Origin of the sequence: Sorangium sp. So ce834 (assembly GCF_051521425.1) — a bacterium.
In the GTDB taxonomy this organism is placed as follows: Bacteria; Myxococcota_A; Polyangia; order Polyangiales; family Polyangiaceae; genus Sorangium; species Sorangium cellulosum_D.
In genome coordinates this window covers 9782656-9897998 of the sequence record NZ_CP150351.1, presented here as the reverse complement: position 1 = coordinate 9897998, position 115343 = coordinate 9782656, and the positions used below count along the sequence as shown (strand labels likewise).

General features: G+C 70.0%; 89 protein-coding genes, 1 tRNA gene and 3 pseudogenes. 35 read left to right on the top strand and 58 right to left on the bottom strand.

Annotation, left to right across the window (positions count from 1 at the left end):
- Positions 1–98: 98 nt before the first annotated feature.
- The 4 genes from WMF20_RS36360 to WMF20_RS36345 all read left to right on the top strand — a co-directional run bounded on the left by WMF20_RS36360 (position 99) and on the right by WMF20_RS36345 (position 5933).
- A complete protein-coding gene (locus WMF20_RS36360) occupies positions 99–1436 on the top strand; it encodes a hypothetical protein (protein WP_437606380.1) in 1338 nt (445 codons plus the stop codon).
- An 11-nt stretch (positions 1437–1447) separates the two neighbouring features.
- A complete protein-coding gene (locus tag WMF20_RS36355) occupies positions 1448–3277 on the top strand; it encodes an NAD(P)/FAD-dependent oxidoreductase (RefSeq protein ID WP_437606379.1) in 1830 nt (609 codons plus the stop codon).
- 91 nt (positions 3278–3368) lie between these two features.
- Positions 3369–4037 carry a hypothetical protein gene (locus tag WMF20_RS36350; RefSeq protein ID WP_129578578.1) on the top strand — a complete coding sequence of 223 codons (669 nt, stop codon included), beginning with the start codon at positions 3369–3371 and terminating at the stop codon, positions 4035–4037.
- A 303-nt stretch (positions 4038–4340) separates the two neighbouring features.
- Positions 4341–5933 carry a peptide chain release factor 3 gene (locus WMF20_RS36345; protein ID WP_437606378.1) on the top strand — a complete coding sequence of 531 codons (1593 nt, stop codon included), beginning with the start codon at positions 4341–4343 and terminating at the stop codon, positions 5931–5933.
- Between the two features lie 49 nt (positions 5934–5982).
- Here the strand turns inward: WMF20_RS36345 and WMF20_RS36340 are convergent, their stop codons facing one another.
- From WMF20_RS36340 to WMF20_RS36320, 5 genes are all read right to left on the bottom strand, one after another.
- Positions 5983–7845, bottom strand: coding sequence for a DUF885 domain-containing protein (locus WMF20_RS36340; RefSeq protein ID WP_437606377.1), 1863 nt, complete (start codon positions 7843–7845; stop codon positions 5983–5985).
- Between the two features lie 83 nt (positions 7846–7928).
- Positions 7929–9128 carry a hypothetical protein gene (locus WMF20_RS36335; RefSeq protein ID WP_437606375.1) on the bottom strand — a complete coding sequence of 400 codons (1200 nt, stop codon included), beginning with the start codon at positions 9126–9128 and terminating at the stop codon, positions 7929–7931.
- A 68-nt stretch (positions 9129–9196) separates the two neighbouring features.
- Positions 9197–9856 carry a DNA-3-methyladenine glycosylase gene (locus tag WMF20_RS36330; RefSeq protein ID WP_437606374.1) on the bottom strand — a complete coding sequence of 220 codons (660 nt, stop codon included), beginning with the start codon at positions 9854–9856 and terminating at the stop codon, positions 9197–9199.
- 42 nt (positions 9857–9898) lie between these two features.
- Complete coding sequence (locus WMF20_RS36325; protein WP_437606373.1) at positions 9899–10537, bottom strand: redoxin domain-containing protein; 639 nt, start codon at positions 10535–10537, stop codon at positions 9899–9901.
- Positions 10538–10637: 100 nt separating this feature from the next.
- Positions 10638–12113, bottom strand: a complete 1476-nt coding sequence (locus WMF20_RS36320; RefSeq protein ID WP_437606372.1) for a sigma-54-dependent transcriptional regulator — start codon at positions 12111–12113, stop codon at positions 10638–10640.
- Positions 12114–12459: 346 nt separating this feature from the next.
- Between WMF20_RS36320 and frr the strand changes: the two genes are divergently transcribed.
- Both frr and WMF20_RS36310 read left to right on the top strand, forming a co-directional pair.
- The gene (gene frr / locus WMF20_RS36315; protein WP_129578571.1) at positions 12460–13017 is read left to right on the top strand and encodes a ribosome recycling factor; all 558 of its coding nucleotides are present in this window, start codon (positions 12460–12462) and stop codon (positions 13015–13017) included.
- A gap of 483 nt (positions 13018–13500) precedes the next feature.
- Positions 13501–14364: a Stp1/IreP family PP2C-type Ser/Thr phosphatase gene (locus WMF20_RS36310; RefSeq protein ID WP_437606371.1), complete on the top strand. Its 864-nt coding sequence runs from the start codon at positions 13501–13503 to the stop codon at positions 14362–14364.
- 102 nt (positions 14365–14466) lie between these two features.
- Here the strand turns inward: WMF20_RS36310 and WMF20_RS36305 are convergent, their stop codons facing one another.
- The 4 genes from WMF20_RS36305 to WMF20_RS36290 all read right to left on the bottom strand — a co-directional run bounded on the left by WMF20_RS36305 (position 14467) and on the right by WMF20_RS36290 (position 18395).
- A complete protein-coding gene (locus tag WMF20_RS36305; RefSeq protein WP_437606370.1) occupies positions 14467–15033 on the bottom strand; it encodes a hypothetical protein in 567 nt (188 codons plus the stop codon).
- Between the two features lie 150 nt (positions 15034–15183).
- Positions 15184–16374 carry a cystathionine gamma-synthase gene (locus tag WMF20_RS36300; RefSeq protein ID WP_437606369.1) on the bottom strand — a complete coding sequence of 397 codons (1191 nt, stop codon included), beginning with the start codon at positions 16372–16374 and terminating at the stop codon, positions 15184–15186.
- Positions 16375–16495: 121 nt separating this feature from the next.
- Positions 16496–17476 (bottom strand): protein kinase domain-containing protein, encoded by a 981-nt coding sequence (locus WMF20_RS36295; RefSeq protein WP_437606368.1) that lies wholly within the window; start codon positions 17474–17476, stop codon positions 16496–16498.
- A gap of 7 nt (positions 17477–17483) precedes the next feature.
- Positions 17484–18395, bottom strand: a complete 912-nt coding sequence (locus tag WMF20_RS36290; RefSeq protein ID WP_437606367.1) for a hypothetical protein — start codon at positions 18393–18395, stop codon at positions 17484–17486.
- Positions 18396–18667: 272 nt separating this feature from the next.
- On the opposite strand from WMF20_RS36290, the gene WMF20_RS36285 reads away from it, so the two are divergent.
- Positions 18668–19327, top strand: coding sequence for a hypothetical protein (locus WMF20_RS36285; protein ID WP_129578566.1), 660 nt, complete (start codon positions 18668–18670; stop codon positions 19325–19327).
- Between the two features lie 18 nt (positions 19328–19345).
- Here WMF20_RS36285 and WMF20_RS36280 read toward each other — a convergent pair whose 3' ends face one another.
- Positions 19346–19867 (bottom strand): YqaA family protein, encoded by a 522-nt coding sequence (locus WMF20_RS36280; protein ID WP_129578565.1) that lies wholly within the window; start codon positions 19865–19867, stop codon positions 19346–19348.
- Between the two features lie 68 nt (positions 19868–19935).
- On the bottom strand, positions 19936–20439 hold the full coding sequence (locus tag WMF20_RS36275) for a response regulator (RefSeq protein WP_437606366.1): 504 nt from the start codon (positions 20437–20439) through the stop codon (positions 19936–19938).
- Between the two features lie 351 nt (positions 20440–20790).
- On the opposite strand from WMF20_RS36275, the gene WMF20_RS36270 reads away from it, so the two are divergent.
- On the top strand, positions 20791–21060 hold the full coding sequence (locus tag WMF20_RS36270; RefSeq protein ID WP_129578563.1) for a hypothetical protein: 270 nt from the start codon (positions 20791–20793) through the stop codon (positions 21058–21060).
- A gap of 82 nt (positions 21061–21142) precedes the next feature.
- On the opposite strand, the gene WMF20_RS36265 is transcribed toward WMF20_RS36270, so the two are convergent.
- The 3 genes from WMF20_RS36265 to WMF20_RS36255 all read right to left on the bottom strand — a co-directional run bounded on the left by WMF20_RS36265 (position 21143) and on the right by WMF20_RS36255 (position 24741).
- A complete protein-coding gene (locus tag WMF20_RS36265; protein ID WP_129578562.1) occupies positions 21143–22525 on the bottom strand; it encodes a hypothetical protein in 1383 nt (460 codons plus the stop codon).
- Between the two features lie 715 nt (positions 22526–23240).
- Positions 23241–23316: transfer RNA gene (locus WMF20_RS36260), tRNA-His, on the bottom strand.
- A gap of 333 nt (positions 23317–23649) precedes the next feature.
- Complete coding sequence (locus WMF20_RS36255; protein WP_129578560.1) at positions 23650–24741, bottom strand: histone deacetylase family protein; 1092 nt, start codon at positions 24739–24741, stop codon at positions 23650–23652.
- 81 nt (positions 24742–24822) lie between these two features.
- On the opposite strand from WMF20_RS36255, the gene WMF20_RS36250 reads away from it, so the two are divergent.
- Positions 24823–26271 (top strand): MXAN_5187 C-terminal domain-containing protein, encoded by a 1449-nt coding sequence (locus WMF20_RS36250; RefSeq protein WP_437606365.1) that lies wholly within the window; start codon positions 24823–24825, stop codon positions 26269–26271.
- A gap of 46 nt (positions 26272–26317) precedes the next feature.
- On the opposite strand, the gene WMF20_RS36245 is transcribed toward WMF20_RS36250, so the two are convergent.
- A complete protein-coding gene (locus tag WMF20_RS36245) occupies positions 26318–27553 on the bottom strand; it encodes a hypothetical protein (RefSeq protein ID WP_437606364.1) in 1236 nt (411 codons plus the stop codon).
- A gap of 143 nt (positions 27554–27696) precedes the next feature.
- Between WMF20_RS36245 and WMF20_RS36240 the strand changes: the two genes are divergently transcribed.
- The 4 genes from WMF20_RS36240 (at position 27697) to WMF20_RS36225 (ending at position 33486) form a co-directional block, all read left to right on the top strand.
- Positions 27697–28698 (top strand): hypothetical protein, encoded by a 1002-nt coding sequence (locus WMF20_RS36240; protein WP_237244395.1) that lies wholly within the window; start codon positions 27697–27699, stop codon positions 28696–28698.
- Positions 28699–28819: 121 nt separating this feature from the next.
- A complete protein-coding gene (locus WMF20_RS36235; protein ID WP_437606363.1) occupies positions 28820–31156 on the top strand; it encodes a transglycosylase SLT domain-containing protein in 2337 nt (778 codons plus the stop codon).
- A gap of 101 nt (positions 31157–31257) precedes the next feature.
- A complete protein-coding gene (locus tag WMF20_RS36230) occupies positions 31258–32601 on the top strand; it encodes a hypothetical protein (protein WP_437606362.1) in 1344 nt (447 codons plus the stop codon).
- Positions 32602–32787: 186 nt separating this feature from the next.
- The gene (locus tag WMF20_RS36225; RefSeq protein ID WP_437606361.1) at positions 32788–33486 is read left to right on the top strand and encodes a DUF4230 domain-containing protein; all 699 of its coding nucleotides are present in this window, start codon (positions 32788–32790) and stop codon (positions 33484–33486) included.
- 82 nt (positions 33487–33568) lie between these two features.
- On the opposite strand, the gene WMF20_RS36220 is transcribed toward WMF20_RS36225, so the two are convergent.
- The gene (locus WMF20_RS36220) at positions 33569–34297 is read right to left on the bottom strand and encodes a class I SAM-dependent methyltransferase (protein WP_437606360.1); all 729 of its coding nucleotides are present in this window, start codon (positions 34295–34297) and stop codon (positions 33569–33571) included.
- Positions 34298–34546: 249 nt separating this feature from the next.
- On the opposite strand from WMF20_RS36220, the gene WMF20_RS36215 reads away from it, so the two are divergent.
- Together WMF20_RS36215 and WMF20_RS36210 are read left to right on the top strand one after the other, a co-directional pair.
- The gene (locus tag WMF20_RS36215; RefSeq protein WP_437606359.1) at positions 34547–35455 is read left to right on the top strand and encodes a hypothetical protein; all 909 of its coding nucleotides are present in this window, start codon (positions 34547–34549) and stop codon (positions 35453–35455) included.
- Between the two features lie 321 nt (positions 35456–35776).
- Positions 35777–36094 (top strand): hypothetical protein, encoded by a 318-nt coding sequence (locus tag WMF20_RS36210; RefSeq protein WP_437606358.1) that lies wholly within the window; start codon positions 35777–35779, stop codon positions 36092–36094.
- Between the two features lie 157 nt (positions 36095–36251).
- Here the strand turns inward: WMF20_RS36210 and WMF20_RS36205 are convergent, their stop codons facing one another.
- Positions 36252–36938: a Vgb family protein gene (locus WMF20_RS36205; protein WP_437606357.1), complete on the bottom strand. Its 687-nt coding sequence runs from the start codon at positions 36936–36938 to the stop codon at positions 36252–36254.
- A 9-nt stretch (positions 36939–36947) separates the two neighbouring features.
- The gene (locus WMF20_RS36200; RefSeq protein WP_437606356.1) at positions 36948–38168 is read right to left on the bottom strand and encodes a helix-turn-helix domain-containing protein; all 1221 of its coding nucleotides are present in this window, start codon (positions 38166–38168) and stop codon (positions 36948–36950) included.
- A gap of 83 nt (positions 38169–38251) precedes the next feature.
- On the opposite strand from WMF20_RS36200, the gene WMF20_RS36195 reads away from it, so the two are divergent.
- The 4 genes from WMF20_RS36195 (at position 38252) to WMF20_RS36180 (ending at position 41208) form a co-directional block, all read left to right on the top strand.
- A complete protein-coding gene (locus tag WMF20_RS36195) occupies positions 38252–39058 on the top strand; it encodes a DUF899 domain-containing protein (RefSeq protein WP_437606355.1) in 807 nt (268 codons plus the stop codon).
- Between the two features lie 495 nt (positions 39059–39553).
- Positions 39554–39781 (top strand): hypothetical protein, encoded by a 228-nt coding sequence (locus WMF20_RS36190; RefSeq protein WP_437606354.1) that lies wholly within the window; start codon positions 39554–39556, stop codon positions 39779–39781.
- Positions 39782–39799: 18 nt separating this feature from the next.
- Positions 39800–40864, top strand: coding sequence for a hypothetical protein (locus WMF20_RS36185; RefSeq protein WP_437606353.1), 1065 nt, complete (start codon positions 39800–39802; stop codon positions 40862–40864).
- A complete protein-coding gene (locus WMF20_RS36180; RefSeq protein ID WP_437606352.1) occupies positions 40861–41208 on the top strand; it encodes a hypothetical protein in 348 nt (115 codons plus the stop codon). The genes WMF20_RS36185 and WMF20_RS36180 overlap by 4 nt, the downstream gene beginning before the upstream one ends.
- Positions 41209–41434: 226 nt before the next feature.
- On the opposite strand, the gene WMF20_RS36175 is transcribed toward WMF20_RS36180, so the two are convergent.
- Positions 41435–43333: a hypothetical protein gene (locus WMF20_RS36175; RefSeq protein WP_437606351.1), complete on the bottom strand. Its 1899-nt coding sequence runs from the start codon at positions 43331–43333 to the stop codon at positions 41435–41437.
- Between the two features lie 98 nt (positions 43334–43431).
- Here WMF20_RS36175 and WMF20_RS36170 point away from each other — a divergent pair, with 98 nt between their 5' ends.
- Positions 43432–43644, top strand: a complete 213-nt coding sequence (locus WMF20_RS36170) for a hypothetical protein (protein ID WP_437606350.1) — start codon at positions 43432–43434, stop codon at positions 43642–43644.
- A gap of 27 nt (positions 43645–43671) precedes the next feature.
- On the opposite strand, the gene WMF20_RS36165 is transcribed toward WMF20_RS36170, so the two are convergent.
- Positions 43672–45132, bottom strand: coding sequence for a hypothetical protein (locus WMF20_RS36165; RefSeq protein WP_437606349.1), 1461 nt, complete (start codon positions 45130–45132; stop codon positions 43672–43674).
- A gap of 923 nt (positions 45133–46055) precedes the next feature.
- Here WMF20_RS36165 and WMF20_RS36160 point away from each other — a divergent pair.
- The 3 genes from WMF20_RS36160 (at position 46056) to WMF20_RS36150 (ending at position 48650) form a co-directional block, all read left to right on the top strand.
- The gene (locus WMF20_RS36160; protein WP_437606348.1) at positions 46056–46664 is read left to right on the top strand and encodes a hypothetical protein; all 609 of its coding nucleotides are present in this window, start codon (positions 46056–46058) and stop codon (positions 46662–46664) included.
- Positions 46665–46744: 80 nt separating this feature from the next.
- Positions 46745–47224 carry a hypothetical protein gene (locus tag WMF20_RS36155; protein WP_437606347.1) on the top strand — a complete coding sequence of 160 codons (480 nt, stop codon included), beginning with the start codon at positions 46745–46747 and terminating at the stop codon, positions 47222–47224.
- A 583-nt stretch (positions 47225–47807) separates the two neighbouring features.
- On the top strand, positions 47808–48650 hold the full coding sequence (locus WMF20_RS36150) for a hypothetical protein (RefSeq protein ID WP_437606346.1): 843 nt from the start codon (positions 47808–47810) through the stop codon (positions 48648–48650).
- A gap of 243 nt (positions 48651–48893) precedes the next feature.
- Here WMF20_RS36150 and WMF20_RS36145 read toward each other — a convergent pair whose 3' ends face one another.
- The 3 genes from WMF20_RS36145 to WMF20_RS36135 all read right to left on the bottom strand — a co-directional run bounded on the left by WMF20_RS36145 (position 48894) and on the right by WMF20_RS36135 (position 51579).
- Positions 48894–49709: an ExeA family protein gene (locus WMF20_RS36145; RefSeq protein ID WP_437606345.1), complete on the bottom strand. Its 816-nt coding sequence runs from the start codon at positions 49707–49709 to the stop codon at positions 48894–48896.
- Positions 49706–51061, bottom strand: a complete 1356-nt coding sequence (locus WMF20_RS36140; protein ID WP_437606344.1) for a DDE-type integrase/transposase/recombinase — start codon at positions 51059–51061, stop codon at positions 49706–49708. The genes WMF20_RS36145 and WMF20_RS36140 overlap by 4 nt, the downstream gene beginning before the upstream one ends.
- A 119-nt stretch (positions 51062–51180) precedes the next feature.
- Complete coding sequence (locus WMF20_RS36135) at positions 51181–51579, bottom strand: hypothetical protein (RefSeq protein ID WP_437606343.1); 399 nt, start codon at positions 51577–51579, stop codon at positions 51181–51183.
- A 637-nt stretch (positions 51580–52216) separates the two neighbouring features.
- Between WMF20_RS36135 and WMF20_RS36130 the strand changes: the two genes are divergently transcribed.
- The 4 genes from WMF20_RS36130 (at position 52217) to tnpC (WMF20_RS36115) (ending at position 55271) form a co-directional block, all read left to right on the top strand.
- On the top strand, positions 52217–52630 hold the full coding sequence (locus WMF20_RS36130) for a helix-turn-helix domain-containing protein (RefSeq protein WP_129575099.1): 414 nt from the start codon (positions 52217–52219) through the stop codon (positions 52628–52630).
- Positions 52627–52971, top strand: a complete 345-nt coding sequence (gene tnpB / locus WMF20_RS36125; protein ID WP_165374362.1) for an IS66 family insertion sequence element accessory protein TnpB — start codon at positions 52627–52629, stop codon at positions 52969–52971. Before WMF20_RS36130 ends, tnpB (WMF20_RS36125) begins: the two co-directional genes overlap by 4 nt.
- Before the next feature lie 257 nt (positions 52972–53228).
- Entirely contained in the window at positions 53229–53534 is a 306-nt protein-coding gene (locus tag WMF20_RS36120) for a hypothetical protein (RefSeq protein WP_437606342.1), read from the top strand.
- Positions 53535–53702: 168 nt separating this feature from the next.
- Positions 53703–55271 carry an IS66 family transposase gene (gene tnpC, locus WMF20_RS36115; RefSeq protein ID WP_437606341.1) on the top strand — a complete coding sequence of 523 codons (1569 nt, stop codon included), beginning with the start codon at positions 53703–53705 and terminating at the stop codon, positions 55269–55271.
- Positions 55272–56477: 1206 nt separating this feature from the next.
- Here tnpC (WMF20_RS36115) and WMF20_RS36110 read toward each other — a convergent pair.
- The 20 genes from WMF20_RS36110 to WMF20_RS36015 all read right to left on the bottom strand — a co-directional run bounded on the left by WMF20_RS36110 (position 56478) and on the right by WMF20_RS36015 (position 91115).
- A complete protein-coding gene (locus WMF20_RS36110) occupies positions 56478–58145 on the bottom strand; it encodes an SIR2 family protein (protein WP_437606340.1) in 1668 nt (555 codons plus the stop codon).
- A complete protein-coding gene (locus WMF20_RS36105; protein WP_437606339.1) occupies positions 58133–60517 on the bottom strand; it encodes a Piwi domain-containing protein in 2385 nt (794 codons plus the stop codon). The genes WMF20_RS36110 and WMF20_RS36105 overlap by 13 nt, the downstream gene beginning before the upstream one ends.
- Positions 60518–60765: 248 nt before the next feature.
- Entirely contained in the window at positions 60766–61119 is a 354-nt protein-coding gene (locus WMF20_RS36100) for a helix-turn-helix domain-containing protein (RefSeq protein WP_437606338.1), read from the bottom strand.
- Positions 61120–61323: 204 nt separating this feature from the next.
- The gene (locus WMF20_RS36095; RefSeq protein WP_437606337.1) at positions 61324–63096 is read right to left on the bottom strand and encodes a DEAD/DEAH box helicase; all 1773 of its coding nucleotides are present in this window, start codon (positions 63094–63096) and stop codon (positions 61324–61326) included.
- Positions 63097–63100: 4 nt separating this feature from the next.
- A complete protein-coding gene (locus tag WMF20_RS36090) occupies positions 63101–66790 on the bottom strand; it encodes an AAA family ATPase (RefSeq protein WP_437606336.1) in 3690 nt (1229 codons plus the stop codon).
- Between the two features lie 458 nt (positions 66791–67248).
- A complete protein-coding gene (locus WMF20_RS36085) occupies positions 67249–67932 on the bottom strand; it encodes a DUF7002 family protein (RefSeq protein ID WP_437606335.1) in 684 nt (227 codons plus the stop codon).
- Positions 67932–69536: an adenylosuccinate synthetase gene (locus WMF20_RS36080; protein ID WP_437606334.1), complete on the bottom strand. Its 1605-nt coding sequence runs from the start codon at positions 69534–69536 to the stop codon at positions 67932–67934. Before WMF20_RS36080 ends, WMF20_RS36085 begins: the two co-directional genes overlap by 1 nt.
- 98 nt (positions 69537–69634) lie before the next feature.
- Positions 69635–70624: a trypsin-like peptidase domain-containing protein gene (locus tag WMF20_RS36075; RefSeq protein ID WP_437606333.1), complete on the bottom strand. Its 990-nt coding sequence runs from the start codon at positions 70622–70624 to the stop codon at positions 69635–69637.
- 66 nt (positions 70625–70690) lie between these two features.
- On the bottom strand, positions 70691–74317 hold the full coding sequence (locus WMF20_RS36070; RefSeq protein ID WP_437606332.1) for an AAA family ATPase: 3627 nt from the start codon (positions 74315–74317) through the stop codon (positions 70691–70693).
- A 76-nt stretch (positions 74318–74393) separates the two neighbouring features.
- A complete protein-coding gene (locus tag WMF20_RS36065) occupies positions 74394–77651 on the bottom strand; it encodes an AAA family ATPase (protein WP_437606331.1) in 3258 nt (1085 codons plus the stop codon).
- 78 nt (positions 77652–77729) lie between these two features.
- On the bottom strand, positions 77730–78692 hold the full coding sequence (locus WMF20_RS36060; RefSeq protein WP_129578534.1) for a hypothetical protein: 963 nt from the start codon (positions 78690–78692) through the stop codon (positions 77730–77732).
- Positions 78689–79462 (bottom strand): TfuA-like protein, encoded by a 774-nt coding sequence (locus tag WMF20_RS36055; RefSeq protein WP_437606330.1) that lies wholly within the window; start codon positions 79460–79462, stop codon positions 78689–78691. The genes WMF20_RS36060 and WMF20_RS36055 overlap by 4 nt, the downstream gene beginning before the upstream one ends.
- Positions 79459–80733, bottom strand: coding sequence for a YcaO-like family protein (locus tag WMF20_RS36050; protein ID WP_437606329.1), 1275 nt, complete (start codon positions 80731–80733; stop codon positions 79459–79461). The genes WMF20_RS36055 and WMF20_RS36050 overlap by 4 nt, the downstream gene beginning before the upstream one ends.
- 19 nt (positions 80734–80752) lie before the next feature.
- A complete protein-coding gene (locus WMF20_RS36045) occupies positions 80753–81403 on the bottom strand; it encodes a hypothetical protein (RefSeq protein WP_437606328.1) in 651 nt (216 codons plus the stop codon).
- Positions 81404–81529: 126 nt separating this feature from the next.
- Positions 81530–85015 carry a serine/threonine-protein kinase gene (locus WMF20_RS36040; RefSeq protein ID WP_437606327.1) on the bottom strand — a complete coding sequence of 1162 codons (3486 nt, stop codon included), beginning with the start codon at positions 85013–85015 and terminating at the stop codon, positions 81530–81532.
- A 324-nt stretch (positions 85016–85339) separates the two neighbouring features.
- Entirely contained in the window at positions 85340–87178 is a 1839-nt protein-coding gene (locus tag WMF20_RS36035) for a sigma 54-interacting transcriptional regulator (protein ID WP_437606326.1), read from the bottom strand.
- 695 nt (positions 87179–87873) lie between these two features.
- Positions 87874–88098, bottom strand: coding sequence for a hypothetical protein (locus WMF20_RS36030; protein WP_129578529.1), 225 nt, complete (start codon positions 88096–88098; stop codon positions 87874–87876).
- The gene (locus WMF20_RS36025; RefSeq protein ID WP_437606325.1) at positions 88095–88796 is read right to left on the bottom strand and encodes a sigma-70 family RNA polymerase sigma factor; all 702 of its coding nucleotides are present in this window, start codon (positions 88794–88796) and stop codon (positions 88095–88097) included. The genes WMF20_RS36030 and WMF20_RS36025 overlap by 4 nt, the downstream gene beginning before the upstream one ends.
- 225 nt (positions 88797–89021) lie before the next feature.
- Positions 89022–89924, bottom strand: coding sequence for a helix-turn-helix transcriptional regulator (locus WMF20_RS36020; protein WP_437606324.1), 903 nt, complete (start codon positions 89922–89924; stop codon positions 89022–89024).
- Positions 89925–90041: 117 nt separating this feature from the next.
- The gene (locus tag WMF20_RS36015; protein WP_437606323.1) at positions 90042–91115 is read right to left on the bottom strand and encodes an RNA polymerase sigma factor; all 1074 of its coding nucleotides are present in this window, start codon (positions 91113–91115) and stop codon (positions 90042–90044) included.
- Positions 91116–91549: 434 nt separating this feature from the next.
- Here WMF20_RS36015 and WMF20_RS36010 point away from each other — a divergent pair, with 434 nt between their 5' ends.
- The 3 genes from WMF20_RS36010 (at position 91550) to WMF20_RS36000 (ending at position 95692) form a co-directional block, all read left to right on the top strand.
- Entirely contained in the window at positions 91550–92464 is a 915-nt protein-coding gene (locus tag WMF20_RS36010; protein ID WP_437606322.1) for a hypothetical protein, read from the top strand.
- Positions 92465–92682: 218 nt separating this feature from the next.
- A complete protein-coding gene (locus WMF20_RS36005; protein WP_437606321.1) occupies positions 92683–94107 on the top strand; it encodes a hypothetical protein in 1425 nt (474 codons plus the stop codon).
- Between the two features lie 37 nt (positions 94108–94144).
- A complete protein-coding gene (locus tag WMF20_RS36000; RefSeq protein WP_437606320.1) occupies positions 94145–95692 on the top strand; it encodes a hypothetical protein in 1548 nt (515 codons plus the stop codon).
- Between the two features lie 106 nt (positions 95693–95798).
- On the opposite strand, the gene WMF20_RS35995 is transcribed toward WMF20_RS36000, so the two are convergent.
- Genes WMF20_RS35995 through WMF20_RS35980 form a run of 4 tightly spaced genes read right to left on the bottom strand, consistent with a single transcriptional unit; the run spans position 95799 to position 100615 of the window.
- On the bottom strand, positions 95799–96497 hold the full coding sequence (locus tag WMF20_RS35995) for an SMI1/KNR4 family protein (protein ID WP_437606319.1): 699 nt from the start codon (positions 96495–96497) through the stop codon (positions 95799–95801).
- Between the two features lie 28 nt (positions 96498–96525).
- A complete protein-coding gene (locus WMF20_RS35990) occupies positions 96526–97845 on the bottom strand; it encodes a PAAR domain-containing protein (RefSeq protein ID WP_437606318.1) in 1320 nt (439 codons plus the stop codon).
- Positions 97846–97890: 45 nt separating this feature from the next.
- A complete protein-coding gene (locus tag WMF20_RS35985) occupies positions 97891–99492 on the bottom strand; it encodes a PGRS family protein (RefSeq protein ID WP_437606316.1) in 1602 nt (533 codons plus the stop codon).
- Between the two features lie 49 nt (positions 99493–99541).
- On the bottom strand, positions 99542–100615 hold the full coding sequence (locus WMF20_RS35980; RefSeq protein ID WP_437606315.1) for a hypothetical protein: 1074 nt from the start codon (positions 100613–100615) through the stop codon (positions 99542–99544).
- Between WMF20_RS35980 and WMF20_RS35975 the strand changes: the two genes are divergently transcribed.
- A complete protein-coding gene (locus WMF20_RS35975; protein WP_129578521.1) occupies positions 100599–101063 on the top strand; it encodes a hypothetical protein in 465 nt (154 codons plus the stop codon). The two genes, WMF20_RS35980 and WMF20_RS35975, sit on opposite strands and share 17 nt — an antisense overlap.
- A gap of 297 nt (positions 101064–101360) precedes the next feature.
- Here WMF20_RS35975 and WMF20_RS35970 read toward each other — a convergent pair whose 3' ends face one another.
- The gene (locus WMF20_RS35970) at positions 101361–103493 is read right to left on the bottom strand and encodes a protein kinase domain-containing protein (RefSeq protein ID WP_437606314.1); all 2133 of its coding nucleotides are present in this window, start codon (positions 103491–103493) and stop codon (positions 101361–101363) included.
- 480 nt (positions 103494–103973) lie between these two features.
- Here WMF20_RS35970 and WMF20_RS35965 point away from each other — a divergent pair, with 480 nt between their 5' ends.
- Positions 103974–105059, top strand: coding sequence for a hypothetical protein (locus WMF20_RS35965; protein WP_437606313.1), 1086 nt, complete (start codon positions 103974–103976; stop codon positions 105057–105059).
- 86 nt (positions 105060–105145) lie between these two features.
- Here WMF20_RS35965 and WMF20_RS35960 read toward each other — a convergent pair whose 3' ends face one another.
- The 7 genes and pseudogenes from WMF20_RS35960 to WMF20_RS35930 form a co-directional block, all read right to left on the bottom strand.
- Positions 105146–105589: a DcrB-related protein gene (locus WMF20_RS35960; RefSeq protein WP_437606312.1), complete on the bottom strand. Its 444-nt coding sequence runs from the start codon at positions 105587–105589 to the stop codon at positions 105146–105148.
- A 152-nt stretch (positions 105590–105741) separates the two neighbouring features.
- Complete coding sequence (locus WMF20_RS35955) at positions 105742–106110, bottom strand: hypothetical protein (protein WP_437617265.1); 369 nt, start codon at positions 106108–106110, stop codon at positions 105742–105744.
- 3 nt (positions 106111–106113) lie between these two features.
- Positions 106114–106212: pseudogene (locus tag WMF20_RS35950) on the bottom strand (hypothetical protein); the annotation flags it as partial.
- 87 nt (positions 106213–106299) lie between these two features.
- Positions 106300–107196 (bottom strand): hypothetical protein, encoded by an 897-nt coding sequence (locus WMF20_RS35945; RefSeq protein WP_437606311.1) that lies wholly within the window; start codon positions 107194–107196, stop codon positions 106300–106302.
- Between the two features lie 189 nt (positions 107197–107385).
- Positions 107386–108471 (bottom strand): HNH endonuclease signature motif containing protein, encoded by a 1086-nt coding sequence (locus WMF20_RS35940; protein ID WP_437606310.1) that lies wholly within the window; start codon positions 108469–108471, stop codon positions 107386–107388.
- A 164-nt stretch (positions 108472–108635) separates the two neighbouring features.
- Complete coding sequence (locus WMF20_RS35935) at positions 108636–109292, bottom strand: 3'-5' exonuclease (RefSeq protein WP_437606309.1); 657 nt, start codon at positions 109290–109292, stop codon at positions 108636–108638.
- A 140-nt stretch (positions 109293–109432) separates the two neighbouring features.
- Positions 109433–109750, bottom strand: a pseudogene (locus WMF20_RS35930) (transposase); the annotation flags it as partial.
- Positions 109751–109828: 78 nt separating this feature from the next.
- Here WMF20_RS35930 and tnpA point away from each other — a divergent pair.
- From tnpA to tnpC (WMF20_RS35915), 3 genes are read left to right on the top strand one after another with little or no spacing between them, the layout of a single operon-like run.
- Positions 109829–110164 carry an IS66 family insertion sequence element accessory protein TnpA gene (gene tnpA, locus WMF20_RS35925; RefSeq protein WP_437606002.1) on the top strand — a complete coding sequence of 112 codons (336 nt, stop codon included), beginning with the start codon at positions 109829–109831 and terminating at the stop codon, positions 110162–110164.
- Positions 110158–110634, top strand: coding sequence for an IS66 family insertion sequence element accessory protein TnpB (tnpB, locus tag WMF20_RS35920; RefSeq protein WP_437605159.1), 477 nt, complete (start codon positions 110158–110160; stop codon positions 110632–110634). The genes tnpA and tnpB (WMF20_RS35920) overlap by 7 nt, the downstream gene beginning before the upstream one ends.
- Positions 110576–112243, top strand: coding sequence for an IS66 family transposase (gene tnpC / locus WMF20_RS35915; protein WP_437606308.1), 1668 nt, complete (start codon positions 110576–110578; stop codon positions 112241–112243). Before tnpB (WMF20_RS35920) ends, tnpC (WMF20_RS35915) begins: the two co-directional genes overlap by 59 nt.
- Positions 112244–112485: 242 nt before the next feature.
- Here tnpC (WMF20_RS35915) and WMF20_RS35910 read toward each other — a convergent pair.
- The 3 genes and pseudogenes from WMF20_RS35910 to WMF20_RS35900 form a co-directional block, all read right to left on the bottom strand.
- A pseudogene (locus WMF20_RS35910) lies at positions 112486–113565 on the bottom strand (transposase); the annotation flags it as partial.
- A 50-nt stretch (positions 113566–113615) separates the two neighbouring features.
- Positions 113616–114683, bottom strand: coding sequence for a hypothetical protein (locus WMF20_RS35905; RefSeq protein WP_437606307.1), 1068 nt, complete (start codon positions 114681–114683; stop codon positions 113616–113618).
- Between the two features lie 518 nt (positions 114684–115201).
- A complete protein-coding gene (locus tag WMF20_RS35900) occupies positions 115202–115339 on the bottom strand; it encodes a hypothetical protein (RefSeq protein WP_437606306.1) in 138 nt (45 codons plus the stop codon).
- Positions 115340–115343 lie beyond the last annotated feature (4 nt).

The following is a 115343-nucleotide window of genomic DNA, read 5'->3' as shown; positions in this document are numbered from 1 at the left end:
AGCGTGGTCGGCGGGGCGCCTGCGGCGCTGTCGTGCGGCCAGCGCGGCTGCTAGGGTCGCCCGCGGCTCCGCCCGACCGGCGGCGCCCTGCGGAGACCATGACATCGACCGTTCTGCTCGGGGGGATCGACCACTTCCACCTCATGAACGATCGCGCCATGCGCGCGCGCGGCCAGGCGGGCAATCACTGCCTGTTCGTCCTCGAGCTCGACGGCCGCCTCGACCTCGGCCGGCTCGCGGCGCGCCTCGAGCGCGCGACGCGGGCGCTGCCGGAGCTCCGGCTCCGGCTCGACAACAGCGTGCTCGGGCGGGTGGGGCGGCCCCGCTGGGTGGTCGATCACCACCGGCGCGCCCCCGAGCCGCGCCTCCACGAGGTCGCCGGCGAGCGCGAGCGCGCGGCGCGCCTCGAGGCGCTGCTCGCGGAGCGGACCTCCGGGGAGCGGCCGTGGGCGCTCGACGTCGTGCGCGGGGCGGGGGAGGGCGACACGGTCGTGCTCCGCCACTTCCACGCGCTGACGGACGGCAGGGGCGCGGACCGGCTCGCCGCGTGGCTCGGCTCCGGCGGCGGCGACGCGCCGGACGACCCGCCGCTGCGGCAGGAGCGGCACGACGCGCCCGAGCGGCTCCTCGCGGCGATGGGCCGCGACGAGCGGCTCGCCCTGGCGCGCGCCTACAAGGCCCACGTGCTGGCGCTCGGCCGCGCGCCGATCCTGTCGCTCGCGCGCGCCTGTCCGGGGGTGCGGGCCGCGACCTCCCGCGTCGCGCGGCTCGCGCTCTCGGCGGAGGAGACCCGCGCCTTCGATCTCCGGGTGCGGCAGCGGGCGCGGCTCGCCGAGACGAGCCTGATGCTGATCGCGGCGGCGCGGCTCGCCGATCGCGCGCTCGTGGCCCGCGGCTTCGCCCCGCCGCACCACGTGGTCCCGCTGCCCCTCTCGCTCGACCCCAAGGGGGGCGCGCGGCGGCTCTTCGGCAATCACCTCACCATGGTCCTGCTCTCGCTCGGCCGCGACGAGCTCTACGACGACGCCCGCGCGGTGGCGCGCCTCGCCGAGCAGCAGCGCGCGATGGTGCGCGACCGGCTCGATCTCGCGATGGTCGCCGCGCTCGATCTGGCCCGCTGGCTCCCCGGGCCGGTCTACCGCTGGCTCGGCGACCAGCCGTTCGAGGGCGAGCTCGCTTCGCTGATCGTCTCGAACCCCGGCGCCGTGACGGTGGACCGGTTCGCGGGGCTGCCGGTGCGCTCGGCGTACCCGCTGCCTGCGGTGGTCACGCCGCCGGGCTTCCAGGTCATCTTCAGCCGCTTCGGCGGGCGGCTCTCGGCGTCGATCGTCTACGGCGACGGGCTGCTCCGCCCGGACGAGGCGGCGGCGATGCCGGGCGCGCTCCGCGCCGAGCTGCTCGGAGAGCCCGCGCCGCCGGCCGGCGGCGGGGTATAAGGGCCGGCGTCATGCGCACGTTCGACATCGTCATCATCGGCAGCGGCATCGCCGGCGGCTTCCTCGCGCGGCAGCTCCGCCTCGCGCGCCCGGATCTCGGGGTGCTCGTGCTCGAGGCCGCGGGCGCGATGGAGGACTACAAGGTCGGGGAGAGCACGGTGGAGGTCGCGGCGAACTACATGGTTCGCCGGCTGAACCTCGGCACGTACCTCTACCAGCACCAGCTGCCGAAGAACGGGCTCCGCTTCTTCTTCGACGGGCCGGGCAAGGATCTCCCGCTGCCGCGGATGAGCGAGATCGGCTCGGACCACATGCCGTTCCACCCGAGCTTCCAGCTCGAGCGCGCGCGGCTGGAGCGCGATCTCGTCGCGATGAACCGCGCGGCGGGCGCCGAGGTCGAGCTCGGCGCCAAGGTGGTCGACCTGGCGATCGACGGGCGCGGGCGGCACAAGGTGGTCTACGAGCAGGGCGGCGAGCGGCGCGAGGTCGCCTGCCGCTGGGTGTGCGACGCCTCGGGCCGGCGGCACGTGCTCCTCCGCAAGCTCGGCGTGAAGGTGCACAAGGAGACGCGGCTCAACACCGCGGCCGCGTGGGGGCGTTACCGCGGCGTCGCGGGGCTCGACGCGGTCACCGACGCGGCGTGGCGGTCGCGCGCGCGGTACACGTCGCGCCACCTGTCGACGAACCACTTCATGTACGACGGGTACTGGATCTGGTTCATCCCGCTCGCCGGGGACCTGATGAGCGTGGGCGTGGTCTTCGACAAGGACCGCATCGGCGAGGGGAACGCGCCGGCCGGCGCGCTGCCCGGGCCGCGGACGCGGGCGGACTTCGAGCGCTTCCTCGGCGCGCACCGCGCCGTGCGCGAGCTGCTCGAGGGGGCGGAGCTCGAGGATTTCCAGGCCTACGCCCACCTGCCGTACCACGCGGACCGGTACTTCTCGACCGACCGTTACGCCGTGACCGGCGAGGCGGGCGCGTTCACCGATCCGTTCTACAGCCCCGGCTCCGATTTCATCGCGACCGCGAACGAGTTCATCACGCAGATGATCCTCGCCGACGTGGCCGGCGACCGGACCGGGTTCGAGGAGCGGGTCGCGGCGTACGACGCGTACTACCGGTTCAAGTACGACAGCACGCTGCGGCTCTATGAGCGCATGTACCCGGTGTTCGGCTGCTTCGAGCTCTACCGGCTGAAGTACCTGCTCGACTTCAACAACTACTACAACCTGGTCGTCTGGCCGTTCATGGCCGACCGCGTGACGGACGTGGGCTGGATCCGGGAGGAGCTCCGGTTCACCGATCTCGTGCTGCGGGCCCTCTCGACGATGGGCGATCATTTCGCGTCGCTGGCCTCCGACCTGCGCGCGCGCGGCGAGTACTTCGCGCAGAACGAGGGGCGCTTCGCCAACGGGCTGAACGGCGTCGCGCAGCTGGAGACGCGGCTCGGCCCGTCGATCGACGAGCGGTTCCGGCGCGAGCAGGTCGATCGGGCTTACGGGAGCGTCTTCGCGGCGCTCGTGGAGAGGCGGCTCGCCGAGCGGGGCCTGTCCGATCGTGCGCGCCTCGTCTCGGAGCTCAAGCTCCCGCAGGTGCTCACGTTCCGGGACATCACGCCCGACCGGCTCGCGCGTCTCCTCGACCGCATCGGCGAGCGGATGACGAAGGATTTGCGCGCCGAGTTTCCGGACGCCGGGGTCGAGCGGGTGGCTCTCGGTTCGGGCGGCGAGGTCTCGGTGACGGGTCCTGCCGTGGGGACCGAGGTGCACGCGGCGGTCCTCTCCCGGGCGCGATCGCTCTGGGACGCCTCGGCGGGCTCGCTCGCGCACGTCGCCCTCTGATCCGGGGACAAAAAAGCGCCGTTTCCGATGTACAAGCGCCCGTTCCGCAGTATCACAGCGGCCGATGCGGTGGCGAGCAGCAGGTGGGCGTTTGGGTCAGTGGACGGTCTCGGTGGCGCTCTCGATCAGCGCCATCGGCGCGTGTGTCGGCGCGGCTACCGAGGGCGGCGCGCAGCCCGCGTCGCCGCAGGGTCCTCCGTCGCAGGGGTGGATCACCGCGGCGTCTGACGCCGATGCCGGTCCGCGCTGTCCGCACGGCGCGCTGGAGGATCCTCACCATGGATTCGTGCGGTGTCTCGAGCCTGGCGAGGCGGACGCCGGCTGGCTCCCGCCGCCTCCGCAGCCCGAGCCCCCTCCGGACGACGCCGGCGCCCCGCCGCCCGACGCCGGCCCCATCGACGGCGGCGCCCCCGACGCCTCCGTCGTCTCGGCCCCTCCTCCGCTCGTGGAGGTCAAGGAGCCCGAGTTCATGAACGGCGACGTCCCGAACGTGGCCAAGCGTCTCGAGAAGGTCTCCTCCGACCTCGCGAAGTGCGTCGCCGACAACGGCGGCCTCTCCGGCGCGACGGGCACCATCAAGCTCCAGTTCCTGGTCCGCGTGCGAGGCCGTGCCGAGGGCGTCGAGATCCTCGACGCTCGCGGCGTGACCTCCGATGCTCAGCGCTGCATCCGCCAGTTCCTCAAGAACCGCGCCATCGGCACCCCCAGCGCCGACCCCGTTGGCGTCACCGTCACCCTCTCCCTCCGCGCCCAGAAGTAGGGCAAGAACCCCCCCCACCCCCCTTGGAAGAGCCGGTGCGGGCAGGGGTGGCTCGCGAGCGGGCGGGCGGGGGTGGGCCCCACGAATCCGAGGGCCGGCCCGCATCGCAGCGTCCACCTCCCGGACCGCGTCCTCCGTCCACCCGGCCATAGCCTCCTAAAAGGCCCGAGTTCGTGGGGGGACCCCCGCCCGCCCGCTCGCGAGCCACCCCTGCCCGCGCCGGCGCCCGCTCGGCTCCGTGGCCGCCGTGGGTTGACGCCGCCCCCGCCGCTCTTATCCTGCCGCGCCGCTGTGCCCGACCCAATGCTCACCCGCGAGATCGCCCGTCGAAAGACGTTCGCGATCATCTCCCACCCCGACGCTGGCAAGACCACGCTCACCGAGAAGCTCCTGCTGTACGGAGGCGCGATCCAGCTCGCCGGCGCCGTGAAGGCCAAGAAGGCGCGGGCCCACGCGGTCAGCGACTGGATGGAGATGGAGCGCGAGCGCGGCATCTCCATCTCGACCAGCGTCCTCCAGTTCCCGTACAAGGGCCGCCTCCTGAGCCTGGTCGACACCCCCGGCCACGCCGACTTCAGCGAGGACACCTACCGCGCGCTCATGGCCACCGACGCGGCCATCATGATCCTCGACTGCGCCAAGGGCGTCGAGGCGCAGACGAAGAAGCTCTTCCGCGTCTGCAAGCTCCGGCAGATGCCGATCTTCACCTTCGTCAACAAGCTCGACCGCCCCGGCCGCGACCCGTTCGAGCTCATCGGCGAGGTCGAGGAGGTCCTCGGCATCGGCGTCTACCCGGTCACCTGGCCGATCTCGGTCGGCGGCAAGTTCCGCGGCGTGTACCACCGCGAGCGCAAGCAGGTGTTCCTCTTCGAGCTCGTCGCGCACGGCGCCGAGATCGCCCCCATGGAGGTCGTCTCGCTCGACGCCCCCGAGCTCGTCGCGGTGCTCGACGAGGAGGGCGCGCGCCAGCTGCGCGAGGACATCGAGCTCATCGACGCCGCCGGCGACGCGCTCGACCGCGACAAGCTCGCCCGCGGCGAGGTCACGCCGATGTTCTTCGGCAGCGCCATCACCAACTTCGGCCTGCCGCAGTTCCTCGACGCCTTCATCGAGCTCATGCCCCCGCCCGCGCCGCGCGGCAGCGACAAGGGCCCCATCGCCCCGGACGACGATCGCTTCACCGCCTTCGTCTTCAAGATCCAGGCGAACATGGACCGCGCCCACCGCGACCGGATCGCGTTCCTCCGCGTCTGCTCCGGCCGCTACGAGCGCGGGATGAAGGTGCACCACGTGCGCCTCGACCGCGACATCCGGCTCACAAACCCGGTGCAGTTCATGGCCCAGGAGCGCACGCTCGTGGAGGACGGCTTCGCGGGCGACATCATCGGCGTCTTCGACCCGGGCTTGTTCCTCATCGGCGACTCCCTCTGCAGCGGCTCGCCCGTGAAGTACGCCCCGCTGCCGCAGTTCCCGCCGGAGCAGTTCGCCCGCGTCGTCATGATCGATCCGATGAAGCGCAAGCAGCTCAAGAAGGGGCTCGAGCAGCTCGCGCAGGAGGGCTCGGTGCAGCTCTTCCGGCCGCCCGAGGGGCGCGAGGGCGAGGCGATCCTCGGGGTCGTCGGCGAGCTCCAGTTCGACGTCGTGAAGCACCGGCTCGCGGCCGAGTACGGCGTCGACGCCCGGATCGAGCGGCTCTCGTTCAGCCTTGCGCGCTGGGTCGAGGGCGAGCCGGTGCCCCTCGCCGAGCTCGAGTCGAACCTTTACGGCTACGGCGCCCTCGACGTGCACGGCAACGCGGTCGTGCTCTTCAAGGGCGAATGGCAGCTCGAGGCCTGCGCGAAGGCGTTCCCCAAGACGCGCTTCGTCGAGCTCGGCGGCTCGATCAACCCCGTATGATCAACCCCCGGTAGCAGAGCGGCGCGCGCCGCTCTGCGCCGCGGCGCCGCTACTCCGAGAGCAAGGCCCGGAGGTGTCGCACCGAGGGCGAGCCGTGGCTGAGCAGCCGGTCGTGGTAGGCGCGCTCGGTGAAGCCCGGCTTGCCCTGGTGCTCGGCGCGCAGGCGCATCATCTCGGTGAAGCCGTGGAAGTACGTCGTGAGCTGCGCGCTGGTGAGCCGGGCGCGCCGCCACTTGCCGACGGCCTCACCCTCCTCCTGGAAAGCGTCCCTCGTCATGAGCGCGATCGCCTCCTTCTCGTCCATCGCGCCCGCGTGCACCCCGTGGTCGATGATGGCGTTCGCCGCCATGCGCAGCACCATCTTCTGGCGCTGCATCCGCACCTTCGGGCCGCCGAAGCCGTGATGGGCCATCAGCCACTCGGTGTAGACCGCCCACCCCTCGACGAACGGGCCGCTCGAGAAGACCGCGCGGAACTTCGACGGGAACGCGTTGTTGTGCATGAGCTGCAGGAAGTGGCCCGGCATCGCCTCGTGGATGGTGAGGTCGGCGAGCATGCTCATGTTGTACTCGCGGTAGAACGAGTCGACGCGCGCCTTCGGCCAGTCCTTCGGCGTCGGCGCGATCGCGAAGACCGTCTCCTGCTTCGCCTCGAGCGGCCCGGACGCGTCGCAGTAGGCGATCGCGACCCCGCGGCGGTACTCCGGCATCTCGATCACCCGGCAGGGCTCCTCCGGGACGCGCACGAGGTCGCGCTTGCGCACGAAGTCGGTCGCCTCGGCGAGCAGCCTCTCCGACGCCTTCACGATGGTGGCGTTCGTCGGGCGATCGGCCGCGATCGCGTCGAGGACCTTCCGGATCGCCGCCATCTTCTCGTCCTGCGCCTCGACCCTCGGGAACGGCTGCTTCCCGAAGAGCTCCGGCCAGAGCTCCCGCGAGGTCTCGAGCATCTCGGCGTGCGTCGCCGCGAGCAGCGCGCGGGCGCTCGCCACCACGCCGTCGATGTCGACGGACGCGTCGTCCAGCGCGAAGCGGAGCTTCTTCTCGAAGCGCGCGCGGCCCAGCCGGAAGTCGCCGTTGCTCCGCGGGAGCAGGTCCTTCTCGAGGAACGCCTGGAAGCCCTCGAGCGCCGCCGCGGCGGCCTTCGCCGCCGCCTCGAGCTCGGCCTTCTGGGCGGGGGCGGACGCGAACAGCGCCGGGAGCTCGGCCTTGCAGAGCGCGATGAGCCCCTGGTTCTGCGCGATCGCCGTCTCGGTGTGGATGCGCGGCGGCGCCCCCGTGAGGCGCTGCTGCGCGCTCCGGACGAGCGCGGGGATGCCCGAGAGGCGGCCCTCGAGGCTCCGCATGCGCTCCTCGAGCGGCGCGAAGCTCCGCGTGATCAGCGGGTCGAGCCCGTCGCCGATGAGGCCGGTGGCGATCATCGGGTTCCACGTCGCCTCGCGGAGCTCGTCGATCGCGAACAGCCAGGAGCGCAGCTGGTTGTCGATCATCGCCGCGTCGACGCGGCTCTGGAGGCCGAGCCGATCGAGCGGCAGCGCGGTGAGCTCCGACAGCGCGCGCTCGATCGTGCGCCGGCGCGCCGCCTCGCCCTGCTCGGTGATGTCGGGCCACGCGCCGTCGTACCGGTGGTCCCCGGCCTCGGTGGCGCGGACCGGCTCGTCGCGCAGGTACTCCTCGAGCACGCGCGCCGACAGCGCCGCGAGCGCCTGCTCGGCGCCGGCCGCCGCGTCGCCCGCGCCGGGCCGCGCGTCGGCCGCGCTCACGACGGGCTCCTTCGCCCCGGGCTGCGCGGGCGGCGGGACCGCAGGCTCGGCCGACCCGCACGCGCAGAGCAGCGCGACGAGCAGCAGGAGGCCGCCGCGGCGCGGCCGCCGGGCGGGGGAGGGAGCATCGAACGGACCATGGTGTCGCACCTCGGCCTTTTTAGCGAAAGCCCTCGAAGAAACTAGCGAAAGCTGGCGGCGAAGGGAACGCGCGCCGGGGGGGAGCGCCGGCCTCACGGGGCGCTGCCCAGCGAGGCCTTCGCGAGGCTGGAGATGGCGTCCATGTCGCTCTGCACCGCGTCGAGCAGCGGGCCGAGCGCGAGCCGCAGCTGCTTCGAGTTCGGGTGCCGGAGGATGCGCGCCACGCTCTCGGCCGCCAGCTCGCTCAGATCGTGCTCCACGTAGCGATCGATGTGGGCGCTCGACAGCGCGAGGCCCGGGAAGGCGGTGCGGCAGAGCGCGTCGACGAGCTCGCCCACGAGGCCCGGCGGGATGGCCGCGGTGCTCAGCGCCATCCGGGCCTTCTGCGCGCTGATCGTGCACGACTCGGTGCGCAGCTGGCTGATCACGGGCGAGCCGAGCACCGCGTGCCACCGGGAGAGCTCGGCGGCCCGGCTCGCCTCGAGCTCGCCCGGCGGCGCCTCCGACGCCGGCAGGAGCGCCGCCATCTGCTCCGCCGCGCCCGGATCGATCGCGACGCGGCGCACGATGATCAGGTCGTGCGCGCGCAGGCACCCGAGGAGCAGCCGCGTCGACGCGTCGCGCAGGAGCGGCGCGAGCGCGGCGGCGATGACCGTGGGGGGCGAGCCGACGAGCCCCGGGCTCGACCCGCGCCCGTTGCCGGCCCCCGCGCCGCGGAGGCGGTAAGCGCCCGAGCTCGGCGGCGAGCGCACGCTGGACGGGGGGATGCTCGACGGCGGGCCGTGACCGAGGACCGGCGGCGGGCTCGGCAGCTGCCCGACGCCGCGGCTGCTCGGCGGCGGCGGCGGCGCGCCGGCGTGCAGGCCGCCCGGCGGCGGCCGGCTCGACGGCGCGCGCGTGCCGGCGCTCCGCAGCGGATCCGCGGCGAGCGGCGGCACCGGGGTCAGCCGGTTGCGCCGCGACTGCGTGGTGCGGTCGGTCACGACGTGCAGCGACGCGAGCTCGATCGCGCGCAGCGCCGGGACGCCGCGCGGCGCGCGGGCGGCGATCGCCGCGGCGAGCTCGGCCTCCCTGCCGAGGAGCGGCTCCTGCTCGCCGGTCTCGCGCAGCAGGTCTCCGGCGATCTGCGCGCACCGCTCCGCGGCCTTGCTCGCGGCGCTCTGCGTCTGCGGGGCCTTGAAATAGAGTGTTAACTTTCCCCTGACGGTCTCGCGGCGCGTGGCCGTCGTGACGACCTGCGAGGCGCTCTCGACGTTGGCAGGCTCGCGGCTCCCGAAAGGCCAGAATCCCATGCGGCCATTCTCGCGCGATCCTGGGCCCGGGCGCGAGCGCTTCGAGCGGCTCGCGCCCTCACGCCGGCTCAATGGCGAGGCGAAACCGATACATAGCGATTGCCGCGCTCGTAGAAGCGCCACGGTTTCTTGGCCCACGCACCTGCGTAGTCCACGTTGATGCGAGGTGACCTACCGATGCGCCCCGCCGCGCCGGGGAGCAGCGAGAGCTGGGCTCCGCAGAGATCCATCCCGTAGGCGGAGCGATCGAGCCCCAGCGCCTTGCAGAGCTTCCCAGGGCCGTTGGTCAGCTCGACCCGCCCGGGCGCGACGCCCCGCCGTCGGCTCATGAGCGGGAGCCCGAGCACGGGCTCGATCGCGCGGACGAGCACCACGTGCGGCTCCCCCTCCGAGGCCACGACGATGTTGAACGCCCAGTGCATGCCGTAGAGCATGAACAGGTACGCGTAGCCCGCCGGGCCGAACATGATCTCCGTCCGCACTGTCCGCCGCCCTCCGGCGCTGTGCGCGGCGAGATCTTCCGGACCGCGGTAGGCCTCGGTCTCGACGATGCGTCCGGCGGCGATGCCCTCGGGCGTCCTGTGGACGAGCACCTTGCCGATGCACGCCCGCGCGACGACGAGCGGGGGGCGCGCGTAGAAGTCGCGCGGCAGCGGCGGCGCTCCTTCGAGGAGCGCGGCTCCGTCGCGGGGGGCGGGCGGCTCGGGCGTGGGGCGCGTGGTGGGCACTCGGGTCTCCGGCGGACGTCCGGCGCGCGGACGAGCGCGCCGTCAGGAAAGGTGGCCCGGCGGGGCGGGCGTCCCGGAGGGCGGGGCATCGCTGTCGGGCGGCGCGCCCGGCGAGGCGGAGGCGGGCGCGCCCACGGCAGGCGAGGCCTGCGGGGCGGCGTCGGACGGCGGCCGGCCCGACGGCGCGCGCTGGCCGCGCGGGGCGGCCGGGATCGCGGGGGGGCGCGCCGCCCGGAAGCGCTCGTCGACGAACGCGAGCACGTCGTCGCGGTGCTTCGAGGCCTGGAGCTCGTGATGGAACACCGCCGCGACGCGCAGGTCGGGCGCGATGACGTAGGTGACCCGCCGGGCGACGCCGATGAGCGGCCAGAGGACGCCGTAGGCGCGGCACACGCCGCGGTCGTCGTCGGCGATCATCGGGAAAGGGACCTTGTGCGACGCGGCGAACCGGCACTGGGTCCGGTGATCATCGGTGCTGATGCCGACGAGGCTGGCGCCGGCGAGCGCGAGCTCGGCGTGGTTGTCGCGGAACTGCCGGGTCTCCACGGTGCATCCGGGCGTGAACGCCTTCGGGAAGAAGAACACGACCGTGCAGAGCCCGCCCTGCCGGGACAGCACGAAGCGCTGGCCGTCCGTGGCCAGCTTGTCGATCTCCGGCGCGAGCTCACCGACCCTCAGCATGCCGCCGCAATCTGCCGCAAGTCGCCGCCCGCGTCGACAGGCGAGGGGGCGCCGCGCGCCGGCGCCGCCGGCCGCGATCCGCGCGAGCCCCCGAGATGCGTCACGTGTCGATGCCGAGCCGCTTCAGCCGGTAATAGAGGGTCGTGCGCTGCATGCCGAACTGGCGCGCGACCTCTGCCTTGTTCCCGCCGCAGCGCTCGAGGGCGGCGAGGAGCTCCCGCCGCTCGATGTCGTCGAGCTGCGAGCTCAGGTCGAGCTTCGGCCGCGACGACGCCGGCGCGGCGAGCGCCTTTCCGGCCGCGTCCGCCTCCGGGTCCGCGGCCTTCGGCGGCCGGGCGGGCGGCTCGGTCGGCTGGGGGCGCGCGGTGAACGCGAGGTGCTCGGGCAGGATCACGTCGCCGCGGGAGAGGATGGCGGCGCGCTCGACGACGTTCTCCAGCTCGCGCGTGTTCCCCGGCCACGCGTAGGCCGTGAGCTTGGCGATCGCCTCGTCCGAGAGCGACGTGGCCGCGCGCGCGTTGCGGCGCGCGTATTTGCGCAGGAAGTGCTCGGCGAGGGCGCGGATGTCCTCGCGCCGCTCCCGGAGCGGCGGCAGCCGCAGCGGGAACACCGAGAGCCGGGAGACGAGCTCGGGCAGCACGCCCGCGCGCGCCCACGCCTCCTCGATTCCGGGCGTGAGCGACAGCACGACGCGCACGTCGACGCGGGTGGTCTCGGTCGACCCGAGCCGCTCGACCTCGCCGTCGGTGAGCACGCGGAGCAGCCGCGCCTGGAGCGAGGGCGTGAGCGGCGCCGGCTCGTCGAGGTAGATCGTCCCCCGGTGGGCGAGCTCGAGCCGGCCGGCTCGCTCGGTGAACGCGCCGTCGAAGGCGCCCCGCCGCCAGCCGAACAGCTCGCGCTCGAGCGCGTCGCCCCGGAACGCGGCGCACGTCACCTTGACGAACGGCTGCTCCTCCCGCGGGGAGCCCACGTGGATCGCCCGGGCGACGACCTCCTTCTCCGCCCCCTCCTCGCCCTCGATCAGCACGTGCGTCGCCGCCTTCGCCACCTCGCCGATCCGGGCGGCGACCTCGCGCATGGCCTCGCTCTCGCCGGCGATCTCCCCGAAATCGATCGGGTCGCGCTGCTCGCGCTCGAGGTAGCCGGCGTAGTGGGCGAGCTGCTCCCGCAGCCGCCGGTTCTCCCGGACGGTCGCGACGCCGGCGATCGCCTGCCGGAGGACGACGGCGAGCTCCTTCGAGTTCCAGGGCTTCTGGACGTAGCGGTCGACCGCCCCCGAGTTGACCGCATCGATGAGCACGGTCATGTCCGCGTAGGCGGTGAGCAGCACGCCCGCGGCGTCGGGCCGCCGCTCCTTCGCCTGCTTGAGGAACTCGATACCGCTCATCCCCGGCATCCGCTGGTCCGCGACGATCACCGCAGGATCGAGCCGATCGAGGAGCGAGAGGGCCTCGGCGCCGCCCAGCGCGTAATGGAGCTTGAACGACTTCCTGAAGGCGAACCGGAACGCATCGAGGTTGTCCTGCTCGTCGTCGACGACGAGGACGTCGAAGCTGTTCCAGTCCAGATCGCGCATCGGGTCGCCCTGCCTCCCAGAGTTACTACAGCTCGGCGCGACCGTGACAGCGGAGGTGGCGCCGCCCGGCCGCCGGCGCGGCCCCCGCCGCGCGGACTGCCGCGGTCCGCCGGCGGCGCTCCGCGGCCCGCCGGCGGCGCCCTGCCGTCCGCCGTCCCGAAACGGGGCGCCCTGCCGCCCGCGCCGCCGCGCCCACGCCCAGACGGAGGCGATCGTTCGTCCGGCCGCGACGCCGGCGGCGCCCGGGCGGATCGATTTCTCCGCCGGCCCAGAAATACGCGGTAAGCTCCGCGCCCGCCCGCGAAGAGGGCGGGCTGGGCGAGCCCCACACGGAGGAAGCCGGATCATGCTCGAGGACGTCATCAAGGAGCTGCGCGAAGGGATCGACAAGGCCATCGAAGCTCTCCGGCGAGACCTGGCGAAGGTGCGCACCGGGCGCGCCAACGCGGCCATGCTCGACGGCATCCGCGTCGATTATTACGGCGTGCAGACGCCGATCGTGCAGATGGCCACGGTGTCCGTGCCGGAGCCCCGGCTCATCACGGTCAAGCCCTGGGAGAAGAACCAGGTGAAGGCGATCGAGAAGGCGATCCGGGAGAGCGATCTCGGCTTGAACCCCCAGGTGGACGCGGATCTCATCCGGCTTCCGATCCCGCCGCTGACCGAGGAGCGGCGCCGCGAGATGGTGAAGCTCACCAAGAAGAACGGAGAGGACTGTAAAGTTGCCATCCGGAAGCATCGTCGAGACGCCAACGAGATGATCGACACCCTCGAGAAGGACGGCGAGGTCAGCGGCGACGAGGCCGACCGGTCGAAGAAGAAGGTCGAGGACGTGGTGGCCGAGGGGACGAGGCAGGTCGACACGGTGATCGCGACAAAGGAAAAAGACATCCTGGACGTGTGAGCGGGGCCGCCGCGGTGCCGGCGGCCGAGCGCGAAGGCCGGACCGCGCGACGCGGCGTCCCTGGCCTTCGCGTGATGGGCCCGGGTCTCCGGGCGAGGGGGGCGCGTGGTCCGCGGCCGCCGGGCGCCGCCCGGCGTGAGCGGTGGCGCCGCCCACGGCCGCGCGCGGCTCGTCCTGGTCGAGGACGGCCCGGAGGCGCCTCGCAGTCCTGCCGGCGCGGGGCCGGGGGTTGAGCCCGCGCGCCGGCGCCGGACCGACGCCTGGGCCGACAATGAAGCGTTCAATGAAAAAGAGGCTTGCGGTCCCCCCGGTCCGAGTCGGTAGGATCAGGAAGGTCGGCGAGTGGACGTCTGATGACGTCCACTACGGTGCGAGAGGCCCTGCTTGACAGGTTTTCGGTAGCATGAAACGGTTGGTGCTCGAAGCCAAAGGCCCGGAGCCGTCTCAAGGATTCCCGAGGTTATGCGAGCGATCGCTTCAGGAATGACGGACGTTGGTCTCCAACGCGACCACAACGAGGACAGCTACGCCGTCCTGTCGGAGTATGACCTGTTCATCGTCGCGGACGGCATGGGGGGCCACCGCGCGGGGGACGTAGCGAGCAGGCTGGCGACCGAGTCCATCGCGGACTTCTTCCGGTCCACGTCGCGGGAGGACGCCACCTGGCCATTCCACTTCGACACCAGCCTGTCGGAGGAAGAGAACCGGCTCCAGGCGGGCATCCGGGTCGCCAACCGCCAGATCTTCGAGCGCAGCATCCGGTCGCGCGACTGCGCCGGGATGGGCACGACGGTCGTGGGGGCGCTCTTCTCGAAGAAGAAGAACCGCATCTACGTCGGCCACGTCGGCGACAGCCGCGCGTACCGCGTCCGCAAGGGCTCGATCAACCAGCTCACGCGCGATCACTCGCTCTTCAACGACTACATCATGGCGATGCCCGAGCTCACCGAGGAGCAGCGGGCCGAGCTCCCGCGCAACGTCATCACCCGCGCGCTCGGGATGAACGACAGCGTCGCGGTGGACCTGATCAGCGACGAGCCGCAGCCCGGCGACGTCTACCTGCTCTGCTCGGACGGCCTGAGCGGGATGCTCTCGGACGATCAGATCCTCCAGATCGTGAGCTCGACCGAGGAGGTGCCGGAGATGTGCCGCCGCCTCATCGCCAAGGCGAACGAGAACGGCGGCGAGGACAACATCACGGCGCTCGTGATCCGGATCGACGAGCAGGACGAGGCCGAGCTCCCGAACAGCGCGACGATCGGCCCGCCCGCCGACTCGCAGCAGGTCAACATGGGCGAGCGGTCGACGGTCCCGGCGGCGTCGGCCTCGCGCTCCGAGAAGAGCTGACGCGCGAGCGGCGCGGCCTGCGCCCGCGCGTCCCGGCCGCGCGCCCCGCGAAGCGCCGACGCGCGGGGGGGCGCGCTCAGCCCCCCGCGCGCGCCGGTCGGCTCAGCTCCCGCAGCTGTCGAGGGCGAGGGCGCCCCGCCGGATCTCGCAGGTGTGCTGGCCGTCGGTCACGGACGGGCACTCGAAGACGACCCAGATCTTGCCCGCGTCGACCCCCTGCTCGCTCTCCGCGTCGAACCAGAACTGGCACTGTTCGTCGGTCGTGGAGGTGAAGGTGGTGCCGCTCGTCTTCGCCGACGAGAAGCTGACGCTGCCGCTGGCGGGCATCTCCTTCGTCGCCCCGGGGCTGATGTCCACGATCTTGACGCGGACCTGCGTGGCGGTCGCGCTGTTCTTGAGCGTCGCCGAGACGTCGAAGGAGCCCGAGCCGGTCACGGTGCAGTCGACCGAGGCGCCCTCGTCGCCGTCGGCGACCACCCGGAGCCGCCGGGCCGCGGTCACCTCGCCGAGGACCTCCGAGTGCCCCCCCACGTTGCAGCTGGCGCCCGGTTTGACGAAGTTCAGGGAGTAGGCGGCGCGCGGGGTGGGCGGCGCCGGGTCGCTGCAGCCGAAGCCGAGCAGGGGTAGAAGGCCGAGCACGGGCACGAAGCCGAGGCGGGCGAGACTCATGGCAAGCTCCGGTGGTGGATGGCGGCCCCGAGGCCGCACCTCGCTTCTATCGTATTCGAGGGCCCCCGATCAAACGGCGCCACGCGCCCCGCGCGACCGCGCGACCGCGCGGCGAGCGCGAGCGCGAGCGGCCGCGACCGGCGCGCGCGATCATGCGCGGGGCGCCAGCGCCTGCGCGTCCTCCAGCGCCTGCGCGACGTCGTTCCAGAGGTCCTCGCTGCCCTCCAGGCCGACCGAGAGCCGGAGGAGGCCGTCGGCGATGCCGAGCGCCTCCCGCGCCGCCGCGGGCACGGAGGCGTGGGTCATGATGGCGGGGTGCTCGGCGAGCGACTCGACGCCGCCGAGGCTCTCGGCGCAGGCGAAGATCGCGAGCCGCTCGAGGAAACGCGAGGCGACGGGGAGGCCGCCGCGCACGACGAACGAGATCATCGCGCCGGGCGCGCGCATCTGCCGCGCGGCGAGCGCGTGGCCGGCGTGCGTGGGCAGGCCGGGGTAGTTCACGGCCTGGACGGCGGGGTGTCCGGCGAGCCTGCCGGCGATGAGCGCGGCCGACGCGCACTGCTGGCGCACGCGCACGCCGAGCGTCTTGATCCCGCGGAGCACGAGGTAGCAATCGAACGGGCTCGGCACGGCGCCGAGCGCGTTCTGCAGGAACGCGACCCGCTCGGCGAGCGCGTCCTCCGAGGTGATGAGCGCGCCGCCGACGGCGTCCGAGTGCCCGTTCAGGTACTTCGTGGTCGAGTGCGCCACGACGTGGGCGCCGAGGTCGAGCGGCCGCTGGAGCACCGGCGTGGCGAATGTGTTGTCGACGACGAGCAGCGCCCCGTGCGCGCGCGCGATCTCCGCGATCCCGGCGATGTCGAAGATCTTGAGCATCGGGTTCGTCGGGGTCTCGATCCAGATCATCCGCGTGGCCGGGGTGAGGGCCTTGCGGACGACGTCGAGGTCGCTCATGTCGACCGAGGTCGAGGCGATGCCCATCGGCCGCATGACCTTGTCGAAGAGCCGGAAGGTGCCGCCGTAGACGTCGTCGCCCGAGAGCACGTGATCGCCGGGCCGGAGCGTGTGGAGCAGCGTGGCGGTCGCCGCGGAGCCGCTGCCGAAGGCGAAGCCGTGGCGACCGCCCTCGAGCGCGGCGAGGCATTCCTCGAGCGCCTTGCGGGTGGGGTTGCCGCTGCGCGAGTACTCGAACCCCTTGTGCTGGCCCGGCCGCTCCTGCGCGAACGTGCTCGCGAGGACGATCGGCGTCATGACCGCGCCGCTCGTCGGATCCGGCGGCTGGCCGGCGTGGATGGCGAGCGTGTCGAGGGCGAGCCTGTCGTGACCTAGGTGGGGCTTCATGCGGATCGAGACTTATCCCACGGACCGCGTGCGTCCACGGTTTTGGCGCGCGCGAGGGCCGGGCGCGCGCGAGCCGGCCGCGCTCCTGGGCCTGAGCTGGCCGCGCGGGGCGGCCGCGTCGCTAGCCGCGCGGGGCGGCCGCGTCGAAGGCGTCGAGCAGCGCCCGCGCGCTCTCGACGCGCCGCTCCGGATCGCGGTCGAGGGTGCGGGCGAGCGCCCGGCGCTGCCCCGGCGAGAGCGCGCCCGCGGCGGCGAGCGCGTCGAGGCGGAGGCCCGACTCGCCGATCTCGACCAGCATCGCGGCCGGCTCGCGCGCGCGCGTGAGCGGCGCGCCGGTGGCGAAGGCGACGAGGGTCGCCGCCATGGCGTAGACGTCGCCGCGCGCGGTCGGCGGCGATTCGCCGCGGGCGATCTCGGGGGCGACGAACGGGACGGTGCCCCGGTCGGCGGTCTCGAGATCGGGATCCATGCCGCGGAACCGCGCGGCGCCGAGGTCGACGAGGCCGATGTCGCCGAGCGGCCCGAGCAGCACGTGATCGGGGCCGAGATCGCCGTGGACGAAGCCGAGCGGGCCCGCGGCGTCCTCGAGCTCGTGGAGCTCGGCGAGGGTCTCGATGGCGGCCCGGACGACGTGGACGACGAGCGACGCGGGCGGCGGGCGGCCGCGGCCGCGCCATCCGTCGAGCACGTCGCGGAGCGAGGCGCCCTCGCGCCGGCTCTCGAGGAGGAAGGGGCCGTGGCGATCGGCGCCGACGCGCGCGAGCGCGGGCAGGGCCGGGTGCCGGGCGAGCGAGAGCGCCTTCGCCTCGCGGACCATGGCGGCGCGCCCGGCGTGCGCGCGGAGGGCGGCGGGGGCGAGGCGCTTGCAAACGAGCGTGGGGCCGAGCGTGGGGCCGAGCGTGGGGCCGAGCGTGGGGCCGAGCGTGGGGCCGAGCGTGGGGCCGAGCGTGGGGCCGAGCGTGGGGCCGAGCGTGGGGCCGAGCGTGGGGCCGAGCGTTGGGCTGGGCGGCGGGCCTCCGAGCCGGACCAGCGCCACGTCGAACGTGGCGCCCGCGCCGAGGTGCTCGATCAGCTCGGTGCCGTCGGGAGCGGGGTAGGGCATGGGCCCCTCAGCCGCTCCCTGCCGGCGCCGGGGCCGCCTCGTCGCACGCGCGGAGCCACCGCAGCGCCTCCTCCGCGCCGTCCTTGCCGCGCACCGCGAGCGCCCACCGCGCCTCGCGCCAGCGCGCCGCGAAATCGGCCCAGCGCGCCGGCGCGTCGCCCCGGCCGTCGAGGGCGGCGACCCGATCGTCGATGCTCTGGAAGGGGAACACCGGATTGCCGAGCCCGAACCGCGCCTGCGCCCAGTGGACCACGCCGATGAAGAGGCCGTACCGGCAGCGGCGGGTCGCCTCGTCGACGCCAACGACCGGCGACCTCCAGTCGAGGTGGATGTCGTCGAGCTCCGGCAGCCGCGGCTCGCGCTTGCCCACGCAGATGTGCACCGCCTCCTGATCGGGCCGGTGCACCTCGCGCCAGCTGTCCGCGTCGAGCGGCTCGCCGCCCCGGAGCAGCGAGCCCATGCTCCCCGCGAGGGCGCCGAGCAGCGGGCCTCGCTGGTGCTCGATCCCGCCGAGGATCGTGTCGCGCGCCATGCGGCGGCCGCCCGTCCCGGCGAACTGGCCGTCGAGGCGCTCGCGCATCGCCGCCGGCTCGGCGTAGACCGCTTTGAATCCCGCGCTCCCGCCGACCCACACGTTGCGCAGATACCTGATCTGCGCCCACAGCCCGAGCGTGGGGTCGATATCGCGGATGCGCTCGAAGATGCGCGCCACCACGTTGACGCACGTCGGCCCGAACCGGGTGAGCGCCTCGCCGAGATCGCGGGGCTCGGGGGCGCCCCAGAACGCGTTGTCCAGGTTGAGCTCCGCCCCGGGGCGGCGCGCGAGCCGGTCGGCGAGGCTCCTCTCCAGCGCCTCGCGCAGCGGGCCCTCCAGCCCGGCGAGGTGCGGGCCCGCGCCTCCGTCGAGTGAGCCGGTCATACGAACATCGTATCACGCCCGCCGCGCGCATCGCCGCCGGCGCCGCGCCGCGTCCGCGGCGTCGACGACGCGCGCGGGCGCCGACGCGCGACGCGCGACGCGGCGGAGCGGGGCGCGGTCGCGCGGCGAGCTCGCCGGCGGGCGCCTGCGCCGCGGCCGCCTGTGGGATGGCCACGCACCTGCACGGGGGGAGGGCGGTGGCCAACTTTTCTTCGCGTCATGCGGCATATCTCTGCGTTCAGCGCGAACGTGATAGAAGTCTTGAGAACGGCATGGATCCCAAGATTTTGGAGATGCTCTTCATCGCTGTTAGCAACGGCGTCGCCCTCTTTATCGGCGCTTACGTGGCGCGCAGATCGGCAGATCTCAGCGCGGAGCGCCGGGCCGAGCACGAGGAGAGGGCGGAGCTCCTGCGACAGCGGCGGGAGGCGCTCCTGGAGCGGCTGGCCCTCCAGCGGCGCGCGCTCGACGACTACGCGCGGATGATCGTCCGGTGGTCCTCGGCGCCCGGGTCCGGGGCGCCGCGCACGCGCGAGGAGGACCTCGCGGCGGACCAGGAGTCCATCGCGATGTACGCGCAGATGGCCAACGCGTTCGGGAGTCGGCAGTTCGCCGAGCAGGCCGCCGCGACGCTGCACGCCGTGCGCGCCGGCCGCGGCAATGTCCAGGTGTTCCCGTTCTCCGTGCAGATCGCCTCCGCCTGCTACCAGGAGATGATCCGGGCGATCTCCGAGCTCGAAAAGGAGATCGGCCTGCCGGCGCCGCGGTCGCCCGCGCGGCCGTTCCTCCCGGACGAGGAGCTCGCGAAGGAGGCGACTCGGCTGTTCTCCAGGAACGTGGTGGAGCGCTCCGGGATCGATCTCGGCATGGTCGATCAGATCCTGGAGCGCGTCCGGGTGAACCCGTCCGAGGAGGCGGAGAGCCCCAGGTAGGGGCTCACGCCTCCGGCCTCACTGGCTCCATCCCATCCGGATGAGCGCGTAGAAGATGAGGAGGCGAGGCACCCGGAACAGCACCATGGTGAAGAAGTAGCGCGGCGGGATCCGGTACAGCCCCGACAGGTAGCAGAGCATCGAGAAGGGGACCGGCGAGACGCTCCCGACGGCGATGGCCCAGTACCCGTAACGGTCGAACAGCCGATCGATCTTGGGCCGCGTCCGCTCGAGGCGCGCCGCGAAGATGCGGAAGCGCGCGAGGTGGCCGGCGAGCCGGTATCCCGTGCAGCCGGCGAGGAGCGAGGCCGCCGAGATCGCGATCATGGGCGCGACCTGCGGGCCTCCCGAGGTGATCGCCGTCAGCATGTAGAACTGCGGCGGGATCGGGAACGAGAACGCGTCGGCGAGGTAGGTGCCGACGAACATCCCGGCGAGGCCGAAGCGCTGCACGAACCCGCGGCCGAGCGCGTCGAGCTGGTCGCGCGCGAGGTGCGCCGCCAGCGCGATGAGCCCGAAGAGCGCGCCCAGGCTGAGCACCAGCTGGACCAGCGTGCGCCACAGATCTCGCCGGTCGTCGCGCGGGCGCGCCTCGCTCGTTTGCTGGCTCAGACCGCCTCCTGCCGGCGGCGCTGGAGCCGCTCGATGATCCGCCTGCTGCGGAGCGTGCTCTGAAAGATCCGCGTCGCCTTCTCGAGGGCGTCGAGGAGCCTCTGCGCGGCGCCGTGCTTGTCGACGTACGCGAACGGCCGGTGCGCGTTGATGACCTCGAACGAGTCCTTCTCGTCCTGATACGGCGAATAGAAGATCACGGGGACTTCCGGCTGCACCTTGCGGATCTGGTCGCAGACCCAGAAGCCGTCCTGCCCCGACATCCGCACATCGATGATCACGGCACAGGTGTCCTCGGTGAACGCGGCGACCCCGTCCAGGGCCGAGGCGCACACGACGAGGCGATACCGCTCCGCGAGGAGGGCGCCGAGCGGCTGCCAGAGGCCCCTGTCCTCGTCGACCACGAGCACGAGAGGAAGCCGCGTGGACTCGGGCTTCTCGCGATCCGGCCGCAGGGCTGGATCGGCCCCGAGCAGGGTATCGGATTCCTTGGACGACATTCTGCGTGGATCGTGGAGGGCGCGTCGAGACGCCCATGACACAATGTACCACGTCCTGCGCATCGAGCCAGCGCGCCGCGCAGAGGGAGATAGCGGCGCGCGGAGACGGCGCGGCGCGGGCGTGGCTCCGCCGCGCGGGGTCGTGCCGCGGGCGTCCGCGCCGTGGGCGGCGGCCTGGGATTCGTCTATGCTGGGCGCCGAGGCGTGGCCTCATGGTGAGGCCTGCAGGCCGTTTGCAACGCGCCGCGATCCTGCCGGATCGCGCGCTCGCCTTCTCGTGCGCTGACCCGGTCTGCCGGTCGGCAGCGGGTCGCTCGCCGGGGAGCGCCCCACAACCGAGATGAGCTGCCCATGAAGAACGCAGGACTCCGATCGATCCCCCTCGTCATCGCCGCTCTCGGCCTCTTTGCCGCGGGGTGCAAGGACGAAGACAACTTGCACGCGTGCAGTGAGCTCTGCAAGCACCGCATCCTCTGCGCGGAAGAGAAAGGGGACCCGCCGCCGAGCAAGACCAGCTGTGAGACCGCGTGCCTCGGCCTCGAGGGAGAAGGCCTCGTGGAGCGAACCGAGGAGTGCGTGAACGAGGCGTCGTGCGATTATGTGGCGTGCGCGGACCCCTGAGCCCGGCGAGCGCGCGCGCCGCGGGGGGCGGGGCGCGCCGGGCCTCCCGGCCGGGAGGCCGGCGCGATGACGGCCGGCGCGATCACGGCTCCGCGTCGCACTCGGGCGCGTCGCGGAGCTTGCCCGAGGCGAGCGGCGCGTCGAAGCGCAGGAGATCGAGATCGACGAGATCGAGGCGCTTGAACGTCAGGTTCAGCGGTCCGACCGACACGCCGGCTTCCGCCTCGGCGTAGGCGCGCACGCCGCCGTCGACCCGCGCGTCGTACGAGCAGTACGGCGGCGCGGTCTCCGCGCTCACGCGCGCATACGCCTGGACTCCGACGTTCGGGCCGAGGATGCCGTACAGGCGCGCCCGGAGCTCCGCGCCGGCGCTCACCTTGCCGGACGCCGTGATCGCGCCGGGCGCCCCGATCGAGGCCGTCCCCGAGGCCGAGCACGAGGGCTCCCAGATCGTGCGCCACTTCCCGTTCTTGTAATCGACCCCGGCCTCGATCTCGGCGGTCGTCTGCGCCTCGGCCTCCACCTCGGCGGCCGTGAACGACAGCCCCACATCGGCCGTCGCCCTCGGCACGACGTTCGTCGTGACGACGATGGGCACGGGCCCCACCCAGAACGTCAGCGTCGGCAGCGGCACGCTCGGGACGCCCCCGGCGAGCTCGAGGAGATCGACCGTGCAGCTCCCCGTGACCGTGCCGGAGCCCTGGAGCGTTGCGCTCACGTCGAGCCTGCCCGAGGCGACGAAGCGGAGCTGCTTCAGCTCCGGGACCGGGTTGACCCCGCCGCGCGGGCCGACGTGGACCTCGAAGTCGAGCACCGGAGAGAGCTCGGCCGTGACGTCGAGCGCCGCCGTCCCGTGCGCGGTGACCCCGCACGAGGCCGGGAGAGAGGCCGAGGAGAGCTCGAAGAGCTTCATGGAGGCGCCGGACGCGATCTTCAGGGCCTCCGCCTGGCTCGCGATCGGCTCGTCGCCCTCCAGGCCGAGCTCGCGGACGCGCGCGAGGTGCTCGTCGATGGCCTGCGCGTACTCGCGCGCGTCGTAGTGGACGTGGACGTGCCCTTCGGTGATGAACTCCGTGAGGTCGGCGGGCGTCGTCTCGAGCGCGACCCGCGCCGCGTCGAGCGCGCGGACGCGCACGACGCGGGCGAGGTAGCCGCCTCCCTGCGTGCCGCCGAGCACGTCGCCCGCGGCGAACGGCGGCAGGCTGCCGTCGTGGGTGATGACGATCTCGCGCTCCCCGAGCTCCGCGGCGACGAACCCCGGCTCCTTCTCGGGCACGCGGGCGCGCTCGGACAGCTTGAGCGGCTGGACGACATCGACGGCGCCGGGGGCCGGCAGCTCGGCAGGATCCGCGACGTCGTCCGCCGGGGCGGCGCACGCCGCGAGCCCGGGCGCGCCGAGCGCGAGAAAAACGGCGGAGATGAGCCGCGCGGTCACCGCGCGGCTCCGAGGGAGCGTGGTTTTCATGGGCGCGGACGCTATGCGGGCATTGTGGCGAACCGGTTACAGAGGCGAGACTTGCTGTCTCCGGGAGAAGGGATAAAGGCTCACCGCGATGGATGGATATCCATGAATCGATGTCTCCGGGGCTCGCGAAGAACACTTATAGAATCGAGCGATGCGCGGAGCCCCGCGCGACGCGCGCATGGAATGCCGCGCGACGCGCTCATGAGGCGACGCGCGAGCGCGCTCATGAGGTGACGCGCGAGCGCGCTCATGAGGTGACGCGCGAGCGCGCTCATGAGGTGACGCGCGAGCGCGCTCACCGAGGGCAACGGCCTGGAGCGCGTCGCGCGCTCGGACCGGGGCACGCGTCGCGCTCGCGCGGGGGCGGCCGAGAGAGGGGGGCCGCGGCTCGCGGTGGAAGGAAGAAGGCAGGGCGCGGAGATCGCGCGCGTCGCTCCCGCGGGCATGCCGCTTCAGGAGGGCGGCGGGTCGCCGGGGGCGAGCCGCTGCGCGGCCCTGCTGGAAGCGCCGCGATCGTCAGGCGACCGCTCGCCGGGCTCCGCCGCCTCTTGCGATGCGCAGGGCATGGCGCGCGCACGCTCGGGAGGCGCCGCAGACGTCGCGGTGCTCGGTCGAGGAGCCCGGCAGGCCTGCCTCGGCGGTCTGCTGATCCGTCGTGGTGCGATCAGCCTCCGGGCACCCGTCGCTTGCTGGGCGGCCTCGGGCTTGTCCTACCTGGGGTGAGTAACGGGATTTGAACCCGCGACACCTGGAGCCACAATCCAGTGCTCTACCAACTGAGCTATACCCACCGTTCTTCGCGGCCCGGGGGCTGCGAAGGCCTGGCAGAATACTCAGCTCCGCGCAGAGTGCAATCGGGGAAACGCACGGCGCGTCGCTCTTTTTGTTCCGGGTTGCTCCGGGCTCGCTTCCAGCGCCCCCCCGGCCCCGCGTTGCTCCCCGCCCTGGGGCCCCCGGCTTGGCTCCCCCGCCCTGGAAACGAGGCCGCGCCGCCTCGCCGCGCGGCACACCCCCTGACATCCCGCGCATCCCGAGCCGCCGGCGGTCCGCCCGCTGGCGGCGCCCCGGCTGCCTCGTTCACCCGTCGCGCCCTGCGCCCCGGCGCCCACCACCGGGCGGCTCCCTCAGAGCGTCGCCCACCGGCGCAGCGCGACCCGGCGGGCGCGGTCGAGGTCCCCGCGGTGGCGCGTCGAGATCGGCGCGCGCTGCGCGGGCGGCGGCCCGGACGCGCCCGCCGGCTCGTCCGCCTCGCGGCCGGAGGCGGCGATCAGCGCGGCGGCGAGCGAGCCCTCGATCGCCGCCAGGTCGTAGCCGCCCTCCAGGAAGACGGCGAGCCGCCCCCCCGCCTTCGCGGTCGCCATCGCCGCGAGCCGGCGGCCCATCGCCGCGTAGGCCGAGCGCGACAGCTTCATCGCCGCGAGCGGATCGCGCTCGTGCGCGTCGAACCCCGCCGAGACCAGGATGAGCTCGGGCGCGTACTCGTCGAGCACCGGCAGGACGAGCTCGTCGAACGCCGCCTCGTAGACCGCGTCCGTCGCCCCGTCGGACAGCGGCACGTTCACCGTGTAGCCGGCGCCCTCGCCGCCGCCGATCTCCTCGGCGGAGCCGGTGCCAGGGTAGAACGGCCACTGGTGCAGCGAGCAGAACAGCACCCGCGGGTCGTCCCAGAAGATGTCCTGCGTGCCGTTGCCGTGGTGCACGTCGAAGTCGATCACCGCCACCCGCGACAGCCCGCTGCTCAGCGCGGCCCTCGCCGCCACGGCGACGTTGTTCAGGAGGCAGAAGCCCATGCCCGTGTCGCGCGTCGCGTGGTGGCCGGGCGGGCGCAGCAGCGCGACGCCGAGCCGACCGGGGCCGGCGAGCACCGCCTCGACAAGCGCCACCGCGGCGCCGGCGCCCCGCCTCGCCGCGTCGACCGACCGCGGGACGACGTACGTGTCGGGATCGAGCGCCGCGTAGTGCCCGCTGACCCGATCCAGCGACTCGAGGTACCGGGGCGCGTGGACCCGGGCGAGCTCGTCCTCGGTGGCGTCGCGCGTCGCGACGCGCTCGATCGAGAGGCCAGCCGCGGCGCAGCGCTCGATCGCGCGGCGGGCGGCCTCGAGGCGCTCCGGGCGCTCGGGGTGCGCGCCGCGCGCGCGGTGTTGTTCGAACAGCGCGTCGTCGACGACGTAGAGGCGCGGGGCTTCGGAGTGCGGGTGATTCAAGTGCACCATGAGCTGGGTGGAGAGTTGTAGCAGCGCCGCAGCGGATGGTAGCTTGCCCTGAGCCCCCGAAAGAAGGAGTGGAGACGCAGGATGCGCGGAAAGATCATCGCAGTCTTCGCCGTGATTGTCCTCATGGTCGGAGGGCTCTCGTATGCCCTCACGCGCGCCTCCCTCGCGGAGATCGGGCGGCCCGGAGAGGCGTCGCGCGCGCTCGCGGCCGCCATGGCGCAGCTCCAGGTGGACGGCCTCGTGCTGGAGCGGTGGCTCGCCTCCCACGCGAGCGACCCGAAGCTGCGCGAGCCGTTCAACGCGGGCACCGCCCCGGCCCGCGCCGAGGCGGCCACGAGCGCCGCCAACGCCATCCGGGAGGCGGTCGCCGCCTCGCCCGAGCTCGGCAGGACCCCGCCCTCCCTCGTGGTCCTGGTGGACGCGAAGGGCGTGGTGCTCGGACGGAACGGCTCCGCGCTCATGCGCGGGGACAACCTCGGCGCCGTCTACCCGTCGCTGAAGCGCGCCCTCGAGCAGGGGGTGACCGGCTCGGACGTGTGGGTGAGCCGCGCGCGCAACGAGCAGCTGCTCGCGTCCTACGCGCCGATCCGCGGCGACGCCGGGCAGATCATCGGCGCCGTCGCCGTGGGCACCGCGCTGAACGACGAGCGGCTGACCAACGCGAGCGAGCGCACGAGCGGGCGGCTCCTCGTGGTCGCGATGCAGTCGGGCGACGGGCTCGACGTTGTCGCGAAGTCGCGCGAGACCCCCCCGCAGCTGGTCGCGGCGCTCACGGCGTCGCCGGCGAAGGACAGCGCCCTCCAGGCGCTGAGCTCCGGGCGGGCGGTCGACATCGGCGGGCTGTCCGGCGAGTACGGCGCCGTCGGGCACGCGCTCGAGGGCTACGGCGACGGGCGGCGGGCGGTGCTCCTCAGCGTCGCGCAGATCCGGACGCCGGGGCTCGCGAGCTCGCTGCTCTGGCCGATGCTCGGCGTCACCGCGCTCGGGCTCGTGCTCGTCGTGATCGCCGCCTACTTCCTGGACGCGTACATCTCGCAGCCGGTGTCCGAGATCGAGGACGGCCTGCTCGCGATCATGAACGGCCGGACCGACCTCCGGTTCGGGATCGAGCACGCCGAGCTCGGCGGGCTCGTGTTCCGGCTGAACTCGCTCCTGAACCAGCTGCTCGGCGTGCAGGAGGACGAGACCGACGCCGAGGGGCGCCCGTCGCGCGCGCCCACGTCGGCGTCGTTCCGGGACGCCCTCGAGGTCGACGAGCGCATGGCCGCGCTGTCCCCCGGCGAGATCCCGGCCGACGCCAAGGCGCTCCTCGAGGAGCCTGAGGACGCCTACTACGCGCGCATCTTCGCCGAGTACATCGCGGCGAAGACGTCGCTCGGCGACCCGGTGGATCACATCACCCGCGGCGCGTTCGTCGCCCGCCTCAAGGCGAGCGAGCAGGAGCTCGGGCGGAAGCACGGCAAGCCGATGCGCTACAAGATCGAGGTGCGCGGCAAGGAGGTCGTGCTCCTCGCCGTGCCGCTCGCCTGACGCGCGGCGCGCGCGCCCGGGTGCCGGAGCGGCGCGCCGCGGCCCCTCAGTGCAGCACGGCGTCCGGGCCCTCGTGCGGCTCGACGCGCCCCGACGAGGGCTCGCGGCGGAGGGCGATCACGTCGGAGAGCTCGCAGCCGAGCGCGAACGTGGGCGACGACGTCGTGACGATCCACTGCACGTTGGGGAGCGCCGCCCGGAGGCGGGCGGCGAGCGAGCGCTGCCGGTGCGCCGGCTGCTGCGCCTCGATGTCGTCGATCAGGACCACCCCCTCGGCGAGCCGCGGATCGCCGGTCGGGTGGGCGGACGCGAGCGCGCGGAGCGCCAGCGCGCCGAACGCGATGGTGTGCCGCGCGCTCCGCCCGAGATCGTCGAAGTCGACGCGCTGGCCGTCGGCGCGCTCGAAGATCGGCTCGAGGCGCAGCGGATCGACGCCCACGTACGTCGCGTCGTGGCCCTCGAGCAGCGCGTCGAGCACCTCCTTGAGCGCGCGCTCGAGCGCGCCGAGCCGCTCCGCCTGCGCGTCCGCGCGCGCGTCCGGCCGCGCCTCGGGCTTGTTCTTCGCGCGGTCGCGCGCGATCGCGGCCGCGACCGGCAAGAACGAGAGCACCTGCTTCGTCTCGCGGGCGAGGTCGGTGCGCGTCGCGTCGTCGAAGCTCGCGGCGGCGCGCACGTCGTAGCGGAGGATGCTGCGCTCGGGCGTCGTCAGCACGATCGCGGTGCGGGAGAACCAGCGCGCGCCCGAGAGCGCAACGAGGACGAAGCCCCCCTCGGCCGCGCGCCGCTCGAAGAGCGCCTGCTCCCGCCGCCGCAGGAGCGCCGCGTCCTCGGGCTCGTCGAGGCGCGCGTTCGGGCTCGCGACGCGCAGCGGGTGCGCGCGCGCCGGATCGTCCGTTCCGAGCATCCAGTCGGTGACCACGAGCGGGGGCGAGGCGTCGTCGCCGCGCGCTTTCAGCTGTGCGACCGCGTACCCGGGCCGCGTCGACGCGATCGCCGACAGGATCGAGGTCTTGCCCACGCCGTCGCCGCCGAAGAGGACCACGAGCCGGCGCGGCGCGCCGTCGGCGTCCTCGAAGGAGAGCGAGAGATCATCGAACGGGCCGACGTGGGCGAGGCGGACGCGGGAGAGCAGCACCGCCCGCGAAGCTACCACCGCGCCGCGCGCGCGGGACGCCGCCAGCGCCCACCCGCGCCGCCCGTCCGCCGCGCGCACGGCGGCGCGGGCGGCGCGGTGGTCGGCGCGCGGAGGTCGGCGCAGTCGGCGCACCGCTGCGATCGGCACGACGCCCGCCTTCGACGCGCCGTGGCATGCGCCACGCGTGGATTCCTCCGCTCCTCCAGCAGGCCCGCGCGCGCCGGCGCCTCCGCGCCTCCGGCGGCGCCCGCGCATCCGGTGGCGCCCGGTGGCGCGGCGGCCTAGAGTCGTTGTCCGGGGTCGTGATCGTGCTGCGCAAGCTGCCTCCGCCGGATTTCCGCTACGTGTGGCTCCACCCGGAGCCCGGCTCGACCGGCGCGCTCGCCGCGGCGGGGACCGCGGGGCTCGCGGGGGCCTCCGCGGCGATGTGGAGCGCCGGGAGCCACACGCTCTCGCTGGGGCTCATGGCGATGGGGAGCGCGCTCGGCGTGCTCGCGCTGGCCCGCGCCGAGCACCGCCTCCGCGCCCAGCGCGGCGCGCGCGAGGTGGCGATGGCCGTCGTGCCCTGGGGCGTCCTCGTCGACCCGGACACCGAGCCGCGCGTGCTGCGGTGGCCCGCCGTGAAGCGGGTGAGCGTCGACGTCTCGCACACCATGCGCGGCGGGACCCCGGCCGTCGTGTCGAGCCTCGTGACGGTGCACACCGCGCGCGACGTGCTCGCCGGCCGCGCCGCGGGCGCGGTGGACCTCGAGCGGCTCCTCGCCAACCTCGAGGGCTACGCGCAGGAGGCGGCGCGGCCCGTCGCCGGCGACATCGAGGGCCTGACGGTGCTCGGCGACGGGGTGACCGAGCCGATCGCCGCGGCGCTGCTGCACGCGGCGGACGGCGTCTGCGCGACCAGCCAGGGCGCCGCGCAGCTCGCGCTCCCGGGCGGCGGCTACCGCACCGCGGCGGCGCGCGCGGCCGCGCCCGAGACGGTCGCGGTGCTGCGCTCGGCGCTGTCGTGGAGCCACGACTGCCCCGCCGATCCGCGGCCGCTCGCGGCGATCCTCGCGGGCGTGCTCGGGGCCACGGAGCTCGTGCCCGAGCTCCTGCGGCTCGCGAGCTCGCCGCACCCGGTGGTCGCCGCGTTCGGCAAGGCCGCGGCGCTCCGCCTCGGTGCGCCGCCGAACCGCGCCGGCTCGCTCGACGAGGTCGCGGCCTTCCTGTTCGAGGAGGACGTCGAGATCGGAAAGCGGTGGATCGCGTCGGCCCCGACACTTTGTTTGCGACCTGGCGCGGAAGCTTGCTAGCTAAAGGGGTCGGCAGCGCGAGCGCTGCGGTTCGAGCGGCCTGCGCGCGGGGGCCCTCGGCCCGCGGGGCCCGGTCCTCACGGCGCGCTGCGTTCGGGTCGTTCACCGCGCCGGGTCGGCTATGAAACGGGCTCCGTCGCCACCGAAGCCGTCTGCGCGAGGAGCGCGCCGCGGGCTGGCCGCCGCGTGTCTCCTCGGCGCCTCGCTCGCCGCGTGCGCCGAGCCCCACGCGTCCGGGCCGCCGCCGTCGCAGAGCACCGCGCGCGCCGCGCCCTCGGACGCGCCGCTCGCCGCGGCCGCCGCGGCCGCCGCCGCCGCCATCCCGCCGCTCGCGCCGCCCCTGGCCCTCGGCGCGTGGGTCGAGGCCGTGCGGCTCGAGCGCTGGGCCGAGGCGGCGGAGCGGCTCGACGCCCTGCCGATGGAGCAGCGGGCGCTGCCCGCGATGAAGTACGCGCGGGCGCGCGTCGCGTTCGAGCTCGGCGATCACGGCAAGGCCGTGGAGCTGCTCCACGGCCTGGAGCAGGAGCTGCCGGTGCTCGCCCGCGAGGTCTCGCGCTACCGCGCGGAGGCCGCGTTCGAGGTTGGGCCGTTCCTCGCGGCGGCGGCGTACTTCGAGGCCACGGGCAGCGCGCCCGGCCTCGCGCGCGCGGCGATCGCCGCCATGAAGGGCGGCGATCTCCAGAAGGCCCGCGCGCTCGCCGATCGGGCGGTGGTCGCGGCGCAGCGCGCGCGGCGGTCGCGCGACGAGGCGGCGGCGCGGCTCGCGCGGGCGCGCGTCCAGCTCGGCGTGCGCGACGCCGCCGAGCGATCGGGGGACAAGGGCGGCGCGAAGGCCGCGGCGGCGGCGCTCGCGCTCGCCGACCTCCGGTGGATCGTGAAGAGCGCGCCGTCGTCGCCCGACGGGCGCGAGGCGGCGGCGCTCCTCGCCGAGATGCCGGGGCCGCTCTCGCCGGAGGACCGGCTCCAGAAGGTCGACGCCATGGTCGCCGGGGGCAGCGCGGCCGAGGCGATCGCCGAGCTCGACAAGCTCTCGGGCGTGCCGGCGTCGGAGCTCCACCACCGCAGGGCCACGGCGCTCTACCAGGCGCGCGACTACGCGGGCGCGGCCGAGGCGTTCCTCAAGGTCGCGGCCTCGCCGTCGGCGCGCCAGGCGGAGCAGCTGCACCTCGCCGCGCGCTCGCTCTCCCGGCTCCACCGCGAGGCCGAGGCGATCGAGCGGCACCTCGCGGTCGCGCGCAAGTTCCGGAAGACCCGCTGGGGCGAGCTCTCGAGCCTGCTCTCGGCGCGGCTCCTCATGCAGGTCGGCCGCTACGCGGAGGCGGTCGCGCAGTACGGCCGGTTCATCGACGCCTACCCGCGGAGCGAGCGGCGCGGCGACGCGCTCTACGAGCGGGCGCTCGCGATGCTCTCGACGAGCGGCGCGGCCCGGGCGCGGAAGCCGCTGGAGCAGCTCGCGCGCGGCGCGCGCCCGGCCGACGCGGCGCGGCTGCGCGAGCTCGCGGGGCTCGCGGCGCTGCGCGGCGGCGATCGTGACGGCGCGGTGCGGCTCTGGACGGAGGTGATGAAGGAGCAGCCGCTCTCGTGGGGCGCGCTGCTCGCGCGCTCGCGCCTCGCGGCGGTGGGCGCGCCCATGCCGCCGCTGCTCGTCCCGGCGTCGCTCCGGGACGCGCGGCCGGTGGAGGTGAAGCTGCCGCCGGCCGCGGCGCTGCTCGCGTCGATGGGGCTCGACGGCGACGCGGAGAGCTACCTCGCCGAGAACGAGCGCGAGGTGACGGCGGCCTACGAGGGGCAGGAGAGCGAGGCGCTCTGCAGGATGTACGGCATGCTCTCGCCCGCGAAGCGCCGTTACCGGGTGGGCACGCAGGCGGTCTCCGCCGCGGCGCTCCAGCGCGCGCCGTCGCACGCCGATCGCTGGACGTGGGAGTGCGTCTATCCGGAGCCGTACGCCGGCGAGGTGCGCGCGCTCGAGGCGCAGCACGGGCTGCCGAAGGGCCTGGTCCACGCGCTCATGCGGCAGGAGAGCGCGTTCGATCCCGTCGTGGTGAGCCCCGCGAGCGCGGTCGGGCTGATGCAGCTCATGCCGGCGACCGCGCGGAAGGCGGCGAGCGAGCTGTCGCTCGGGTTCGAGCTCGGGCAGCTCAAGAGCGCGCCGCTCAACCTGCGCCTCGGCGGCTTCTACATCGGCAAGCTGCTGCGGACGTTCGACGGGAGCCTGCCGCTCGCGACCGCGGCGTACAACGCTGGCCCCAAGGCCGTGTCGCACTGGCTCGAGGGGAAGATCGACCGGGACACCGGCGTGTGGGTGGCGCGGATCCCCTATGACGAGACGCGCACCTATGTGGGGCGTGTCCTCGCGAACCTGGCGCGGTATCAGTGGCTGGACGGCGGGGACGCGGCCGTGGAGATGCTCCCGCTGACGCTCCCCGCGGACGCGCGCGCCCCGGCCGACGCGTACTGAGGGCGCGAGGGTGGCCGCGCCGCGGCGGCGCAGGCGTTCTTCCTGCGCTGAAATTGCGCTGTGCGCTTGAACTCGCGGCCGGGTGCGCTCACCGTGATGGGGTGGCAGGAACCGCTGGCAGCGACGGCGTGTTCAAGCGGTGCGGGGTGCTCGTCCAGCCCTACGCGGACGCGCGCTTCGTCGGCCGGCTGCTCACCTCGGCGCTCGCGTGGCTGCTGGTCGTCTTCTCGGTGGCCTCGCTCGTCGAGCCCATCGCCGGCCGGCTCGCGATGGCGCTCCTGATGCCGTTCGTGCTGCTCGGGTCGCTGCTCGCGCTGCTCTGCCTCGCGTGCCTCTTGTACACGCCGATCGCGTGGCTCTGCGCGGCGGTGGGCTCGTCCGGCGCGGCGGTCGTCCGGGTGAGCAACGCGCTGTGGATCGAGCGCCCTGGCGATCGCCGGTCGTTCCCGCTGCTCTCGCTCACGCGCGCGCGGCTCTCGAGCTCCGGCGGCGAGGTCGCCTTGAGGACCGACGACGGCGACGTCATCCGCGTGCGCGTCGACGACCCGGTCGACGCGGAGCGGCTGCTCGGCGCGATCGCCGCCGGGCGGGCGCGGGGCACGTGGAGCGCCCGGCTCTACGACGACGCGCCGCGGCCGCTCCGGCGCCGCCTGTTCGTCGGCGTGGCGACGCTCGTGTCGCTGATCTGCTGGTCGGTGCTCGATTTCGACCTGGCGCTCTCGCTGGGCGTCATCACGGGCGCCGCGGCGTGGGTGCTCGCGGCGCTGCTCCGGGAGGGCTCGGCGCGCCGCGTGCTCGTGGCGGGCAGCGACGGGCTCTCGCTCCGGGACGAGGCCGGCGAGCGCTTCGTCTCGTTCGGATCCATCGAGCGGATCGACGAGACCGCGCTCGGGGTCGAGCTCGTGCTCACGGGGGGCGAGGAGCTCCCGCTGACCCTCGTGCCGCCGCAGCTGCTGCGCGATCCCAGCGAGACGGGGCTCAGCATGGAGCTCGCCGAGCGGCGCCGCGAGCACCTGCTCGCGCTCCTGCGCGAGCGGAGCGGGCGCGGCGCGGGCGAGGTGGGGCGGGCGGGCGCGCTCCTCGGGCGCCGCGGCCTGCCGGCGCCGGCCTGGCGGGCGGCGCTGCGCCGCCTCGTGAGCGAGGCCGGCGCCGATTACCGCACCGCGAAGCTCACGCCGGAGCAGGCGTTCGCCGTGCTCGAGGACGGCGGCGCGCCGGCCGAGCTCCGCATCGGCGCCGCGCTCGCGCTCTCGTCGTCGCGCGACGCCCAGACGGTGGAGCGGCTGCGGATCGCGGCCGAGGGCTGCGCGAACCGCGACGTGCGGCTCGCCATCGAGCAGGCGGCCGAGGACGACGTGGACGACGGGATGCTCGAGCAGGCGCTGTCGTCCTCGGCGGCGCGGCCGCGGCTGGACGCGCCGCGGTGCGCGACGCCGGCCGCGTGACGTGACGCAAGCCGCGCGACGCTGCCCCGGAGGGGCGCGCTGCTCGCCGGGCCCGGTCGGTTCTTCTCGCCCTCCGGCCTTCCGGTTCTCAGAACTCTCTCCCGAAGGACGCGCGGCTCTTCTAGGCTGTGCCCATCCGAGCTGCCGCGGGCGCCTGCGCGCCTGCGGTCCTCCGAGGTACCCCCGATGGAAGGCCCGCTCCAGGACCCCTACGCTTCGGTCGCAGCGCACGCGCCGCGCCCCCGCGCGCAGGCCGGCCGCGCCGCGCGGATCGCGCTGCTCGCGGTCGCGCTGCTCGCGTCGGTCGGGTTCGGCGCGCTCGTCGTGGCGCCGCGCCTCCGCGCGCCCGCGCCTGCGAGCACCATCGTCGCGCGGCCGACCCCCGCGCTCCTCGTCGCGATCCGCGACCTTTCGCGGCTCGAGACCACCGAGGTCCACGTCGAGAAGGTCGTGGATCTGGCCGACCGGCAGAGCCGCCTGTTCGGCCTGGTGCAGGCCACCGACGCCCTCCTGCTCGTCGCGGTGGGTCACGTCACCATCGGCGTCGATCTCGCGCGGATCGGCGAGGGCGACATCGCGATGGATCCGGAGACCGGGGTCGCGCGCATGACGCTGCCGGCGCCCGAGGTCTTCTCGACCCGGCTCGACGAGGACGAGACGTACGTCTACACGCGCAAGACGAGCCTGCTCGCGCGGCGCAACGAGCAGCTCGAGTCGCGGGCGCGCAAGGAGGCGACCGAGGCGATCGAGAAGGCCGCGCTCGAGGGGAACGTGATGGCGCGGGCGAAGGCGCAGGCCGAGCGGCAGATCACGGCGCTCGCGACGCAGCTCGGCGCGAAGCGGGTGGAGATCCGCTGGCGCGAGGTCGGCGGCGGGGGGGACTGACGCGGGGGAGGTGTCCGGGGCGCGGCGCGCGTGGTCGCGATCGGCGCGGACAGGGGTGCGCGATGAGGAGCGCGCCGGGGCGCTAGCGCTGCGCGGCCACGAGCAGGAACATCGGCCGCTCCCGCTCCTCCGCGAGCTCCGGCCGGGCGACGATCTGTGCGTCCGTCGGGCCCCATTCCTCCACGTGCGCGATGGCGAAGCCCGCGCGGAGGAGCGCGTTGAGCGTGGCGCCGATCGTGCGGTGCTGCTTCACCACGCCCTCGGCCAGCCAGTTCGTCGTGCGCGGGCCTTCCGCGAGATAGCCATCGATCGGCCACGTCCTGCGCCCGTCCGCATCGACGCGCCAGCCGGGGCGGCTCGGCGCCGTGTAGATCGGGTGCTCGACCGAGAAGACCAGGCGCCCTCCCGGCACCAGGGCCCGGTGTACCGCCGCGAGCAGCCCGCTCAGGTTCTCGATGTAGTGCAAGGCGAGCGAGCTGTAGGCGAAGTCGAACGCCGCCTCCGGCAGGTCCAGGCGCTCCAGGTCCATCCGCGCGTAGGCGATCGCGTCGTCCGAGGTCGCCGACCTGGCGCGCTGCAGCATGCGCTCGGACACGTCCAGGCCGAGCACATGGGCCGCTCCGTGCTGCCGCGCCCACCGGCAGAACCAGCCGTAGCCCGAGCCCAGGTCCACCACGCGCCGGCCCGTCAGGTCGGGCACGAGCGCCCGCAGCGCCGGCCATTCCGGCGCTCCATCGAGGCCCTCGACGGACCGGCGGAGCTGGCTGTAGGCCTCGAAGAATCCGGGATCGTCGTAGATGTTCTGCGTCACGGCCGCTTCCCTCCGCGACCCCGCAGATAGCCGACGCGAGCCTCGCCGTCGTCAGGTTTCGGGCCGCCGGGCGGTCCGGTCGCCGGGGATGACTTCGAAGGTTCATTTTTCGAAATGGCGCCCTGCCGGCGTCGCCACCCATTCGCAGCCGCGAACCTTGTCCAGGGGGCGACCATGCCGCGTATCGTCCGGCCTCTGATTTCCGTAGGCGTCGTCGTCTCGCTCGCCGCGTGTGCGCAGGGCACCACCTTGGACCACCCCGCCGAGGTGAGCGGCGGGGAGGATGGGGGCCTGGGCGCGGGGGAAGCTGGCCCGTTCGGCGCAATCGGGGACGTCGGCGGAGGGGGGAGCGCTCGCGACGGGAGCGGCTGGGATCCGCCGCTGGGGAGCTCGGTCGGCCCGTGCTCGGATGTGACGCACCACATCTATCTCGTCTCGCCCTACCAGGAGCTCTTTTCCTTCCATCCCGCCAGCCTGGAGCTCCATCGCATCGGCAGGCTCCCTTGCGGCGATGGCCGCCCGTTCTCGATGGCCGTCGACCGGAACGGCGTCGCCTGGATCGTCGACTGGAACGGGTCGGTCATCCGGGTCGACATCGCCACGGGTCGCTGCGAAGCCACGCCATACAAGGTGGAAGAGGGGGCACCGTTTCGCAATTTCGGCATGGCGTTCGCCGCCGACGACGGTCCCGACCAGGAGACCCTTTATGTGCGAGACGCGGTCTTCTTCGGTGACACGGACGAGGTGAACCGCGCCCGGACGCTCGGCGTCTTCGACAGGCGGTCGTACGCGGTCCACCCGCTCGGCCAGGGCGCGGGCGCCAACGCGGACCTGACGGGCACGGGCGACGGCCGTCTCTTCGGGTTCGTCAAGCAGCCGGCGGAGGGGTCTTTCGTCAGCGAGCTCGACAAGCTCACCGGCGCCACGCTCTCGGAGAGAGCGCTGCCCGGCGTGACGATCGGCAGCAGCTGGGCGTTCGCGACGTGGGGGGGCGCCTTCTGGTTCTTCGTGACCAACGACGAGGACGTGTTCTCGTCCCTGGTCTATCGCCTGGACCCTGATTCCCAGGCCCCGCCGGAGCTCGTGATGCCCGTGCTCCTGACCGCGGTCATCGGCGCGGGCGTCTCGACGTGCGCGCCGACCGAGGTGCCCCATTAGCCCGTCCGCCCGTCGGGGAGCTCGCGGGCGCGACCGCTGGGGGGCGCGCAGGGCTCCTGGCGGTGGCCTCCGGGGTGTAAGCTGCTGGGCGGCGAGCGCGTTGCTCGGGACATGACGATGAGGAGCGCCAGCGCATCGCCCTTGGTCTTGGTCGTTCTGGGGATCGTCGCTGCGTGTGCAGCAGAAACCCCGTCTCCGGACTCGCCCTCCGCCGCCGGCGAACCTCCCCCGGCCCGGGCCTGCACCCAGATCGGGTGCATCGACGGCTTTACCCTCCGGCTCGCGTCGGAAGCGCCCTGGCCTGCCGGTGCGTATCGCTTCGTGATCACCGCCGACGGCGAGACCACCACCTGCGAAGGAGAGCTGCCCCTGCCGGACTGCGCGGTGGGCCGGGCGCTCACGTGCAGCGGCCCGAGCCTGCTCATCGGCGAGTCCGGCTGCGCGTTGCCGCCGGGCGCGCACGGGTTCTCCGAGATCCAGATGAGCTCCGCTCCCGGGCAGGTCACCGTCGAGATCTCGCGCGACGGCGCGTCCCTGGCCAGGGCAGACTTCTCCCCATCCTACGTCGAGTCGCGCCCCAACGGCCCTGGCTGCGAGCCCGTCTGTCGCTCGGCCAGCGCCACGCTGAACGTGAAGTAGCGCCCGCGCCGGCCGGGCGCGGCGCGCTCCATCGGGCAACGCATGAATGAATGCTTCATGCGGGCTGGCGCCTCGGCGCGGGCGCGACGTGCGCGCCAGCGACCGAGCCGCCCGGCAATATCGTAGCAGACGATCGCGCGGCCGCGCGCCGTTTCGGCTACTTGCCCGTGGGCTTGACGGAGGTCTTGGCGCTGCTGCCTGTCGCGGAGGCGCGCCTGGGCCGGCGGACGGCTCTGATCGTGCCGCTCTTGCCGCCGCCGCAGAAGAACCGGTCGCCGCCGTCGGATTCCAGACCCGTGACGCCCATGCCGGGCGGCATCTCGAGCCGCTCCAGCACCTCTCCGGTCCGGGGATCGATCTGCCGCAATTCGCTCTCATCCCCTTCCCAGGTACCGTGCCAGAGCTCGCCGTCGCTCCAGGTGACCCCGGTGACCATGCGGCTCGACTCGATGGTGCGGAGAATCGCGCCTGTCTGGGGATCGACCTGATGGATCTTGCGGCCGCGATGCTGACCCACCCAGAGCGTCCCTTCGGCCCAGGCGAGCCCCGAGTCTCCGCCGCCGCCAGGCGCCGGGATCGTCGCGAGCACACGGCCGGTCTTCGGGTCGATCTTCTGGATGCGGTCCTCGGCGATCTGAAACAGGTGCCGGCCGTCGAAGGCCGTCCCCGCGTGCGCGGCGACATCGAGCGAACGCACCGCCCCTCCGCTCTCGGGATCGACGGCGTTCAGCTTGTCGCCGGACGCAAACCAGACATGCTGACCGTCGAAGGCGACGCCATGCACGTGGTCGCCACCCGGAAAAGGGCCGTATTCGCGGAGGATCTTGGCTGCTGATCGAGTCATGCGTCCATGCTAGTCATTCGGCAGCGGGGCGGGGAGCAACAAGATCGTCGTGAATCCCGGCCCCAGCGGGGTCATCCAGCGCCGCGCCCTCCCGTGACCGAAGGAGTGCACCTTGCCGGCCGCCGCGAGGGCGTCGAGGGCCCGCTGCACCGTGCGCTGGCTCGTGCCGAGTGCGAGCGCCAGGGCCGAGCTCGACCAGGACTCGCCGTCGGCGAGGAAGGCGAGCACCGCCGCATGCCGCTCCTCGACGGGCCGCGCCAGCACGACGACCTCGCGGGCGAGGCGCGGCGCCAGCGCGAAGCCCCGCCGCGTCGCGCTCACGCTCGCCAGAGCCCGCAGCGTCGCGCGAAGCCGGCCGATCTCGACCCGGAGCCGCGCACGATGCGAGTCGTCGGCGCGCTTCGCCTCGAAGGCCGTCGCCACCAGCGTGTCCCTCGGCACATCTCCGGGCCATGCCTCCGCCAGCGCGCGTGCGAGCGCGAACAGGACCGGCCGTCTTGCGAGCGAGACCGCCGTGCGCGCGTCGCGCACGACGTGGCGACAGGCATCCACGACCAGCGCCTCCGACGCCAGCAATGCCTCGACCTGCTCGAGCAGCAGGGGACGCGCCTCGCCGCGCGCGATCAGGCGTGCTGCCGGCGTGGTCAGGGCGAGGGACGCGCTCTCGACCTCCGCCGTCAGCGCGGGGATATCCGCCTTTCGCGCGGCGCGCGCGGCCCGGGCGAGCGCGGCGTGCGCCGGCTTCGTCCGGAGGCGCCGCATCGCGATGCCGGCGACGACCATCTCGTGGGCGGCCTTGAGCGCGGGCGGCAGGGGCGCCGGATCGAGCTCGGCGAGCCTGTCCTCGGCCTCGTCGAGGCGTCCGATCAGCAGCAGGCGCCGGATCTCGAGGACCCGCGCATGCGCGGCGTTCACCCGGTCGCCGTGCGCTTCGAGCGTCATCCGGGCCGCGTCGAGCATCTTCGCGGGCCAGTCCAGGTCGCGCGACGCGAGCGCGATCTCGGCCTCGGCGACCGCGCATCGCGCGCGGGCCACGGCCTCCTTCGCGCCGAAGGCGCGCGCCGCCCTTCGCAAGAGAGACTTCGCGCGCGCGAAATCGCCGAGCTGCGCCATCGCGATGCCGCGCAGCGCGAGCGCAGGCGCGTCGTCGCGCAAGGCGACCCGGTTCAGCGCGCCGAGCGGATCACCCGCCGTGAGCGCGCGCGCTGCGGCCGTGATCAGTGAGTCCATCCGAATCCCGCCACACTTGTAACTCCCGCCCGTTCGGCGCCCGATCCTAAACTACCTCACGACCGATTCAAGGAGTGAAGACGATGACGGCACACATGACCGGGACACGCGAAGACTGGCTGGCGGCGCGGCTCGAGCTGCTGGAGGCGGAGAAGGAGCTGACGCGGCGCAGCGACGAGGTGGCGCGGCGACGCCAGGCGCTGCCATGGGTCCGAGTCGACAAGGATTACCGCTTCGAGACCGACGACGGGGCTGCCTCGCTGGCGGACCTCTTCCGAGGGCGCTCGCAGCTCCTCGTGTACCACTTCATGTTCGGGCCCGACTTCGCGGCGGGTTGCCCCTCCTGCTCGATGATCGCGGACGGCTTCAACGGGTTCTCGGTTCACCTGGCCAACCATGACGTGATGCTCTGGGCGGTCTCGCGGGCGCCGCTCGCGAAGCTGCAGGCGTACAAGCGGCGAATGGGGTGGACCTTTCCCTGGGCGTCGTCGTCTGCGAGCGACTTCAACGCCGACTTCAATGTCTGGTTCACCGAGGAGCAACAGCGCAAGGGGGGCGTCGACTACAACTACCGGCGCGAGGTCGCGTTCGAGTGGCGCCCGGGCCAGGAGGGCGGCGGCGAGGCGGCGGAGGGCAAGATCGCGGCCATGTGCGGAACCGACACGGCCACGTTCCACCGCGACAGGCCCGGCATGAGCGCGTTCGCGCTGGAGGACGGCGCCGTTTACCACACCTATTCCGCCTACGCGCGCGGCCTGGACGGGCTGTGGGGTGCGTACCAGTGGCTCGACCGCGCCCCCAGGGGGCGCAACGAGACGGGCGTCTGGTGGCGTCGCCACGACGAGTACGACACGCCGGCGAAGAGCGTCGGCGCGCCATGCTGCAGGTGAACAAGCCAGCGGGCGGGCTGGTGGATTGCGCGCGTGTTCTCCGGCGCCGGGGCTTCACGGTTGACGACGAGCCCGAACGGCACGAGCACCGCGGCTTTGCTTGTTGACGCAACGTTTTGCGCGAGCGAGCCACAACCGGCGAGATCCCATCCAGCGAAGGCCGGGGGCGCAGCGGGGCATGAGGAGTGCATTCTCGCTGGCCCGACATGATGCAGACCGGACATCGGACAGGCAGGCTGCAGGACAGCTCGGCGTCTAGGGTGGATTCGGAGGAGGCGCTGGAGAAGCGCTCGGCCATTCGAGATGACGGCGCCCGATGCTGCCTCCTGGTCAGGCGCGCAGCGGCGCGCACGGACGCTCCGGTGAGCGTGTGCATGTCTCATGGCACTCTCAATGCATGTGGCTAGGTGAGCAACGAATCGTTGCTGGGCCAGAGAAGGCGCTTCTTGGCTCGACTGCAACAAGCAATAACCCGAAGCTGGAGGAATGAACAATATGAAAACTGCACATCGTCTCATCGCGGCGGCGGGCGTGGCATCCGCATGGCTCGGCGCTACCAGCCTGGCGTACGCGGACGTGATTCCCCCCGCCAACGGCGGAGGTGGTCCCGCCGCCCTGGCGACGCCGGTGGCCGCTGGCGTGATGAGCATCCTGGCCATCGCCGGGCTCGTGGGGGTGCCCCTCGCGCTCCGGCGGCGGCGGCCTAGCGAAGCCCTCGGGTGACGCAGCGCGAGCGCCGTCATGATGGACGTCATCCTCTCGCCGCTCGACCGCCTGCGGCGTTCCTGCTTCCGCCTCCTGGGCCGCCACGTGGGCACCTGGGTCGCTCGCCGGGACGTCCGCGTGTCGGTGCTGGGGACCGTCGCCGTCGTGACGGCGCTCTCGGGCGCGCTGCTGGCGCCGACATGGCTGCTGGCGCTCGGCCCCATCGTGCTCGGCGTCCCTCACGTGCTGGCGGACGTCCGCTACCTCGTCGCGCGCCCGGGCCTCCATCGGCGCGGGCTCGCGGCGCTCGCCGTGGCCGCGCCGCTCGCCGCGGGCGCGGTGACGAGCCGCCTCGCGTGCGGGCTCCTGGCGGCGGTGGCGGCGGCCTTTGTCGCGAGGGGCGCGCGCAGCCGCCGCGCCATTGCGATGGCCTGCCTGGCGCCGCTCGTCGCCGTCGCCGTGGCCTTCCGCGGCTGGTCCGAGCTGGTGTTCGCGCACGCCCACAACGCGATCGCCGTCGGGCTATGGTGCGCCTGGCGGCCGCGGCGGACACGCTGGCACCTCGTGCCCCTCGCGCTGTTTCTCGGGTCGTCCATCGCGCTCGCGACAGGCCTCCTCGATCCGCTCTGGCGCGCCGCGGCCGCGGCGCTGCCCGGGCTCGGAGCGCCGATGCAAGCCCACGTGCGCGCCCTCGCGCCGCGCGCGCCGGGCGACGTCGGCGTCCGCCTCGTGCTGCTCTACGCCTTCGCGCAGTCGGTGCATTATGCGGTCTGGCTGAGGCTCGTCCCGGAGGACGATCGCCCCCGCCCCGCTCCGCGCGGCTTCGTGAGCAGCTGGCGAGCGCTCGCGGACGATCTCGGGCGCCCGCTCCTCGGGCTCACGGCGGCCGCCGCGCTCGCGTTGATCGCATGGGCCTGCTTCGACCTCCTGGCTGCGCGCGCCGGCTACCTTCGATTCGCGGTATTCCACGGGCACCTCGAGCTCGCGGCCGCCACATGGCTCTTCGTCGAGCGGCGCTGGATGGCCGGCGCCGGCGACCCGGGGCAGCAGCGGCGCTCCCCGAGCCCTCGCGGCGCGGTGCTCGCGCCGTCGTGCGCATGATGCGCTGGGCGGTCGCCTTCGTCTTCACACAGGTCGTCGAGGTACCCGTGTACCTCGCCGCGATGCGCCGGCAGCGCGTCGAGGCAGGGCGCGCGGCGCGCTTCTGCGCCGCGTTCGGCGCGAGCGCGCTCACGCATCCGATCGTCTGGTTCGTCTTCCCGCGCCTCCTGTCGCGCCAGGGCTACTGGACCATGTTCGCGGCGGCCGAGGCGTTCGCCGTCGTGGCCGAAGGCGGTTATCTCGGCCTCTTCGGCCTGCGCCGCGCGCTCCGCTGGGCGCTCTGCGCGAACGCGCTGAGCGTGGGGCTCGGCCTCGCGCTGCGCAGCTGCGTGGGCTGGCCTTGAGAGGACGGGCGGTCTGGGGCACCCTCGCGTCGAGATCGCGCTTGCGGTGAGGTGCGCAATGCGTGCGCATCGGCGCTCCACGGTAGAGGCGTGCTGCGCGCGCAGTGCAGGACGAGCGCAATCGCAGAGCGGGCGATGACGGCGTTCGCGTTCGGCAGGGGGCTGCGACCCCCCTGGCGGCGCGGGCCACACGGACGTGCTCGCGCCGACCGCCAGGAGCTCCGGGCTATTGCAGCGTCATGGTGTAGGAACCATTGGCTCGGAGGCCGAGCATCTGGATGACCCGGACGACGTACTGGCCAGGTTGCTCGAAGAGCCACGACACGTCATTGTCACCTTCCAGAAGATATTCCTCGAGGGGGAGCTCGTCGGCCGGCGCATCGCGCCGGCTCACTTCGACGCGGCCAGTGTCCGTATCCCGCAGCACGATGTGGAGGTTGGTCGATGCGCCTGCGCTCAGCAAGAACCAATCCTCGTCTTCTCCCTTGGCCAGCTCCCACTTCCCCTCGACGGCCCTGCCGGCCTCCAGCGTGGTCGCCGTCTCCAGGGACGCCCCGTGATCGTCCGTGTAGAGGGAGATGTAGCGATCGATCTCCTCGGGGCGCGGGAGCAGCGGCGACGAGACCATCTGTTCCCCCAGCGAAGCTCGGAGGTAGTACGTGCCCGTCTGGCTCGGCTTGAACGAGACGGTCCGGTCCGACGCCGATGCCACCAGGTTCTGCTGGGCATCGAAGAGCTCGAGGGGCACGCGGCCACCGAGGGAGTAAAGCGTGTTCGCCTGGAGATCGACGGCGAACATGTCCACGTCGCCGGGCGGCTCGATGCGCGCGCTCCATTCGCCGGGATCGACCACGCTGGCCGAATCGGGGCGATTGCCGTGGTCGTCTTCGACGTGGCACAGGGGCCGCGACGGGTCGTCCGTGTGACCCTCGCACGCGCGAAAATCCCGGAGGAGACCCAAGTAAAGCGAGAGCCAGCGGGAGAAGACCTCATGGTTCTCCTCGTTCATGGTCGACTGATCGACGGCGTGTTGCATCTGGTCGGCTCGAGCCAGCATCCTATCGATCTGGTCGAACAGCGTGGGGCTCTGGTTGCGCCGCAGCCAGTCCGCGAACGCGTCTCGGTTCTGTTCGAGCGTGCGCCCCTCGTTGGCCACGTAATCCGGCCGGGACACGCCGACCAGGTCGAAGTCGTAGGGAGCGTACAATATCGCCTTGCGATCGACGTCGACCATGGTGACCAGGTTCTTCCCGTCGATCCCGTCGTACTGAATCACGAAATCGTTCAGCAGGTTCAACAGCACTAGACCATGCTGGTCCACCTCGAGCTGCGAGGTATCGACCCCGGACAGGTCTTCCCATTCCACCATGCCGCAGCGCTCGGCCATCTCGTCCTCGGGCTCGCGCACGAACGCGAGGTGCGTCTCCTCCTTGCCGGTCGGCGCGTCGTGGTAGGTGAGCCGTACGAGCCGCGTCTTGAGCGAGGGCACCTGCAGCTGATCGAGCACTTGATAAACAGTGTCCTCCATCAGCAGGCGCTGCTCGTAGGCCTCGATAGAATCCGCCTTGAGCGTGGGCGACAAGCCTTCCCTGTCTCCGCAGTGCGTGACGAACTTCACCGACTTGCCGAGGTGTGCGAAGATGTTGTCTTTTTGCTTTTCCTCGAATTTGAGCGAGAACGGGCGAAAGCCGCAACGAAAGCGCGAAACTCCCCGGGCGATGATGTTCGCGGTGATCGGCGCCGCGCCGCTCTGGTCGCTCAGCTCGATCACGGCCTGTGAGCCAGATTCCTCTTTTGTGGGCGCACTGTTCAGCTTCGTAAAATCGGCAGAGATCCGCATGTTCAACACGTCGCGGCTCTTGAACATGGGCGACTTTGAAGCGTTGCAGGTGAACATCTGCGAGTCCGGCGACATGTCGGCGGGCGTCTGATCGCCACCATCGGCTGGTGTCTCATCGCCATCGTCGGCGGGCGCCTCATCGCCGTCGTCGGCGGGCGCCTCATCGCCATCGTGGTCCGAAATGGATTCCTTCGAGTTGTTGGGTGGCTCACTGGAGCATGCCACGCTCAACGCGAGTCCAGGCAAGAGCAGGGCCGCGAGGGTAATCAAGCGCACTTGGTTCATAGGACGTTCAACCATTGCGAATGGGTGGTACCGCGAGGGGAAGCACCGGCGCTGCGGATGAAATATTCAAACCACAATAGACGACGATGCGTTCGCTCATGCGCAACTACATCGTTGATGCCGCCAGGCGGCGCGATCCTTCAGATGATTTGCCGTGGCGTCCTCGACTCGCTCGCCTGGACACCTGGAGGGGTGTCGTCGCGGATATTTCGATCCATCGAAGCGCGACATTTGCTGTCGCACTAGAACGTTTGGACGCGTTCTGCTGCCAGCTCGTCCATCACTGCTTCCGCTGCACGAGCGATCTGTGACCCCTCCACGTGCGGCCTCGTCGTGCTTCAGCGCGCGATCAGCTCCCCGTCGGAGGTCCACCCCACCTGCGCGCCGGGCGCCGTGGAGCCCGGCTCCGGGAACCACAGCGTGATGCGACCGCTCGTCGGCTCACGCTCCACTTCGGGGAGCCCGAGATCGGGATCGCCCGGGTAGCTCCGCTGCTCACCGTCCGCCAGCGTGACCGTCATCTGCCTGATGAGCGCGCCCTCCAGCTCGAACGTCACGCGGCGGCCGTCCGCCAGGGTGACGCCGCTACGGCCGATCGATGTCGGCGCGTTCGCCAGCCACGCTTCGCGCATCGCGACGCGCGGATCGCCGATGCGCTGGGCGTGCTCGCCGCAGGCCGGCGGCGCGTCCCCCAGGCGCGCGCACACTCCGTGAAAGAACGCGCTCGCCGCCTCATACTCGCGCACGAAGCGGTAGCGCGTGGCCAGGATCTCGTCGTCGAACATCGGAACGTTGGCGAGCGGCTCCGCGTCGATCTGATTCAGCGCGACCTGCACCGCGGCGATCCCATCGACGATGGCAACTCGGAGCACGTCCGCCGGCACCTCTTCTCGCAGGGTCCAGATCAGCTGCCGGAGCGACTGGCCTGTCTCGTGATCGGCGCGACCGAAACCCCAGAATGCCTCCGAGACGGACTGCTCGTAGACGTCCATCCTCCGGCGGCAGTCGACGGGCGTGCCCCCTTCGTCCAGCACCTTGCCATGGCAGGGATCACCGTCGAACACGTGCGCGAGAATGTCGGCGATGGCCTCGTTCGCGGCGGTGCTGAGGCGCTCGCCGAGCGGACCGGAGGCGAGCCAGAGGCCGTAGTGCAGCGCATGGCCCAGCTCGTGATTTACGACGTCCTTCTCCAGGTAAGGGTGAGCGCGCGTGGGCTGCGTGGCGTGTCCGAGCAGGGTGTAGGAGCAGTTCCTGCGCAGCGGCAGCTCGAACTCGCCGTTGTCGGTGCGAAACGAGAAGGTTCCATCGGGTCCCAGGAGCTGCTCGTGCTTCCGGCGCAGCGCCTGCGCAATGTCTGCCGGGCCGACGTCGGGGTTGTCCGCGTGCTCCTCCACGTCTTCGAGGAAGCTGCGATGCAAGGGTGGCCGCTCGCACGTGAACGCATCGATCCGCTCGATCGCTGCCCGGTTCGAGGGCGCGCTCGCGACCTCCGCCTCGAGCGCGCGCAGATCGTCGAAGATGCGCTCGCCGTAGAGCTGCGGCAGGGCCTCCGTCGCGCTCGTCCCGCTCGGCGGAGAGATGAACAGCCGCGCTGGCGCATGCGGTACGCTCAGCCCTGCCTCCGCCCAGTACGCGAGGAACGCTCGCGCCGAGGGCAGCACGTCGGCCTCGAAGCGCTCGCGATCGGCCTCCGTGGCAAACGCTCCGCGCGCGACGATCGGATCGACGAGGGGCGCCGACTGCAGCGTTGCCTCCTCGCGGTCTTGGAGATCGAGCCCAGCGCTCGTCGTCGGTTCCACATCACACGCCGCGAGCAGCGGGGCAAAGGCGAAGAGAATGGATTTTTTTCATGATGGGGTCTCCAGGAAAGAGGCGTCTTCAGTCGGGCCGGCACGTCATGCGCCGGCTCGTCTCTGGCCCTATTCCGCGCCGTCCCGTGTTCCTTTAAACTCTGCGGACGATTTCTCGCCCGCCGTGCAGAGCACAGCCGCCGGCCGACCGCCAACCACGGGCAACGAAACACGTGTGCGTATTCCGAGCATGGCGCTGGTCGGCTCTACGCCCGCGTCCGCATCGGCGACAACGCCCGCGAGAGCTTCCCGGCTCCTGTGGTCTTGTGCCCTCCGGTGCGCTGTTGTGAAGAATGGCGGGAGCCGAGCCCGCTGCGACCGCGCGGTGGGGAGCGGCTCCCGTGGGCCGTGCCCATCACCGAGCTTGGCGCGCGCCTTCGTCCGCATGGCCGCCGCCTGCGCGATAGCCCGCCCGCTCCTCGGGGCGCTGCCGCGCCGACGGGTCGACACCGAAGGACCCGCCATGTGGCTCGTCCAGTGCCCCCTCCCCGCCGGCATGGGGCGAGGGGTAGCTGGGCATCGCCGCCTACGCGCGGCCAGCTACGGCAGCCTACCCGGTCTACGCGGGCGAGGGAAGCTGCCGCCGAAGGCGGCTTCGCTCAACCTGACGTTATGTCAACTGCCGGTCGTTGGCGGGAAATTCTTGACTGGTCGGAATGGCTTTGCGCGGGCTATCCTCTCGAAAGCGCGCTGCTCCCGACCACGACCCACCCGTCCCCGCCTCGCTGAATCTGGATCATCGCGACACGTTCATTCGAAACGCCTAAGGGGGAGTGGCCCGTGCTTCGTCGTTTTTTTTCGTGGTGCGAGAGCGGCCCGTTGTCGCGCCTCTCCAAAGGCGAGTAACCTCTTTCTGAGATAGCGAGCACGACATGAGCACGTACGAACTTCTCCAATGGTTGGGGCTCGGGGCGGGCGCCCTCGTCCTGGTCGCGATCGTGGCGGGCGCGATCAAGCTCTCGCGCGCGACGGACGCGGTCTGGCCGAACTGTGCGACGAGGTACGGGCTGACCTTCGATCAGCAGAACGAGGGCAGCGCGCTCACGTCACAGCGCCGCGTCAAGTCCCTCACCGGCGTCGTGCAGAACGTGCCGCTCCGCGTCATCTCCACCTGGAGCATGGTGGGCAACACCAGAACCACCTCCACGGCCTTCTATGCGCGCTCGTTGTATCCGGTGCCGCATCGCTTCTCCCTCCAGATCACGCGCGGCGCGGGTGGCCCGCAGCATCACTTGGTGCCGACGGGCGACCCGAACTTCGATCGCATGATTTCGCTCAGGAGCGACTCGCCCGCCCTCTCTCGTGCGCTCATGAACTCGGCGGTGCAGGCAGCGCTGCTCAAGCTGCCCATGAATCAGGTCGGGCTCTCTTACGACAACGGCGAGCTCTGTCTTTCCTACGGCGGTCAGCCGCTGAAGCCCGCCGAGCTCGAAGCCCCCATCGACGTCCTGGTCGTCCTGGGTCACTCGAGGCTCGCATGATGGCCTCACCCTCCGACCCGCGCCAGGCGTACCTCCGAGACCTCGGAGCGGCCCACGGCTTCACGCTCGAAGAGCTCGAAATGAACCGGCAAGGGCGCCTTCATCCGGCGCAGGTCAGGCGCGGCAAGAGCTCCGGCATCGGCTGCGGGGTGTTCTTGCTTCTGCTCGGGTTACTCGTCGCCGCTGGGGGTGTTGGAGGTGCGCTCTACCTCCACGACGATTACTCGAAGCCGATTTCCGACACCGACATGAACGGGCTCTACGCGCTCGGCGGGGGCGGCGTCGTGCTGGGCGTGTTGCTCGGTATCGGCGCGCTGTTGATGTTCTGGAAGGTCAGCGCGAGGCGCAAGGCGTACGCCCAGAGCCCCGCGCTGGTCGCCCAGGGTCCGCTCCAAAAGGTGCACGTCGACGGCCGCGGCGGCATGCCGAGCCAATGGCGCTACGTGATCGGCGGAGTCGCCTTCGTCGTCTCGCGGAAAGCGTGGGAGCTCACGACGCACGGCGCCCACTACCGCGTGTATCACCTGGCGGGCGATCTTCTGAGCATCGAGCCGCTGTGAGAGCTCGGGGCGGCCTCGAGTGATCTCCTCGATGGTCGCGCAATTGACGTCGCTCCCGATCTGAGCTCTCAGTTGCAGAAGACGGCGCTTGACACGTCGGGGGAAAAAAGCCCGCCGCGCCCGAGGAAAGCGACGGTCCGTCGACGAATGGCGCGGGCCAGCGCGAGCGCGAGCCGGATGGCGCTCGACCTGATGCGGCGGCGGTCAGGGGTTGTGGTGATTCCAAGCCGCCCCGGGGTGGGGCGCTTGGGCGCGAACCGGCCCGTAGAGGAGGATCGGCGACAACGACCGCGAGAGTTTCCCTCTCGATCCGAAGCTGACCAGGAAGCAAGCGCGAGGAGCGCAAGGAGCTCGTCGCCGATCTGGCCGCGCGGCTGCGCGCGTCGCGCAACGTCACGCGCGACGCGATCGTCGCGCTGCTGGAGCGGGCGGCGATACGCGAGGGTAGGGCGCTCCGTGACGTCATCGAGGCGGTTGTAGAGGCGCCGCACAAGCGAAGGTCGTCCCCGGCGGCAGCTCGGTACCGAAGCAGGTCACCCTCCAGCAGTTCGGCGAGCTGTGGACCTCGGGCGAACTCGCGCGCATGTACCCCGACCACGTGAAGCCAAAGCGCAGCGTGGAGCAAGACGTCTACCGGCTCGACCGCCACGTGTACCTGATCGCCAGCCGCATCCCCGTCGCGGCGTTCACGCTCGACGACGCCGAGCGCGTCATGCGCGCGCTCCCGCCGATGTCGCCCGCGTCGCGCCGTCACATCGCGCAGCTCCTGCACCGGCTCATGGCGATGGCCGTCTTCCCTTGCCGTCTCCTCGCGACGAACCCGCTCCCCCGCGGCTTCCTCCCGAAGCTCGACCCCGCGAAGGCGAAGGCGTGCCTCTACCTCGACGAGGATGCGCGCCTGCTGGCGTGCTCCGCGATCCCTCTGTGCGCGCGTCCTTTTGGGCTTCCTGAACCGCGACGGCCCGCGCATCAGCGAAGCGGTGCGCCACCAGGTGAAGGACGTCGACTTGGAGCGCGGCGCGCTGCGCCTCGAGAAGAACAAGACGAACGACCCGCGCGCCTGGGCGCTCTCGCCCGGCGCGCCGCAGGCGCTTCGGCATGGCTTGCGCTCCGCGACAACCCGGCGCCCTCCGCGGCACTGTTCGTCGACGAGGACGGCGATCTCTTCAGCGTCGAGCACGCGGCCGAGCGGTTCCGCGCCCACCTCCAGCTCGCCGGCATCGACCGCCCGGAGCTCTTCGAGGATTCCGAGGAGCGTCAGCACGTCCGCGCCCACGACACGCGTTCGACCTTCATCACGGTCGCGCTGGCGAACGGCCAGAGCGAGACCTGGGTCGCCGACCGGACCGGGCACCGGAGCTCCGTCATGATCCAGAGGTATCGCCGGGCGCCAGGACGTTTACAGAGCCGGGCCTTGGCGAGCTAGCTTCCCTCGCCGAGGTGCTACCCGAGCTCGGGGGTGTTGACGCTCAGGCTGGCTGATGGTCCGCCAAGCAGGCCGCTTGATGGCGATCGCGGACGTACGCGGTTGCAGTCAAGGAGAGCGATGGCCATCGCTCGGACGCGCACCGCAGGGCGGCTCGCGATGGCCATCATCGTTCGTGGCCGTCGGCGCCAGCGAGGTGTTCCTTCGCTAGCGCCGAGGTGACGCCCGTCGTGTCGGTCAGCGTCAGCTGCCGTCCGTCCCCAGGTCGCCGACGATGCGTGCCATCACGTCACGCTCGACGAGCTTCTTCTTCCGTCGCGCCGCCTCGCGCAGCGCGGCGGTGGCCATGCGGTCGATCTCGCGCAGGCTCGAGCCGGCCGCTTCGTGGAGCAGCGTCAGAGCGTCCGCGGTGAAGACGTCGCGGTCGGCGCCGGCGCGGCCCATCCGTAGCCGCACGTACTCTCCGGTATCGTCGGGCACCATCGCACCGATCGAGAGACGCCGCTCGATGCGCGAATACAGCGAGCGGTTCTTGCGCAGCTCAAGCCGGTCTTGGAGGTCAGAGAGTCCTACCAGGATCAGCGACAGCAGGGCGCGGCTGTCCCATTCGTAGTTGAGCAGGATGTGGAGATGATCGAGCGTGTCTTGGTGGAGCAGGTGCGCTTCGTCCAGCAGGAAAACCGGGTGGATGCGCTCGCGGCCGAGGGTCTCGATATGCGCGCTGACAGCGTAGAAGACCGCCGCTGCGGTCGCGGCGGGGTTGAGTCCGAGGGCATGGCAGAGCTGGCGATAGAAGTCGCGGCGGCCCAGCGTGGCGTTGTGGCAGTAGGTCAGCCGGAAGCCTGCCTGCGGCAATCGATGACGTACCGCCCGCAGCACACACGTCTTGCCGGCGCCGGGCTCGCCGACCAGCAGCACTTGGGCGTGCTCGTGCACGGCCTCGCACACCTCCTCGACGAGCTGCTCCTTGGAGGGCGGCAGCCACAGGTCGCCGTCCTGGATCTCCTTGGAGAAGGGGGCGGCGGAGAGGGTGAAGAAGCGGACATAGGACTCGCTCACGTCTCACCTCCGCGCTCGCTCGTGTCGACGCCAGTGCCCATCGAGCGGCCGAGCGTCCGCGCGGGGTTGAAGTCCACCGGGCGTGTCGGCTTGTCCGCCGCAGGCCCGCCGCACGGCAGCCGCTTGCGCCGCGCGTTGCGCTGCGGATCGACCGGATGCAGCACCAGGCGCTTGCCCTCGTGCTCGACCCACGGCGGCTCGTCAGGCGCGACGAAGCACCGGGCGACGGAGACGATCTGGCCGGCGAGGTAGCCCTGATCGAGCTGCCAGGCGACACCGTCGATAGAAACGATGTTATCGCCCGAGACGCGGCGGCGAGTGCGCTCGGTGAGCGCGACGCGCAGCGCCTTTTCGTCGACGCCGCCCTCGGCGGCGGGGCGGGCCGCATAGATCTTCGCCGGGGTCTGGCCGAGCAGGCCCGCGTGCGGCGCCGGGTGGTAACGCCTGTCGAGGAAGGCGCGGAGCGTCGTGTTGATGTCGACGAGCGACGCCACGGCGCCGAGGTAGGTCAGGCACCCTTCGCGCAGCGTGCGCCAGAAGCGCTCCACCTTGCCACGCGCCTCGGGGTCGTACGGCTTTGCGTGCAGCAGCGTGATGCCGAGCCGCGCGCACGCGGTTTTGAGGACGTCGCCGCGGTAGGTGGAGCCGTTGTCGAGATAGAGCGCGTCGGGCTTGCCGTGACGACGCAGGGCGTCGACGGTCATGGCGAGCATGTCGACCTCCTTCTCGGTCGTGTGCGCCTCGAGCGCTACGACGTAACGAGAGGCGTCGTCGAGCAGCCCATGGATGCGCAACGGCATCGCTTTGCCGCCGACGGTGCAGCCGGTCACGTGGCAGACGTCACCGTGCCAGAGCGCGCCGGGGCGCTCGGCCTGCCAGCGCAGCCGCGTCTTCGACTCGCCCTCGGCGCGCGCGGCGCGGCGGCGAAGGCCGTGCGCGGCGTACAGCCGCCGTACGGTAGGCTCGGAGACCTTGCCCGCTTCGAGCCGCCCCTCGTCGACGAGCGTCTTGAGGATGAGCGGCACCGAGGCGTCGGGATGCTCGCGCCGGATGTCGAGCAACAGCGTGCGCAGCTCCTCCGACAGGTCCTGCGCGAAGCCGCGATCGCTGCGTGGTTGCGGGCGCAGGCCGTCGAGACCAGCGGAGCGATACGCATACAGCCAGCGCTCGAGCGTGGGCACCGAGTAGGTGCGCGTGCTGTGCGCGCCCGGCGGTCGAAACCGCTGCTCGCTAAGCATGCGCAGCTCGGCGGCGAGCTGGCCGTGGGTGAGCACGCGATGCATGAGAGGGCCGATGACCGTGGCGCGATAGATCGCGACGGTCTCGGCATGGTCGGCAGGGCCGAGGGGCATTCGGACAGGTCCTTTCTGCGCCTTGCTGGCGCGCGGTCCTTGTCCGGGATTGGCGGCGTTTTCGGCAGGGATCCTCTGAGGTGGGCTGTACGAGTGGGTCTCCTTGGGGGCAAAGTCCCTCACGCCGCATGCACGGCGCCGAAGAAGGCTCGCTGCTCGATCGGCAGCGCCCGGGTCGTCGGGTCCGCGCGTGCCGCGAGCGATGCCGCAACGGCGGCTGCGCTCTTCCGGAGCGAGGCGGACGGGCCTGGGTCGGGGGCATCCGCAAACAGACGTCGCTGCGCGACGTCACGCGCCCACCGGCGCAGCGTGGCCCAACCAGCGACGGCGCTGTCGCCGAGGATCTTCGCCGGGCCCACGCGCCGACGGACCTCGGCCGCCGTCGCGAGCGCCAGGCCCCAGAGCGCGAGGGCGAAGCCGATCGCGACGGCGCTGTACACGCGAAGGCCGAGCACACCGCGAGGAACGACGAGGAGCACGGCGCCGCAATCGAGGCAGCGGTAGCGGCGGGCGGTCACCAAGAGCACCTCGGGAGGATGGTCCGGGCTGGTGGGGCCCCAGACCTGCCGCTCCCGCCTGCCGTGGCCTTGGAGCCGGATGGCGCCGCCCAGCGGACAGCTCGCAGCGCCGCAGACGGGGCAGCGCGCAGGCCGAGCTTCGACGACCGTGGGCGGCTGCTGCTGCCAGCGCTTGATGTCGATGGCGCTCTGGATAACACTGCGACCGCTTCGATTCCTGGGCACAAGAACCGGAGCACGACGAGGAGGCTGTCCGCCAAGATCAGGTCTCCTCGTCGCCTATTTTGTGGCCGGCACCGCGCCGCTGCTCCGCTCCTGCGGTCGGCCTACCCCGTCGTGAGGCGGGTGTGGGAGCAACAAGGGGTGGTAATTTTCGACCGGTGAATGGAAGTGGGGTGCCCGCGCGGGAAGGGCTTCTCTGGGCCGACGAAACCGTGCGCAGAGGGGGCTATGATGAGAATCTTGAGGGGCAGGAGGTAATGCGTCGTGCTCCGCGGCGCTCCGGAGTCGTCCTCCCGGGTCGCGTGCCCAGAGGTAGCCGCTCCGCGGACCGCGTCTTTTCCCTAGCCAGCTTCGGTTGCACGCTACGCGACGTCTGATGAGGGCCGCGCCCTCGCCGAGCGAAGAGGAGCGAGCGATGCCAGGAAGCAGGGAGCTGGTGCAGCTGCGTGCAGAGATGTCGAGGTATCGAGAGCAGAAGAGCCGTGGGAAGTACCCGAGCGAGCTGCGGGAGCGAGCCGAGGCGTACGCCAAGGAGCGTTCCCTCGCGGGGGCGACGCCGACCGAGATCGCCACGGAGCTCGGTGTCCACAAGATGACCGTCGACCGATGGGTAGCTGGCGGTGAGCGCGCAGAGGAGGGTGCGTTGCCAAGAGCCACCCATGCGGCTCAGCATGTTCCGTTTCTCCCCGTCGTGGTGCGCCCGGAGCGCCGAGAAGCGCCGCCTGTGCGGCTCAACGTCGCATTTGCCGATGGGACGCGGATGCAGGTATGTGGGATAGGCGCGCGCGACCTCGTGGATGCGATCGAAGCGCTGCGGAGGGGACGGTGACCCCCGCGACGATAGCCGTCTATCTGGCGGTCGGTCCAGTGGACTTGCGTGGCGCATTCGACCGGCTCGCCGCGATCACCCGGCAGGTGCTGTGCCTGGACCCGGCCAGTGGCGCGCTGTTCTTGTTCCTCAACAGGAGGCGCAACCGGCTAAAAGCACTTTGGTGGGACCGCAACGGATATACGATTCTGTATAAGCGTCTCTCGAAGGGTGCGTTTGCTCTGCCCTCGTTCACCGAGGCCGACGGCAAGTGTATCGAGCTGTCAGCACAGGACTTCGCGCAGCTGCTCGCCGGTCTACCCGTGGAAGAGCTGGCAAGCCGCCGCCGGCTGGTCCACTGAGGCGTCTGCGCCGGCGCTCGTTCACCACGCTGCCGGCGCCAGCGCGGCCCGATGGCGGCCGGCGCAGCCGGATGCGGGGATGGAGCAGGGCGCGAGCTGCATCGCGCCCGAAGACCTCGCGGGAGCGCGGCGCCGATGGCGCACCACGACTGCCCTGCATTCCCGTCTTCGGCGAGAGATTCTCATCGAAAGTAGCGACAAGTCGGCTGCATAAGGTACTTGTCAAGGGCAAGCGGAGGGGGCATCCATGGCGCGCCTTGACCTCGACGACACGATCCGGTGAGACCGCGCTGCCGCAGTCGGCGGAGCCAGAGCGCCTTGACGGTGCGGCGCTCGTGCTCGGCTACCTCCAGGCCAGGGGACAAGCCCAGGGGAGCCCCGCCGACCCCGGGTCGGCGGTCGACGCGCTGCTCCGGCGGGTGCAGGAGCTCGAGGCGAGGCTGGCCGAGCTCTCGACGGCGGAGCAGCAGGCCCAAGAGCTCGCTCGCACTGTCGAGTCGCTCAAGGCGTACAATCAACAGCTGCAGGAGACGATTCGGACCTTGGAGATCGGGTTCCGGTGACACGTCTCCGAGCAGGTCTCGCCTGACCAGCTGCGGCTTTCGCTGGCCGGCGCGCCAGGCGCCTGTCCGGCTCCAGCTTCGTCGCAGACCGAGCACTGCGCCTCGCCCGATGCGGACCCGAGCGACGGCAGCAACCAGCCGCCGGGCCCCGCGAGCGCGCCGGAGCGCGTGGCGGCGGCAGAGTCCTCCTCCGGCTCGGATCCCGGAGGTGGCAAGCGAGCCAAGCGCCACGAGCACGGGCGCCGTCGCATCGGTGTCATCCCGAGGGTGGTCATCGAGTCGCTGCCGCCGGAGGTGCTGCTCAAAGGCATCGAGCGCTTCGAGCGTGTGGGCGCCGAAGACAGCTCGGTCATCGGCTACCGGCGTGGCGGCCCCATCGAGATCGTCACGCGTCGCCCCAAGTACGTGGCCAAGGCGGAGGCACCGGCGGCGAGCAGCGGAGCTGAAGAGGAGCCGGCTCCTTCGCCAGCCGGTGGACCGGCCTTCACGCACGAGCTGGACGAGCCGCTGGTCGTGCGAGAGCACGAGCTCCTGGGGATCCCCGCGGACACGGGCTTCAAGCAAAGCCCCTTCGTCGACGGCGTCCTCGTACGCTACACGCCCGAGTCGGATGCTGCGGAGGACAGCGGCGGACCGGTGAAGATCGCCGCGCTGCCGGAGCGCCCGATCGACAGGTGCCTTGCTGACCCGAGCCTCTTGGCCCACCTGTTCGTCCACAAGCTCGACTACCACATGCCCTACTACCGGCAAGAGGTGGAGTCGGATCGCCACGGCTTCCGCATCGGCCGCGGCAACATGACACGCTGGCAGTACGATTGCGGTGGCATCGCGATGCGCATCGCCGATGCCATGTGGAGCAACGCGCTCTCGCGGTCGTGGTTCGCCATGGATGCGACGGGCACCGCCATCCGGGCCAAGGACAAGCACCGCTATGGGCATGTCTTCGTCCTGGTCGCGCCGGGCGATGGGATGCTGTTTCGCTATACACCGACGTACGACGGCCCCACCGTCGCGAAGCTCTTCGGCGGCTACCAGGGGACGCTCGTCGCCGATGCCTCGGCCAACCACAACGTGCTGTTCGGGCCGGGCAAAGCGCGCGAGGCCGGCTGCTGGAGCCATGCACGAAGGCGCTTCTTCAAGGCGTTCAAGGCCGGGGCGGGCACGGAGGCGGCGTTCGCGCTCCAGACCCTCCAGGCGCTCTTCCGCGTCGAGGAGGAATGCGCCCTGTGCAGCCCGGACGAGCGTCTCGAGCTCCGGCAGCGCGAGTCCGCACCGCTGATTGAGAAGCTCTTCGCCTGGGTCGAGGCGCAGCGGCAGGTCGTCCCGGAGCATTCGCCGTTGCGCGAAGGGCTGGTCTACCTGCACAACCAGAGGGAGGCGCTCTGCGAGTTCCTCTCCAACGGGGAGATCCCCATCCACAACAATGCCAGTGAGAGGGCTCTGCGCCGCGTCGTCAAGGGGCGGCGCAACTGGCTCTTCCACGGCAGCGACGAGCATGCTGTCCGGGCGTGTGCCATCACGTCGCTCATCGCGACCTGCCAGATGCACGGGCTCGACCCCGAGCTGTACTTGCAGGAGATCCTGACCGTGGCTCCCAGCTATCCGCTCAGTCGCATCCTCGACCTGAGTCCCAACAACTGGGTCGCGACGCGACAACGCCTCATCGCCGAGGGGCGGCTCAAGTACCTGGACCTGGCTCGGATCACCGGCTCGCGGCTCGCCTTCCGCGACCGCTGATCGCGCCGCGTCGTCCGCTTCCGTCGCGCCCACAGCGCTCGTCGCGTCCGGAGCGGCCGAGTCAGGCGCGCGTCCTTTCCGCGTCCGCGCCGAGGTGCGTCGGCTCGTCGAGCCGGTGCTGTCGTCGCTTTGTCCCGCCACCGTCGAGCTCGTCTTCGCGGGGCGCCTTCGGGTCGCTTCGCTTCGGCGCTGCTTGTCCGCGCCTCGGGTCGGCCGCCGTTCGCCCACCTCGTCCGCGGACGGCTGGGCGGCGCTCTTGCGGCGCCGCACGCCTGTGGCCTCGGCAGATCCCGCGCGCTCCTCCTGCCCGGCCGCGCCACGCGGGCGCCCCTTCGCGCGGGCGGGGGCGTCCTCGCGGCCTTGCCACGCGACATGCGGCGCGGACAGCTTCAGCACCGCCGTCGTCAGGCTCGGGACTTCGACTCCCTCCTCCCCGCTCCGTCGCTTCGTCATCGCACCGCGACTCTACGCACGTGGCCGCCTTCCACAAGCACGCTTCAGAACGCGCTCTGCGGAGCGGCTACGCCCAGAGCGAGCACTCTCCTTGATGGCCAGCCTCGTTGGGCAGAACCCCTCACCATCAAGCAGCATGCTCGATGCGATGCGCTGCCGCATTAATGAGAGGGCGCGGTAATAGGGGGCAGGGGAAGAGCCACGGGAGACGGCACGGAGGAGGGCGAGGGTGGGACGGTAAGACGAAAAATGCTAGTAATTATCAATAACTTGGTCTTGTGGCGAAATGGCAGACGCGGTGGATTTAAAAGGCGCTCTGGGGCGGGGGAATGGGGGCGAAGCGGGGAAATTGCCGGGGAAATCGGAGGGGGGTGGCGACGGATGGACGCGGTTGGAGCGGGGGTGTGACGATTCGGAGGGGGCGCGTGGCGATTCGATCGGGGGGAGTGGGGCGGGGGGAGAGCGGGGCGGAGAGGGGGAGGGGGCGAGGGGGGCGTCGGTGAGGGCGATGCTGCTTGTGCAGCTCGGGGAGGGGCTGGCGGCGGCTGTTGCGGCAGGCGATGTTGAGACGGCGCGCGTAGCGCACGAGGCGATCGGGCGGCTGCTCGGAGGGCCGGCGTCGTCGCAGGGCGAGGCTGCGGCCGAAGTGCTCGACCTTGCTCGGGAGCGTGAGCGGAGGGGACGATGAGATCCGGCTCGGCCTTGAGTACGGGAGCGTCGCCATCAGATGGCCTTCCGCCAGAGGGGCATCTCTCACGGAGTTCGTGCCGCCGCGAGCGCTCGGACGAGCGCTTCCACCGCCTCGTGCTGGCCACTTGGGTACCAGATCGGGACGATCCGGTGTTCTCCGAGTGTGCGTCGACGAGCACGCAGGTCGCTTCCGTTAGCGGGAGCCTCTACAATGGCATAGTGGGCGGGCAGCGCCGGTTGGTCGACTAGATGGCGTAGGACGCGCAACGTACGGTCGGTATTCAGGCTGCAACCGATGAACAGGATCGTTGCGGACGAGAAAAGGCGGCGAAGAGCCGAAGGAAGCGGTCGAAGCGCGCCTGGATCGTCGCCGTAGTGAGCATCGTATTCTCTTTCGGTGAGGACTCGGTCACTATCGTCGTTCGCATCTCCGTGCAACTTGATCAGGTAGCGCTCTGTATCGAACAGAGCATGCTGTAGCGCTCCGAACCGGGTACCCCATACCGGGGTGAGCATTGTCCCGCTCTGCTGAAACGTTGTCTCGAGTACCCGATCGAAATTGGTCGTGATGATCGAGCCCGCGGTGAGGCTCGGCAGGATGAGCACCGTGCCCTGGGGCGTGCATGCCCGCCCGAATGTGTTCTCGATCAAGCGCTGAAAATGAAATCTGCCGAGCTCGCTCTCAAGGCGCCCAGCCGCAGCCTCGTATCGCCAATTGGCGAGATCGTCGCGTACCTCGGCACCTATCCCTGCCTGGTCCGCCGCCTCCTCCAAGAACCTGGTCCAACCGGGGAACCCAGAAGGGATCGAGACCCCCGCCCCAACGAAGGGCAGGACCTTGCCCGCACGTACAACGTCCGTGAGGCGCTCGAATTCAGCGCGGTTGTCGTGCAGTGCGAGAAGGTCCTGAAGAAGAGGGTGCATGCGTGGTGGAAGTAGATCGCGGACGAACTGCATTGCGTGTATCGAATTTCGATTCCGGGGCCAGCTTTGGCCTGCGCTGCAATATCGGCGGACGGACAGCGTGACCTCCAGCGCGGTCAGCATCAATATGCTCTCAAAACGTGCGCTCACGTCCATCTCGCCACGTCTGACACGCGACAGAAGTTGCGCCACGACCTCTTCTGGATGCTGTCCGGGGAAGATCCGCTCGAAGATTCCTGGCTTTGCGTGCGCGGCGAGCACGGCCTCAGGGGATGCGTCTGAGGCACAGAACCATGGTATCTTGTCCAGGCGCTCAGGGCTGAGCACCAGAACAGCTGCGAGTACTACTCCCGGAGTCACGTGCTGCCCACGAAGATGCTCACGAACGTGATTTTCCAGAAGTCCGCGTGGACCGTGTTCTTTCAGACCGTCGGCTAGGGCGAGGAGCCCAAGTAGAGTCCATGGATCGTCCGCGTAACCACAGCGCTCCTTTGTGTGCGGACGGCGGTCGAGCACCGCGCGTAAGGCATCAGCCAGTAGCGACATGTCTCCGAGTTCCGGAAGTACAGCCCGGGCGAAGCCAACAGCTCCGAGGTACGCGGCTTCATGCAGGCGCTCTACTTCAAGCTGCACACCATGAGAGAGCTCAAACGATGACGCTCCGGGATCAAGTCCGGCGTGGCGCGCGAGCCACAGGGCTGCGTTGCGATGGAGATCTCCCAAGCTCCGCTCGCGTTGAACGCACGCTTCGCGCAACTCGCGGAGGATGCCGATTAATATCGGACTGTCATCGATCAAAGGAACCACAGGCTCCCTGCAAGTTGTGTATCAATCACGGCGTCGGACCATCCCTCTACGGTGGATAGGTGGTTTATGTGGTCGGCAATTAGATGCGCGTAGTAGGTCGTAACCGGCTCAAAGATGCACCGGCTCGAGCGCCAGGACAGTCCTGCAAAATCGAGGACCTGTCGTGTCAGTGCGTTCATGTTCTCATAGGTCGAATGTTTGTGCAGTTCGAGACGGAGCGGCTGCGGCATCGGGTCCGTGTCACGCAGCATGAGTGTGCCATCCTTCACGCAAAGCAGTCGCTGTCTTGCCCCGAGGTGAACCACCGTTCCACGCGAGGGGACCCGCTCGCCTCTAGTTGGCGTGTTCGCAGAAGAGTTCGTTGCTGAATTTCGGTTCCGGCCATTCTGGCGAGGTTCGACTACCTTCCACGGATGATCTCGGTGCACCGTTAAGCATGCGGTTTCGAAGCAGATGTCGGTTGACAATTCACGCGTGGCCGCGTGAATTACAGAAGAGATGTCGGTGTTCTTTAGCGGTTTGCGCGTATGAACGATGAGTCGCACCCGGTCTCCGCGGCGCCAAGCTTGATCATGCTTGAGGCGGGCCAGGATCTCCGTCACGGATCGCGAGAGTGCGACCGGGTACTCCTCGTAGGCGCAGCGTCCAGAGGAAGCTGCAAGCCAGTAGCTTCCATCGCTTGAGAAGACCGTGGTAATACCCATATATCGATTGCGTGCTGAAAATCGCGGGCCAATCTCTGCGTGAGCCATCCCCAGAACGATCTCACGTGCGCTTGAATCATTGGAAAGCACGGTCCAAGGCGTTCCGCCGAGTTTGGCATGCATGGCAATCGCGATGTTCTCGAGAATGTACGGGAGTCCAGCCTGATGAGACCGCACGGTATCCATGCGTACTTCCTGGGAGGGCACACCGTTCAACAACAGATGCGCCTTTGAAATGATGTACGGTCCTCCCAGTACCGTCTCGTCAGTGTGGTCGCGGAGGAACACGAGGGCGATTTCAGGACGGTTGGACTGATTCCACGCATCCTGGATGGCGCGCCGATAGCACACCGCCTCCGCGGACGCGCCTTGCGAGTACACGACTGGTGCCCACTGAAGCTCCGCGCCCGTGAAGCCAAACGTGTGCAAGAAACCCCTGCGCATCGGTCCGCGACCGGAACCGTACCCGCCATGCAGTAGGCGCTCGACGAACATCTTGATCTCGTCCTTGAACTCCTGCGGATGAACCACGAGAATTCGTGGCGTATCGTTGCATCGTTGAAACGGTCCGTATTGCTCGAGCCCAGAAGAGGGAATCGTATGGATCGCGCTACGATCAGGCCTAAAGCAATATCGTGTGGGTGGGAGTCGTTGGACATGAACCCGGCTCTCGGCGTCGAGCAGGCCTGTGAATTGAAAGCGCATTGAAGGAGCAGCTTCCAGAACCCCGCGGTTCCTGAATTCTTTGCTCATTCTGCAAAGTTTCCGAAGATACCCGTCGCCTGAAAACACTGACGCCATCAACTGCTGCTCTGCGCGCTCGACATCGTTCAGCTCAGACGGCCGCAGAAATTGTCCGAGCAGGTTACGGAGCGTTTCTTGCCGCGCCTCAATCCGATAGCGCTCGGGGTCTACGTGACGGACTCCCTGATCTCCTTCTACTACGACATAGCGCCCAGCAATTCCGGTTACCCGTCCAATCCATTTCTCGTGGGCGTCAGGAGCGGGATCGTAGAGCCAGCATCCACGAAGGTCAAAGCGACGATCAAGTAAATCTTTCGCATTGGGCTCGATCTCATACCGCTGCCGCAGCCGAATCGTCATCCCGAGGGTAGTTTCCCGAGATGGCATCTTGATCAGCTGAATCGTTAGGCCAGTTCGGGGGAACTTGTGTAGACCCACGCATGCGCGTGGGCGCTTGATTTTGGCTTGTTCGAAAGCCTTTTCGAGAATATCGAATGTGTGTAGGATCCGCTCGTGCTCGAATTGTCGCCGTCGAAGTCCTAGATTTGGCAATAGCGCAGGAAGACGATGACTGATGAGTGCGCGAATGATCCCAAGATGCTCATTGGCGGGCAGCGTGCAGAGATTGTCGACGTTTGCACCCGGAGTGAGCGGGACGAGAGCGATCCCTTCTCCTCGCCTGCGATGCACGAACACATCATTCATCTCGGCACGCATCTTCTTGAAAGCGTCGTCTCCGGGGTACGGCAGTAACGCTGCATCGAGCGTGTTGTTCAACAGTTTGATGCGAATGCATGATAAGATGAAGTCAGCATTTCGAACAGCCTGGTAGCTCGACGATGTCTGTGTCGACTCCGGGTCGACCGTGCCTTCGGACCCGCCTCCATTGCCTTGTCGTTGTGCTGCGCCCTGCGAGGAACTCATGATGCTGGCCTTCCTCCTAGCGAACACCGCCCAGGGCGTTCGCCTAACTCGGGAACATACGTACGTGCAAGCCAAGAGAATGCGAGTGACCACTGAGCAGAGCTGTTCTCAATGTCCAAACAATCATGTGAAGCGTTCGCGGCCGAATCGGTGCCACGCGTTCGATGCTGCGAAGATGTCCGTTGTTGCGGCAGCCAGGCTGATTTCCTCGTATGCCCCGTCGGGAATGCAATTTTTGGTGAACTTTATCATCGGTAGCCTTCCTTGTTCTTGGTCAGCTTCTCAGTGTGCTTTATCAACTGCTCGATAGCATTTTTGTTGAGTCGCCCCTCGGCGACTTTTCGGAATAGGATGCCGGCGGCCGGTTCGCCTTTGATGTAGTCTTCAACGAGTTCTCCTACTCGGCCGGCGCGACTAATGAGCTCATCGGCATCGAGGTGCAGCAGATTGGCAAGAGTTCGCAGCACATCTTCGCTGGGGACGCGACGGTCGCTCTCGATGTCGCTTAGGTAGGACGGCGTAATGTCCGCTTTCCTCGCCAGTTCGCGAAGCCCCATACCCGCTCCGATTCGGCGATCTTGCAGACGCTGGCCCAGGCTCACTGTACTCATGTTCGCTGACAAGCGAACGCCACGATGAGCACGGCGTCAAGGGTAATCGCGCAGCTGGTTCCTTGGGGTTCTCGGTGCTGGCCGCAACTGGCGCCCCTCCCGTCTGGCTTCCGCGCCCTCTCCGTCCGTCCCTAGGGGCGTGAGGCCTTGTGCCGGGATCCGGGCTGGGGTCTACCCTTGCGGAGAGGCGCACCGTCAGCTGTCCCACAGGTTGACGACGCGGCTGTAGCTCTGGATGCCCTCCGGCAGCCCGTCGTCCTGCACGTCGACGACGAGGCACTCTGCCGTCCCCCCGTTCTCTGGGCCGCGCAGGCCGCGACCGACCATCTGCTCATACCGCAACGCGCTCGTCGTCGGTCGCGTGATGCAGACCACGTCCGCACGAGGAGCGTCGAAGCCCGTCGTCAGCACGCCGACGTTGCAGAGGAATCGCAGGCCGTCGCCGTCGCGGAAGCGCTCGATGGCAGCAGCGCGCTCGGCTCTCGGTGTCTGCCCGGTCACCACCGCGGCGCAGCCGTCGTCAAGGGCGCGGTTCAGGGCGACGGCGAGGACCTCCGCGTGCGCGACGGAGCACGCGAAGACGAGCGAGCGCCTGCGCTTCGGGAGCCGGCCGAGACGCTTGAGGATCCGGGCGTTCCGGTCGTGCTCGAGCCCGAGCTGCGCGACGTAATCGCCGGGAAGGTCCCTGAACTGCTCGAAGCGGCGAAGCTGGGCGTCGGTCATCGCGCGGGTTCCCTCGACGCGGAGGCGCTCCGCGTTGACCTGAGCGAGGATCCCCCGCCGCTGGAGGGCCTGGATCGGCTTCTGACCGAGCGAGTCAGGGCGTAGGAGCTGCTTCTGGAAGTACCGCTGGAGCGTCGCGCTCTCCTCGTCGTCCGAGCGCCACGGCGTCGCGGACAGGCCGATGACGGGGGCCGCTCCATGCAGCGCACGCCATTCTCGCTTCGCGCAGAGCCCGAGCGCTACGAGCACTTCGCGCTGCGTGTGCGTGATGAGCGAGTGAGCTTCATCCACGACGGCGCACGCGAGCCGCCGGGTCGGGAAGTTCTCGAAGAAGTCCGGCCTGTTGTCCACCCAGCTCGCGAGCTGGTCGATGCCTGCGACCAGCACGGTGGGCTCGTCGCCGATCTCGATCGAATCCGGATCGCGCCCACCCCAGAGCCGCACGATGCTGAGCGGCAGCGTCCGACGGATGATCTCCCCAGCGCGCTGCGGCGGCACCTGCCAGACCTGCCGGAAGCACTCCCATGCCTGCCGCTGGAGCTCGTCGCTCTGCGCGATCCAGAGCACGACGTTGCGCCGCTGCCGCTCCTCGGCGAGATGATCGCAGATCGCCTCGACGGCCACGCGGGTCTTGCCAGCCCCCGTGGGGAGCGACAGCATCGCCGTTTCCCCGGTGCCGCCAAGGAGCATCTTCCGCATGGCGGCGTACACCTCGATCTGGAAGTCGTGCAGCGGCGGCAACGGCTCGACCGGCACGACCTCCTCGTCGTCGGGCAGGGGGTTCGATCGGCACTTCGCGAGCAGCTCGGGCAACCCGGCGATCTCGCAGAAGCGGCGTGCCCAGGTGCTACCCTGGTGCCAGTAAGCTGCCATCACGCGCGAGCCCGCGCCCTGCTGCGTCATGTTGCCGTGCAGCGGCGCAGCGCGCCGTCCTCCGACCTCGCGGTAGAGAACCTCGAGCTTCTTGTATTTCGTCGTCGGCAGGTTCTGGAGGACCTTCTCCCGGAGCCACGGGCCGGTCGCGCCGTCGGACAGCAGCCGGTGCCCGAGGAGGTCGACGACCTCGGCGATCGGACGCGAGGGGGCTCCGGGCGACAGGTTTCCCGATCCACGGAGCGCCGCCCGCACGGCGTCGAGCCGCTCGCCCACACGCGAGCCCTCGTCGCTCGCGAGGAACCCGTCCCAGTCCTCGCGCAAGATCCGCGACAGCACCTGCTCGATCTGCGCTCGCTCTTCCGCGTCCATGGCGTTACTCGAGGAGCTTCTTGATGGTGCGCGCCATCTCTTTCAGGGCGAGCGTATCGAGCGCACCCCGCTCGCCTTCCTGCGACGTGAACAGCGTCTTCCCCAGCACGAAGCCGTTGCGCTCGTAGAAGTTGCGCTTCCAGTCCCACCCGCGGCGGTAGTCCTCTCGGTCGAGCATGCCGAGGTGCTCCCAGATCAGCAGGTCGCCGTCGGGCATGACGAACGAGAAGTCCGGGCGGACGCGACCTGCCTCCGCCTGACCGTCGTAGGCGCGCTCGTAGTGGTAGTCGACGTCGAGCTCGTACAGGATGTTGGCGATGACGAGCTCGGACTTGCTGCGCACGAGGTGGCCCTTCGCGGCCCGGTGGATTAGGTGCTCGGCGTAGGGCACCTCGTCCTCCCCCTGGCGGACTGCGCCTTGGAAGAGGTTGGTGTTGCGGCGCGCCGTCTCGGAGCGCTCCGGGCGGGTGAGGTCGAACAGCGTCGTCGCGTCGCTCCCCTCGACGAGGAGCACCAGCCGCTCGCGCGAGCGCGTGAGCGCGGTGTAGACGAGCTCGCGCGTGAGAAGACGTGAGCCCTTCGGCAGGACGACGAACACCTTCTTGAACTCGCTGCCCTGGGCCTTGTGGACCGTGAGCGCGTAGGCGAGTTCGAGCGGCGCGCGTCCGTCGCCGAACTGGCTGGGCCAGTAGTCGAACGTGACGTTCGGACGGCCGGCGAAGGCCACCTTGAGGTTGTCCTTCACCTTGCTGACGAGCCCCATCTCCCCGTTCGCGATGTCGAGCTCGCAGGCGTTCCGCTCCTTCCAGTCGTACGCCTTGCGCCGCTGGTTCACGGTCTGGATGACCTTGTCCTTCGCCACGATGGTCTCGTCGCCGAGGCTCGGGGCCCATCGCCTCACGGCGGCGTCGAGCTCCTTCGCGCGGAACTGCCGCTGGATCCACCGGTTGAGGTCATGCACCCCGTGGGGATGCATGCGTACCGGGGAGAGGATCTGCCACAGCTCCGAGCCGTCGGGCTTGTCGAACGGGACCCACCCCTTGTCGTTGAGGCCCAGCGCTCCGTCGAAGCCGGCGACGTCGCTCGCGTCGTTCACGCCGAGGTGTCGCGCGAAGGCCTCGAGCAGCTTCGCCCGCAGCTCGTCGGGCGTCTTCCAGAGCACCACCTCGAGGTCGTTGAACGGCGTGCCCGCTTCGAGATCGCCGAGGACGCGGTCGGCGTCGATGGGCTGCGGCTCCCTGGTGAACCACGACGCGAGCCGCAGCGTGTCCGACGGCTCGCTCGACGATGCCAGCGTACGCACCTCCACGGTGAGCCGAGCGAGCGCGTCGCCGAGCGGCGTTCCATCGTCGGCCGCCGCGGTCGTCGTCTCCAGGAACGCGACGAGATCCGCGAACGGGCGCCCCACACCGATGGGCGGAAGCTGGTTCGGATCCCCCACGAGGACGATCCGCTGCACATGAGCGAGGTCGAGGGCTTCGAGCAGGGCGAAGAGATCGTCCATTGTGAGCATCGAGCACTCGTCGATGACGATCGTCTTCTCCTGGCGGTACTTCTCCTTGCCCTCGAAGCGCGGCCGCTGACGGGCGCCGTCGTAGCGCTTGAGGTGATGGAGGAACTGCGCCACGGTCATCGCTTCGGCGTTCGTGGCCTTGGCGAGGCGGACGCGGGCCTTGCCGGTGGGGGCGAGGAACAAGATCCCGTCCTTTGCGAGCGGCGGGCAGAGCATCAGTGCGCCCAGGACCGACGTCTTCCCTGAGCCCGCGCGCCCGATGAGGACGCTCAAACGACGCGACGTGAGGCGCGCGAGCGCGCTGGATTGCTCGGCGATCGCCAGCGCGTGGCGTTCGTTCTTCGGGTCGAAGCTCCCGCCCGCGCCCGTGATTGCCTCGACGAGGAGCGTCTTCCAGTCGGCCTTCACGGGCATGATCGGCTTGCCAGCCCGCTTCGACAGCGTCGACCGCAGACGGTCCTCGCGCCCCTTGAGCTCGGTGAGCTGGAGGGCAGCGGTCGATGTGCCCCTGTCGTCGGTCACGACATCGACGAGCTGGATCACGTTCTGGAGCGCCGAGCGGTTCGCTGCCGGCCAGTTGCTCCCGACAACGCAGGGGTGCGCGAGATCCACCTCGGCGACCTCCTGGAGCGCATCCGCGGTGCCGAGGAGCGAGTCGCCCTCCTCGGCCGCCCGTCGCAGCACCGCGACTATGGCGGCCCGGATGCGCCGGGGATCGTTCGGTGATCCCACCGCGGAGGGTGCCGGCACCGGATGCTTCGCGGCGATGGTCGCCTCGGGGAGCAAGCCGCGATCGATCATGCAGACGGACACGGGCGAGTCGTTCCAGCTTCCGAGATCGACCTCGCTCATGCGGTAGGGGTTCTCGAGGATCTCTCGGTCGGAGACCTTGGCCGTGGTTCCCCGCGCCCGCTCGGCCACATCGAACCAGCGCTGCGCCTGGGCGGGCGTGAGCGCGAACCGAGAGAGCAGTCGGAGCAGCTCCCGCTGCTGGTCGGCGAGATTCGTCCAGGTCTCGCGAACCGCCTCGAGGTCGGCCGCGTAGGCGCGCTGGGGTGGCTTCTTCTTCCCCCGGAGGATCGCATCGACGACGGGCCACGGATCCGCGTCCCGCGCCACCGTGTTCGAGGAGAGGAGCTCGAGCGCGAGCGCCGTTCCAAGGCGCAGCCCGAGCGCTTCGAGGGCGGGTCCAAGCCCAGGGAAGGCGCCGCGGTCCTTCCAGGTCGTCGCGATCTGGGCGTTGAGCCACTCCTCGCGGCGCTCCCACGGCCCCTTCGCGATGCCGTGCTTCCGGATCCGGCGGACGGCCTCGAGGCACCGAACGAGCGTGGAGAGCGCGATGTCGGCCGGCGCGAGCTCGGCCGCGTACGAGAAGACCCGCACGTGTGCGGGATCGGCAGGGACGGCGATCTCCCTGAGCTGCGCGAGTCGGCGGGCGTCTTCGTCGGGATCGCCGGTCGGCTCGAGGTAGTCGTGGTACGGCAGCAAGAAGCCGTCGTTGCCGTCCGGGCGGATCGAGTGCTGGATCAGCCGATCCCACATCACGTACGACGGCTTCTTCTTCGCGGTATCGTAGGACTTTGGCGGCGCGATGACCGTGATGCGACCGACGCCCATGACCAGGCGCGAGATCGTATCGCCGAGCGGCTGCCCCTCCTTGCAGTAGAAGAACACGAGCGACCGCTCGGGAACGAGGCGACCGAAGAAGAGCTGGAGCAGCGCTTCCTGGCGCGACCTCCCGAAGACCCAGGGGCTCGGGAACGGCGCTTCTTCATCGGGCGGCAGCGGCTCGGGGAGCTTCGCGTCGATGGCTTCCTGCTCGTTGTTGAGCATCCAGGCGAAGGGCACGACGAAGGTGGAGTACGGCGGCGCCTTGACGAGCGTGGGCACGAGGTGCCCGTGCGTCTCCTCGGCCTTCTTGATGCCGGCGTAAGGATGGGTGAAGCGGCGCGTCCACGGTTCCGGGCTCATGAACGCGCCGGACTCGGCCTGGCACGGCGGCACATCGTCGAGCTCGAGGCCGCTCCACGGTCTCCCAGCCAGGGCGTCTTCTCGCGCGTCGTCGCGCTCCTCGCGGATCCGGTCGAGCGCGGTGCAGAAAGAATTGCAGGACGGGACGCGGCAGACGCGCCCGTTCCAGCGCGAGTCGTGCCAGGCGACGCGAGCGGTGAGGTGGAACATGTGTCAAGATTCCCTTCCGATGAGCTCACGATAGTACGCCGGGAGTGCCGATGCGGACCACCCGTTCCCGGCGCAACACTTCCACGCAGCGCACATCCACCGATACGGTCGCGTCGGCTGCCTTTCGGTCGCCTTACTCTCAGTTGGTATCGGCGTTGCTGCAATCCGCGCGACGAGCTCGGCGGCGGTAGACCTGTTCGTGTTCTGCACCGGCTTCGAGCTGCACTCATCGAGCTGACTGCGCCACGCTCCGCAGGCGGTTCGCAGGCGACTCGGATGTCGACGTCGCTGACGGCGCGCGGCCCCAGCGCGCACTGGCTTCGTGACGCCTCCCGAACGGTCCAGTCCCGATGACGGCCAGCGTTCGCCATAACTTGGACCTCCGCATCTGCTGGCAAGGCGCCGGCGGGGCCTCCATGCGCTGAGTCGTTTCACTTGCTCCTCACGATGCACGCTCGTCAGCGGGGACTATTCGCTGCAGCCATCCACAACACTGACGCGGGACGTCCGCCGCCAGTCTCCTCGACGCGTAAGATGAGATCACGGATGTCCGGGACCGAGTATTCTACGGTGAGCTCGACCACGGGCTCGAGACCGCGAGCCTTCCTAGACTCGAAGGGATACTGCGAGAGCGGAAGGAAGGTGTCGCGTCCGCGAGGGTGAGGATAGGGTCTGGTGTTTCCGCTGTTCATAGGCGAGAGCCGCACGCGGTGCCCGTGGCGCTTGAGAAGCCGCGCCGTATCGATCGTGAGCACTGCTTGTCGTCTATCACGATACTCTACGGCTTCGAGCAGGCGCTTGAGCCTCTTCTCGGTTAGCCAGAAAAACACCATTGCATTTAGGATCCGGTACCAATCGGACGGTGAGAGACTGCCCCCGAGGGCGCGCCGGAGCGCCTTGTCGCTCATGGGCTTCTGGTCGCGTATGACTGCCGTCCCGTGCACCGGGTGCGTGATCGTGAGCGATTCGGGGCGGTGCGCGGATTCGATGGCGTCTCGCTTAGGTCCATGGACCTCAAAGAGGTCCAGGAGGGCGCTTGTGCTCAGCAGACCGTGGCACATAATTCCAGGCCAGCTTCCGGCCTCGGCCATGTGATAGAGGCGAGGGTAGTGCACCGAAAGCGCTTCGTGGGTCACTCCCATCACCACCTCCTCCGGTCGACGATGCTGCGCAAGTGAAACCTGGTTGTGATGAGCGATACGGGCGCTGATGTCACGCGCTCTACCTCGTCAATGAAGCGGATGGTTTCCGGCGTGAGTTGCTCGAAGCGGCGGGCGTCCTTGTTTACGATATGAATGTAATCGACGAAGGTCAGCGCGACGTCGGTCGGTCCGTTGAGGCTTGCCGCGCTCCGCAGAAGGGCCCAGTCGAACTCGCCTACGCGCCGGTTGCGCTTCGTCGTCGAAGTCTTCTCTGCCTTTCGAAGTTCCTTGACGTCGATGCCGGAGCGCCGCGCGATCTCGTCCCAGTCGAGCTCGCCTGCCAGCGTTCCGGATGTCCCGCCGCTCGGGTCCTGTACCCGGATGGGATAGGTTCGGCAGACCATGATCGTCTTGCGTACCCGGCTCGGAGCGATGCCAGCCTCGGCGAGGCAGCCGCTCACCGTGGTATCACGTGAGGTGACGAATGGGTACTGACCGTGGTGCAGGCTCAGGCCCGTGCCCTGGGTCCCTTCAAGCAGTATCCGACTGGCCGAAGAGAACGCGTCGTCCAGGACCTCCCGCGTCGGCCGGATATAAGGCGCGAGCTCCGGCACGTCGAGAGCGCGACGGACCGGCGGGGCCGCCGCCGTCCGCAGGATCTTGCGCGATGTTGCCGCCCCGACGCCTCGTCCGGTCGAGCCGATCGAGCCCGTGAGCTTCTCTGCCTCGAACGTGATGTCTGCTGCCTCGATGACCATGGCCTGCGGATCGATGAAGAGCCGGCCCTGTGGCACCCGGCAGTCCGCGATCTCCCTGCACAGCGTATCGACGTCGAGCGTGGCGCCGGGACCGAGCACAAGCTTCGCTTCGGAGCGCCGGGTGCCCGAGGGGAGGAGGTGGAAGGTATACGGCTCCGGCTCCTCGTATACGGTGTGCCCTGCGTTCGGGCCGCCGACCCGGACTAGGAGATCGTACTCGGGTGCGAGATACGACGCGATGTGCCCCTTGCCCTCGCTGCCGTACTGACCGCCCACGATCACGTCGACGACCTGCTCGACGCCCCGGCCGTAAAGCCCGAGGTGGCTCGCGACGCGGACGAAGACGTCCTCAGGGGAGCTGCGCGCGGTGTCGATCACGACATCGGCGATGTCTTTGAGCTTCTCGATCCCGCTCTCTGTCGCGTTGGAGCGCACCTCGTCGTAGGACGTGAACTCTTTCACCGCACGGTTTCGGTCCCGGTACCGCTGCGCGAGAATGCCGTCGGAGGCCGTGAGGTGCACGTGCGTTGTACGGAGGCCGAACGCTCTCCGGATGGCGTCGACCTGAGCCTCGATGCGCACCGCGTCCACGACCACCGTCACGTTCTCCCCAAGCTGCGAAACCGATCTGGTCAGCGCCTCGGCGACCCACAGCCCCCTAGTCTCGCGATCCAGCCGCTCTCCGGCCTCCTGGAGCGCTCCCCGCTCCGCCGCGGTCCCAGCCATCGCGTGGATGAGATCGCGGGTCTTAAGCCGCTTGAACCGGTATCGGTTCACCAGCGCATCGCCGAGCGTCGTCTTGCCGGACGCTACAGGCCCCGAGAGAAGGATGACTCGATTCACCATCGTACACCTCCGAAAGACGAAACGCTTGCGGGATTCATTGAGTATCACCCCTTGAGGGCGCTCTCTGGCCTCGACCGGCAGGTAATGAGCTCCGTGTCTCAACGGCACCTGCGGAGCACATCCACCACCCGATCGACATGGATCCCTTCGTTGCGGAAGAAGCGGTCCTTGGTTCCTGGATCGAGGAGCCATCCGCCGCTGTGATGCAGCGCGACGAGCTCCCAGTGCTTGTTGAACACCGGCGAGCCGGATGAGCCGGGCAGCGTGTCGGTCAGGTACTGCACGCGGCCCTCGCCCACGTAAACAACTAGGTTGTGGAAGAACGAGAGCTGCTTTTGATCGCCGCCGGGGTGCTGGATGATGTTGACCCGTTCACCGAGTTCGACCCGGGCCGACTGGAGAGCGATCGTCCCCCAGCGTGCGGAGGGCTCGCCCGCGACCTTGACGATCGTGCAGTCGTCGTCGCTGGAGGTAACGAAGAAGGCGTCGGGGTCGAAGCACAGCTCCTCCGGTTCCGCGTCACGACCCTCGACCGTCTTCTGGTAGTTGAACTGCGCGGTCGCGCCGGCAGCAGCGTCTCGGTCACCGAGAACGTGGTGATTGGTGACCAGGAGGTCACCGGGGATGAGAAAGCCCGTTCCGAGCGAGCCGTCGGAGACCTGGATGCGCGCGACCGCCTGAGCGCGGCGAATGCCGATCTCGAGGTAGCTCACGGGGACGAGCGAGCTCTGGGTGCCGAGGATCTTCTCAAGCGGCGGACCGCCGCTACCCCGCCACGGGAGCGAGGTGATGCTCGGCCCTTCGGCGTAGCGCACCGCGGCGCCGTCGCGCAAGCGCCTGAGGATCTCGTCCTCGGGGTACTCCTCGATGGCGCGGTCGAGCACCGCGTAGACCCACCGCGCGCCTCGCTTCTGCGCCTCGTCGAGGACGCTGTGCCAGGTGAGGTCCGCTCGGTTATGGAAGGCGATGCGGGTCGCGTCGAGCTTGATGTCAGAGAGGAACCGGCGCACCTCGGCGTCGGACGGGTATTTCCACGAAAGAGCCTCTCGCAAGGTGCGTATCGCTTCGGGGGAAAGAGCCTGGTTCATGATCTCCTCGTTCTGTGGTGGAACACGCCGGCGTTGTCGCCGCGTGCAGACCGCGACGTGGGTCTCTCAGCGAGCGAGCTTCTGTGCGAGCTCTAGGAGATCGTCGTCGTCGGTGTATTCTGTCAGCGCGCAACGTACGATATCTGCGAGACGATGCTGCTTTCTTACCTCCTCGAGGATGGCGTCCCAGATGTCGATGATGCTCCCGGAGATCTTGACCAGCTGCAGGCTGATTCCCGCCTCCCTGGCGATGCGCCGCGCGGTGTGCTCGGTGTCATAGAGCACAGCGAGCCTTTTTCGGAGGCGGAATCTGTCGCTGTCGGACAGCGTGGGTCGCCGCCTCGCGTTCGTCTTGGCGCGGGGGTCGACACCGGCCAAGCCGTCGACGATCATCCAGAGATTGCCTTCTTCGTCCCCGGCGCAGAGCAACCCGGAGCACGCTGCGACGCACCGGAACCACGAGGTCCCGACCAGGGTTCCCAGAGGTCGCCCCGTGTCCAGGCTGAAGGCCCGCACCGTCTCGTCCTCGGATGCCGTGAACACGCGCGCGCCGTCGGGCGAGACGGCGCAGCCGAACACGCGCCGGGTGTGACCGGGGATTTGGCGGACATACCCAAAGCTCGGCAGTTCGCGCACCTCGATCTGGCCATCGGCGCGGGCGAGCACCGCGCGCCTGCCGTCCGGCGTTATCGCTCCGGCGAGGAGCCCGCCCGTGAGGCGGACAGACGAGGGGGCACGTGAGGCGTCGGCGAGGTGCCAGAGCTTCACCGCGCCGTCTCGAGAGAACGACATCAGCCGCTTCCCGTCGGGGGTCAGCGCGATACCGCTGATCTGCCCGTCGTGCGCGCCTATCTGCGAGGGCTGGTCGAGCGTCGCCTCGGAGCGGATCCAGATCGCGCCGTCGCGGGAGGCGGTGATCATCCGTCCGTCCGGCAGGAATGCACAGCCACTCACCAGCTTCTGGTGCGGTTTGGCGGTCTCCACGCGCACCTCGGCGCGCTCGAGATCCAGGTGGAATAGCAGCACGCCGCCGTCCCGCGCGCCGGCGAGCACGCGGCGCCCATCGGGAGAAATAGCGCAGGCAGTCACCAGGTCGGCGTGCCCCGTCAGCGTGGCGCGGCACACGCCGGTCGCGGTGTCCCAGAGCTTGAGCAGCCGGTCCTCCGATGCCGAGACCGCGAGCCGGCCATCGAGGGTCACCGCGGCCGCGGTGACCGGCGCGGCGTGCCCGTCCTGGGCCATGAGGCTCTCCGGACCTCCGAGCTCCCACAGCCTGGCCGAGCGATCATGCGACGCGGAGAGTATCCTGCGGCCATCCGACGTCGCGGCGCACGCGGACACCGCATTCGCGTGCGCCGCGAGGCGCAGGATGCGTCGCTCAGCGGCGAGATCCCAGACGGCGATCGCGCCGTCTGCCATCCCGCAGAGCAGGTGGCCACCCCATGGGAGGATCGCGAGCGCGTCCACGCGGCCCTGTCCCGCACCGACGCGCTGGAGGCATTGGCCGACCGCGAGATCCCAGCGCGAGAGTGTGCCGTCCCCGCTCGCGGCGAGCACCTGCTCGCCGCCCGGCATGAGGGCAAGCGCGGTGATCCAACCCTGCTCCGAGGCTGCCGGCGAGGGCGAGCGCGCCGCACCCGTCGAGGAGAGCTCAAACAGGCACTCTCGGGACGCGAGGTCCCAGACGCGCACCGAGGCGTCTCGCGAGCCGGAGATGAGCTGACCCGCGGGGGTCGTGATGCACACCGTCACGTAATCGCTGTGACCCTCTAGCGTGCCGATGATCTGGAGCGAGCCTCTGTCCCAGAGCGTAAGGGCGCCGTTGTCCGAGCCGACCACGAGCGTCCGGCCGTCGTGGCTGATCGCGCAGGCGGTGGCCCAGCGACCGCAGTTGTCGAGCACGCCGATGCAGTGGCCTGTCGCGAGGTCCCAGAGCCGCGCCGTCGTGTCGACGGACGTCGACAGCGCGAGCTTGCCGTCCGGCGTGAGCGCGCAGCCCGTGAGCTCGTCGCTATGTCCTTGCATCTTCGCGAGCACCTCGCCGGAGACGAGCGCCCAGTAGCGCAGCACGCGATCGGCCGAGGCCGACAGGGCGCAGCGGCCGTCCGGGCTCACGACGCAAGCGACAATCGCCTTCGTCGGCTCGCAGAACGTGCGCAGCGGCGTCGGTCCGAGGCGCACCCCGTGCAAAAGGCGCAGCGGGGGCAGGTCCTCTCCGAAGTGGAGCATGCGCGCGATCTCCTCGGAGGGCCATCCGGCGCAGCGCAGGCGGTTGTAGAGCAGCGAGGGAAGCAGCCCCTGATCGCGGTAGGCGGACAACCGGGTCGCCTCCGCGCGCACCGCGGCGAGTACGGCTGTGAGATCGAAGGTCGCGCTGCCTTCCGAGGCGCCGATGACCGCCTCCAGATCCCGCTCGATGGAGGTGACATCGAGCTCGCGGCACTTCGCGTCCAGATAGCCGACATCGACGCACAGGTGCTGCGCCCCGTCCACGTCGCCCGCCTCGATTCGGTGCATCACCGCATGCCGGAGGGCGTAGCGCCGTCCGGCCGGATCTCCCTCGTCGGGTGGCCACGCCGCGAGCCGTCCAAGCAGGTGTAGGTGATGATTACGAATCACCCGTTCTCCGAGCTCGTTGACGAAGACCTCGCGTACGTGCTCGTGACGCAGCCGATAGCCGAACTGGCTGTTGTCGTGCCAGTGCGCCGGCTCCTTGCGCAGCAGGTGGAACGTGGCGCGCAGGAACTCGTCGCCGGCGGCGGTCATCGGATCGCTGCCGAGCAGCTCACCGAAGACGTGCGGCGGGAGCGCCTCGCGCGCGGCGCAGGCAAGGCCCAGGCCCTTGAGGATCAGCCCGCGTCGCGCTTCGTCCATGTCGCGGAGCTCGTCGAAGATCTGGCGGAGAAAGGGGGTGAGCCCCTGCGAGATGCGCGCGGCTGTGCGTTGCGCCGGCGGCTGGCCTGCGAGCCAGTCGCAGATCCCGCTCGCGTACAGCATGTTTCCTCGCGCGCTGCGCACGATCACGTCGATGAGCGAGGCGTCGAACGGCGCGGGGAGCGAGCGCGAGCGCTGCTCGCAGATGGCGCGGCATGCGGCCTCGTTGAAGGGCGCCCACTCCTCGTCGTCGAGGTCGAGCGTGCGCGCGTGTTCGACGACGCCGGGCCACTCGTGCCTTCGATACATCGGCCGCGAGGCGCCGAGGAGCACGACACCCTTCGGCGGCACGCGCGGCAAGAAGGGCGGCAAGAGGCTCTTGCCGTTTCGGTCCTTCGCCGCCTCGTCGAGCCCGTCGATGACGACGACGAGCTTGTCCCCGCGAGGCACGAGGTGGCGCTTCGAGACGCGCCGCAAGAGCTCGCCGAGCCTAGCCTCCACGGGCTGCTCGGCATCCGTCAGCTCCGGGTGGATCCGCTCGACCTGCGCGCAGAGGTTGTGCGCCACCGCGTCGGGTCGATCCCAGTCGTCGTGATCACGACGGATGAAATGGTGCGGCGTCTGCGGAGGCAACAGGTCCAGGAGGCGACTGATGATGGCGCTCTTGCCGGCGCCGGCGCTCCCCAGGAAGAGCACCCACCCGCCACGCGGCGCGCTGTCCTCGATCAGCCAGAGAAGCCTCTCGACCACGTTGTCGCGCCCGAGCAGCTCGCCATGCCTGGATCGTTCTTCTTCGAAATCGTTGATTGCGCCGCTCACTGTGTCACTCCTCGCGCCAATCGACACCGATGAATCCAACGGTATAACTGTGCACCTCGCGCTCGCCCGCACCGGCTCAGCGGGCGGCATCGCGCGGCCGGCGCCTCGCGAGCTTTAGGATCTCGCTCTCTGGCACTTGCTCGGCGCGGAGCAGCGGAACATCCCTCTTGAAGGCGGTCACCCGTCCGTCCTGGAGCAGATGAAACTCGCCCGCTTCCTGGCCGGGGATGCGGGCGCTGACGTCGACCCGAGCGTCGCTCAGGAGCGGCTTCATCTTGTCGAGCGCCGTCTGCTGGGTCACCCGACCAACGAACCAGCTCCGGAGGTTGTCACGACACCTGTAGTCGAGGTCGCCCGGGCTCTGGGTCGCGAGCAGGACGCCAAGGCCCCCGGAGCGCGCGCGGCGCAGGAGGTTCTCCATGGGCGCCTTGGTTGCCGGCTGCGACTGTGCCGGCAGGTACATGTCGGCCTCGTCGAGCAACACTACGGCGCGCAGGTGGGGCGACGGCGCGCGGCTCACCCAGCGGCTCAGCGCGAGCAGGAGCTGCGCGACCCAGAAGAGGACACGCGCGCTGTCGCCCAGGAACTTCGTGCTGACGATGCTGAGCCGCGTCTTCCCAGGCTGCGCGTGAGGGCCGAGGCCGAGGAGCAGCTCGACATCGAGCGCCTCGCCGTCCATCGACAGCAGGTCCGCAGTGTTCAGCTTGAGCACCTCAAGGTCGTGCACTAGGTCCTTGAACAGCCGTGTGTCGAGCCGCCCGAGGGTAGCGACGAGGGCTGGATCCTCGTTCGCGATGAGCTCGATCAACGACGCGACGTCAAGCTTGCGCGAGGCGCCGTGCGCCGCGAAGAGCTGGAAGGCCTGGACGAGGACGGTACGGAGGCCCTTGTCCTTGCGCGTCTGCTTGTAGCCGAGCATGTCGCCGAGGGCGTGCGCCGCATAGCCGGCGGCCTGATCGCGCTCTAGATCCGGGAGCGCCTCGATTCCGCTCGGCATCAGCGAGAGCCCGAGCTGGCGGCCGCCGGGGTGGCCCGGCGTGAAGAGGGCGATGTCGAGCCGCTCCGCGAGCGCCCGCCGCCGCGCTTCGAGCGCCGCCTCCGGGGGCGCGCGGGTGAAGAGCGTCTGGCGCGCATAGCCGCAGAGATCGCCCTTGCGGTCGATGAGGATGGCGGGAACGCCGTGGAGCAGGAGCTGCTCGATCAGGTTCAGCGCCAGCGTGGTCTTGCCGCTCCCGGTGCTGCCAAGGAACGCGGCGTGCGCCGTGAGCTGCCCAGCGTCGAGCGTGATTTTGTGGGAGACGAGCTCCCCCGTCGTGCCGAGCGCGAGGGAGAGGGCCTCCCGCGGCGCCGCTCCGTCGACGTTGCCTGGCGTCGCACCGTCGGGACCGGCGGCCGGGGGCGGTGCGCCCGGGCTCGCAGGTGATGTATCGAAGGGCGATGGCGCGGCTCCCCGCGACCGAGGCGCCGGGGCGGACGGTGGGAGCTCCTGCTCGAAGCGGTCGAGGTGGTCGAGATCCAGCACGTGGATGAGCGGCAAGAGACGCGAGATGTGGTTTTCTTCCCTGAGCCAATCGCAGAAATGCTCGCGTCGCGCGTGGGTCTCGTGGAACCTGTGGAACGCGGCCAACGTGCGTTGATCGCTCTCCTCGAAGACCGCCTTGCGGCCGCCGTTCTTGAGGATCTCGGCGAGCGCCGAGTGCACCTGCGTGTTTGGATTGCGCGGGAACTCGCCGCAGCGGAGCAGCGCGAGGGTCCGGCGCCCGGCTCGCCTGCGCGCATCCTCGAACTGGGCTCGAAGCCCGCCGCCCTGGGGTGCCCGGTTGCAGACCACGACGAGGATCTCCTCGACGACGCGAGTCGCTCCGCCCGGGCTCGGGATCCGGATGTCGATCTCGATCGCCTCGTCGCGTGGACGGGCATCAAAGCGAATGCCACTCCCGATCTCCTCGGCGCACTGGTTCACGGCCCAGGCGAAGAGGGCGGCGATCTCGGCATCGTCCTCGGACGGGTCGTCCTCGAACTGCGCCAGGAAGTCGTTCCACTCCTGCTCGATCTTCTCCTTGGCCGCGCGGACGTCTTGATCCGCGGGGGTCCGGGGCCGTGTGCTGGGAGGAGCGCTCGTGCCCCACTGCGCCACGATCCGGCCGGCGTCGATGCACGCATCCCGGAAGATCTGGCATTCGTTGAGCGCCGCGCGGACGCTCATCCCCGAGAGCTGCTCCACGAACTCTCGGGGCATGGGGTAGAGGGGATCAACCGCGCCGTCCGCCGGCGCATGCCCCGCCGTCTCGTAGAGGTAGGCGAGCCGCTTCTGGATGATTGGCGCGATCTCCTCTTTGCGGCGCTCCGCGACCAGGTGGACCGGCGCGGGGTCGCGCTCAACGCGATCGAGCGTCGACCGGGTGAGGCGAGCGCGCATCGTCTCGTAGTAGTCCTTGAGGCAGGCGATCACGATGATGGACGAGGGCACCTGATCGGCGACCGCGCAGAGCGAGGACATCACCCGCCGGAACAGGGACTCGGCGTCGTTGACGCGGTACGAGTCCTCGAACTGGTCGACGCAGAGGACCAGAGCGCGGGAGTCGCACGCCCACATTAGGCGTCCGAGCTGCTCGACGAGGTGCTGCGCGTCCTCCTCTTCGCGCTTAGGCGATAGACCCCCGAGCAGCTTCTGCTCGCGCTCCGAGAGCACCTCGCAACGCATGTATTTCACGACCCGCTTCTTTAGCGCCGGATCTTGCCGCTGCAGATAGAGTAGGGCGCGGATGAGATCCAGGTCGAGGTCGGCGTAGCGGGGGTGCCTGATGAGCCTGTCGGCGGCGCGCTCCACGAGATCGACGACCTCGTCCGCGTCCAGGTCCTCGCGCTCGTTCAAGGAGCGGATGGACTCCGGATCTCCACACCTCGCCGCGACCGCGTTGGAGAGCCGGAGCAGCCCCGATCCGGTTCCCAGCGCCTCGTAGTAGGTCTGATCGAGCGAGTCGACGAGGTTGCTCACCAGGTAACGGCTGTAGCTCGTGACCGATGTGGTCATTTGCATGTACCCGACGAAGCCGAGCCCGTTGAGGTGAACGTGGTTGCGGAAAGCGCGTACGAGGTGCGTCTTTCCGCTGCCGGACTCGCCGAGGAGCAGGAGGATCCGGCCCGCATCGAGGCCCGGCGGGGTCGTCACCTGGGTGAGCAGCCGCTGGAAGGCCGTGCGAGCCTCCTCATGCACGGAATCGACGTCGAACGGATCCTCGCGCCAGATCTGCCCGCGGTGCTCCACGGAGTGGAACACGTCTTTCTTCGCTGTCGACAGGAACACGTCGAGCAGGGCGTCCTGCTTCGTCATGGTGCACCCCTTCTCCCTCTTGCTCCTCGACGCCGGCGGCGCGCACACTGCGCGCGGACGTCGCCGGCGCTTCCCACGTCAGATGCGCACGAAATGGAACGTCGTGCTGAGATACCGGGTCTCCGAGGCGTCGACGTCGGCGGGGTCCATCGCCTCGACCAGGTCGGCGCGGTTGAGCGCCAGGAGCCCACGGCGATGCGCGGAGACCAGCCGGGCCTTGAACGTGTCCGCGTCGCCGATCGCGACGCCGTCCTCGGCGAGGCGCCGGACGACGTGCGAGATGAAGACCTTGTTGTCCCCGAACCGCCCGCTCTTTGACGCCCGCGCCGCCTCAAGCACGCGCGCGGCGAAGGCTGGCTCGTCCGCAGGCAGGGGGGCTGTCTGCGGAGCGAGCAGGCCGCGCGCTCCCGTGCCGAGGGCCGACGCCTTTCTCACGAGCAGGTCGATCGCCTGTTTCAGCGTCCCCTGGGGAGGCGCATCGGCTTGACGGCTCAGCAGCACCCGCATGACCGCCTCCACGGTGAAAGGATCTGCCGTCGTGACGCCGATGGCGCTCCAGGCGACCGCGCCGAGCACGCGCGGCAGCGATGGGACCTGGCCAAGGTTGAGGTGGAAGGCGCCGACGAGGAGCGTCGCGATGCGCGCGGCCTCTGCCGGAGGCACGTCGACGGCAAGCTCCCTCGGGCCCTTGACCGCGGATAGATGCTCTTCGAATATCCGAGCCGCTATGAGATCCTTGAACTCCAGCCAGCGGACCTTCTTGTTGTGTGCCAGATGGAGGGCCGCGCGGATGGCTTTTTGCCCGTCGTGGGTGATCTGATACGAAGCCCTCCTTGCACGCACGGCGAGACCGATTTGCACGAAGCCGATGAGTTCGTTTTCGATGAGTCGGGTCGGGTCGCTTTGACCTTCCCTCCGCCTGAAAAGAAAACTCAGCGTCTTCGCTATCTGGCGCGGGGTGAAACCCTCGGTTTTGAAGAAGAGCCGGCCGAGGACGTAGGTGCCCAGGCCGGAGAGGGTGACCTGTTCGCTGGAGCTCATCGGCCTACCTCCATCGCCCTCGCGGAGGGTCTCGCGACGCGGCGGTCCACGCGCTCGCGGATCAGCTCCCACGCGTCGGTCGGCTCGAAGTGATAGCGCACCTGCTTCGGCTCGGCGGCACCCGTGAAGCGACTGCGCAGGACCTCCAAGAGCGCCAGCGCGTCGGAGCGCTTCTGGTCCACCCGGCCATCGCGCAGGAACTCCCGCAGGGCCGCGGTCTGCTCGCGCGGCACGCCCTCCTCCTCGGGGCGCCGCAGGAGGATCGGATAGCACCGGTCCGGATAGAACAGCCGCTTGGCCAACGCCTCCAGCCGCTCGCGAGTCGCGCCCGGGATCACGCCGGCTCGCTCGGCGGCGCGCAAGGTGGCGCGGATGTTCACCAGCGCCTCGCTCAGTGGGCGATAACCGTCCTCGGCGGACGCATGGGCCACGGCGACCTCGTCGTCGGCGTCGAGGTCACCGCGCGCGTACCCCTCGTAGATGGCGCCCACGCCGTCCATGCCGAAGAGCGAGAGCTCGGCGGCGCGCAGCGCCCCCATGCTCGACGCGCCGAGGACGTGGATCCCCTGCGCCATCGCCCAGAGGATCTCCTTGTGGGACACGGACGGGACGCGCTCGAAGTAACCGTCGATGAGGCCGATGGCGACGGGTCGCTCCAGCGCCGCGCGGTAGATGTCGCCCTGGGCTGCGGGCGGCAGGAAGATGGCGTCGATATGCTGCTGGCCCTCCGCAGCCGGGAGGGTGGGACCTGTGAAGATGCAAAGGTTCATGATCTGCGCTCCGAAAGGCGCCGCTGCGCGCGCGCGCCGGGGATGTAACCGGGTACGTCGTCGAGCGACTCGAGGCCCGGGATGACCACGCGCACCACCGGGATCTCGAGCTCGGGCCGGGTGAGGTCGACAGCGACGATCTGATGAAGCCCCGCCGTGCGCAGGCGCTCGATCTCCCAGGCGACGTCGTCGTCGAGGGTTTCGCCCGCATGATCGGGCGCGTCGTCGAAGCTGCGCTGGGGCGGCTCGCCCGCGTGCTCCTCCAGGAAGCGGCTCGCCTCGCGAAGATCGTCGTCGGGCCCATTGCCGCGGGCTCGGACGTCGTCGCGCACGCCGGTGACGACGGTGAGCCGGCTCTGTGCAGCCTCGGTGATGGCGCGCAGGAGCGCGACACCGCGGGAGGGATGGCAACCGAAGCCGACCATCGGCGCGATGGGCCGGTGCATGTTGGGCGCGCGGTCGACGAGCGTGCAGCAGAAGGCCGGGACGCCGATATCGGATGTGATCTCCCACAGGAACGGGACAACGCCGGCGCGTTCCACCTGCTCCAGGAGCGCGCGGCATCCCGGGTCGTCTACCGTGGACGGGTCGACCCGCGAGCGGCGCCGCTGTTCCCGGCCCGAGAGCCTCCAGAGCGTAGCGGCATCCCTTTCGATGAGCTCGCAGATGGCGTGACTCACGGCCTCGACCGGGTGGTTACCGGAGGCGAGCCCGTTCGAGCTCATCACGAAGGCTCCGCTCGCGGCGAGCAACGGCAGCGCGTAGTCCGTGTGGACGACCTCGAACGGCACCCAGGTGGGCGCGCCCGTCACGAGATCCAGGCCAGCCACCCAGAAGAGGCGGAGATGATCATGGAAGTCGACGACGGACAGGCGCGGCAGATTGTGGACGTCGACGAGGCGGTGGCGGTGCCGGAGCTCGCTTACGGTGCCGAGCTTGAGCGGGAGCTGGATGTGCTCGGCGTGCCATTGCTCGATGGACTCCATCACACCCGAGGCGCGCGCGGCGGCCAGGGTCGAGCCCTTGCCTTGCGAGACCGCGATCGAGCGAGCGTTCGGTCGGGTGACCATGACCACCGGCACACCCAGCGTGTCGAGGCCGGTGACGTCGGCGATGCGGGTGATACCCATCGCGGGCAGGAGGGGACGGACCCGCTCTACCGTCTCATCGGGAGAGACGAGGCGGTGGGTGCCCGCGAGATATCGCTTGGGCGCCGGCGGCGGAGGGCCCGATCGCTGCTCGGCGGGGCCGGGGTTCGTGGAGGTGGCCATGGACATCCTCGCTCTTCGCTCAGCGCTTGAAGCGCGACAGGTTGAGGACGTAGCAGTTGATCCCGACGGGGACGGCTGTAGGCTGCGCGAAGTCCGGGGGCAACCGCTCGTCCGTGGGATCGGGGCTCATGGAGAGGAAGTTCTTACGGTGCAGGCTTTCGAGCAGGAGCAAGACTTCCTTGGTCGTCTCGACGAACCCGGGTCTCAGGGAGGGATTCAGGACGAAGCGTCCCCACGACTGGCAGTGGACGACGTAGTAGTCGCCTTCGCGGGTTTCGAAGGTTTCGCCGTTCTCTGCGCGGATCGTGCCGTTCTTGGCGCAGATGACCAGATCGTAATCGGCGAGCCCCCGCGCGCTGCCGACCTTCGCGCGCGTCCCCTGGACGACGAGATCGTCGCATGCCATCTCAGGAAGGTTCTTGATGTTCCTCTCGTAAATGACATAGACACCGACCTCGCCCTGGAGGAACTGCACGAATGCTCCAGGCTTGCCGGTCTCTTTGAGGGAGGCGATCTTGTCGCGGATCTCGGGCGGGATATCGCGCTCGGCCCACCGGTTCTCTGCGCTCGCCCACGCGCCGGACTCCAGTTGGTAAACGGGGGTCGACTCGCGATTGATGGTGAAGACAATGCCTCTTCGATCGTTGATGCACGGGATCTCGTTGGACATGGCTCGGCTCCGTTCTCGTTTCGTTATTGCAATTTCACACGCAGCGCGCGCGGACCGGGCGCGGACGGGGGCCGCGCGGCGGGCCTCGGCGCGCCGTCAAGAAGACCGGTTGAGTCGAGGGTCAGCTCACGCGTAGCCGCCGTGGCGGGCGTCGTGGAGCGCCAGCGCGAGCGGTCGGCGAGCGCGGGACTCGCAGCCTGCTGCGAAAGCGCGAGCTGCCGTCGTGAGCAGCTTGGTGAGCTGCCTCGGCAAGCGCTGCTGCCGCGAGTCGAGCACCGCATGTACCTGCGCGATGGCGCCCTCCAGGCGACCATGCGCGAATTCCACCGAGCACAGCGGCAACCTGGCCAACCACTGGAAGGGGTAGACCAGGGGGAGCGGCTCCCAGCAGGCGAGCGCTTCCTGGCCTGCCTCCTCGGCCCGCGCGAGGTCGCCGCGCTGGAGCGCGCACCACGCGAGGTTGCCCAGGGCGGCTCCGGCGTACTCGTGCACGTTCTCAGCCCTGGCCAGCCTCAAGGCTCGCTTGGCCAGGTCCTCGGCACCTTCGACGAAGCTCCGCTTGCGCTGGATAACCGTGAGATAAGTCAGGCAGCGCGTCATGACCTCGAGGTCGCCGCTCCGCTCCGCGATCGGGAGCGCGTCACGCATCTCCGCTTCGGCTTCGTCGGGGTCGCCGTACAGCATGCGGATGATCGCGAGGCTGCAGCGAGCGGCGAGTGCCCAGTGGCCTTCGGGCGGAGCGCCCGCAGCCTGGTACGCCGCGACGCACTCGTCGGCGTATCGCAGCGTCTCGGCGGAAGCGACGAACCGATCTCGCTGGATGCCCCGCTGCGTCAGAGCGTGTAGGTAGTGGGCGCGGTGCAGTGGTGTCCCCCTCTGCTCCAGCACGGGGCGTACGGTCTCGACGAGGGTGTCCAGCCGGACGAGATCGGCGAGCCAGTAATGCACGGAGATGCGATCCAGGTGGATCTGGATCCACTCGTTCCACCACGCCTGAGCCTCGCCCGAGGCTCGCTCGGTCGGCTCACCAAGGGCGGTCTCCGCCTGCTCGTAGCACTCGAGCGCCCTGGCGTGCTGGTGGTGCATCTCCCAGGTCTTGCCGACCTTGCGGTGGAGCCGAGCGTGGTCGATGCGGGAAATCGTCGCGCCGAGCGCCGCGCCGTAGGCATCGCGGGCCTCGGCCTGACGCCCGACGAGCCCGAGCACGTCGCCCAGCCCCTCGCGGAGCTCGGCAAGCGCTGCGGGCGCGGCGCTAGCGGTCAAGAGGGCGTCGATGGCCAGACGGTAGAAGCGGACGGCGTCGCGGTTCGCATAGACCTCGGCGGCGCGCTGCGCGGCCCGCGCGAAGTGCGCGCCGGCCTTGCCGTGGAGGCCTGCTCCCGCGAAGTGGTGCGCGAGCACCGGCGGCTCAGCGCCGCGCGCCTCGAGCGCCTCGCCGGCGCGCCGGTGCAGCGCGGCCCGCGCTCTCGGGTCGAGCCGGCTGTAGACTTTCTCGCGGAGCTTGTCGTGCACGAAGCGCAGCCGTCCCGTCTCCGTCTCCTCGAGGATTCGTCGCGCCCGGAGCTCCGCAACTGCCTCGGTGGCCGCGTCTTGCCCGCGCGGGTCCGCGAAGAGGAGCTCGTCGTCGAGCTCCTGCCCCAGTACTGCCGCCCACGCCGCGAGCTCACGCGCCTTCGCGTCGAGCAGGTCGAGCCGCCGTCCGAGCAGCTCGTCCAGCGTGCCCGGGATCTGGAGGGACCCGAGCGCCGCGGCACCGCGCCCCTTGAAAGAGAAGCTGCCACCCTGGTCCCGCTGGAGTTCCCCTGCGTCGAGGGCCGCGCGCAGGTACTCGGCGACGAAGAAGGGGTTGCCGTTCGCGTTGCGGATGAGCGCGTCGAGCACGGTCCGGGGCGGCATGCTCGGCGAGAGCATGCCCACGACCATGTCCTCGATGTCGCGAGCGGCCAGCTTGTCGAGCCGGATCGAGGTGGCCCCCGCGACGTGCGCGATATCCTCGAGCTCCGGGCGCGTCTCCTCCATCCGGTAGGTGCCGATGATCAGCACGCCACCGCGCTCGTCGGGCTCGGCTCGAGCAAACGCATCGAGCAGGGCCAGGGTGAGATCATCGGCCCATTGCAGGTCATCCAGGAGGAGGCAGAGCGGCCTCGCCGCGGCAAGCGCCCGAAGCGTCTCCCGCAACGCGGCGACGACGCGCTTCCGCGCCTGCGATGGCGGCAGGGGCGCCGGCTCCGACGTGCTCCCGAGCGCTCGCAGCTCTGGCACATAGGCCGCGAGCACCTCGCGACGCCCGCTGAAGAGCCGGTCTGCTTCGGCCTCGGATGCGCGCGCTCCATCGATCGCGGCCAAGAGCGTCGTACGCAGCGGTTGTAGCGGGGCGGCCATCGCCGCCGTCGCACCCGCCTCGCCGGCCCCAGGCGCAACGCACACGCCAGAGAACACCCGGAGCGGCAGCCCCCTCGCCGTGACGGCGCGGCTCACCTCCCGCACGAGCCGCGTCTTACCTGAGCCGCTCTCCCCGCAGACAAGCGCGATGCCGCCTCGCCGCTCAGAGGCGGCGCGCTGGACCATCACCTGCAGCTTGCAAACGGCATCGGTGCGGCCTGCGAGCACGGGCCGGTACAGGTACACGCGAGGCGGCGGGCTCTCGTCGCGCTCGGCCGCCGCGCCCAGTGCGACGAGCCTCGTGGCGACGTCGGCGGCGTACTGCACCCGATGCTGTGGATTCTTCGCCAGGAGCGCGAGGATGAGGTCGTCGAGCGCGGCGGGGAGGCCCGTGACAAGAGCCGAGGGGCGCTGAGGCGGGGCGGAGCGGTGCTGCTCGCAAAGGGACGAGGTGTCGCCAAGGAAGGGAGGTCGTCCCGTCACGCACTCGTAGAGGATGCAGCCGAGCGCGTAGAGATCGGCGCGCGCGTCGACCGGTTCCCCGTGTAGCTGCTCCGGGGCCGTGTAGGTCAACGTGCCGGCGAGCGGATCCACGTCGAGCACCTCGCGGCCGGCGCCGCCGAAGTGAACGGCGATTCCCAGGTCGACGAGGACAGGGCGTCCGTCGTCTTGGAGGACGATGTTCGCAGGCTTGAGATCGCGGTGCACCAGGCCCTCGCCATGCAGGTAGGCGAGCGGCGCGCAAAGGCGGCGGATCAGCGTGAGCATCGGGCCGAGCGGGCGCGCGTCTGCGCTCGCCGCCGGCGCGTCGGTGCGCAGGCGGGCGCTGGCCGGAACCGACCCCGGGGCTTGCACGGGAATGGTGATGGCCGCCCCCAGGCCGGCGTCCTTCGAAAAGGTAGCCGCGATGTAATCCCGGAGCGTGCCGCCCCGGAGGAGCGGCATCGCGACCCAGGGCACCCCGCCGGTGACATCCTCGTCGAGAAAGCGCACGATGCCAGGGTGGTTCAACCGGCGGAGCACCCGCGTCTCACGGCGTATCGCGGCGAGGTGGTCGGCGTCGTTCACGCCGCGCACCGTCTTGATGGCCACTTCCTCGCCTGTCAGGGCGTGTGCGGCGCGGAAGACGACGCCCATGCCGCCTCCGCCGAGGCGTTCGATGATCCGGTACGGGCCGAGCTGGCGAGGCTCGTCCGGTGCGTCGCTGGCTGTCCCCTGCTCGTCGATCATCCGAGAGCAGCAGGCTACCGCAGCTTCGACGCCGGCCTGGCGTCCTATCATCCTGGGAGACCGAGCGGCAGACGCGAGCCCCTGGAGGCGTTCCCCCTCAGGTCTCCTCTGCGGCATCGTCGTGCTGCCTTCGCTCTTCGCGCTCACGTCGCGGACACCCAGCACGTTGCGTGCCGAGCCAGGCGCGTCGCGGATCCCCGCAGAAACTCCGCATCATTGCTCATCGCCTGCGCGGCTCGCTGGCCAAGGTTCGCCACCGGCGGGCCAAGGTTCGCCACCGGCGGGCCAAGGTTCGCCACCCGCCACCTGGTCGCCAACCATGGTCTATCGCGTCGGGAGCTTGATGCCGAAAACCTTGATCTTATGCCTCAGCGTACCGCGCGGGATTCCGAGTTGCTCCGCCGCTTTCGTCACATTTCCCCCGGTCTCTTGGAGCGCAGCCTTGATGAGCTGTGCTTCCGTGCGATCCCGCTCTGATCGGAGCTTGCGGCCGGTCGCTTGTTTCTCGGCGAGATCCGGCGGCGGAACTGCCAGAGGGGCACCTTCGGCTCCCGCCGGTAGGGCCTTCGCGAGCAGACTCGGCGGCAGATCCTCCAGTTGGATTTGATCTCCCTCGGCCAACACAACGGCGTGATCGATGGCGTTGCGGAGATCGCGTACGTTCCCCGGCCAGCTGTACGCACGGAGCAGCGCCATCGCCTCCGGGGCGATGCCACGCACGCTGCGGCCGTTCTCATGGTTCGCGCGTCTCAGGAAGCGCTCCACAAACGCCTCGATCTCATCAGAGCGCTCGCGCAGAGGACGCATCTCCAGCTCGATCGTGTTCAGCCGAAAGTATAGATCCCTGCGAAACTGGCCGCCCTCGACCATCGCCTCAAGGTCGCGGTGCGTGGCCGAGATGACCCGCACGTCGATTTTCGTCTCTTGAGTCGCGCCGACCCGGCAGATGCTGCGCGTTTCGAGCGTCCGTAGCAGCGTCTTCTGCACTTCCGGGTCTAGCTCGCCGACCTCGTCGAGGAACAAGGTCCCTTCGTGAGCTGCCTCGAAATAACCCGGCTTTGGCTGATCGGCACCGGTAAAGGCCCCCTTCTCGTGACCGAAGAGCTCCCTCTCGACGATGTTGCTAGGGATAGCGCCGCAGTTTACTGCGATGAAGGGCTTGCCTGCGCGCGGACCGCGCTCATGGAGAAAGCGCGCGAGCACCTCTTTGCCCACACCGGTCTCGCCCTTGATATGTACGGGAACGCGCGCCGAGGCCACGCGCTGAGCCTTACTGAACAGCTCTCGCTGAGAGGCGCCGATGATCGGGGCGTCGAAGAGGTCGACGTCCCCCTCCGACCTTCGGCCGGTCGACGCATCAACGACGGCATGCTCCAGGGTCGCGCGGCCCGCCGCCTCGCGCGCTCGGTCGACGAGCTTCTGTGCCGAGCTTCCGGTTTTCTTGTACACGGCTAAACCGACGCGGCGAACTCCGCCTTGGCCGCCGGCGCCATAGGCGACCGCGTTCGCCACCCGAGCGGCGTCCTCCGCGCTCGCCTCGGGTAGCAGGATTAGCGCCGTATCCGGCCTGCACAGATGCACGCGATCGACAGCTCGCAGACTCGCCGAGAGCTGCATGGCCCACGACCCGGATCTGGCGCGTGCTATCTCCGCTTCGCTGGGGCGGACTGCGAGGATTGCGAAATTTCGGTTCAGGCACTGCGCACGAGCGAGCTCCGCCTCCAGTTCTCGATGGAAGGCCGCCTCGCCCAGCAGAACCGGCGTTGCGACGGGACCGAGAGCGACGACGTGAGCGCTAACGTTTCCCAGCATGGCCTCGCCGCCCGGCGTGAGCATGGCAGGCCCGTCAATCCGTTCGCGGTTCACCCAGGTGCCGTTGGTGGAGTCGAGGTCCTCGACGAGGACGTAGCCGTCGAAGAACGTGAACCGTGCATGCGGCTGAGAAATGACGGGATCGGGGATGCACAGATCCGCGGGCGCGCGCCGGCCGACGACCATTCCCGGCTGGCCAGGGTCGAGCCGCATCGCTTCGATACCGCCGCGATGAAAGAACAAGACGGAGACGCCGCGCGGCCGTGGTCGTGCGGGCGGCCCATCCCCACCGCCCGGGAGCTTCTCGGTGCTCGTGTCGTTCCGTCCGTCGTCGTGCCGCTGGTCGTCCATGGCTGTTCCCCTCGCGAAGATTAGAGGCGCAACCCGCCCGACGTCGATGCTCAAGATGCCCGCCGGGCTCCCCGCCGCGCTCGCCTCCGGCGGTGATGCTCTGCCCACCCTGTGCTCCGCTGCAACAGGAATCCTCCGCGCTGCTTCGACATGCAACCCGCGAACGGCACTCCCGCTCGGACCCGGCGGAGTGGAGGAGGCCGCAGGCTCACACGGCGGGCGACCTGCACGGATTTGCCGAGCCCGCCGGCGTCATGGCGCGACGCGTCGGTCCGCTCCTCGAGCAGATCGCTTCCCGGCAGCACCACGGCGCTGTGCGGTCCGGGACCCGGCACGTTTCCTCGATCGGAGGGCCCCGGGCGAGGAAGAAGGCGAGGGCGCCGGCGACGCTGTCGCCGGCCCCGTGGCCGGTCGCCGAGGACCCTCTCGGGCCGGCCACGCATCTACCAGCGCGAGCCTCTGAGGCACATGACGCGTTCGGGGCGCGGTCCGGTCGGCACCAGGACGCCTCTGCAGCCGTTTCGGCGGCCCTGCTGCCAAAACGGCGGCCGACGCGGCGGCCTCTCCGAGGAACTCCGCGGGCTCCTCGCGGCCGGCCAGCTCGCCGCCACACGCGCCGCCCACGCCCGCCTCGGCGCCGCCCAGGCGCTGCTCTAGCTCCCGCCACCGCCCCGCTACGGCGCCGAGGATGGCCGTCACCAGCTCGCGCCCGTCATCGGCGGCTTCGCGTCGCTACCGCCCGCCTCGGTGCCGCCCTGGCGCCGCTCCCATCCTCGGCGGCGGGAGCTCGCCACGGAGCACCTTGCCACGGCCGCGAGCGCCATCGCGGCGGCGTCAAGCTCCGCGGCGGCCGCGGGGGGCGCCCGCCGATACTCCGCCACCTGCTGGTCCGCCCGATCGATCCACGAAAGATCGCTCATCTCCGCTTCTCCTCGTCGTCTAGCGTGCGATCGAGCTCCTCAAGGCGCTCGAGCTCCGCGCGGAGCGCAGCACGAGCGCGATCACGCATCTTGTAAGCCGTCGACAGCGGGATTCCCATCGACTCTGCAATCTCTCTCATGGGTCTTTCGTCCAAGTCCCGGGCCACCAGGATCCCCGCCGCTTCGGGGTCGGCGCGAAGGAGCGTCTCCAGTAGACGGAGCCAGCTCTGCTCCGCGATCAGCTCCGCCTCGGCGTTCCGCCGAGGGTCAGGCGTCTCAAGATCGAGCGGCTCGTCCATCAGGATCTCGACAGACCGGAAGTGCTGTCTAAAGTACCTAGACACGCTGCGCGCGACAATGCGGTATAGCCAGCGGGAGAAGAGCTTCCGGCGCCTCTCTGATGCTGCTGCGCTGCTTTCTTGTCCTGGTCGGTTGAAGTCAGGATCGAATCGGGGCCAGGCAGCGGTCGCCGTCTCCAGCGCGCGCTGCATAACGTCGGCTTGGTCGTTCCGTGGCACGCCCATGCCTGCGATCCACGCCGCCACGACGGCGAGTCCCCGCTCGCCCGCCGTGCTCCGGAGCGCGTCGAGCTGAGCGGGCAGCATAGCTGGATCGCCGGACGTGGACATTCGGGAAATCGCCAGAATCACCGCCGTGAACGCGAGCAACAGTGTTGCCGAGCCGTATCCGGCGATCATGGCATCGCTCTTTCTGATCCTTGGGTCGCGTGAGCAGATGGATTACCGTAGCTCCGTGTCGTCAGAGGGCGCGCCGGCGGCCGGCGTGCGGTCGTTCCGTGTGGGTTCGATCCAAATTCGGACCGTCGCCTCCGGATCTCGCCGCTGGCCCCTAGTCGCGAGGCGCTCCACCCAGGGCCGGCTTGATAGCGGCGCCGAGTTCAGGTGCCCCGAGCGAGACTCGCGCTATGCATGTTCATGGCTGCCTACGCCTGGCAGCGTCGTGTTCAACGCAGAGCGCTCGATGTCCTCCCAATCGGCTCCTCGCGCAGGGCTAGATCCAGCCTCGTCGTGCTGTACCGGAAAGCTCGTCAGTTCGGCCGCGCGACACGCAAACTCAGCGCCCGACATTGTACGAACGGGGAGCGGCGACCGAAGCCGCGGCTGAGGAGGCGGCGGGAGCTGGACCCGTGGGCTCTTGGCAGCCAGATCAGGACAAGGCAGCACGGGCGGGGGAACATCAGTCGCGCGAGGAGGAATCGCGGTCGGACTCGTCGACGTCGGGCTTGACGTTGAGGACGCCGCCGCGCGCGCCGAGCTCTCGCGCCTGGTGATCGGCTCACCGAGCGGGATCATCACCGTATCCTCCGCGTCCGCCCGGTAGTCATCGTGCAGACGCCACAGACGTTCCCAGTACCGCGCAGGCGTGCCTGTGAAGACCTCCAGCTGCCGCGCGAGGCCGGGCGTCATCGGGTGGTCGCTGTTCAGCAGCCGCTCGAGTTCCCGTCGTTGTAGCCCGGTGCTCTCGGCCAGCTTGTGCTGCCACGAGGGTATCGTCGCGCAGAACGATTCGAGAACTCTGCCTGGCCATGGGACTGGGCGCGCGCGAACTTCTGTCATCGCCGCGATCAGGGCGTCCACATGGCAGTCGAGCAGGCGCCGGTGATGCTCCAGCTCCCGCCCTGCCTTCTCCTTCGCTTCGATGAGGGCCAGCTCCTCGTCCTCGTGCGCCTGCTCGCGTGCCTCACGGAGCCCGCGCTCGCGGCCGAGCGCTTCGCGCGCGGTCACCGCGAACCCGATCGCAACACAGGCCATCATCGCGAGAACGATCGGCGAGATGAGCCACATCGCACCCAGCACTTCCTCCACGTGTTCCTCCTCCTGGACGTGCGCCTTCTTGCCCGACGCGAGACGGATCTCGGCCTTCTGCTGTCGACGACAGCATCGGAGCTACCGCCTGTTAACCGTCAGTGAACAGCCGACGATTCAGCGAATCTGCCTGAGTAGCGCTTCGCGCTCCGCAGCGAACGGCCCGCGCGGAAATTCCCGCGCGTGGGCCTCGAGCAGCCGGCGCGCCTCGAGGTAACCGAGGGCGGTATGGGCCTCGATCGCCCTCCGGGCCTGGTTGACCAGGCTCCTCTCCCGCTCGCTGACGGGGGAGCGCACGGCGCTCCCCCGCAACGCGGCATGACGAACTGCCATCACCGGGGAAGCGGGCGTGCTATTCACTGCGACTCCAGCGCCCGCGTTGCCGACTCTCGCCGACCACGAGACCGCGTGCGCGGCGATGGCGGCGCGGACTGGTACGGTGGACGCCGTAGCGTCCTCTGCGGCGGGCGCGGCCTCAGGCGCGTTGACCGCCGTCCGTCGCAGCCACGGTGCCAGGCCAGACACAGGCGCCACGCCGGAGACGAGAGCGCCCGCCAGAACGACGAACCCACCCTGGATGAGGAGTCTCAGCCCCAGATGGCGCAGGGGGGCCACCCACGACGCGCGATCGCGAAACCCGAAGGCGAGCGGTGCCACCACGCAGGCGTCGTCGTCCCAGCCGTGGGAATGCTGCTGCGCATCCCACCGTCGCTTCTGCGCGTCCAGCTCCTCGCGCGCGCGCCGGTGCTGGGTCTTCACCGTCTGGACGCTGAGCCCGAGCTGGGCCGCGATCTCGACCAGCGGCGTCTCCTCCAGCTCGTGTCTGATGAGGATGTCCTGGTACTTGGGGTCAACCTGAGTGATCAGGCGCCGCATGAGCTCTGCCCGCTGCCGCAGGCGGAGCAGGTCTTCCGGCGTGGGATCCTCCCCTCTGAGCTCGCGCTCGTCGAAGGACGTCAGAACCTCGCCGCGGCGGCCCGCGTCGCGCACATGGTTGCGCGCCTGGTTGAGGGCAATCGTGACGCGGTACGGCGCCGAGTCCCCGCCCGGCTCGATCCGCTGAGCCGCTTCCAAGCCGCGCAGCAGCGCCTCCTGAGCGACGTCCTCTGCGTCTCGCTCCGGGACACCGCGACGGATCGCCAGGCGTCGGAAGAGGTCGAAGCCGACGGACGTGAGCGCGCGCTTGGCCACGGCGGGTAGCACACCTGAGCCGCCCTGAAGGGTTCAGGAAAATGAACGGACGGCCAACTTTGGTCGGACAATGTGTGTCATTGTGGTAGAGTTGTGCGCCCCTCCTCCAGTTCCGTCGTGGTGAAACGAACCAGCGCGTTCCGGGATTGCTCTGTTCTTTCTCGTCCATGGGGCATTTGACGGAAATCCCTGAGGGTTGACGCCGCGAGGCTGGCGTCAGTACCGTCGCCCGTATGCGGTGCGCTCCACATTCACTGTCGATCTGTTTGATGCTGGGCGCTGCCACCGGCCTTGTGAGCCCGGCCAGCGCTCAGAGCATCGCTGGGACGCCGCGACGGAGCGACGGTTCGACAGTGAAAGACCTTGTACGCTCTGGGCAAAGGGCTCGTGCAGCGGGAAGGTGGACCGAGGCATATGATGCCTACAGGGCAGCCTTGGAAGCAGCAGAGCCAGCGTCGACCACAGAGCGAGAGCGTGCGGAGATCACCGGGGAGCTCGGGCTCTGCGCGCTTGTGTTGCGCAAGTACCGCGAGGCAGCCGAGCGCCTGGCCTGGAGCCTTGAGGAGCGCGAGGCGCTTCCTGTGGCCCTCCAACTGCGTTTCGAGGAAGGACTGCGGAAGGCAACGACGCACGTTGCGACGCTGCTGCTCGCGGTCGAGCCGCCGGACGCCGAGGTGCTCGTCGATGGCAAGCCCGTAGGCAGGACCGCGCGGACCCACAAGCTGTTCTTCGAGTCCGGGCAACACATGGTGCGGGCCCGCGCGCCGGGACGCGAGGACTCTCTCCAGGTGTTCACAGCCATGCCGGGAAAGGAGCACGAGATGCTGATGCAGCTGCCGCGCTCCTCAGGTAGCAGTACCAAGGAGGTGGCTGCGGCAGCACCGAAGGAGGCCCCCAAGGCGCTGAGCTCTACGCTGGCTGTTCCGACGCAGGCCCCCAGCCCGTGGGCTTCGTGGCCGGGGGCGCTGCGTATCGCGGGGATCGCCGTCACGACGGCTACCGTGTCGGTGGGCAGCCTCCTCATGATCCGGGCCAGCAGGCTTGACGGCGATCTGAGCGAGCGGCGTGACGGGCTCAACAGCGATCCGAGGACGAACTCGTCCATGTGCTGGCAGGCGCCGCAACGCTCGGCGTGTGCTGAGCTGCTCCGGCTGCGGGACGAGCGCAATCTGTCCGGAGTCGCAGGCACGGCCCTGGTCATCATGGGGGGCGTTATCGGGGCGGCAACCGCCGCGTCCTTCTTCACGGATTTCTCCTTCCTGGGACGCACGCCGGCTCGGGAACGGATCCACGTCTCGCCCGTGGCGACAGGGCAAGGGGGCGGCGTGAGGATCGAGGGGCTGTGGTGACGGCACCGGGAGCCGCAGAGACGCATTCGCAGGAGGGCCGAAACGCGAGGACGTCGGTCTTGGCTCTCGCGCTCTGCGCGTGGAGCGCCAGCACACTGGCGGCGTGCACGTACGCCGATGTTTGCTGGGAGGTGTATGCATGCGCCCCCGATCCGGAACCGCCGCCCGGACCGTGCGAGGGGCAGCCCCAGAGCGCGCCGGCGCTCGACCAGTGCGGGGTGTTCGTCAGTGAGCAGGGCAAAGACAACAACCCCGGCACGAAGGGCGCGCCGGTCAAGACCTTGCAACACGCCGTCAGGCTCGCCGCGAGCGGGCGAGGCAACGGCGAGGCGCCGACCCGGCGCGTGTACGCTTGCGGCGGGGCGTTCGAGGAGGCGATCACGTTGCCCGCGGGCGTCGACCTCTGGGGCGCCCGTCTTTGCGACGGCGGCGATTGGTCGTATGGCGGGTCGTTTGCAGGGCCCGATGAGTTGACCACCATCGCGCCGCCGGCAGGAATCCCGCTGCGCGTCCTCGCGGCAGAGGAGGACGCCACGTCCATGATCTTCGGCGTGCGTGTCGTGGCGGCCCATGCCGCCGCGAGGGATGGGAAGTCGTCGATCGCGGTGATCTTGAGCTCCGGTGCCAGGGCCATCGTGCGATCGAGCGAGGTCCACGCTGCCAACGGCAAGGACGGGGAAGCGGGAGAAGACGCGCCCGCGGACCGCGCGCAGGACGGCGCTCTGGGCAACGACGGCGCGGACGCCTGCACGGCGGATGTCGTGATGGGGGCTTCACCGGCCGTCACCGTTTGTGGCGATGGCACCGAGTCGACGGGCGGATATGGGGGTGATGGCAGGATGGACGTGGGCGGCGATGGCACTGCAGGACAGCCAGCGCCCGCGGAGAATCCGGAAGGCAAAGGCCTTGGAGGGGCCGGCGCGGCGAGTGAGAGATGCAAGCCGGGTGAAGACGGAGCAAAGGGCGACGACGGCGGTCGTGCTGCCGGCGCGGCTGGCGTGGGGTACCTCGATGTCGACGGCTGGATCGGCGTTCGGGGCGATAACGGAAAGAAGGGTGGCATCGGCCAGGGCGGGGGCGGCGGCGGCGGCAGCAAATCGCGCGGTCCCATGGTGGCTTGTCGCGCAGGTCAACCGCAGGGCGGCGCGGCCGGCGGCTCCGGAGGCGGCGGCGGCTGCGGTGGCCTGGGAGGCAAGGGCGGCGGCTACGGCGGCGGGAGCATCGGGATCGTTGCCCTGCAGGGGAGCGTCCTGACCGTCGAGGACAGCGAGGTCGTCGCGGGCGATGGGGGCCGCGGTGGCGTCGGCGGAACGGGCCAACTGGGCGGCGCCGGGGAACATGGCGGGTTGTTCGGCAAGGGCTTGGGTGGAACCGAGATGTGGGACGCGTGCGGCGGTGGATACGGTGGCGAAGGCGGCCGTGGCGGCGATGCCGGTGGCGGCCTCGGTGGCCACTCGCTCGGGATTGCGTCGGTAGCCGCCACCGTGACCCTTGCCCTGGATGCGATCGTTACCCACGGCAGCGGCGGCGAGGGTGGGCTCGCAGGCAACGCAGCCTCGGGGGACGGCAGGGGCCAGGGAGCTTCAGGACGTGCCGATTTTTGGTATCGATTCGATGCCCCCGCCCCGGAACCGCCGCAATGAACCGCCCTGTTCCGGCGACCCACGACAGGAGACGCCCATGAGAAAGACGATCGCTGCAGCCCTCTCCCTCATGTTGTCGCCGTGGGCGATCGGCTGCGGGACTGCCCCCGGTCCAGGCGATGCTGGCGGACCGCCCTGCGATGGCGCCTCGTGCCAGGGCGATGAGCCGCCGGAAGCGGTCTGCCTGGAGCATATCGCCTCCGACATTCTCGACGACGGTTGCGGCGTGTTCGTCGCCGGGTTCTACGGGGGCGGCGACGACATGAACCCCGGAACGAAGGCGAATCCCGTGTTTACCGTTCAGCACGCCATCGACTTGGCGCGCACCCGACGAGGGCGCGTGTTCCTCTGTAACGGTAATTTTAGCGAAAACGTGCGGTTGCCTTCCGGCGTCGATCTCCTGGGAGGCTTCAACTGTCGGCACTGGGGCCGCGATGACATCAGGAAGGTATCCACGCTGGACAGCGCAAGCACGCACTACGCCGGTCCGCTGGTGTTCGTCGAGCCGGCGCGCCCGAGCGATACGGGGGCCGCGGACGGCGTATCGACGATCGCCGACATGTTCCTGGACGGGAATGGGCCGATCTCGATGCTCATCGAGTCGAGCACGGCGGTAGAGATCATCCGGAGCGAGATTCTCGCCGACTACGGACCGAGTGGCCCTGATGGCGAGGAGTGGCCCTGGCCGAACCGAGCTGCGACCGGTCCCGACGGGCTGTACGGCGGGGACGCGTGCTCCGCCGCCAACGTCGCCGGGGGTGCGGCGGTGGTGAACCCCTGCGACGGCGGCGCTCCAAGCACCGGCGGCAAGGGCGGGGATGGGCTGCCCGACGCCGCCGAGGATGGCGACACCGGCGCCCCGGTCCCGACGCCGAACCCCACGAACTCAGGGCGTGGCGGTCATGCAGACCGGGAAAACGTCGGTTGCCACAGCGGGTCTCCCGGGAGCTCTGGCGCCCTGGGCACGGTGGGGGCGGGCGGCGAGGGCATCGGGCGCATCAGCGAGACGGGGTGGGAGGGAGACACGGCAGGCGAGGGCGGCAGGGGCATGCCCGGTCAAGGTGGCGGCGGAGGCGGCGGCCGTCGCGGCGGGCTCGCCGTGTGCGGCGTGGCCTCGAAGGGCGGCGCCGGCGGCGGCTCCGGAGGCGCCGGCGGCTGCGGCGGACGAGGCGGCCGAGGGGGCGCGAACGGGCACCCGAGCATCGGGATCATCGCGCTCCACGCGAAGCTCACCGTGCGCGACAGCGTGATCACAGCGCGCGACGGGGGACCGGGTGGCGACGGGGGCCCGCCTGAGCGAGGTGGACCAGGCGGTCGAGGAGCGCCAGGGGGCGCCGTCGGGGACGGCACCTGGTCGTGTGGCGGGGGTGAGGGCGGCTTCGGCGGCGAGGGGGGGTTCGGTGGCCCGGGGCGCGGCGGCGACTCGATCGGCATCGCCTACCTCGACGAGGACCAGCTCACGCTGGAGGGGGTCACCTTCGAGATCGGACTGCCGGGCAAGGGCGGCATCAGCTGGAACCATGACGGCAGTACGACGTCGGGAGCAGACGGTATGGCCGTCGAGACACTTCGCTTCCCTGAATAGGAGCAGCGCGCATCAGGCGATGCATTGTAGTGATCTGAATTTGCGGTGAGCGGAACACGGCGATGGCGTTGTGCTCGTGACTGGCGCTGGACGTCGAAGCCCGACGTTACGCGCTTCTCTGGAGTACAACACCCGATGCTTCAGCGATGCTCTGGGCGATCGTAGGCAGGGCTTCGACGCGTTCGGCCGCGATACGAACCCATAAGCCCTGGCCTTCCAGCTGATTCAGCACGAGAACGGTACCAGACCTCTCCCCGCAAAACGTAATCTTGTCGGAGAACCATTCCGGTGCGAATCCGAGTCGAATCGCTGCCGCACGCGCCGAGTTGAACACAGGTGCGCGATCCGAGGTGGCGTAGAACGCAGAGTGGGCAAGCTGGTTGGGGCGATATTGCATATATATTTGCTGATGGAGCAGCTTCTCAAATGATTCGGACCAAAGGCGAAGCTTCTCTCCGTCTGCGCCGTCAAAAACGTGCCCCTGGGCCTCGTGTTCGAGGTACAGCTGCTGCACGGCAACGCCGCCCACGCCAATCACAACACAATCGCTAGGGACTTCATCTTCGCCTGTGGCAACGTTCTCCTCGTAGAAAGCGATGACCTCAGCAATGTCGGTGCATATCTCCGTGCTGCTGAGTGCACCGCCATCGCCGTGGCCCATGAGCGAGAGGTACTCCTTGTAGTCCTGAGGTAACACGTGCCCGGCTAGATCCTGGAGACGCTCGATTTCTTCCGTTCCGGCGCCGCGAATGCGCGATGGGAATGTGGGATCGAAGGTGCTCGCGTAGGTGACCAATTTGTCCAAGATGCCAATCTCCGGGTGAGCTCACTGCTTACTGTTCCGCTTGGTTGTCCTGCAGATCTGAGAGGACGAGCGGCGGCATGATTCCTTCGGGTGGCGGAGGGGAGGGTGCTGGCCCATTCACGATGAGGTCTTCGTTGTGCGCACAGCTGTAGCATGGGTTCATGTCGAGGCTACCAGGCTCTACCGGGTATCGGTTATTGGCAGGATCGCCCCACCACCGCACGGTCATCCCTTCGGGATTTCGCTGTAATGCCGGACTCAGCTTTGGCTCGGCGCACTCAGCCCCGCCAGGGAACCACCGTCCGTCAGGGTACCTGGCAGGCTGGAGGGGCACGTCGGCAGGGCCTGCATACTGATAATCGGGCGGCAGATTGGGCCTAATTCGGGAGTAGATTTTCTGTGTCTGGGCTTCCGTTCCCGATACAGCCACAGTCACGTTGCCGTCTCGATCCACCACTACGCCAACTGCCTTGCGCTTGCCTACGCCCGCCTGCTCCATGGCGCTGAACACCCTGTCCATCGCCGCATCGCTCCTCTCCGACGGCCCCGGATAGCCACGCCGAGGCGGCGCTGGCTGTTGGCTCAGGCGCGAGCCTAGCAGGCCGCCGATCATGCCGCCGGCGACGCTCCCGATGGTCCCGCCGATCACCTCGCCGATGCGCGCGCCGAGCTCGCCGCCGTAGTGCCGGCCGACCTCACCACCGGCCCAGCCGAGCCCCGCGCCGCCTGCAACCGAGCCGCCGAACCCTGCGAGCGCAGCGCCCAAGCCGACCGCGGCGGCGGCGCCACCGGTGGCGACGATCGCGCCACCCCACATCACGACGGTGAGCGTTGTCTTCACCCACGGCGGCACTTCGTCCGCCACCGCCATGCCCGGCGCCAGGGCCGTGTCGCCGCCGATGATCACCGTCGCGATCCCCTCGCGCAGGATCGCGCCGCACTCGATCTTCTCGGTGCTGCGCGCCAGCGGCTTGCCGTTGACGAACGTCGTCGCGCTGCCCTGCGCGACGCGCACCACGCCGTGGTCGGCGCACGTGACGATGTCGAGCCCGGCTCGCACAGCGCTGCGGCGCTCACTGCCGAAGAACGTATCGGGCGAGCCCGTGGCCACCGTCCCCTTGACGTCGCCAGGAATGAGCTCGCCGATGTACGCGCCCGCGAGCCCACCGCCCGCGCCCGCCGCCGCAATGCCCGCCCCGATGAACACCGCGGCCACGCCGCCGGTGCCGACGACGGCCACGACCGTCGCAGCCAGCGCCACGCCTGCTACGGCGCCGGTCAACAGACCTGACCACGCGCTGCTATGTGCGATCGAATCGCCGAGCCGAGCCGCTTCGAGCGCCGTCATCGCGAGCCTCGCCGTCAGCTCCGCTCAGCCTTCGGCCGCGCGCGCTCAGCGTTTCTCGCCCCGCTCGAACGCCATGGCGTCGGCCTTGACCCCCGGCGCGCCGCTGTGCTCCGCGTCCGCGCCGACACCGCCCGCGCCGGCCTTGCCCACCGCGAACGTTACGCCGTCTGTCGACGGCGCCGCGCCCACGTGCGCGATGCCGAGCGCGTGCCCGCCCAGCCCGCCGCCTCCGGTGCCGCCACGCCCGCCGGTGCCGCCCGGGCCTCCGGCGCAGCCTGGCCGTAGCCCCGCGGCGTCCTCCGGCACGCCGCCACCAGGACCACCCGCGCCTGCCGCGCCGCCGTCCTGACCAGGACCGCCAGCGCCGCCGTCTCCGCCGCTTCCCGTGGCGATCGTCACGTCCTGGAACAGGAGCGTCGCATCGAGGCTCACCAGCGCGATGCTCGACCCGCCCGCGCCGCCGCCCCTTCCGCCCGCGCCGCCGCAGCCGCCCGCACCGCCGGATCCACCGCTGGCTCCGCCTGCCGCGCCGGCCATGCACTGGCCCGTGGCGATGCCGCCCTTGGCGCCGCCACCACCGCCGCCGCCCTGCGCGGTCGTCCCGGGCGCGCCGTCGCTGCCCGCGACACCCGTGTAGCCGCCTGCTGCGATCTCACCAGCGCCACGCGCGCCGGCGCCGGGCGCGCCGTCGATGCCGTTATCACCCGCGGTGCCAGGCATGCATGCCGCGGCGACCTCGCCGGCGCCTCCGTTCATCGCGCTGCCCGGACTACCAGGGCTTCCTGCTCCGCCGCTGCTCTGGAATCCCACGCCCCCGCTACCGCCGAACGAATCGTCGCTCGGATCATCCGGCGCTCCGCACGCATTCACCGGAGCATTCGCCGGCACGACGATCTCGGCCGAGCACGCCGCGTTCCCCGCGCGCCCGTCGCCCCCTCGCTGCGCCGGCTCCGCGTGCGCCGCGCCGTCTTCCCCTGGCGCCGCGTCGCCTGCCTCCAGCGCGCAGCGCACCAGCTCCACCGCCACCCCCTCCGCCACGGCGGCGATCGACGACAGCCCGCGCTTCTCCGGATCGCTCGCGTCGATGCTCCGCGCGACGATCGCCGCATCCTCGATCCGCGCCACACCCTCGCCGCCGCGCATCACCAGCGGGATCACGCCCTCGATCGCCGTCAGCGTCGTCCTCGCGCTGTCGCTCCCTCCTCCGCTCGCTCCCGCGTAGGCCCAGCCGCCCGCGCAGTCGAGCCCGCCGTAGAGCGTCACCCCCGCCGGCATCTCCACCGCCGCCTCGACCTCGAACGTCTCGGCGCACGCATACACCCGTCCCGTCCCGTTCTCTCGTGCCCGAGCGATCGCCGCCCCCAGTGTCCTGAGCGGCGCCGCCTTCGTCCCCTCCGCGCCGTCGTCGCCGGCCGCCGCCACGAACACGCCGCACGCATCGTCGACCGGCGCTCCGCTCTCGCTCGGCACGCACCTCGACGGCATGCCGCCGCCCTCGGTCGCACCCGACGCCTCCGGCGGACAGGTCTGCGACCGCTCGCACGGCGAGCTGCATCCCCCCGCCAGGCTGCTCCCTACCACCGCCATCCCGAGCGCCGCGCTCGCCACCGCGACCTGCCAGCCCCTTGCCCTCGGCCTGCCTCGCATCGGCTTTCTCACCGCCTCCAACGCTTCACCCTGCCGCCGTTCCGACATGTCAGAAGCGCCCCGCCACGCCGACCCCTCCGCCTCCGGGCGCAAACCACGGCGCCGCCGTCACCTGCGCCTTGCCCTGGCTGTCTCCCGCGGACCTCGACCACAGCACGTACCCCGCGGTCGCAGCGATCGCCGCGCCCCCCACCACGTACCCGACCACCGCCGCGCTCGTGAACGCATCCAGCTCGTCCACCGCGTCGCCAAGCCTCGCGCACGCCGCGCTCCGGCTCTGGTAACAAGCCGACCGGTTGCCGTCTCCAACGCGCAGCGGCCCGTCGATCTCCGTTCCCTTCGCGTTCGCCGCGAGCGTGAACCCCACGCCCACGCCGAGGCCCACCACCCCGAGCGCTCCGCCGATCACCATCGGCACCACCGGCAGCCGCGCACCGCCCGCCGGCCGCTCTGGCGCCGCGCTCGCCGGCGGCTCCGGCGCTGCGCTGTCCTGTGGCTCCGCGCGCGGTGGCGTCATCGACGCGCCCAGGTTCCCGTCCGCGAGCTCCACCTCGACCGCCGCCGCGCCGCCCTTGTCAACGCGCACCTGGCGCGCCCCGAACCGGTTGCCTCGCCGCGCCGACACCGTGTGCATCCCGGGCTCCACGAACACCGGAGCCGGCAGCGGCGCGACCCCCACCACCTCGCCATCGACCAGGATCTCGGCGCCGTTCTCCAGGGTCGCGATCGATAGCTCGCCCACCTGCGCGCGCGCCGCCGCGTACAGCGCCTCGGCCGCCTTCATCTCGGCCGGCGGCGGCGGCGGTTGCTCCTTCGGCGCCTCGCGCAGGTAGTAGGCGAGGTGCTTGGCCGCTTCGCGGAAGCGCCCGAGCTTCATCTCGGCCTCGGCGAGGTTGCCCGCGATCTGCAGGCGCTTCTGCAGCGCCCACGCCGCGAGGTACGCCACGCGCGCCCGCTCGTAGTCGCCGCGCGCGTAGTGCGCGTTCCCCTCCTTGTGCAGCTCGCGCACCTTCTCGGTCATCGCCTCGTCCTGCGCGCCTCCCGGCGCCGCCAGCGCGATCGCCGGCGCAGCCGTGGCGAGCGCGCTTGCGATCGCGATCGGTGCGATGGTCTTTCGAAGCATCGTTCAGTACCTCGGCGGTCCCGCGAAGGGCCCCGGCATCGATGTCGCTGGCGCTGCCGCGGTCGTCTGTGGCGGCGGCATCCTCTGCCCTGGATCGCCGGGTGCCGCAACGGCGTTCGCACCACGCGCCGGCGTGCGGCGCGCGGCCGCTGGCGTAGCGCCGCCGCTCGGCGAGGGCGCAGCGGACGGCAGCGCAGACAGCGCCGGCGCCGCGGTCGCGCGCGTCGCGGCGCTGCTCTCGGCTGGCGCGCCGGAAGCTCCTGCCATGGGAGACGGCGCCGACGCGCTCGACGTTAGAAGCGGCGCAGCGGATGCCGGCGCGCTCGGCGGTAGAAGCGGCGCAGCGGATGCCGGCGCGCTCGACGGCAGGAGCGGCGCCCCCGGCGTCGACGTGGCGCTGGCCCCGACGGCGCCGGACGGCGCGTCGCGCGGCACGAACAGCCAGTAGATGAGCAGCGCGGGCGCGCTCACCGCGACGGCGGCGCCGGCGATCCACCCGAGGAGCCGCCATCGACTGGGCCGACTGGGCGCCTTCCGGCGCATTTCCGGGCCTGCCTCGCGGCGCGTGAGCGCCGCGCGCGCGGCGGGACCGAGCCGATCCGCAGCGTTCGGCGCCGCATTCACGCGCGAAAGCGCCCGCCGCATGTTCTCGTCCGAGGCGGCCCGATCCGCAACGCGGCGGAACGTCTCTTCGGTCGGCAGGTACTTCTTCAGATCCTCGTCGCTCATTCCGGTCGGACCTTCTCTAGAACGGGCGCTGCGGCGTCGACGCACGGCGCGGCGCTGTCGGCGCAGGGCGCGGGGTGCGGGGCGCCGGCTTGAAATACGGCTTCTCCTTCATGAGCTTCTCCTCTTCTTCCGCCCACGCATCGCTCGGCTGCGGCACCTTCACTGCGCCCGGCGTCTTTGTCGGCCTCGCGTTCGAGGCGGCGCTGCGCGGCGCCATCCCCGCATGTGTCGTGGAGGCCGGCGCCGCAGCCGGCCCAGGGCCGCGCAGCAGCGCCGGTGCAGCCGGCGGCGGGGCGGCCGGCGAGCGCGCGCTGGGGCGAGGCGCTGCGTCGAGCGCCGCCGGCCGCAGCACGGCGGGCTCCGGCGCCGCCGCCGCCGGTGGCGGCGCGGGGACGAGCACCTCGTCGACCGGCGGAGGAGCGCCGATTGGCGACGGCACGCCGGCCCGCGCAGGCGAGCCCAGCGGCAACAGCGGAGCATCCTCTGTGGCCGATGTGGTCGACGGGGAGAGCACGGCTGTGGCCGACGGGACGAGCAGGGCATCGCCGCGCGGCGCTTCGACCGCTGGCGTCCGTCGAGGGATGATCCACATGGCGGCGAGCGCGCAGGACAGCATGCTCGCACCCATCACAAGACCGATGCGACGCTTGCGCCGCATCTCGGCCGCCGTCGGGCTCGGCGCATCGCCTGGGCCGCGCATCTCCAGCGGCGAGCATTCGGCTTCCTGCGCCGTCTCGCGCGCGAGTCGCGCAGGCAGCGCGGCCGGCGTCACCTCGATCGCCGGCGCAGCGGCCTTCGACGCCCTGCTCACGGCCTCGCTCGGCGCCGCCTCGCTCGTGCCCGTCGAGGCGGTAGTTGCCACCTCGCTGGGCGCCGCAGCCCTCCTCTCCGGAGGCAGCGGTGCGGTCACCGGTGCCGGCCCCGCCACGAGCGGCGCCGCGGACCAGGTACCGGGCCGCTCGCTTGGCGCCGTCGGCGGTGTCGGCGGCGCGGACGGCATCCGCTCGGTCGTCAGCCAGCGCGGGCCCCGCGCCGCTGCTGCATCTGGCGCCGCTCCGGTCGCAGCGGCGCCCGTGCCCGCCGCGAGCCCTCCACGCCCGGGGCGCTCCGCGGAGGGTACGTCCGGCGGCAAGAACGGGAGCACCGCCCCGGGCGGCCGGTAACCCGCGTCGAGCGGCGCCGTCGCGAGGTGGACGGCCTCCGCCGCCGGGATCAGGCGCAGCGACGGGATCGAGGCGCGCACCTTCGGATCGAGCGCGACGTGGCCCTCGGCCTGCGATGGCTGCGCGGAGCAGCCGTCGAACTCCCGTGTGAGCGCGTCGAACGCCTCGTCCGCGCTGGGCCGCTCGTCCGGGGATTTCGCGAGCATGCGCGCCACGAAATCGCTCAGGCTCCTCGGGGCGCCCTCCGGGATCGCGTCGGCGAGCGGCGCCGGCACGGCGTGCACGTGGTTTGCCCAGACCTCTTGCCGCGGCGGCAGCTCGCCCGTCCTCTCGGCGAACGCATGCTTGCCGGCGAGCATCTCGTACAGGATGAGCCCCGCGGCGTAGATGTCTGCGGGCCGCCCGACGGGCCGCCGGAGCGCCTGCTCGGGCGCCATGTAGTGCACCGTCCCGAGGTCCGAGAACACGTCGCTCGACGCGAGCCCCCCGACGCGCCGCGCGAGGCCGAAGTCGACGACCTTGACCAGGCCGCTCTGCATGACGAGCACGTTCTCCGGCTTGAGGTCGCGGTGCACGATGCCCCCCTCGTGCGCCACCCGGATCGCGTCCACCACCTGGATCGCAATCGAGAGCGCGACGCGCGTGTCGAAGCGGCGCATCGCGTGGAGCATCTGGCGCAGCGAGACGCCGTCGACGTGCTCCATCGCGATGTACATGACGCCGTCGGTGGTAACCCCCGCGTCGTAGAGGCGGACGATGTTCGGGTGGTTGAGGTCAGCGAGCACGCGCGCCTCCTTGCGGTGCCCACGCAGGAAGTCGGCATCGCTCATCCGCTCGGGTCGGACGACCTTGAGCGCAACGGTCCGGTCGAGGTACTCGTCCACGGCCTCGTAGACGCGCCCCATCCCGCCCTCGGCGATGAGCTTCACCAGGCGGTACTTGTGGCAGCGGCCGCTCTCGCCGAGCCGATCGTCACGGCGATCCATCCCCAATTCCCCACGTGCTTGCAGCGCACGAGGCCCGTCCAGGTCAGCACATCACCCGCCGGGCCAGCGTGCCGCGCCATGCCCCTTGATGACCCTGCGCGTCAAGTGGATCCTGTCGGGGCCGTCTCTGCTCAGCAAGATGCCAACACGGCCTGGCGCACCCACTGCCGGGTGCCACAGCGCTTGCCCCTCCCTCTGCCGGCACTCGACACCGTCGTCTGCAAGGCGATCTTCCTGCTAGATCGAGCGGCCATGCCCCCCGGTTCCGGTGATCGCGGCTCTTCTCCTCCAGTCGCACAGGTCGCGCAGACGGAGGAGATCGAGTCGGTGAGCTCCGAGCTACTCTCCCAGGCCCCGGTGCTGCCGTGGGCGGCAGCGGAGCACGGGCCGGACAGCGCTCCGCGCGCGAGCCGCTCGACGCCAGCGCCGCCGTTCCGTTGGCCTGTCGCCTCTGGCCTCTCGGCGGCACCGATCTCAGTCATGGCGCCGCTGCCTCTGCCGCTCGCGCCCTCGACGGCGGCCGCATCGGTCTGCTTGACCGAACCGCTGCCTTCGTCGCTGCCGCCCTCAACGACGCGCGACGCCATCGTTCCGGCCGCGGACGCGAGCCCGTGGGCCAAGCGCGTCACGATGCCGGCGCTGACCGTCGGGCAGCTCGCCGGGCCGGCCGAGCGCACGGACCGCGATGCGACACCGGGCCTGTCTCTCGGCACCGAGCTCGCCGTGCCCCGGCCGCGATCGCCGTCCCCGACGCGGGCGTCCTCGCCCGCACATCCTGCCGAGCTTGTCGAGCTCCTCTGGTTCGAACCGAAGGCGCTCCCGCGCATCCGCGCCTCGTGGAGCAACGTGATCCTCGATCTCGACTTCGAGGCGCTCGATCCGCGCCATGACCTGCCGCCCGGCGATGCGGGTTCCCCCAAAGATCACCACCACGTCTCCGGCCTGCTCACCAGCGGCCCACGGATCGAACCGAGCGGTGTGCAGCAGACCATCCTCGCGTCCATCAGCGAAAAAGGCCTCTTCACCCCGCCGCTTGTGCTTGTGGAGGGCGAGCTGCGATTCCTCTTCGACGAGATCGAGGCGCTCAAGGGGACCCTCGCCGTGGTCGCCCCGCTCGCGGGCGCGGACAAGAGCCTCAAGGAGGCGGTGGACCTGGCCAGCGAGCTCCTGAGGTTGCCGTACCCCGAGGGGGCGACCGGCGCCGCCGCCACCCTGACGCAGCAGATCAGGGAGCGACTTCTTCCGCCGGGCCGTTCGCCGGCCTCGGCGCGCCTCGAGGCCCAGGTGGAGCGGCTCCTGCTCGAGCAGCGGCGGTATCAGACCCGCGCCGTGCTGGGCGACATCTGGATCCGCGCGCTGCTCGGGGCGGGCGAACAGGACGCGCTGCCGGTGTACCTGCCGAAGCGCCTCTCGCCGTGGCTGCCGATGCTGCCCAGGCTGCGCGTGCGCCTCATCGCGGAGGCGCACCTCAGGCAGGACCACGCCGAGAGCAGCCGGGTTGCCCTGAAGGCGCTCGCGCTCGGCCGGGTCGCCTTGCTGGAGGAGATCCAGGGCGGAAGGCCGTGAGCTGGCCGGCGCCCAGCCAAGCAAGGGCCTCTATCGTAGCAGCTTCCGGAGGAGACCTCGACGGGGGAGGCGGGGGAGGCGAGATGTCAGCCGTCGGGCGAGCCCGCGATCCTCACGCTCGCGAAGATGCGATCGAACACTGGGTCGAGCCGGGCGGCCTCGTCTTTCGGGATCGTCGCGGTGAAGCTCAGCACTGTCGGCCGGCGGCCTGGCACCAACACGAGCCGCTGCTCGAGCGGCCCGCTCTGACCACGCCACGCGAAACGAAGCTCCAGCCCTGGCCGGTCGCCGATCGCGCGCTCGTGCCGCGCCAGCAGCTGGAACCCTTCGAGCCGCTTGGCCAGCTCCAGGAGCTGCCGGTCGCCATATCTGCGGAAATCCTCGCCTGCCGCGAGCGCGTCGCGCGTCATCACCACGCTGGCGGCCGCGGTCTGGCCCGGCTCGGGCGGAGCCGCGAAGGCGACCACCGAGCGGTCTTCCCAGTCGCGCGGCACGTCGAAGGACACGTCGGAGTTCTCGTAGCGCGGCATGTCTCGGGCTCCCCGCTGGCGTCACGCGCCGCGCGAGGCGCGCGGCGCTCGCCTTGAAAGCACCGCGCCCGCCCCGGCGTCAAGGCACTGTCTGCGCAAGCACTGCGCTGCTGCACCACGCCACGCAAGGGCGAGGCGCGGCGAGGTGCGCCTCATCCCCGCGGCCCCTGCGCCCCGCCGTTGCCTTCGCCCTTGCCGGCCGGCGCGCTGCTGCCGGGGCCTCCCGGATCCCTGGCCTCGCCGATCGTGGCCACCGAAGGCGCCTTCGCGCCCGTGCTGTTGATGAACACGTTCGGCGTGCCGTCGATCTGCACCTCCTTGCCGGAGAGCTTGAGCACGCCTCCCGCCGAGATCTCGAGATCACCCTGCGCATCAATGAAGATGCCGGAAGGCGTGATCCGGATCGACGCGACGCCGTTCGTGATGTGGACGGTTCGATCCTTGGTGATGGTGTACCCGACGCCGCCGCCGACCGTGACGCTCTGGCTCGCGCCGGCATCGATCGGATCCGATGTCCCCATGATAGAGGTGCGGCTCTTGCCAACGGTGCTCGTCTGGTTCTCGCCGATTGCCTGGCTCCGGCTCTTCCCGATGCTCGTGCTCTGGCTGTCCCCGACGGTCACCGCGTCCCCGCCGGTCACGCTCGCCGATCGGTTCCCGAGCACGATCGAGCGCTGATCGCGCCGGAGCACCTCCGTGTAATGTTCCCTCTATTGCGCAACTCGGTCGAAGTGTGCCGTCACGGCTGCCTCCTCTGCAAGCAACCGGCGACGGCGCCGGAGGAACTCATCAAATGGCAGGGAGCCCAACAGAATCATCATCAGGTCGTGGCCCGTGATTACGAAGAAGGTGGGCTGCTTGCCGACTCGGATCGCCGCCTCCGCCTCCTGCGTGATGCCATTCATGGCAACAAACATCCCGCGCGTAAAGGAAGACTTGCCCTCAACCTTGCCTCGAAAGACGAGCAGTTCCTTCTCGCGCAATGGCTTCCGCTCCCACTTCGGTTCCAGCAGGTAGATCTCGTGGTCCAACTCGAAGGATCCATCGATCTGCTCACCGACAAGTTCGAACGGCCTTCGCGGCGCCAGATTGAAGAGGCTGAATAGGCGATTGAGCAGTCTCTCCAGCTTCAGACCAGCTTCTTGGCGGTCCGGTTGTACGAAAAGCGCCTCCAACTCGGCCTTGAGTTGGCCTAGCGCCACCAAGTGCTGTTCCCGCGCGGACGGGCGCTCAAGGACTGGCTCCGAAGTGGTCGCGGAAGCATGCCCGACGGCGCAGCCTGAAGAGAGTCTTTCAGCGATACGGCGGCAATCCTGGTACAGGCGTTTGCTCTCCTCGTCGCGACTCGGATTGCTGAACTCGCAGTACTCCAAGAGGTCTGCGAGTAGCTTGCCGACAACGCTATTGGGTTCGCGGTCCCAGAACGCACGGATGCGATTCGCCTTCGAGCCAGAGGCGTAGTTGTAGACCTCATCGTAGATGTTCTTCCGAACGCTCTGCCGAACGAACTCCTCAAGAGTTCTGTTTGAGAAATCTAGCACGTAGCCGCCGCCCATTCCGAGCAGCTTCTCAAGTTTCGTTTTCTCGATGAAAGTGAGGTCTGCCATTTGAAACGTCTCACGCATTCGGCCTGGCGCGCTGCACGTCCACCGCAGTTACCTGGCGCATTCGGTGGGGCCGCGCGCTGGTTTGATACGACGGCATTCTACGCCACTCACCCACAATCTCCGCCGCCGATCGTTCGGCTCTGCTGCGGCCGTCCGCGCAGTAAGCAGGCCGTCAGCAGCAGCCGAGAGTTAGCCACCATGCGAATGTGTCCCCTGCGCGTCGGTTTTCTTGAGTAGCTTCTCGCCGATAAGCGACAAGGCGGCGTACTCGACCCATCCAGTGCCGGAGGCCATTCCTGGCCGCCACTCGTCTTCATCCTTGAACTGCAGATACCGTCGCTCTCTTGCAATACGCAGAGCCTTCTCGGCCGTACCGTTGAGCGTATCGATATTGTAGTCGAGTTCGGCCAGCACGTTCGCGGTCGCCTCAATGATTCGCGATGTATACGCCCAATCCGTCCATGCCGCATCCGGACGAGTGATGCGCTGAATCTGGAAGATCGCTCGCGCGGTTCGAAGAAGAAGGACGCAGTCGGCGTCATTCCTTGGACAGGCTCCGAAGAGTAGGGCACCGACCCACTCCAACTCAGGAGAGCTCGGACCCGCGTAGGTGATCTCCTGTGCAAAGATCTGGCGCATGGTTTGCTCGAACGATCTTGCAAGACGTAATTGCTCCGCGCTCGCGGGTGTCATGGCGGCCAGAGGAGCGGTGGGAGCGTTCGTCGTCGGAGAGGTCACGGCAAAGAAATCAGCGCAGTCCGATTCCTGCGGAGGTGTAGGCGCCGGACTCGGCAAGGGCGGGGCGGGATCCACAAACTCAGGGGTCGGCTCGCTGGCGGCTTGACGCTCTTGCAGGTTCTTCTTTATCTGCCGCTGCGCTAGAACATCGGGCTCCCCAAACCGGGTGATCCTTGCGTGGCAATTGGAGCAAACGGCCAGCATGTGCTGAGGGTCGTGGTGGGACACGGTAGTCCACTCTATCACGTGATGAAACTCGATCGGGCCGTTCTCGCGACAAATGGCGCACTTATAGCGGGCTTCGATAAGTAACGTCCGGCGCACGGCAACTGGAGGATGGCGGCCCGGTTCTTCACTCTCGAAGACCCGTATAAAGGCGTCAAGATCCTCTTGGGCAATGTCATGGCCGTGCTGAAGAGGGACTGTACGAAGGCGGACCCGCGTCTTCGTTTTCGGGGTCTCGATGCCCTCCTCGATAGCTAGGAGGACGCGCTCCTTCGACATCCCAAGGAGTGAGGCCGCTTCGTTCAGGTTCATGGTGTCGTCTCCAAGAGCATGGACGCGTTACAACTTGGTGAACGAGCGTTCACGAGCGTTCGTTTTTCGATGGGGGGCGCCGATGGCCAACGACATGACGATGAGCTGCCGGCGAAGCCGGTCAGATCCATCGGCTTGTTGGGCAGGACTTTCACCGCTGCCCACTATTGCCCAAGCCCCAGTTCGCGGAGGAACGGTGAAGGAGTGGCCTCGCGACCACCAATCCGTTGTGCAACCTGGATGAGAACCCGCTCACGCGCCCGAGTGAACGCAACATAGAACAAGCGGCGTTCAGCTTCGTGTTCTTGAGGCGTTTTTGCGTGTTTGCTCGGCCAAATCCCGTCGTTGGCGTCCAACAGGATGACGGTTCCGAACTCCTTCCCCTTGGCGCGAAGCGCAGTCATAAGGTGCAAAGGACGCCGCCACAGTTCGACCGGCGCATTTGCGCCATCATCTTCAAATGGCGGCACGTACGCTAGCTGAGCCTTCGCTGCTTCGATATCATCAAGAAAACGCTCGTAGTCGCTCCCATACCGCGTGGCATAGTCGGAGAGATGCAGAAAGGGGGGATCGACGTAAAAGATATCATCCTCCGCCTTGCCCAAATCGGCATGCAATCCCTGGAACGTCTCCGCAAGGCTGCTAATTGCATCGGAAGCTGTCGGCGCAGAACAAAATTCTCTGATCGCGTCGGCCATCTCACGGCTCATACGGCCGTCCGAATTGTCGCCTTTCAGCGATCCACGGAACGCCTCAATGACATCTGCAGCGACAATCACCGAGGAAGCCCCTGCGGCAATCAACCTGGATTTCGCGCCCACGGGGCACGAGCGGGCCGACGGCGATGCGCGAGCGGCGATTCGCCGACGAATGCGACGTCCGTTACAATTGAACGCGCTCAGCGCGTCGCGAAGGCACACGCCCCCCTTACCCCCCACCGTGATTTCGGCTGGTTCCGGACTCAATTCAGCCGGCGGGCGAGCTGCGAGCGCTCTGGCACGTGCAGCTTCGTGCCCCGAGCCGAGCGGGCCAGCCGCCCCGGGACGAGGATCAGCGCTCGGCGCAGCCACGGTGTTCGCCAGCTTGCCAGGTGCGGAACGTGCTCCAGCACATAGCGGCGATTCAGGTTAGCGGTCAGCAATTTCAGCAGCAGCGCGGCGTGATTGGCGTTGAAGCTATGGCTCGGCACGCGACCGCATCCCCACCCATGCTTGAGATCGCCGATGAGCGGCTCGATACCCGCGCGCAGGTCATACCGCGCCGCGACGTCTTCCGGCGCGTAAGCGCCCGACCAACGCCATCGTGACCGCCCGTGCGGCGCCGGTTAGCTGTTCCCATCGCGACGAAGGAGGAAGCGATGGCGACGAGAGTGGAGTGGGCCGAGCGGGTGCAGCGATGGGAGCGGAGCGGACTGAGCGCCGAGCAGTTCGCACGGCGCGAGGGGTACAAGGCCAAGCAGCTGTACTGGTGGCGCTGGAAGCTGCGGGCTGAAGTGGCCTCCCAGCCGTCGCCTCCGTCGGTGGAGGCGCCGCGCTTTCTGCCGGTGCACGTGGTGGCCGACACATCGCCGGCGGCGGCAGAGCCGATCGAGATCGCGCTGCCCAACGGCCGGGTGGTCCGTGTTCGGCCGGGCTTCGACCCGGCCACGCTCGAGCGAGTGCTGGCGCTCGCTGCCGAGGAGGTGCCGTGCTGACGCTGCCGCCGTCGGTGCGCGTGTACGTCGCGGCCGAGCCGACCGACCTGCGGAAGAGCTTCGATGGCCTTTCGGCGCTGGTCGCGCAGTGCTTCGGAGCCGATCCGCTCTGCGGGCATCTGTTCGTGTTCAGGAATCGGCGAGGCGACCAGATCCGGATTTTGTTCTGGGATCGCACTGGGTACATGCTTGTGGCGAAGAAGCTGGCGTGCGGAAGGTTCCACTTGGCGCGCGACGTGCCGCAAGGGGCGACGCACGTCGAGGTCGAGTCCGCGGAGCTGTCGCTGATGCTCGAAGGGCTGGACCTGTCGACCGCGACACGGCGCAAGCGCTGGCGCCCGACGAGGGCCGAGACGGAGAAAACTCCGTCTGAAAACGGAACGCCTTGTTTGTCCGGCGCGCCGTGGATACATGGCGCGCCCGATGACCGAGCCGCCCGCACCGCCCGCCAAGCTACCCGTCGACATTGAGGATGTCCGGCGCAAGCTCGAGCAGCTGGCAGCCGAGGGGCGCATCGCGGACCTCATCGAGCTGGTCGTCCAGCTGCTCGTCGGGCAGCGAGACACCAACACCGCGCTGAGCGTCCGGCTGGCCAACGCGCTTCGTGAGCTGTACGGCCGCAAGAGCCAGAAGGTCAGCTCCGAGCAGCTGTCGCTCATGCTCGCGGCGCTCGGCGACGCGGAGCAGAAGGGCGGCGAGCCCGCGCCCGCTCCCTCGAACGAGGCGGCAGCGACAGAGCCGGGCGACGGCCCCGTACCGCAGCCGCCTGATCCTCCGAAGCCTCCGCGCGGCCGCGGTGGCCGCGCGCCGCTGCCCAAGGACCTGCCGCGCGAGGAGCGCGTCATCCAGGTCCCTGAGGCCGAGCGCGCCTGCGAGCAGTGCGGGGAGACGAAACAGTGCATCGGCTATCGCACCAGCGAGGTCCTCGAGTTCGTGCCGGCCCAGTTCCGGATCATCGAGGAGAAGCGCGAGAAGCTGGCCTGCCCCGCCTGCCCCGAGGAGGGCGTCGTCACCGCGGCGAGCGAGAAGGTCATGGATCGGGGCCGACCGGGACCGGGCCTGCTCGCGCACATCCTCGTGCACAAGTACCACGATTCGACGCCGCTCTACCGGCAAACGCAGCAGTACGAGCGCAGCGGCGTGTCGCTGTCGCCCTCGACCCTCGGCGACTGGGCGGCGTTCGGGGTCGACGTGCTCACCCCGGTCGCCGACCGCATCTTCGAGCGGGTGGTCGAGGCGTTCTACCTGCATGTGGACGACACGGGCCTGCGCGTGCTCGATCGCGATCATCCCAACGGGGTCAAGCGCGGGCATGTCTGGTCGTTCGCGGCCCAGGTCGATGATGGCACCAAGCTGGTTGCGTTTCGTTATGCCCCGGACTGGAGCTCGAAGCGGCCGGCCGTGATGCTCGCCGGCTTCTGCGGGTACATGCAGGGCGACGGCTACGCCGGCTATGACGCGATGGAGGACGAGGACGGCGCCCCCGTGGTGCCTGACGAGCGCCGTCTCAGCTGCGGCATGCACATCCGCGCCAAGTTCGAGAAGGCGGCGAAGAGCGGCGATGCGCGCGCCGCCATCGCGCTGTCGTACTTCAAGACGATCTACCGGGTGGAGGCCGCCTGCAAGGCCGAAGGACTGGGGCCCGATGCGCGCAAAGAGCGACGCGACGAGCAGTCGCTCGGTGCGGTCGATGAGCTGTATCGGTGGATTCGCGAGCTGCACCCGCGGCTCGTACCGAAGACACCGCTCTACGAAGCGACCCGCTACGCGCTCGGTCAAGAGGCGGCGTGGCGGCGCTGCTTCACCGACGGTCGATTCGAGATCGACAACGGTGAGGCCGAGCGAAGCCTGCGGCGTATCTCGATCGGCCGGAAGAACTACCTGTTTGCCGGCTCGGACAAGGGAGCAGAGCGCCTCGCCCGTGCGTATACCGTCTTCGGCTCCTGCCAGCTGAACGGCATCGACCCGCTGGCGTGGGCCACGGACGTCATCGGCAAGCTGCAAGCCGGCTGGCCGCTGTCGCGCCTGGACGAGCTGCTGCCCGACGCCTGGGGCAAGTCGCCGGCGACCGACGCGTGAGCCGAGGCCCCCCCCGGGGGGGGCGGCGGCTGATCGAACAGATCGCGGGGAGCGCGAGAGCCGCCGCCTGGTGCGCTGCGGCGGCGCGGTCGCGTATGGCCGCGGACGGCCGCGGCTGCGCCGGGCGCCGCTCCGCGCGGGCCTCGCCGCCTGCGAACGCGCGCGCACGGCTCGCAGCGGCGAAACGGCGGAGCGTGCTCGCGGGAGCGCGACGGCACAAGATGGCGCCTGTCGGGCGGTTACTCCGGCGCTTCGACCGGCTCGTTGGTCAGGAAGACCTGCACCGTGTAGTCGAGGCCCTCCCAGAGGTAGATCTGCTTGCCGTTGTCCCGGTCGCGTGTGCGTACGGCGATCACGCGGACCCCCTCCGGCCAACCGCTGCGCCGGAAGGGGACCTCGGTCACCTGCCTTCGAGGACGACCGTCGGCATCCCGGTCGATGGTACGCCATCCGGTGGCGTATGCGACCATGCCCACCATATCGGGGCTCATCCGCGCCTTGGTCAGGAAAAAGCATCCCTTCGCGGCGACGGCGTGCATCAAGGCGCTGCAATCCCCTGCGCCATCGATCCGCACGTAGATGGCCGCGCTCGGCACTGCGGCGCGCGCCCGGTCGATGCACTCCTCGACGAAGGGCACATCGGCTTCGCCGAAGCTCGTATCGCCCGGTCGCAGCTTGGCCCCGACGATGGCCTCGACCTCGGCGATGCGCGCCAGGATCGGATGATAGCTCGGCCGGCCGTGGTAGCGTGGGTTCGGGCCCGGAAGTGCCCCCTCTTGCATGCCGAAGAGCGGCTCCACGGTCGTATCGACGTCGATATGGAGGAACCGGTGCTTTCGGCGAGCAACGAGGGCGAGCCCGTGGTCGACGACCATGCTGTGCAGCGCTTCGAGCGCATCCTCGTCGAACCGGCACAGGTCCCGGTAGACGGTGTCGATGCTCGGGACGACCCCGCCTGCGAGATGCACGAAGAGCGGATCGACGGCGAGCGCCTCGATGCCGAAGACGCGCTCCTCACCGGCGAGCGCGCTGTCCATCAGCAGGCGCATCTGCGCGGCCATGGGGTAGATGACCGAGCGGCCCGTCTTGAGCCGGGAGAACCTGCGGCTCAGGGTCGCGTCGAGGCCGAGCTCGCGAATGAAGGCGCCGAAAGTGGCAAGCCCTGCGACTCCGGTCAGGTTCTTCTCCGTGAGCTCGACGTGAATCCTGCGAGGGTCCGGCCGCCGGATTCGCTCCTGGCGATGCCCGTCGCCTTTCCTCTTGAACCCGAGCTCGCGCCGACGCACCTTCAAGGTGCTCGGCGTGTGCCTTCGTTTGGTCATAGCAACCCGGACGAGTCGCCACGCCGAGCCTTTCTTTCAAGGCGTTCCGTTTACGACGCCGGATTTCTCACGCGTCGGATCGGCCTCGTAGGCGCGAAATCCACGTTCAGTGCTTCACGATCGTCAGAGCGCCAGTTGATCCACGCCTGCGGCAGGAGCGCCGGAACCCTGTCCTTCATGGCGGAGAAGTCGAGGCTCACTTGCGCCCTTCTTGCACCGCTGCGAGCGTGACAAGCTACGTATGTTTCAAGATATGTCTTGAGAAACTGCTTCTCCGAAGCTGTTTGACACAGGTTGTGCAATATCGTCAGGCACTCTGCCTGGGCTGCGCCGAGCGGCGTTTGCAGTACCACCGCCGGGTTCGCGTACTTGCCGAGTCTCTGCTTCGGTGCAGCCCACCGCTCCAGGTCGGTCATGCAGAAGTTCGGATACACGTCGCCCCGCAGCACGCCTACGGAATCGGTCTCGCGAAAGCTGAATGTCTGACCTTGTACGCCGAATTCGACGGCTCCAGAGGGCTTCGTGTGGAGGCCTATTGGCAGGCCGAATGTGAACAGTGAGTCGAAGGTAGACGTGGTCGGTGTCTGGGTAGTAGCTTGGAAAGGAATCAAAGGCCGCTTCGCCGACGTCACTTGCCCGTCTTCGGACAGCGTGAAACCGTCTCCATAGTCCGAGAGTATCTCGTTGATAGATTCCCGGAGCTCTCGCTGTCCAGCGGCCTTGTCGAAGTCCTTGAAGTGCCACCCACAGTCGCTCCAGCTGTGGTAGTGGCCAGTTTTTTCGTTCGGCTTCGATACTACATCGTACAGGAGTTCGATGACGCTGAACAAATCGGGCTCGGAGTAGCCCTCGCACTTCGTGAAGATGGGCCAAATGCCTCTCTTTCGTAGCTTGAGGAAGAAGAACGATTCGATGTCGCCGCCTGCGGTTCCAGGTATAAGCCCCGCGTCGACGCAGTCCTTGCCAAAGACTTCATCGAAGTAGCCCCTTTCCACGAAGCGTCTGTGTACGGGAATGAAGAGCGCGCGAAGTGTCTCCAGATCAATCCGGACGGCTTCTACATCGCCGGTCCGTGCCGAATAGTACGCCTTCTTGGTCAGGTTCGGATTGGTGGTCATCGGATGTTCGCTTCTAGGACTTCCGTGGCGGTGGCGGGCTCTCGTCTGTCGGTTCAACGTCGCAATCATCTGTGACGCACGGAGAGTCTCCGTGGTCCAGCATGTAGGCCGCGAGGTGCTGCTGCCCATCTTTGTATTCCGGCGGATGAGCCGCATCTCCAGGCAGCCTATCTCCGTGTTCCAGGAGATAGGCCGCGACCCCCCGCGACTTTTCAGTACGTGTCCGGAGATAGGCCGCCGGGGCATAGCCACGCATTCCCCTCGCTAAGTCGCCGACGCCCCAGCTGGTCGCGCCACAAGATCCGTGCCGATGGTACCGCACACCGCGCGACCGGAATCCGGTCGAAGTATCCTCCAATCGCCGCATCTTGCGCGCTCCCACTCCGGTGGTTGATTCCGGGAGTTCTGCCTCGATTGCTCCGGAGCGTCTGGCCGGGCGATCGAGCTGGCTGGGGACGGCGGCCCTGGACCCCGCGGCTCGCCACCGCCGGGTGCCCGCGCGCCCTGCGTTGTCGGTCTCATGAGCGTCCGTCGAGTTTGAGGGGGCGCATGCGCTCGGCTGGCCCGTCGATCCGCAGCAAGCGCGCGCGCTCGAGGATGCGGTCATGGCCTTCCTCGATCGCGGCGAGCTGGGCGTCATCAGGCTCCGGGTCCACGGAT

Excerpts from the sequence above, each read along its gene's own strand:
- WMF20_RS36360 (WP_437606380.1), top strand. The coding sequence starts at position 99 with ATGACATCGACCGTTCTGCTCGGGGGGATCGACCACTTCCACCTCATG.
- WMF20_RS36355 (WP_437606379.1), top strand. The coding sequence starts at position 1,448 with ATGCGCACGTTCGACATCGTCATCATCGGCAGCGGCATCGCCGGCGGC.
- WMF20_RS36345 (WP_437606378.1), top strand. The coding sequence starts at position 4,341 with ATGCTCACCCGCGAGATCGCCCGTCGAAAGACGTTCGCGATCATCTCC.
- WMF20_RS36335 (WP_437606375.1), bottom strand. The coding sequence starts at position 9,128 with ATGGGATTCTGGCCTTTCGGGAGCCGCGAGCCTGCCAACGTCGAGAGC.
- WMF20_RS36325 (WP_437606373.1), bottom strand. The coding sequence starts at position 10,537 with ATGCTGAGGGTCGGTGAGCTCGCGCCGGAGATCGACAAGCTGGCCACG.
- WMF20_RS36320 (WP_437606372.1), bottom strand. The coding sequence starts at position 12,113 with ATGCGCGATCTGGACTGGAACAGCTTCGACGTCCTCGTCGTCGACGAC.
- frr (WP_129578571.1), top strand. The coding sequence starts at position 12,460 with ATGCTCGAGGACGTCATCAAGGAGCTGCGCGAAGGGATCGACAAGGCC.
- WMF20_RS36310 (WP_437606371.1), top strand. The coding sequence starts at position 13,501 with ATGACGGACGTTGGTCTCCAACGCGACCACAACGAGGACAGCTACGCC.
- WMF20_RS36305 (WP_437606370.1), bottom strand. The coding sequence starts at position 15,033 with ATGAGTCTCGCCCGCCTCGGCTTCGTGCCCGTGCTCGGCCTTCTACCC.
- WMF20_RS36300 (WP_437606369.1), bottom strand. The coding sequence starts at position 16,374 with ATGAAGCCCCACCTAGGTCACGACAGGCTCGCCCTCGACACGCTCGCC.
- WMF20_RS36295 (WP_437606368.1), bottom strand. The coding sequence starts at position 17,476 with ATGCCCTACCCCGCTCCCGACGGCACCGAGCTGATCGAGCACCTCGGC.
- WMF20_RS36290 (WP_437606367.1), bottom strand. The coding sequence starts at position 18,395 with ATGACCGGCTCACTCGACGGAGGCGCGGGCCCGCACCTCGCCGGGCTG.
- WMF20_RS36285 (WP_129578566.1), top strand. The coding sequence starts at position 18,668 with ATGGATCCCAAGATTTTGGAGATGCTCTTCATCGCTGTTAGCAACGGC.
- WMF20_RS36275 (WP_437606366.1), bottom strand. The coding sequence starts at position 20,439 with ATGTCGTCCAAGGAATCCGATACCCTGCTCGGGGCCGATCCAGCCCTG.
- WMF20_RS36270 (WP_129578563.1), top strand. The coding sequence starts at position 20,791 with ATGAAGAACGCAGGACTCCGATCGATCCCCCTCGTCATCGCCGCTCTC.
- WMF20_RS36265 (WP_129578562.1), bottom strand. The coding sequence starts at position 22,525 with ATGAAAACCACGCTCCCTCGGAGCCGCGCGGTGACCGCGCGGCTCATC.
- WMF20_RS36255 (WP_129578560.1), bottom strand. The coding sequence starts at position 24,741 with ATGGTGCACTTGAATCACCCGCACTCCGAAGCCCCGCGCCTCTACGTC.
- WMF20_RS36250 (WP_437606365.1), top strand. The coding sequence starts at position 24,823 with ATGCGCGGAAAGATCATCGCAGTCTTCGCCGTGATTGTCCTCATGGTC.
- WMF20_RS36235 (WP_437606363.1), top strand. The coding sequence starts at position 28,820 with ATGAAACGGGCTCCGTCGCCACCGAAGCCGTCTGCGCGAGGAGCGCGC.
- WMF20_RS36225 (WP_437606361.1), top strand. The coding sequence starts at position 32,788 with ATGGAAGGCCCGCTCCAGGACCCCTACGCTTCGGTCGCAGCGCACGCG.
- WMF20_RS36205 (WP_437606357.1), bottom strand. The coding sequence starts at position 36,938 with ATGACTCGATCAGCAGCCAAGATCCTCCGCGAATACGGCCCTTTTCCG.
- WMF20_RS36200 (WP_437606356.1), bottom strand. The coding sequence starts at position 38,168 with ATGGACTCACTGATCACGGCCGCAGCGCGCGCGCTCACGGCGGGTGAT.
- WMF20_RS36195 (WP_437606355.1), top strand. The coding sequence starts at position 38,252 with ATGACGGCACACATGACCGGGACACGCGAAGACTGGCTGGCGGCGCGG.
- WMF20_RS36190 (WP_437606354.1), top strand. The coding sequence starts at position 39,554 with ATGAAAACTGCACATCGTCTCATCGCGGCGGCGGGCGTGGCATCCGCA.
- WMF20_RS36185 (WP_437606353.1), top strand. The coding sequence starts at position 39,800 with ATGATGGACGTCATCCTCTCGCCGCTCGACCGCCTGCGGCGTTCCTGC.
- WMF20_RS36180 (WP_437606352.1), top strand. The coding sequence starts at position 40,861 with ATGATGCGCTGGGCGGTCGCCTTCGTCTTCACACAGGTCGTCGAGGTA.
- WMF20_RS36175 (WP_437606351.1), bottom strand. The coding sequence starts at position 43,333 with ATGAACCAAGTGCGCTTGATTACCCTCGCGGCCCTGCTCTTGCCTGGA.
- WMF20_RS36170 (WP_437606350.1), top strand. The coding sequence starts at position 43,432 with ATGCGCAACTACATCGTTGATGCCGCCAGGCGGCGCGATCCTTCAGAT.
- WMF20_RS36160 (WP_437606348.1), top strand. The coding sequence starts at position 46,056 with ATGAGCACGTACGAACTTCTCCAATGGTTGGGGCTCGGGGCGGGCGCC.
- WMF20_RS36155 (WP_437606347.1), top strand. The coding sequence starts at position 46,745 with ATGAACCGGCAAGGGCGCCTTCATCCGGCGCAGGTCAGGCGCGGCAAG.
- WMF20_RS36150 (WP_437606346.1), top strand. The coding sequence starts at position 47,808 with ATGTACCCCGACCACGTGAAGCCAAAGCGCAGCGTGGAGCAAGACGTC.
- WMF20_RS36140 (WP_437606344.1), bottom strand. The coding sequence starts at position 51,061 with ATGCCCCTCGGCCCTGCCGACCATGCCGAGACCGTCGCGATCTATCGC.
- WMF20_RS36130 (WP_129575099.1), top strand. The coding sequence starts at position 52,217 with ATGCCAGGAAGCAGGGAGCTGGTGCAGCTGCGTGCAGAGATGTCGAGG.
- WMF20_RS36105 (WP_437606339.1), bottom strand. The coding sequence starts at position 60,517 with ATGAGTTCCTCGCAGGGCGCAGCACAACGACAAGGCAATGGAGGCGGG.
- WMF20_RS36095 (WP_437606337.1), bottom strand. The coding sequence starts at position 63,096 with ATGGACGCGGAAGAGCGAGCGCAGATCGAGCAGGTGCTGTCGCGGATC.
- WMF20_RS36090 (WP_437606336.1), bottom strand. The coding sequence starts at position 66,790 with ATGTTCCACCTCACCGCTCGCGTCGCCTGGCACGACTCGCGCTGGAAC.
- WMF20_RS36085 (WP_437606335.1), bottom strand. The coding sequence starts at position 67,932 with ATGGGAGTGACCCACGAAGCGCTTTCGGTGCACTACCCTCGCCTCTAT.
- WMF20_RS36080 (WP_437606334.1), bottom strand. The coding sequence starts at position 69,536 with ATGGTGAATCGAGTCATCCTTCTCTCGGGGCCTGTAGCGTCCGGCAAG.
- WMF20_RS36075 (WP_437606333.1), bottom strand. The coding sequence starts at position 70,624 with ATGAACCAGGCTCTTTCCCCCGAAGCGATACGCACCTTGCGAGAGGCT.
- WMF20_RS36065 (WP_437606331.1), bottom strand. The coding sequence starts at position 77,651 with ATGACGAAGCAGGACGCCCTGCTCGACGTGTTCCTGTCGACAGCGAAG.
- WMF20_RS36060 (WP_129578534.1), bottom strand. The coding sequence starts at position 78,692 with ATGAGCTCCAGCGAACAGGTCACCCTCTCCGGCCTGGGCACCTACGTC.
- WMF20_RS36055 (WP_437606330.1), bottom strand. The coding sequence starts at position 79,462 with ATGAACCTTTGCATCTTCACAGGTCCCACCCTCCCGGCTGCGGAGGGC.
- WMF20_RS36050 (WP_437606329.1), bottom strand. The coding sequence starts at position 80,733 with ATGGCCACCTCCACGAACCCCGGCCCCGCCGAGCAGCGATCGGGCCCT.
- WMF20_RS36045 (WP_437606328.1), bottom strand. The coding sequence starts at position 81,403 with ATGTCCAACGAGATCCCGTGCATCAACGATCGAAGAGGCATTGTCTTC.
- WMF20_RS36040 (WP_437606327.1), bottom strand. The coding sequence starts at position 85,015 with ATGATCGACGAGCAGGGGACAGCCAGCGACGCACCGGACGAGCCTCGC.
- WMF20_RS36035 (WP_437606326.1), bottom strand. The coding sequence starts at position 87,178 with ATGGACGACCAGCGGCACGACGACGGACGGAACGACACGAGCACCGAG.
- WMF20_RS36030 (WP_129578529.1), bottom strand. The coding sequence starts at position 88,098 with ATGAGCGATCTTTCGTGGATCGATCGGGCGGACCAGCAGGTGGCGGAG.
- WMF20_RS36025 (WP_437606325.1), bottom strand. The coding sequence starts at position 88,796 with ATGATCGCCGGATACGGCTCGGCAACACTGTTGCTCGCGTTCACGGCG.
- WMF20_RS36000 (WP_437606320.1), top strand. The coding sequence starts at position 94,145 with ATGAGAAAGACGATCGCTGCAGCCCTCTCCCTCATGTTGTCGCCGTGG.
- WMF20_RS35990 (WP_437606318.1), bottom strand. The coding sequence starts at position 97,845 with ATGACGGCGCTCGAAGCGGCTCGGCTCGGCGATTCGATCGCACATAGC.
- WMF20_RS35985 (WP_437606316.1), bottom strand. The coding sequence starts at position 99,492 with ATGCGAGGCAGGCCGAGGGCAAGGGGCTGGCAGGTCGCGGTGGCGAGC.
- WMF20_RS35975 (WP_129578521.1), top strand. The coding sequence starts at position 100,599 with ATGGTCTTTCGAAGCATCGTTCAGTACCTCGGCGGTCCCGCGAAGGGC.
- WMF20_RS35980 (WP_437606315.1), bottom strand. The coding sequence starts at position 100,615 with ATGCTTCGAAAGACCATCGCACCGATCGCGATCGCAAGCGCGCTCGCC.
- WMF20_RS35970 (WP_437606314.1), bottom strand. The coding sequence starts at position 103,493 with ATGGATCGCCGTGACGATCGGCTCGGCGAGAGCGGCCGCTGCCACAAG.
- WMF20_RS35965 (WP_437606313.1), top strand. The coding sequence starts at position 103,974 with ATGGCGCCGCTGCCTCTGCCGCTCGCGCCCTCGACGGCGGCCGCATCG.
- WMF20_RS35960 (WP_437606312.1), bottom strand. The coding sequence starts at position 105,589 with ATGCCGCGCTACGAGAACTCCGACGTGTCCTTCGACGTGCCGCGCGAC.
- WMF20_RS35955 (WP_437617265.1), bottom strand. The coding sequence starts at position 106,110 with ATGGGGACATCGGATCCGATCGATGCCGGCGCGAGCCAGAGCGTCACG.
- WMF20_RS35945 (WP_437606311.1), bottom strand. The coding sequence starts at position 107,196 with ATGGCAGACCTCACTTTCATCGAGAAAACGAAACTTGAGAAGCTGCTC.
- WMF20_RS35940 (WP_437606310.1), bottom strand. The coding sequence starts at position 108,471 with ATGAACCTGAACGAAGCGGCCTCACTCCTTGGGATGTCGAAGGAGCGC.
- tnpA (WP_437606002.1), top strand. The coding sequence starts at position 109,829 with ATGGCGACGAGAGTGGAGTGGGCCGAGCGGGTGCAGCGATGGGAGCGG.
- tnpC (WP_437606308.1), top strand. The coding sequence starts at position 110,576 with ATGGCGCGCCCGATGACCGAGCCGCCCGCACCGCCCGCCAAGCTACCC.
- WMF20_RS35905 (WP_437606307.1), bottom strand. The coding sequence starts at position 114,683 with ATGACCACCAATCCGAACCTGACCAAGAAGGCGTACTATTCGGCACGG.